We start from the raw sequence: 115,343 nt of genomic DNA, 5'->3' as shown, positions 1-115,343 counted from the left end.
CATTGAAGGTGACATTGTCGAACGGCACGCCAAGACGTTCGGCGATGCGCTCGCGGGTCACTTGCGGGGCCTGACTCGGCGCCCAGGCTTCGCAGAGACCTTTGTCGAAACGCGCAATGGCGACCATCGGCTCCATCGGTGCCTGCGCCAGGTGCGGCAGGTAGTAAGACGCTTCCAGAGTGCTGGCCGCGCCGCTCAACGCCTTGTCGATATCGCCGGTGTTACGCACCACTTTGCCGGGCTTCAACGACGCTGCTTCCAGCTCCTTGCGGTAGGCGACGGAGTCATAGCTGGCATTCGGGCCGTCGTCCCATTCGATCTTCAGCGCTTCGCGGCCCTTGATCGCCGCCCAGGTATTGCTGGCGACGACGGCCACGCCACCCAATGGCTGAAATTCCGATGGCAACGGACGAGGTTCGATCTGGATCACCTTGAGTACGCCCGGCACCTTCAGCGCGGCGCTGTCATCCAGCGACTTGACCTTGCCGCCGTACACCGCCGGGCGCGCAATGGTGGCGTAGAGCATGCCGTCGAAATGTACGTCGGCGCCGTAGACCGCACGCCCGTTGACGATGTCGTCACCGTCGATGGCCTTATTGCCTTCCTTGCCGATGTAGCGAAATTCCGCCGGCTGCTTGAGGCGCAGGGTGTCACGCGCCGGTACGGCCAAGGCACTGGCGGCCGCGGCCAGTTCGCCATAGCCCAGCTCACGGCCGGATGGCTTGTGGATGATTTTATGCAACTGCGCGTGGCATTCACCGACCGGCACTTGCCACTGCGCCGCCGCAGCCTGCTCGAGCATGGTCCGCGCGGCCGCGCCGCAACGGCGCATCGGCTCGTACCAGTGGCGCATGCTGCGTGAGCCGTCGGTGTCCTGGTTGCCGAAGCGCACTTCATCGCCCGGCGCCTGCTGCACCTTGACCCGCGCCCAATCGGCTTCCAGTTCATCGGCAACCACCATGGCAAGACTGGTTCGCACGCCCTGGCCCATTTCCGAACGGTTGCAGACCACGGTGACGGTGCCGTCGGCAGCAATGCTCACATAGACTTTCGGATCGTCGATCCAGCCATTGGGCATGCCGTCGGCGCCAAACTGTTTGGGCTTGTCTTCGGCCAGCGCGTCCTGCCAGCCCCAACTCGCGGCCAGCACCAGCGCACCAGTGGCGCCGACGCCTTTGAGAAAACCACGGCGACTGAGGTTGCTCAGGGCGAAATCGTTCGGCAGGCGGCTCATGCCTTGGCCTCCTTCAGGTGAGTGGAGGCCTGGCGGATCGCAGTCTTGATCCGGTTATACGTGCCGCAACGGCAAATGTTGCCGACCATGGCTTCTTCGATTTGCGCATCGCTCGGGTTCGGGTTGGTTTTCAACAAAGCCGTCGCCGACATGATCTGCCCGCCCTGGCAGTAACCACACTGCGCCACTGCGCTGTCGAGCCAGGCTTGCTGGACCACTTTGCCGATCGGGTCGGCGTGCAGGTTATCGATGGTAGTGACGTTCTGCCCGATCACCGAGCCGATCGGGGTGATGCAACTGCGCGCGGGGGCGCCATCGATATGAATGGTGCACGCGCCGCACAGGCCCATGCCGCAGCCGAACTTGGTGCCGTTGTAACCGGCGACATCGCGAATCGCCCAGAGCAGCGGCATGTCTTCGGTGACGTCGAGGGAATGGTCTTGACCGTTGAGTTTCAGGGTAATCATGGGCACGCCCGCATATTTTTCGTGGTTATCGGGTCGAGCAATCTGCCGCCGGAAAATCAGCGGTGGGTTCGCGCAGATCGACTCAGGCTAATCAGGCTCTCTTGTGCTGAGCAGAACGTCTGCACCGGGCCTTTGGTGGAGCAAATGGTTGGTATCGTTAGCTGACTAAGTTAACCCAGCATTAACAAAAAAGCCCTGCTGATACAGGGCTTTTTAGCTGCAAGCTTTTAGCTACAAGCTGCAAGCAAAAGCAGTAGCTGACTAACTGAACAGATTGTAGCTTGAAGCTTGAAGCTTGAAGCTCTAGGCTGCCTCAATACCGATTGGGCTCCATTTCCAGCTCGACATTGAACCGCTCGGCAATGTCTTTCTGGATACGCTGCGCCAGACTCAGCAGTTGCAGACCGGTGGCGGTGCCGTAGTTGACCAGCACCAGCGCCTGCAATTTGTGCACGCCGGCATCACCGTCGCGAAAGCCTTTCCAGCCGGCGCGTTCGATCAGCCAGCCAGCGGCGAGCTTCATTTGCCCGTCTGCCTGCGCATACGCCACAACGTCGGGATGTTCCTGCTTGATTTGCGCGACTTGTGCAGCGGACACCAGCGGATTCTTGAAGAAGCTGCCGGCATTGCCAAGCAGCGCCGGATCCGGCAATTTTTCGCTGCGAATGCTGCAGATCGCGCGGCTGACGTCGCTCGGCGTCGGTTGCTCGATGCCCTGTTCGGTCAGGCGCTGGCGCACCGGGCCGTATTCCAGATGCAGCTGCGCGCCGCGATCAAGTTTGAAGCGCACGCGCAGAATCAGCCAGCGTCCCGGCTGCTGCTTGAACAGGCTGTCGCGGTAAGCGAAGTTGCATTCTTCGAGGCTGAAATCGCGCAATTCGCCGGTCTGCCGATCCAGCGCAGTGAGGCCGGCGAACACGTCCTTGATTTCAACGCCATAGGCGCCGATGTTTTGCATCGGCGCAGCGCCGACCGTGCCCGGGATCAGGCTGAGGTTTTCCAGACCGGAAAAACCCAACGCCAGCGTATGCAGAACAAACGGATGCCACGGCTCGCCGGCCTCAGCTTCGATGACCACGCGGCTGCCGTCATCGCTGAGTACGCGGATACCCCGCGTCGCCATGCGCAAGACCAGCGCGGCAATATCCGCCGTCAGCAGCAGATTGCTGCCGCCGCCGATCACCAGCAGCGGCACGTCGTGCGCCGTGGCGTAGGCCAGCGCCTCGCGGACATCGTCGTCGCTGTGGGCCTCGGCGAACAGTTGCGCACGCACGTCGACGCCAAAACTGTTGAACGGTTTCAGGGAAACCTGCGCTTGCACCGGCAGACTCATAAGCGCCCCTTCACTTCGATCAACAGTTGGTCACAGGCTGCTTCGATCAGATCCAGCACCTGCTCGAAGCCTTGATCGCCGTCGTAATACGGATCGGGCACTTCATCGACCAGCCCGGCATAACGGCGCAGGAACAGATCCAGCTCCGCCTTGCCAGTGGACGGTTGCAACGCCTTGAGGTTGCGCAGGTTGCTGTTGTCCATGGCCAGAATCAGGTCGTAGCTGGCGAAGTCGGCGCGACTGACCTGCTGCGCACGCTGTAGCGACAAATCATAACCGCGCACTTTCGCTGCAGCCTGGCTGCGCTTGTCTGGCGGGTTGCCAACGTGCCAGTCACCGGTACCGGCCGAGGCCACTTCGACCTGATCCGCCAGCCCCGCTGCACGCAGCTTGTGACGCAAAACCCCTTCAGCGGTGGGCGAACGGCAAATGTTGCCCAGGCACACGAACAGAACGCGCATCAGGCCCCCAGCAGGCGACGAACGCGTTCGAGGTCTTCGACGGTGTCGACACCGGTCGGCGGCGCGATCAACGCGTCGGCGACGTGAATGCGCACGCCGTGCCACAGGGCGCGGAGTTGCTCGAGGGATTCGGTGTTTTCCAGCCAGCACGGGCCCCAGTTGACGAAGTCCTGGAGGAACCCGGCGCGGTAGGCGTAGATACCGATGTGGCGACGGTACGGCACGCCTTCAGGCAATTGCTCGCGGCTTTTGGCGAACGCATCGCGGGCCCATGGCAAGGTGGCGCGACTGAAGGTCAGCGCCAGGCCATTGATGTCGCTGGCGACCTTGACCACATTGGGGTTGAACAGGGTTTCCACGTCTTCGATCGGCTCGGCCAGAGTGGCCATGCGCGCCTCGGTGTGGGCGGCAAGGTTGGCCGCGACCTGATCGATCACGCTGGGCGGAATCAGCGGCTCGTCGCCCTGCACATTGACCACGATCGCGTCAGACTCGAGGCCCAGCTTGGCGGCGACTTCGGCCAGACGATCAGTGCCGGAATTGTGATCTTCACGGGTCAGCACCACTTCGGCGCCAAAGCCCTTGCACGCCTCGACAATGCGCGCATCGTCAGTCGCCACCACCACACGCGTGGCGCTGCTTTTGCTCGCCTGCTCCCAGACGTGCTGGATCATCGGCTTGCCGGCAATATCCAGCAGCGGCTTGCCCGGCAGACGCGTTGAGGCATAACGCGAGGGAATCACAACGGTGAAGGCTGTGCTCATTTATCCAGACGCTCGTCGGTGGTCAGGGTGCGGGCTTCGCTCTCGAGCATCACCGGGATGCCGTCGCGGATCGGGTACGCGAGGCCAGCGCCCTTGCTGATCAATTCGGTCTTGTCAGCACTGAGCTTGAGCGGACCTTTGCACACAGGGCAGGCGAGGATGTCGAGCAATTTGGTGTCCATGAGCATTCCCAGATAAATAAACAGTCAAGGCAAAAGCCGACCGGGCAGCAGACGTATCAGTTGCGTGTCGAACCAGGCCACGAAGGCCGGTGACGGCAACGCATCGACTGCCAGATACCACCAGTCGGCAGCAGCAAAGGCGCGGCACTTCACCGCGTCCTTTTCGGTCATCACCAACGGCAATGACGGGGTGAAATTCAAGGCCTGCACGCTGTACTCGGCGTGGTCGGCAAATGCATGGGGGATTGCGCGCCAGTCTAGCGCTTCGAGCGTATTGAAGAAACGTTGCGGATTGCCGATCCCGGCCACGGCATGCAGCGCCTGACCGGGCGCAAAATGTTCGAGCGGCTGGCGCTCGCCGCTGCGCAGGTTGATCAGTGCGGTGGGTTGCAGTTGAAAGGCAAAACCGTCTTGGCGATCCTCGCTGGCGCCGTTGAACAGCACGCCGTCGACGCTTTGCAGGCGCTCGACCGGCTCGCGCAAGGGACCCGCCGGCAGGCAGCGTTTATTGCCAAGGCCACGTGCCGCGTCAATCAGCACCAGTTCAAGATCGCGGCCCAAGCGGTAATGCTGCATGCCGTCGTCGGAGAGGATCAGGTCCAGCGGTTCGCTGGCGAGCAGGGCTTTGACGGCGGCGCTGCGATCGGGATCGATCATCAGCGGCACGCCGGTGCGCTGGACGATCAGCAGCGGTTCATCGCCGGCAATATCAGCTGTTTGATCGGCCTCGACGCGCCACGGCAGTTGCGCCGGTTTGGCCCCGTAACCCCGGCTGACCACGCCGACGCGCAAACCGCGCTGGCGACAGTGGTCGATCAGCCAGAGGATCATCGGCGTCTTGCCGGTACCGCCCACAGTGATGTTGCCGACCACGATCAACGGCACGGGCGGCTGGTAGATCTCGCCTTCGCCGTCGAGAAAGCGCTGGCGCTTGTTGACCACCACTCGGCGATAGAGCATTTCCAGCGGTCGCAACAGCGTCAGGGCCGGGTGCCCCGCATACCACGCAGCGAGCAAGCGATCGGACAGGCTCATCAGGATTTGGGCGCCGCCTCGACCGTGGTCATGCGCAGATGGCTGAAACCGAGCTTGCCGGCCGCGTCCATGGCGGTGATCACGGATTGGTGCTGGGCCTTGCCGTCCGCACTGATCGACAACGGCATGCTGGTGTCGCCGTTGGCTTCTTTCTGCATGGCATCCATCAGGGTCGCCAGATCGTTTTTCGGCAGGACCTTGTTGTTCACCGAAAAAACACCTTCGGCGCTGATCGCGATATCCAGTTGCTTGACCTGCTGATCCTCGGCCGGCGAACCGCTGACCGCTTCTGGCAGATCGACGCGCAGCTGGGTTTCGCGGGTGAACGTGGTGGTCACCACAAAAAACAGCAACAGGATGAACACCACGTCAATCAGCGACGCGAGGTTGATGTCCACGGTTTCCCGGGGCTTGCGACGGAATTTCACGCTTTGCCCTCGGCCAGATCGACGTCACGGTCGCCCTGCACCACTTCCACCAGTTTGATCGCTTCCTGCTCCATGCCAACCACCAGTTCATCAATGCGGCGCTGCAGGAAACGGTGGAAGAACACCGCCGGAATACCGACCATCAGGCCCGCTGCCGTGGTGATCAGCGCTTTTGAAATACCGCCGGCGAGGACCGAGGCATTGGTGGTCATGCCCGTCCCGGTGAACGCGCTGAAAATGTCGATCATGCCCAGCACAGTGCCGAGCAGACCGAGCAGCGGCGCCATCGCAGCGATGGTCCCGAGCGCATTGATGTAGCGCTCCAGCTCATGAATGACACGGGCGGCGGCCTCTTCGATGCATTCTTTCATGATCTCGCGACCATGCTTGGAATTGGCCAGGCCAGCAGCAAGGATTTCACCCAGTGGCGAGTTGGCGCGCAACTCCTTGAGCTTTTCCTTGTTCAGTTGTTTGTCCTTGATCCAGACCCACACCTGGCCAAGCAGATGCTCGGGGGTGACGCGGCTGGCGCGCAGGGTCCACAGGCGCTCGGCGACAATCGCCATGGCCGCGATGGAACTCAGAATGATCGGCAACATCATCCAGCCGCCGGATTTGACCAATTCCCACACAGTGACAGTCCCCTCGAAAAAGTGCGCCACTTTACCATACCGATTGCCGATTAAGACCCGCCGCCCCGACGACCGTAACGCCACAGTCGCCCACGCGCCGATCAGCGGGCCAGTGCCGGCGGATCACGCCAGAACCGCCGTTGGTGAAGCATGGTTTGCGCGGGCTGGAAGGTGCCCAATTGCAAATGGATGGCGCCGTGTTCGGCGCTGTCGTAGATGCGCAGGCGCTGTTTGCGGTAGCGCGCCATTACGGTCGGATGCGGATGACCGAAGGAATTGCCGTGACCGCGAGAAATCAGTACCGAGTGCGGCTGCAGTGCCTTGAGCAACGCCATCGACGATGAGCTGCGGCTGCCGTGATGCGGAGCTTGCAGCCATTGCGTCGGCACCGCCAGCGGCCCTTCGAGCAGGACCCGTTCGGCGTGACTGTCGATATCACCGGTCAACAACAGACGCTCGCCGTTGGCCTCGATCTGCAACACGCAAGAGCGTTGATTGCTGTCGTGGGCGTCTGCCCATTGCCAGAGCTGAAAACTGACCCCGTCCCACTGCCATTGCTGTCCGGACTCACAGGCAGCGGCGTTCAACAGTTGAGGTAATCCCTCAGGATCACCACTGATCACGCGATCGATCGGCAGACCACGGGAGACCGCCAGCGCTCCACCGGCATGATCGGCGTCGGCGTGGCTGAGCAGCATCAGGTCGAGTTTTTCCACGCGCCATTTGCGCAACGCGGGCAAGACCACGCGTTCGCCAATATCGAACTCACCAAAGCGCGGCCCGGCGTCGTACAGCAACGCGTGGTGCCGGGTGCGGATCAGGATCGCCAGACCTTGCCCCACGTCCAGTTGCCAGACGTCGGCAAGGCCTTCTGCCAGTCGCTCGCGCGGCGGCAGCGCCAGCAATAACAACAACGGCCAGCCCAGCGGACGCAGCGGCACACCGCGCGGCAACAACAGCAGCATCGCGCCGAGGCTGCCGAGCAGCCAGATCCCGGCGGGCAGCGAGCCGGGAATCCACGCGGGCCACAGACCGGCAATCACCGCGAGCCCGCGAAACAGCCAATCGATCAAGCCACCCGCCAGCCACAGCAAGCCTTCGCCGACATACGGCACCGGCACCAGCAGCGTCCCGAGCAACGCTGGCGGCAACACCACCAGACTGACCCAAGGGACCGCGAGCAGATTGGCCCACGGCCCGCTCACGCTGATCGGCAGACTCAACGCCAGCAGCACCGGGCACAGGCCGATCGCGATCAGCCATTGCGCGCGCGTCCAGGTCTGCCACCAGCGCCACGCACCGAGACGACCGCCGAAGGTAAAGATCAACACCGCCACCGCCGCGAACGACAGCCAGAAACCCGGACGCAGACTGGCCAGCGGGTCGAGCAACAACACGCCATTGAACGCCAGCAACAGCGGCCACCACGCCCCGAGATGGCGAAAACGCAGACGCCATAACAACACCAGCCCGACCATCACGCAGGCCCGCTGCACCGGCACATCGAACCCGGCGAGCAAGCCATAGCCCAGCGCCGACGCGAAGGCCAGGCCACAGGCCCACGGCAACCACGGCCAGCGCAGCGGCCACAGTCCGTACCGCGCCAGCCCGGCGACCAACAGGTACATGACCGCTGCCAGCAGGCCGATGTGCTGCCCGGAAATCACCAGCAAGTGCACGGTGCCGGTGTCCTGGAGGATCTGCCAGTCCTCACGACTCAGCCCCGATCCATCGCCCAGCACCAGCGCCGCCAACGCACCGCTGCGGCCTTGCGCATCCACCCCCAGCAAACGCTGTCGAATGCTGTCACGCCAGGCCCAGCGCGCCTCGCTCAGGCGCTGACCATCCTTGATCGTTCCAGTTGCGCCGATGCGTTGTGCCAACAACCAGGCTTCGAAATCGAAGGCATCAGGATTGCGCAAGCCACGCGGGCGTTTCAGTTTCACTGCCAGACGCCAACGCTCGCCACTATTGACTGCAGGCCCGGCGTACCAGGCCAGACGCATCCGCGCCGGCAGTTTTTCGTGCCGCGACCGCGCCTCAGCCAACTCGAAGCGCACCACGCCCTCGCTGCTTTGCGGCAGACCGACCACGCGTCCCTCGAGCCAGCGGGTTTCGCCATCAAGCTTCAGCGCCAAGCGATCATCCAGTGCCCACTGCGCCGCGAAGCTGCACCAGGCGAACCCGAACAGCACGAACGCCAATGTATAACTGCGAAACGGCAGCAGCATCAGCGCCACCACCGGCAGCAACAGCATCAACCAGACCGGCGGTAACGCCGGCATGAAAACCGGGGCCAGCAGACCGACTGCCAGCGCCATCATCCCTGTGCGCATAAGCCCGTCCTTGAGAGTCCCGCACTTAGGCATAGCGGGTGTCGGGCACCCGCGTCGTCAATAATTGTCACAAAGTCTGAATGGGCGGTTCGTAGAATCCAGACATACTTGCCGCCTTAACCGACCGAGAAGCCTTATGCCCCGGCGCTTATTCAAACGTTACATGCCCGACCCGACGAGCATCAGGGAACACAAATCCTTACGCTTTCTCGGCAAGTTGCTGCATGACCCGAACCTCTGGCACCTCAACCGCCACTCGGTGGCCCGAGCGATGGCGGTTGGCCTGTTCGCCGCGTTCCTGCCCATTCCGGCGCAAATGCTGGTCGCCGCCGCACTGGCAATCACCGTGCGCGGAAACATGCCGATCGCCGTCAGCCTGGTCTGGCTGACCAACCCGATCACCATGCCGGCGGTATTCTTCTGCACCTATCAGGCCGGCGCATGGTTGATGGACGTGCCCGCGCGACACCTGCCGGACGAACTGTCCTGGGAATGGATCAGCGGCGAACTGTCGACGCTGTGGCAACCGTTTCTGCTCGGATCCGTGGTGGTCGGACTGGTGCTCGGCGCCCTCGCCTACTGTGTTGTGATGATGTACTGGCGCTGGTGGGTCGCCCGACAATGGGCACGGCGCAAGAAAAGCCGGCTGAAATGAACGCAAAACGGCCTCCGCAGTGGGAGGCCGTTTTTTATTGCAGTGTTTGGGGTGGTGCCATCGCTTGCGGGCAAGCTCCCACAAAAAACCGCGGCCACCCTCAGGTCGAGTATCAGCTCGCCTGCTGTTGATTTTGATGCACCGGCGACGTTGAAGCCTGAGACTTGAAATCAGCTGAAAATCAAAAGCCCCTCACCCTAGCCCTCTCCCGGAGGGAGAGGGAACTGACCGTGGGGAATGCGAAAGTTACGCCGACCTGAAATACCGAGTCGTACGCAAATTTCAAAGCCAACCAGGATCGGCTCCCTCTCCCTCGGGAGAGGGCTGGGGTGAGGGGCGAATCCACCGCAAACCCCAAGCCAAACACCCGCTTCTCACCACTCAACAATGAGCGTTAGCTCGAGTGCTCTTGATCTTGATCTTGCCTAACCGGCGACGTCGGAAGGCTGAGCGCAGGGATTGATCCGGGCGTGGGAGCGCAGCGACCGTACGACGAAGTCGTACACAGCGGAAGGAGGTGCAGCGCAGCAAACCGTAGCCGCTGCGCCCGGATCAGTCCCGGAGCGAAGGGACCCGAGCCTGCGAGGGCCGTACGTAGGAGCAAGCGTTTTTTTGCTTACTTTTTTTAGGCGCTTGTAAAAAAAGTAAGTCGCCGTCAGGCGAAACCACAAGCAGCCGTTACCGCAGCAACGGATATGTACCCAAAACTCACCGCCTGAAAGCCAGCCATCGCCAGATCAGGTACGCATCCCCCGCCCACTCACCAGCAACCGCGCGCAACCGAGATACAACACCACCGTCGCCACCAGCATAAACGTGATCGCGATACCGATCCGGATATCCGACACCCCAAGAATCCCGTAGCGGAAGGCGTTAACCATGTGCAGCACCGGATTAGCCAGCGACACCGTCTGCCAGAACGGCGGCAACAGCGTGATCGAATAAAACACCCCACCCAGGTAAGTCAGCGGCGTCAGCACGAAGGTCGGAATAATCGAAATATCATCGAAGTTGCGCGCAAACACCGCATTGATGAAGCCCAAAAGCGAGAAAATCGTCGCCGTCAGCACCACCACCAGAATGGTCACACCCAGGTGATGCACCTGCAGATCGGTGAAGAACAGCGAAAGAATCGTCACGATCAAACCCACCGCCAGACCGCGCAACACGCCACCAATGGTGAAGCCGATCAGAATCGTGTGCGGTGACACCGGCGAGACCATCAGCTCTTCAATAGAGCGCTGGAACTTGCTGCCGAAGAAACTCGAAACCACGTTGCCGTAGGAGTTGGTGATCACCGACATCATGATCAGCCCCGGCACGATGTACTCCATGTACGTGAAGCCCCCCATGTCACCGATCTGTCGGCCAATCAGGTTACCGAAGATCACAAAGTACAGAACCATGGTGATCGCCGGCGGCAGCAGGGTCTGCGGCCAGATCCGCATGAAGCGTTTGACCTCGCGGTAAACGATGGTCTGCAGGGCGACGAGGTTGGGACCGAACTCAGAACTCATACCGCCACCTTCGACAGATTTTTTTCTACCAGCGACACGAACAGCTCCTCGAGGCGATTGGTTTTATTACGCAGGCTCAGCACTTCGATGTTCTGCAAGGCCAACTGGCCGAACAGCGCAGTAATGCCCATCGACTTGTCGACCTGCACTTCCAGCGTGTGCGCATCAATCAGTCGCGACGGGTAGCCGACCAGTTGCGGCGCGGCCGCCAGATCGCCCTTGAGATCGAGCAGGAAGGTTTCCACATGCAACTGACCGAGCAGCTGACGCATGCTGGTGTTCTCGACAATCGTGCCGTGGTCGATGATGCCGATATTGCGGCACAACTGCTCAGCCTCCTCCAGATAATGCGTGGTGAGGATGATAGTGATGCCTTTCTGGTTCAGTTCGGTGAGGAAGGTCCACATCGACCGACGCAGCTCGATGTCGACGCCCGCAGTCGGCTCGTCGAGGATCAGCAGGCGCGGTTCGTGCACCAGTGCGCGAGCGATCATCAAGCGCCGCTTCATGCCGCCGGACAGCGAACGCGACGGCACATCGCGCTTGTCCCACAAGCCCAGTTGCGTCAGGTACTGCTCGGCGCGTTCCTTGGCGATCTTCGCCGGAATGCCGTAGTAACCGGCCTGGGTCACGACGATGTCGAAGGTCTTTTCGAACTGGTTGAAATTGAATTCCTGGGGCACCACGCCGATCGAGCGCTTGAGCGCGGCCGGGTTCTTGTCCAGGTCGTGGCCAAAGATATTCACTGTGCCGCTGGTCTTGTTGACCAGAGTCGAGAGAATGCCAATCGTGGTGGATTTGCCGGCGCCGTTGGGGCCGAGCAAGGCGAAGAAGTCACCTTCGGCGACGTCCAGATCGATACCACTCAAGGCCTGGAACCCGTTGCCGTAGGTTTTGGTTAGCTGCCGGATGGACAGAGCGGAACTCATATCGGATTTACGCACCATGAAGGGAAGAAAGGACTAAATAAGGGCGAGCGGCGAGGGAAACAACCGCGGCGCAAGTTCGCAATGGTGCTTGCCGCCGCCGCACAAGTACAGTCAAGTGTGTCGATAGTAATTATCAAGTCAACGCGGTCATGACCGCTTTCTGATAGGCCGGACGCTGTTTCAGGCGCTCGTACCAGGCTTGCAGATGAGGTTGTGGCGCGCGCTCGATGGGCATTTCAAACCAGGCATAAATGAAGCTGCCGAGCGGGATATCGCCCATGCCGATTTCATTGCCGGACAGGTAAGGCTGGCTGATCAGGGCATGGTCGGCCATGTTCAGCAATTCATCGCATTCCTTGATCGCGGCATTGATCGCCGTCCAGTCCTGCTTCTCGGCAGGCGTGCGCAACACGCCCCAGAACACCGTGCGAAACGGCCCGGCAAAACTTGAGCTGGTCCAGTCCATCCATTTGTCAGCGGTGGCGCGGGTGCGCGGATCGGCTGGATACCAAGCGCTGTCTGACGCATGTCTGGCCAGCAGATAACGGACGATGGCATTGGATTCCCACAGCACCAGCCCCTCGTCTTCGATCACCGGAACCCGGCCATTCGGATTCATCGCGCGGTATTCGGGCGTGTCGACCACACCGAATGCGCCACCGGCATCGATCGCCTCGTAAGCCAGCCCCAACTCTTCGGCCGCCCATAATGCCTTCCTGACATTCGATGAGTTTTTCCGTCCCCAGATCTTCAGCATGACCGCCTCTTTGCAAGTGAGTGGACGGCCAGCATACGCCGGATCAGCGAGCGCTCACATCACTGAGCATGTCACCCAGCAAAGCCGGTTGCTGATCGGTAAACAGGTGCGGATAGCATTTTTGCAGATGCTCGAAGAAGAACGCTTCCGGCACATCGCTGAACTGGCCGTGATCAACCAGGTACTCCATCAGCAGCGCGCCGTCACGGTTGTACGGGTGAAAAACGCTGTCATTGACGCCATCGAATTCCAACGGTGCGACGTTGAACAGCTCACACAGTTGCTGATTGAACGCCGGCGTGGCCTTGACCCAACGGCCATCAAGAAAGAACTCGGTGTAGCCGTGCATGGCGAACCGGTCGCTTCGCAGCAGCTCGAGCAGACGCGGCGTCGACAGGTGATTGCGCACATCGGCCAGGCCAATGCGTGCGGGAATGCCGCAGCGTCTCGCGCAGCCGGCGAGCAACGTGGCTTTGGGCACGCAATAACTTTCGCCGGTTGCCAATGCATGGCTGCCGCGCAACGTCTGCGGATCGCGGCTGAACGTGTACGGGTTGTAGCGCACCGCTTCGCGCACGGCGTAATAGAGACTGATTGCCTGCTCACGCGGATCATGGCTGGCGCCGCGATGCTGCTCGGCGAACTCCACCACTGCCGGGTGGTCACTATCGATGAAGCGACCGGGGCTCAGAAACTCGTGCATGACGGCAATCTCCTAGATGAATCACGAGTCTAGCGACAGCCTGAGCACAGAGATAACGACGTTTCGGCCAAACCTGGAAGCAAAGCCGCGGGATCGGCGAACGATTTCCCACACGTGTTGCCCACCGAACTTACGAAAACCATCCGGGGTTTCCCACGATTTCAATCACCTTGGTCTGACCACCCGCTTTTACAGATGCCGTCTAAGCTCTGGAGGGTCGATTTGCCTTGGTTCACGGAGGACTGAATATGCTGTTGTTGTGGATACTGGTTTTGATCGTTGGTGTGGCGTATCTCGCTCACCGGCGCATCGCCCCTCTGCCTGCTTTGGGCATCGTCGCCGTCTACCTGGTGGCGATGGGCATTTTCAGTCACGCGCCGGGCTGGTTGCTGGCCTTGTTCTGGGTAGTGCTGGCGCTGATCGCCGCACCTTTGCTGCTGCCTGACCTGCGCCGCCAGCATTTCACCGCACCGCTGTTCAACTGGTTCCAGAAAACCCTGCCGCCGATGTCACAGACCGAACGCGATGCCATCGACGCCGGCACCGTGTGGTGGGATGGTGAACTGTTCAGCGGGCGCCCGGACTGGGAAAAACTGCTGGCCTACCCCAAGGCGCAATTGAGCGAAGAAGAGCAGGCTTTCATCGACGGCCCGACCGAAGAACTCTGTGCAATGGTCACTGACTGGCAGATCGGCCAGTCGATGGATCTGCCGCCTGAAGCCTGGGCACATATCAAGGAGCATGGCTTTTTTGCCTTGATCATTCCCAAGGAATTCGGCGGCAAAGGCTTCTCCGCTTATGCACACTCACAAGTGGCGATGAAACTGGCCACCCGCAGCGGCGACCTCGCCTCCACGGTAATGGTGCCCAACTCCCTCGGCCCGGCCGAACTGTTGCTGCATTACGGCACCGACGAACAACGCAATCACTACCTGCCACGGCTGGCCCGCGGCGATGACATTCCGTGCTTCGCCCTCACCGGCCCGCTCGCCGGCTCCGACGCCGGGGCCATGCCCGACACCGGCATCATCTGCAAAGGCCAGTGGCAAGGTGAGGAAGTCATCGGTTTGCGCCTGAACTGGGAAAAACGCTACATCACCCTCGGACCGGTCGCGACACTTCTCGGCCTGGCCTTCAAGGCTTATGACCCTGAGCATCTGCTCGGCGAAAAGGAAGACCTGGGCATCAGCCTGGCACTGATCCCGACCGACACCCCCGGTGTGGAGATCGGTCGCCGTCACCTGCCGCTGGGCGCGGCATTCATGAACGGGCCGAACTCCGGCAAAGACGTATTCATCCCGCTGGACTACCTGATTGGCGGTCAGGAAATGCTTGGCAAAGGCTGGATGATGCTGATGAACTGCCTGTCGGTCGGTCGTTCGATCTCGTTACCCGCAGTCGGCACCGGTGCGGCCAAATTCACCAGTCTGGTCACCGGGCAATACGCGCAGATTCGTGAGCAGTTCAACGTACCGCTGTCCGCGTTCGAAGGTATTCAGGAGGCCATGGCGCGCATCGGCGGCAACGCATGGATGATGGACGCCGCGCGAATGCTCACAGCCAATGCGGTGGATCTGGGCGAGAAACCTTCGGTGCTATCGGCGATCCTCAAGTATCACCTCACCGAACGCGGGCGCGAGTGCATCAGTCACGCCATGGATGTGCATGGCGGCAAAGCCATCATCATGGGCCCGAACAACTACCTGGGGCGCAGCTGGAACGGCGCGCCGATTTTTATCACCGTCGAAGGCGCGAATATTCTCTCGCGTAATCTGATGATCTTCGGTCAGGGTGCCATCCGCTGCCACCCGTTCGTGCTCAAGGAAATGGCCCTGGCCGGCCGCGAAGACAAAGACCAGGCGCTGAAAGAATTCGACGGCCTGCTGCTCAAACACATCGGTTTCGCCGTCAGCAATGCCGCCAGCACCTTGGTGCTCAACCTTGGCTTCGGTCATTTCGAACACGCACCGGGCGACAGGATCAGTCAGGGCTACTTCCGTGCGCTCAACCGACAGGCCGCAGCGTTCGCCATGCTCGCAGACTTCAGCATGATGCTGCTGGGCGGTGAACTGAAACGCCGCGAACGCCTGTCGGCACGCCTTGGCGATGTGCTGAGCAACCTGTACCTGGCCTCCGCCGCGCTCAAGCGTTATCACGACCTCGACTCGCCGGCGTACATGGAACCGCTGCTGCGCTGGGCCATGGAGGAAAGCCTCGGCCAGTCGGAGCGAGCGCTGGATGAACTGCTGCGCAACTTCCCCAACAAGGTGTTTGGCTGTCTGTTGCGGGTCATCGTTTTCCCGTTCGGTCGTCGCCACAAAGGCCCGTCGGACAAGCTCGGCGCCGAAGTGGCGGGCGTCATCGGTCGCGCCAAGGGCGATCCAGCGCTGGAACAACTGCTTGCTGGCTGCTACCGCCCGCAATCGCCTGACGACGCAGTCGGTGCACTGCAACACGCCAGCGACCTGCTGCAGGCCGCGCAGCCACTGCACAAAAAACTGCACACTTCGCTGAAAAGCGGCCAAGTCAAACCAGTCGCCGGCGAACACGCCATCGACGCGGCACTGGAGGCCGGCGTACTGCAACCGGTCGAAGCGCAAAGCCTGCGCGACGCCGAAGCCGCACGACGCAAAGTGATCGATGTCGATGATTTCGACAAGGAAGAACTGGCGCTGGCCGAGGGCAAAGTCCGCTGACCTCAGCTGCCGTACAGCGTTTAACCTGTGAAAAACGGGCGCGGGGGCTTTATACTCCCGCGCCCGTTTTGCTCTTGAGGACTTATCTCGTGTCCAACGTCGTTGCCGATCATCTTGTATTGCTCGACCACCTTCGCAGTATCCTGGTCGCCGTAGGTGAGGCCGAACAGGTGCCCGAAGAAAGCCATGCCCTGTTCCTCGAGCGCTTCGACGAACTGCTGGCGTCCTTGCCGATCGACCCTATCGAAAGCCAATACCTTGGCCAGGACATCCTGACCCAGGTCATCACCCGCTACCCACAAATCGCCCATCTCATCCCGCGCGACCTGCTGTGGTACTTCGCTGGCGACTGCCTGCACTATCTGTCCGACGAAGAAATCGACTTGTATCAGGCACTGGAAGAACGTCGCTACGAAGCCGAACAGAACGACGAACCGTTCGACTGGAACCAGGAAAAGCAACTGATGGCGATGTCCGCGCAGGACAGCAAGCACTGAGATTGCCCTGATCATGAAAATGCCCGCAATGGTGATGCCATGCGGGCATTTTTTTGGCTCGTGATGCCGAATGAGGACAACGGCATATGCAAGGGCCAACGTCAAAAGCCCCTCATCCTAGCCCTCTCCCAAAGGGAGAGGGGACTGATCGTGATGAATTGAAAAGTTACGCCGACATGAAATACCGAGTCGTACTCAAATTTTGAACGGCCCACAAATCAGCTCCCTCGCCCTCCGGGAGAGGGCTGGGGTGAGGGGCAGCCACACCGCAAACCCCAAGCCAACCACCCGCTTCTAACCACTCAACAATGAGCGTTAGCTCGAGTGCCCTTGATCTTGATCTTGCCTAACCGGCGACATCGGAAGGCTGAGTGGAGGGATTGATCCGGGCGTGGGAGCGCAGCGACCGTCTGGCGCAGCCAGACACAGCGGAAGGAGGTGCAGCGAAGCAAACCGTAGCCGCTGCGCCCGGATCGATCCCGGAGCGAAGGGACCCGAGCCTGCGAGGGCCGAACGTAGGAGCAAAGCCTTTGGTTCCTTTTTGGCGTCTGAAAAAGGGACTCGCCGTAAGGGCGAAACCGCCAGCCGCACCACCCGACGGCAACGGATATTCACCCAAAAACCCCAACAGTCTGGTCGGCCCAAAGGCCGCCAAGACCAAACAAAACCAGACCGAAAAATCAGAGCAAACCCTCCCCCTCCGGCAACTCATAAGCCATCGCCACATTCCCCCAGCCAACCGCCCCGGCCGCCCCAAGGTCGGCTCCTTCTGCAGACACTCCACCAGATAATCGATAAACACCCGCAGCTTGGGCGGCAAATACCGCGTCGGCGAGTGCAACAACCACAACCCACCGTGATACGACGCCAGAAACGTCCACTGCGGCAATACCTGAACCACCAGCCCCTGCTCCAACGCATAACGCGCCGTGAAGTACGGCAGACTGCCAATGCCAATATGCTGCAACACCGCCCCCAACCGCACACCCGTATGGTTGGCGGCATAGCGCCCGCGCACCCCGACCGTCACCGCTTTGCTGCCTTTCTTGAATTTCCACCGTGCATCACTCGGGGTTTCGCCCAGATAAATACAACTGTGATTGAGCAAATCATGCGGATGCGCTGGCGTGCCGTGTTCGGCCAGATATTGCGGCGTGGCGCAGAGCAAATGATCGATGGTCAGCAACTGACGCCCCACCAGCCCCGCCGGCGGCCGATCAGTAATGCGAATCGCCAGATCGACATGATCATCGATCAGATCCACCTGGCGATCCTCCAGCAGCAACTCGACATCGACCTTGGGATAACGCCGCAAAAACTCCGGCATGTGCGGATGAATCACGAAGCGCCCCACCGCCTTCGGCACACTGACGCGCACCAGCCCTTCGGCCTCATGGGTGAACTGGCCGCTGATTTCCATCACCGAGCGGGCGGCACTGACCATCTCCTGACAGCGTTTGAAGACTTCTTCGCCACCGTCACTCAAGCGCAGCTTGCGCGTGGTGCGCTGCAACAAGCGTGTCGCCAGCGCCTTCTCCAGCCGGGAGATGCTGCGGCTCACCGCTGAGGGTGACGAACCGAGTTGTCGAGCGGCTTCAGAGAAGCTGCCGGTCTCCACGACCCTGACGAAAATCGCCATTTCTCCGAGTAACGGTAGCGGCAAATTTATGCTCACAGCACACAAGTCCTTTGATGTTTGAACGGATTATCACGCTATTACCCGATTCATATAATAAAAAAAGAAACTTTAATAAGGGCATGGAATATGACGCTTCGCCTCTTTTTCCATAGTGATGACCTCAAGGCCAATGTGGAAGTCCTCGACTGCACGCCCCAGGAAAACGAATTTGCTGTCGTGCTGCGCGCGACCCTGTTTCACCCGCAGGGCGGCGGCCAGCCCAGCGATACAGGCTGGATTGGCGAAAGCCAGGTATCGCGCGTGGTGCAGGAGCCGGAGCGGATCATCCATTTTGTCGACCGTCCGGTACCGCTGGGCATGACAGTGATCCGCATCGAGGAACAGCGGCGACGTTTTAACACGCGCATGCATTCGGCCGGCCACTTGATCGGACATTTCATTCAGGCGCAGGGCTGGACGCCGATCAAGGCTCATCACTGGCCGGATGAAGGTCGTGTGCAATTCAAACCCGGCGACGCCGCGCAGGAACTTGACGTAGCGGCCGTACAACAAGCGCTCGATCAATGGATCGCCGACGATCTGCCACGCCTGACCTCACTGCGCGAAGGTGCGCGGGAAATCAGTTTCGGTGACCTGCCCGCTTATGGCTGCGGCGGCACCCATGTACGCAGCCTGAAGGAACTGGGCACAGTCACGATCTCGTCCCTTTCGCAGAAGAAAGGCACGTTGTCCGTCCACTACAGCGTGGATTGAGGATTTTGAACGCTGCCGCACGCAGCGTTCGACGCCGGGGGACCGCATTCGCCGGTTCCGTTGACTATCGATAGATGGACCTAAGACATGATGCTAGACGTCGAGCGTCTCGATGAGACGTGCATAAAAAAACTGGCCAACGAAGAAGTCCTCGCCATCCGCGTCAAAAGCTTTCTGGCCGAGCCGCTGGCGATCGAGATTGGCAACAAGATCCTCGCACCCGGGTTCGAGGGTTACATCAACGCGCCGAGCATTGGCCGCATCGGCATGGCGTTTTACGAGGCGGAAAATCAACCGCTGCTGATCGAGGATTACTTCGAGCGGGCGGCCAGCAACATCGCCGAATTGCGCAATCGCTGTGCGCCCTACTCTTCACCGATCGACACCTTGCGCTGCCTGCTCGACGAATCCTGGCCGGCTGGTGCGCACCTGGAAAACCTCTACGGGCGCAAAATGTATGTCGGCCTGTCACGGGTAGTGAAGCCGGGCGTGTGCTTCCTCGCCCATCACGACATCTTCGCCAAGGATGCCCCGGACAGTTTTCAGGCGCGCAGTCTGGAGGCGCAGTTCGCCTGCAACGTCTACCTGAACATGCCGACCGAAGGCGGCGCGTTGCAGATGTGGGACGACCGCATCACCCCTGACCAATTCGATGAGATGCGTGGCGACAGTTACGGCATCGACCCCGCCCTGCTCGGCCCTCCTGCTCTGGAGGTCCGGCCGCAACCGGGCGATTTCATCATGTTCAATTCGCGGCGCATGCACTCGGTGACCCCGGGCGTGGCTGATCCGCGCTTGAGCCTGTCGTTCTTTGTCGGCTATCGCGGCAATGCATCACCCCTGACTTACTGGAGCTGAAATGTATTCGAATTATCTGGGCGAATTTCTCGCGCTGGCGACCATCCATTTCCTGGCGGTTGTAGCTCCCGGACCGGACTTTGCCGTGACCATCCGCCAAAGTGTGCGCTTCGGCCGGTTGGTCGGTATTTGCACGGCGCTGGGCATCGGTGCAGGAATTTCCGTGCATGTGCTTTATACCCTGCTCGGTGTCGGCGCCCTGATGCACACCACGCCGTGGTTGCTCACCGTGGCCAAAGTGATCGGCGGCGCTTACATCCTGTACCTCGGTGTCAGCCTGCTGCGCAGCAAACCGAAATCGAGCGTTGAAGGTGAAAAATCCACCGACGAGCCGCTGGTCAAACAAACGTTGTTCAAGGCCTTCAGCACCGGTTTTCTGACCAATGCCACCAACCCCAAAGCCACGCTGTTTTTCCTGGCGATCTTCACCACGATCATCAGTGCCAGCACGCCGCTGCAAATTCAGGCGCTCTATGGATTGTGGATGTGCTTCGTCAACGCACTGTGGTTCGTGCTGGTTGCGCTGTTTTTCTCGAGCAACCGGGTCAGATTGCTGTTCATGCGCATGGGGCACTGGTTCGAGCGCACCATGGGCGTGGTTCTGATTCTGTTTGCCGGCCGGTTGATGCTGTCGATGTGACGCGTATCAAAAAAAATCCCGAGTAACGATCGGGATTTTTCACATTCATGGCTGGCTTGAATTTTTACGCGAGCGGATTTACATCCAGATGATAAAAGCCAGAGCATCGCAAACCCCTTGATTCGACGGCCTCAATCAATGCTCTAATTCGTCTGAGGAATCGCCAACCGATGTCAGATTTCTCACGCTCGAAATGAATCGAACAGCTTCTGGAGCACTCAACTTAACAAAACGAGTGGCTTCCTTCTCTTCACAACGCGAGCCGTCTCCCCCACTGGTAACGCCAATCTGCAAGAATCGCTGGGTTGCTGGATCTTGCACAAACAGGGGCCCACCCGAATCATAGTTACATGTCGAAAGCCCGGGAGTGCCCGCGCACAAGTTACTTTCGCTACGCTGACCGGGATACAACTCGGAACATCTTTTATCCGTTATTACTGGCAACTCTACTTGCTGCAACAAGTCTGGCTTTGTGGGAAAGTGAGTATGCAAAAATCCCCACCCTATGGCTCGTACCCAATAGCCAGGCTTCTGATAGGTATCGTCTTCCGATGACACAAGACTGATTGGCTGTACTTCAGTAACCGGCGAATCGAGTTCAACAATGGCAATATCAAAGCCACTCTCCCAATCAGGATAAATATGTAAAGCATGTATACGCCTAGTCAGACCCTGACTGGCATCGGCTTGTGAGACCCTGTTGATAAAGATCTCGCTTCCCACAACTATTGCACCAGTGATGCAATGCGCGGCGGTCAACACCAGAATTGGCGATATCAAGGTGCCGCCGCAATGATGATTGTTCGGCACCGTGTATGCGGTTTGAAAGCTCGCCATGAAAGGATAGCGTCCAGGCGGGGCATCGGAGCCGCCGATGATTCTGGAGTTGATATCTGCAACTACATTTGTAGTTACTGCGTGCCCATATGGCGTCACTACGAAACTTATCAGCATTGCGAGCAAACGCAATACTGGATATTTATTTTTGCCGCCAAAACCAAAGAATGACAAACGACAGCATGATAAGACCTTCATGAAAATTCCTTTTTAATCCGCGACTATCCAGGATTGTGTCAGCACAACAAAGTGCCACATAGCTTAGACATATACTGTACAACCAATGTTAATGAGTAGAGATCTGACAGCTATACACAACTTCATCATCAAGAAAAATAGTATATATATGGAAACATGCAAGTATGCTGATTCGCTTTACTCACACATCCCACTTCCATTTGCGCGATGCCTAATGCAGATAACAGGTTCGCGCCCATGCGCAGCGGACGGTAATAAACGCGCACAAAAAAACGCCGATCATCGCTGATCGGCGTTTTTGTGAATATGGAGCGGGAAACGAGACTCGAACTCGCGACCCCGACCTTGGCAAGGTCGTGCTCTACCAACTGAGCTATTCCCGCAATGGCGTCCCCTAGGGGACTCGAACCCCTGTTACCGCCGTGAAAGGGCGGTGTCCTAGGCCACTAGACGAAGGGGACACGGCTACAACTTTCACTAATAAAAACGCCGCTCACTGAGCGGCGTTTCTAGAATTTGGAGCGGGAAACGAGACTCGAACTCGCGACCCCGACCTTGGCAAGGTCGTGCTCTACCAACTGAGCTATTCCCGCAAATGGCGTCCCCTAGGGGACTCGAACCCCTGTTACCGCCGTGAAAGGGCGGTGTCCTAGGCCACTAGACGAAGGGGACACGCTACCCGGAACACATGGTGTGTGTTTCGGTGTCCAGATCCGCATCAAAAGACTTGGTTCTGGTTTCACTCAGCACCGCCCGAAAGCACTGCCGTTTAAAACTGGAGCGGGAAACGAGACTCGAACTCGCGACCCCGACCTTGGCAAGGTCGTGCTCTACCAACTGAGCTATTCCCGCATTGGCGTCCCCTAGGGGACTCGAACCCCTGTTACCGCCGTGAAAGGGCGGTGTCCTAGGCCACTAGACGAAGGGGACACACTACAACATTCACTCCCTGCTGCGCTTCGCTGTGTGCTTTACGCTGCAAGTGGCGCGCATTCTATGGATGGATTGAGGGGTCGTCAACCCCCAGATATAAATTTATTTAAATCAATGACTTCGCCCCGCTTTAGGGCGGCAGGCGGGCTTTTCCGTCGTCCGATGTTTGACGCCTATATTCCGCCACGGGCCAAGGCGTTATATTCCGCACAGTGATGGCAATCTGTACATCAAGCGCCAGCATTCATATAAACAATGTGCGGCCGATACAGATTGAACTGCCGAACCGAATCGTCGAGTGGCGCTAGGCGGCCCAATGCCCAGCCACTACACTCATGCGAACCCTATAAAGAGGTCTTACCGGTGACACCACTCATGATCACCCTGCTTGTCATAGCCGGGATCGCAATTCTGATCGCCATTGGCTACATGAACCATGTGGTGGAAAACAACAAACTGGAGAAGGCCCGCACCAAGGTCGAGCTCAACGACCGCCTGCGCCGCTGCGGCGAACTGACCGAGACCTTCCCCGGCCAGTTCATGAGCCCGGCACTCAAGCTGTTGCTGACCCGCCTGGAGCTGAACGTCTGCCAGCGCCTGCTGAACCTGGAAAAAACCAGCGCCACCACCAAAGCGCGCATCACCGAACTCAGCGCCCTGGTGGCTCAGGGCGAATCGATTCCGGTCAACAACCCACCAGCACCGATCATCACCGAAGCCAAAGCCAAAGACGTACGCTTCCTCCTCGAAGCCCTCCACGGCCAGATCACCCGCGCCGCCCACGACGGCTTCCTGCCACCGAACGAAGCCAAACACTGGGTTCGCGAAGTGCGCCATATCCTCGTGCTGCTGCACATCGAATTCTTCAACAACCTCGGCCAGCAATCCCTGCAACAAAACCAGCCCGGCCAGGCCCGCCTCGCCTTCGAACGCGGCGTGCAATACCTGCGCAAACAACAGGACCCGCAGATCTACGCCGAACAACTGCAATACCTGGAAAAACTGCTGGCCCGCGCCAACGCCCAGGTCATGGACAAGATCGCACCGGTCGAAGGCGAAGAAAACCAACTGACCGCCGGCCTCAAAGATGTCGAGGCTGACGCGGACTGGAAGAAGAAAGTTATTTACGACTGATTGCAGAGATTTGAAGAGAAGCCACCGCGAGGTGGCTTTTTCATGCGATCGCGGCAAGAGCCTGACAAAATTTCGCTGAAGAGGAGACCGCGTTCGCGAGCGGGCTCACGCAACGCGTCGCTGCTCACCACTCCTACGATGAGCGGTAGCTCGAGTGCATTTGATCTTGCCTTAATGTTGGAAATCAATCTGAAGAATCAAAAGCCCCTCACCCTAGCCCTCTCCCGGAGGGAGAGGGGACTGACCGGGGTGGATGCGAGAGCTGCGCCAACCTGAAATACCGAGTCGTACACGATTTCAAAGCCAACACAGATCAGCTCCCTCTCCTGGGGGAGAGGGCTGGGGTGAGGGGCAGCCACACCACAACCCTAAAGCCAACCACCCGCTTCTAACCACTCAACAATGAGCGTTAGCTCGAGTGCCCTTGATCTTGATCTTGCCTAACCGGCGACATCGGAAGGCTGAGTGGAGGGATTGATCCGGGCGTGGGAGCGCAGCGACCGTCTGGCGCAGCCAGACACAGCGGAAGTAGGTGCAGCGAAGCAAACCGTAGCCGCTGCGCCCGGATCGATCCCGGAGCGAAGGAACCCGAGCCTGCGAGGGCCGAACGCAGGAGCAAGCCTTTGGTTCCTTTTTGCTGGGCCGGCACTCCGGCGTCTGAAAAAGGGACTCGCCGTAAGGGCGAAACCGCCAGCAGCAACACCCGAAGCAACGGATATTCCCCCAAAACACCCAAAGCCCAGTCGGCCCAGAGGCCGCCAAGGCTCAATCAAAGCCGAAAATGCCCAACCATGGACCGCAACTCTCCCCCAACTGCGCCAGCTCAACACTCGAAGCCGCATTCCCGCGCATCGCAATGGACGACTGATCGGCACTCGCACGAATACTCGTCACACTGCGATTGATCTCCTCCGCCACCGAACTCTGCTCCTCGGCCGCCGCCGCAATCTGTTGATTCATCTGCTGAATCAACGACACCGCCACCGCAATACTCCCCAGCGCACTCTCGGTCTGCAATGCATCACTGACTGCCAGCTTTACCAGTTCGCCGCTGCTCTGAATCTGCTGCACCGACGACTGCGCCGCCGAGCGCAAAGCACTGACCAGCCGCTCAATCTCCTCAGTCGATTGTTGCGTACGCCGCGCCAGCGCGCGTACTTCATCGGCGACCACGGCAAAGCCCCTGCCCTGCTCCCCGGCCCGCGCCGCTTCGATCGCAGCATTCAATGCCAATAGATTGGTCTGCTCGGCGACGCTCTTGATCACCTCCAGCACCGTGCCGATATTTTGAATTTCAGCACTGAGACTTTCGATGCTCGAACTGGCGGAAGTTGCCGAATCGGCCAACTGCTCGATCCGTGCCATGCTCTGTCGCACCACTTGCTGGCCACTCTCGACCTTGTCATCCGCGGTCTGTGCGGCCAACGCCGCCTCCTCGGCATTGCGTGCCACGTCGTGCACGGTGGCAGTCATCTGGTTCATCGCGGTGGCAACCTGCTCGGTCTCTTCCTTCTGGCTACTCACCTCAAGGTTGGTTTGCTCGGTGACCGCTGACAACGATTGCGCCGAACTGGCCAGTCGTTCGATGCCCGCCTGCAAACCGCTGACGATTGTGCTCAGCCCTGCGCCCATCTGCTGCATCGCCAGCATCAACTGGCCGATCTCGTCGCGCCGGGTCACTTGCACGCTTGCACTCAGGTCGCCGGCCGCAATCCGCTGCGCCACCTGAATGACGCTGCGCAACGGCGCGACGATCAGCCGGGTGATGAACCATGCAGCAAGCACCCCGACCAGCAACGCCAGGACCGAGGAGCCAATGATCAACAGCGAGTTTTTCTTCAGCTCAGCCTGCATCGCGGCGTCCTCGGCGAGGTAGGCCTGATTCACCCGCTCGACCACCTGATCAGCACGCTGATGCAATTGTGCGTAGACCGTTTTTTCCTGATCGAGCAAACCGGTGTATTCAGCGAGTTTATCGCTGAAACCGGCGATATGCCCGGACACTTCGTTAAGCACGGTCAGATAGCCCTCGTCCTTGACCGTGGTTTTCAGTTCTTCGGCCTGCGTCTGCGCTTGTGCCGCCTGTTCTATATTGCCCTTGCCGGCGCTGTCGGCGTCGCCCTTGCGACTTTGATCGAGACGAACCCGGGCCTCGTTCATTGCCTGCAACATCAGGCGCGATACCTGGCTGACCTGACTGGCCTGTTCGATGAACTGCGCCCCATCCTTGCCCTCGGTGTCCTTCAAGGTATACGCGCCGTCGTCGGCCAGCCCGGCCTGCAGCACATCAAGGTTATTGGCGACGCTGGATACCGACCAACTGGCCATCTCCAGTGCCAGATCCTTGGCCTGGGACAGCGAAACGAACTCATCGAACGCCTTGCGATAGGCGCCCAGCGACTGCTCGACATCGTTCATCACCGACACATTGGCCGGCGTGCGCGCCTTGAGCTCGTTAGCCAGGGCAACCAGACCGTCCACGCCTTCACGCAGGGCATCGGCCGTCTTCGGGTTGCCGTGCAAGGCATAATCCTGTTCGAGCAGGCGCACCTTGAGCAGACTGCTATTGAGCGAGGACATCTGCTTCAGCCCGTCGAAGCGCAGACTGATAGTCTGCAGGGACCAGACGCCAATTGCCGCCACCAGTGCGGTCAAAAGCAAGACCAGCACAAACCCGATCCCCAGTTTCTTCGCCATACCGAGATTGGCGAAACGTCCTTGCATGGCCGAAATCATTGCGCGTGCCCCCTGCCATTATCATTAAAGCGAAGAGTCGCAACGGCCATGAACCAGCACAAGTCTCTGCCGTCGCAATAATGGCAAAAAGCTACAGCTGCGTCGTTTTCAGAACACTGGAGGTCGATCCGAACCGGTATTGCGAAAAAACTGTCGAGCCCGTGGATCACAGGCATAGGCCACATTGATCCGGTGCCAGTCAGCGGATTCGCCACTGGGGCTGAACGCATCCGCATCCGCCAACAGCACGCCACAGCGCTGGGCCTGTCCGCGAACCGAGCGCTGATCGGTCATCCGCGCACGCGCCCAGATGAACAACCCGCCCGCCGGCCTGCCGAACACCTCCCAATCAGCGTCTTCCAGCGCCTGCAACGCAGCGGCGCGATCGGCGTTCAAGCGCTGCCGCTGGCGCTGCACCAGCTTGCGGTAAGCACCACTGACCAACAGCGTCGTCAGCACCGCCTCGGAAAACCGCGACACCCCCAAGCCGCTGACCATCTTGACCTGCGCCAGACGCCGGACCAGCTCACCGTCAGCAACGACAAACCCGACCCGCAACGAACTGCTCAGTGTCTTGGAAAAACTGCCCACATAAATGACTCGACCGCCATCGTCCAGCGCAGCCAGTCGCGTACCGTGGCCAGTGTGCAGGTCTGCATAGACATCGTCTTCGATCAAGCGCAGATCATGAATCCTGCTCAATTGCAAAATACGCTGCGCCACGCCCGGCGACAGGCAACTGCCAGTAGGATTGTGGTGATGACTGTTGATGAACAACGCTGCGGGCTGAAATTTCTGCAGCAAAGCTTCGAGCGCTTCGACATCCGGCCCGTTCTGCGTACGACGCACTTCGAGCATGCGCACACCCTGCAGGCGCAACAGATCGAACAACGGCGCATACCCAGGGGTTTCAACCACCACACAGTCACCGGCCTTGAACAACGTGCGTACGATCAGATCCAGCGCATGACTGGCGCCGCTGGTGCTCAATAACTGCGAACTGTCAGCGTCGATATTCAGCCGCTTCAAGTGCCTGACAATCTGCTCACGCAGCGCCGGCAGACCCAGCGGCGTGCTGTAGTTGAACAGACTGGCCATGTCGGTACGGGCCACCTCACGCAGCGCATAGCTGAGATCGTCCGGCTCGCGCCAGCTCTGCGGCAAACCACCGAATCCGAGCCTCAAGCCACCGCCGATGTCGCAAACCGCACCGCACCCGCCATAACGTCCGTCGAACGATTCCAGCTCAACCTTGGCGCCACGCGTCAACGGCGAGGCCGCGACCAGAAAGCCGGCACCCTGGCATGTACTCAGTACGCCCTGCGACACCAACCGCTCACATGCCTCGACCACACATGAATGACTGAGCAGATTGCCCCGCGCAATCTGCCGGGCAGAGGGCAAACGAGTGGCAGGCGGCACACCACTTTGCACAATCCATTGCGTCAGCCCATCAACAATCTGCTGCACGACCGGCACCATTGCCTGTCGATCAATTCTCAACTCCATGAGCAAGCAAACTCCTGTCCGTTTCGCTGGCCGCAGTAAATCACAGCCACGCCGGACAGCCTGTGCGACAACGCCGCCAAAAGCGACCGTTCTAACGGCTTGATACACATTGTTTAAAGGGATACACGGAGTTGAGCGGGCATCAACGCAACGCCTTAAATCAAAAGCGCCCTCACCCTAGCCCTCCCGAAACGTCGGACCGCCCCGAGGGAGAGGGGACTGACCGAGGTGGATGTGAGAGATAACGCCAACCTGCGATACCGAGTCGAACGCAAGCTTTGAATGGCCCACAAATCGGCCCCCTCTCCCTCGGGAGAGGGCTGGGGTGAGGGGTGAGGGGTGAATACACCATAAATCCCAAGCCAACCACCCGCTTCTAACCACTCAACAATGAGCGTTAGCTCGAGTGCTTTTGATCTTGCGTCACCGGCGACATCGGAAGGCTGAGCGCAGGGATTGATCCGGGCGTGGGAGCGCAGCGACCGTACGACGAAGTCGTACACAGCGGACGTAGGTGCAGCGAAGCAAACCGTAGCCGCTGCGCCCGGATCAGTCCCGGAGCGAAGGAACCCGAGCTTGCGAGGGCCGTACGTAGGAGCAAAGCCTTTTGGTTCCTTTTTGGCGTCTGAAAAAGGGACTCGCCGTAAGGGCGAAACCGCCAGCCGCACCACCCGAAGCAACGGATATACACCCAAAACCCATAGAGCATGGTCGGCCCACAGGCCGCCACGCCCACAAAGAAATCAGAACGCCGTAACCCCCCATCCACCGCCAACGAATGCCCAGTAGTAAATGCCGCCCCATCACTGCACAGGTACAGCACAGCACTGGCAATCTCCCCGACCGTACCAATGCGCCCCACCGGATGCATGGCATTGGCAAACTCACCCTTCTTCGGGTCCGCCTCATAAGCGCGACGGAACATATCGGTATCGATCACCGCCGGACACACCGCATTTACCCGAATCTTTTTCTTCGCATATTCGATCGCCGCCGACTTGGTCAGCCCGATCACCGCATGCTTGGACGCCGCATAAATACTCATCTTCGGCGCCGCCCCCAACCCCGCCACCGACGCCGTATTGACGATCGCCCCGCCGCCCTGCGCCAGCAGCAATGGCAACTGATACTTCATGCACAGCCAGACGCCTTTGACGTTGACGCCCATGATCGCATCGAACTCATCCATCGAACCGTCGGCCAGTTTGCCCTTCTCGATCTCGATGCCAGCGTTGTTGAAGGCATAGTCGAGACGGCCGTAGGTATTGATGACTTCGTCCATCAGATTTTTCACATCGCTCTCGACGGTCACGTCGCAACGCACGAAGGACGCTTCGCCACCGGCGGTACGAATCAGCGCCACCGTGCCCTCGCCGCCTGCTGCGTCGTAGTCGGCAACCACCACCTTCAAGCCTTCGGCGGCGAACGCCTGAGCGGTCGCGCGGCCGATGCCGTTGGCCGCTCCGGTAACGACAACGACTTGACCGGAAAACGTCATGCTCATGCGGATGTCCTCGAACAGTTGGGAATGCTGGTATTGGCTGGAGCGCAGCATAGCCATGGCGCTCGATCGCGCGTCAGCACTATCCACACAGCGGTTATGCCCCCATGAACTGCAGTGATTAACCTATGCCGGCCACTATCATCGTAGTCGATTGAAGTGCATTCGCCGCATCAGCCAACCTTGCACCAATGGCCGCCGAGGGTCTATCAACAAAGCTTCATTCCGTTCGAGTGCCAGTCATGACCAACCAGACCAATCGCCAGTTCCTGCTCGCCAAACGCCCGGTGGGTGCGGCCAGCCGTGAAACCTTTACCTATCAGGAAGTACCGGTCGGCGAACCGGCGGCGGGGCAGATTCTGGTGAAGAACGAATACCTGTCCCTGGACCCGGCCATGCGCGGCTGGATGAACGAGGGCAAGTCCTACATCCCGCCGGTCGGTATCGGTGAGGTGATGCGCGCGCTGGGCGTGGGAAAAGTCATTGCTTCGAACAATCCGGGCTTTGCCGTCGGTGACTACGTCAACGGCGCCATCGGCGTGCAGGATTATTTCCTCGGCGAGCCCAGAGGTTTCTACAAGGTCGATCCGAAACTGGCCCCGCTGCCGGTGTATCTGTCCGCACTGGGCATGACCGGCATGACCGCCTACTTCGCCCTGCTCGATGTCGGCGCGCCGAAGGCTGGCGACACTGTCGTGCTGTCCGGTGCGGCTGGCGCGGTGGGCAGCGTCGCCGGGCAGATTGCCAAGCTCAAGGGTTGCCGCGTTGTCGGCATTGCCGGCGGAGCCGACAAGTGCAAGTTCCTCATCGACGAACTGGGCTTTGACGGCGCCATCGATTACAAGAGCGAAGACGTGATCGCTGGGCTCAAGCGTGAATGCCCGAAAGGCGTCGACGTGTATTTCGACAACGTCGGCGGCGACATCCTTGACGCGGTGCTGAGCCGTTTGAACATGAAGGCGCGTGTGGTGATCTGCGGCGCGATCAGCCAGTACAACAACAAAGAAGCGGTCAAAGGCCCGGCCAATTACCTGTCGCTGCTGGTCAATCGCGCGCGGATGGAAGGCTTCGTGGTGATGGACTACGCCGCGCAATATGCCAGCGCCGCGCAGGAAATGGCCGGGTGGATGGCCAAGGGGCAACTCAAGAGCAAGGAAGATATCGTCGAAGGTCTGGAGACGTTCCCGGAGACCTTGATGAAATTGTTCAACGGCGGGAATTTCGGCAAGTTGGTGCTGAAAGTCTAAAGCCACCGCAAAAACAACTGTAGGAGTGAGCCTGCTCGCGATAGCGGTGTATCAGTCACATAAACGTAACTGTCAGGCCGCTATCGCGAGCAGGCTCACTCCTGCAAGGGCATACGTGGGGTTCAGGCGATTTCGGCCACAACCGAGGCCAGCGCCTGCGCCGGATCGGCCGCCTGGCTGATCGGACGGCCAATCACCAGATAATCGGAACCGGCATCCAGCGCCTGACGCGGAGTCAGAATGCGGCGCTGGTCGTCCTGCGCACTGCCGGCCGGACGAATCCCCGGGGTCACCAGTTGCAACGACGGGTGCGCGGTTTTCAGCGCAGTGGCTTCCAGTGCCGAGCAGACCAGGCCGTCCATCCCGGCCTTGTCGGCCAAAGCAGCCAGACGCAGCACCTGTTCCTGCGGCTCGATGTCCAGACCGATGCCGGCCAGGTCCTCACGCTCCATGCTGGTCAGTACGGTCACGCCGATCAGCAACGGCTGCGGGCCGCTGCGCTTGTCCAGCTCTTCACGACAGGCCACCATCATGCGCAGGCCACCGGAACAATGCACGTTGACCATCCACACACCCATCTCGGCGGCAGCTTTCACGGCCATCGCGGTGGTGTTGGGAATGTCGTGAAATTTCAAATCGAGGAACACTTCGAAACCCTTGTCTCGCAGGGTGCCGACGATTTCCGCGGCGCAACTGGTGAACAGTTCCTTGCCCACTTTGACCCGGCACAGTTTCGGGTCCAACTGGTCGGCCAGCTTCAGTGCGGCGTCACGGGTGGGGAAATCCAGGGCGACGATGATAGGAGTCTGGCAGGCGGACATGAATGGGCTCTCAGGCAGGTCGAAATCGGCGCGCATTGTAGCGGAACCGGCGGCGGCGCGGCACCCGATGATCGGTAAATCATCGACCCGGCGCTGATCAGCATAGCGCTCGCTGCTATTGTGTCGACTTCGATACACAGCCGACATGCCGCCAACATGCACCCGCATTAGCCTCGCCAGGCGCAACACGTCCTTACAACAGCACTTCCCGCCTCACGGCCGGACGCCTATGCTGAAAACCACCACCTCGCAGCCCATCTTTTGTGGTTGGCGGCCAACTGGCAGACGAACAGCCCCATGCACAACACCCAAACGCCCCCGACGGATGAGCCCAAAGACGACAAGCGCTGGAGCATTCGTGCCCTGATCGTCGACGACGACGTGCCGATCCGCGAGTTGATGATCGATTACGTCGCCCGCTTCAACATCCACGCCAGCGGCGTCACCGACGGCGCAGCCATGCGCCAGGCAATGCAGGCCGAACATTTCGATGTCGTGGTGCTGGATCTGATGCTGCCCGGTGAAGACGGTTTGTCGTTGTGCCGCTGGCTGCGCGCCGAATCGGACATTCCGATCCTGATGCTCACCGCCCGCTGCGAACCGACCGACCGCATCATCGGCCTCGAACTGGGCGCCGACGACTACATGGCCAAGCCGTTCGAACCGCGCGAACTGGTGGCGCGCATTCAGACCATTCTGCGCCGCGTGCGCGACGACCGCAGCGAACAGCGGGCCAATATCCGTTTCGATAACTGGCGGCTGAACAGCGTCCTGCGCCAGTTGATTGCCGACAATGGCCTGGTGGTGCCGCTATCCAATGCCGAATTCCGCCTGCTCTGGGTATTTATCGAACGTCCCCGCCGGGTGCTCAGCCGCGAACAATTGCTCGACGCCGCCCGCGGTCGCTCAATCGAAGCGTTCGACCGTAGCATCGACTTGCTGGTGTCGCGCCTGCGGCAAAAACTCGGCGATGATCCGAAAGCGCCACAGCTGATCAAAACCGTGCGCGGTGAGGGTTATCTGTTCGACGCGCGGGACATCGGCTGATGCGGGCGCGCTTCGACACACTGTTCGGGCGCCTGTTTGGCGTGCTGTTCGTGGCGATCGTCCTCGCGCACCTGCTGGCGTTCACCTGGTTCCGTCTTTACGGCCCGCCTCCCCCGCCACCGGAATTTACTCACGGTACCGAGAGCCAACAGCCGCCATCCGATCCGCGTTACCCGCCCCGCCCACCGCGGCCATGGTTCGGTGGCCCAGTGGTGCCGCTAACGTTCCAGTTCATTACCTTGATGATCGCCGCGTGGTACGGCGCCAAGCTGCTCAGCCGGCCGATCCAGCGCCTGAGCGACGCCGCCGAACGCCTCAGCGAGGATCTCGACAGTCCGCCATTGGACGAGTCCGGCCCACGCGAAGCGCGACAAGCGGCATCCACCTTCAACCTGATGCAACGGCGTATCCGCGAACAGGTCCAGCAACGCGCCCGCATGCTTGGCGCCGTATCCCATGACCTGCGCACACCGCTGTCACGACTGAAACTGCGCCTGGAAAACCTCAGCGACGAAAAACTCCAGGGCCAGATGCGTCAGGATCTGGACGACATGATCAGCATGCTCGACGCCACCCTCAGCTACCTGCATGAACAGCGCACCAGCGAAGCCGTGCAGTTGATGGACGTACAGGCGCTGGTCGAATCGCTGTGCGAAAACGCCCAGGACCAGGGTGCCGACGTACAGGTCAGCGGCCATTGCGCCCCGTTGCCGGTACAGCCGATGGCACTGCGCTCATGCCTCAACAACCTGCTCGACAACGCCCTGCGTTACGCCGGCCAGGCGCGCATCGAACTGCACGATCAACACGAACAACTGCTGATCCGCGTGATCGACCATGGCCCCGGGATTGCCGAAGACCAGCGTGAAGCCGTATTCGAGCCGTTTTATCGACTGGAAGGCTCACGCAATCGCAACTCCGGCGGCGTCGGCCTGGGCATGACCATTGCGCGCGAGGCTGCACAACGTTTAGGTGGACAGTTGAATCTGGAAGAAACCCCGGGGGCGGCCTGACCGCTGTCATTCGCCTGCCGCGGACCTGAAAACACAATGGTCCCCGGTAGAAAGAAGAAGTATCTGGATATGGCGGCTTGAGTTGAGCCGGCTGTTGCGGTCAGCCAATGAAAAGCCCCCTCACCTAGCCCTCTCCCGGAGGGAGAGGGAACTGACCTTGGTGGATGCGAAAGTTACGCCGACGTGAAATACCGAGTCGTATGCGAGTTTTGATCGGCCCACAAATCGGCTCCCTCTCCCTCGGGAGAGGGCTGGGGTGAGGGGCGAATCCACCCCAGATCCCAAGCCAACCACCCGCTTCTAACCACTCAACAATGAGCGTTAGCTCGAGTGCCCTTGATCTTGATCTTGCCTGACCAGCGACATCGGAAGGCTGAGTGGAGGGATTGATCCGGGCGTGGGAGCGCAGCGACCGTACGACGAAGTCGTACACAGCGGAAGTAGGTGCAGCGAAGCAAACCGTAGCCGCTGCGCCCGGATCGATCCCGGAGCGAAGGGACCCGAGCCTGCGAGGGCCGTACGTAGGAGCAAGCCTTTTTGGGTACTTTTTCGGCGTCTGGAAAAAGTGCCTCGCCGTAAGGGCGAAACCGCCAGCAGCAACCCCCGAAGCAACGGATATTCACGCAACCCAACCAGAGCATGGTCGGCCCAGAGGCCGCCAAGCCCAAAGAAAAAACCAGCTACCGCCGCTCCTCAACCCGCCCCTGACTCTTGCTCCAGTCCGTCAACAAACTATAAGCCACCGCCAACAACGTCGGCCCGATAAACAACCCGATAAACCCAAACGCAATCAACCCGCCAAACACCCCAAGCAACACGATCACCAGCGGCAGATTCCCGCCGCGACTGATCAGATACGGCTTGAGCACGTTGTCCACGCCACTGATGATGAACGTCCCCAGATCCCGAGAAACACCGCCATCCCGTACTCACCCTTCCAGGCCAGCCAGGCCGTGGCCGGCACCCACACCAGCGGAGGCCCCATCGGAATCAGACTGAGCAGAAAGGTCACGATCCCCAGCACCAGCGCGCCCGGCACCCCGGCAATCAAAAAACCGATCAACGCCAGAACCGCCTGCGCCGCCGCGGTGCCGATCACCCCGTTGACCACCCGCTGCACCGTGCCCGCCACCAGCTCGATGTAATAGCCGGCACGTTCGCCGATCAAGCGTTCCAGCAAACTGTGCACGAACGCCGCCAATCGCGGCCCGTCACGGTAGAAAAAGAACACAAAAACGATACTCAACGTCAGCTCGAGGATACCGCCGCCGATCTGCGCACTGCGTGCCAGCAGCCAGTTACCGACCTGCCCCAGATAAGGTTTGATCGATACCATCAGCGCCGCGCCCTGCTGATCAATGCTGTTCCACAACCCCACCAACCGCTCTCCCACAAACGGCAAAGTGCCGAGCCAGTCCGGCGCCTCCGGCAGACCGTCAACCTGCACATCCTTGATGAATGCCGTGGCATCGCGCACATGATCGGCAAGATTGAAGCCCAGCCAGACCAGCGGCGCGGCAACCAGCAGCATCCAGCCCAGGGTCAGAATGGCCGCGGCCAGCGACTCACGGCCATTGAGCCAGCGCGTCAACAGACGCATCAACGGCCAACTGGCGAACGCCAGTACCGCGCCCCAGAACAGCGCCGACCAGAACGGCGCCATCACCCACAGGCTGGCCCCGAACAGCACCAGCAAGAGGATCTGCACCAGCAGGCGATCATTATTGAGCATGGGTGATCTCGAAAAAGTCAGTCAGGCCAAGAGTAGGCGAACATGCGGGCGTGTTCGCCCGCCAGCTTATCGCAACAGGTCGATACGCAGACCTTTGCCCTCGACAGTGCCGGTTTCCATGCGCGCCGCTCGCACCCCCTGATTGATCAACGCCTGACGCCAGGCTTCGGCCTTGGGCCCGGACAGCGTCACCCGCAAGGTGGTATCGAGGTTGAGGCCACGGGAGATCAGCCTAAGCCAGGTGTCATCCGGGGCATCGACGCGGTCGGGGAAATCCAGCTCGCCGGTACTCTTGAGTTGGCGCAGCAGGGTTGCCGAGGTCGGCAGCAACTCACCCAGTGGCGCCAGCGCTTCGAACTGTTCGACATGCAGATAGGCTTTGCGATTGCCGCGAGTGATGCTGTACAGCGCCACCACCGTGTTGCCCCGCGGTGCCGCCAGGCGCAACAGCAGATACGCCTGTTGCTCGTCGGCGCCATACAGTTTGGCGTTGCCGAATACCTCGTTGGCCCACAGGCTGCTTTCACCGCAATCACGCGCCTGACACCAGAACAGCAACTCGGCGTCCTGTTTCTGCAAAGCCTTGCGCGCCTCGGTGAAGGCTTCGGTAGCGGAATGTTCGGGCGGCAACTCATAAGTGACCGAAGTGGTCTGGCCACGCGCGGTGACCTGGCCGTCGAAACGCAACTGGCCGCTGATCTTGCGGATCGAACCCAGCGGGTAGATCCGCTCCAGCTCGACTGGCGGTCGATAGTCGACGATCTGCGCGTCGGCCAGACGCGGCACGATCGGCAGATCCTGACTGCCCGGCACATCGGCAGCGAACGAAAGCGTACTGAGACAGCACAGTACCAAAAGACTGATGAAGCGCATCGTCAGGCTCATCGGATCGGCATGACTGAGTGATTCGGGGTCGCAGCGGTATAGAAATCCATTGTTGTCGTCTCCCATTTCAACCCGACCAGCCTCGACAGTTGCCCGCTGCAAGTCAAGGAATGGCGAAGAAGCGATTGAAACAGTCTGCGACAAGATCCGCGCCGGCCTCATCGTTGAGGTGCAAATGATGCCCGCCCGCCAACTGTTCACGGCCAAAGGGCAGACGCTCCAGCAGCTCGGAATGTTTGGCCAGCATGCCCTCGGCGGCCACCACCAGTTGCGCCGGGCAAGCAATGCGCGCGACGAAGGCCAGCGCCTGCTCCTGGGTCAGGCGTAATGGCGAGGGCAAGGTCAGGCGATTGTCGGTGCGCCAGGTGTAACCGCCGGGCACCGGCATCAGACCGCGCTGGGCCAGAAGCTCGGCCGCCTCCCGACTCACGGCTACCAGCCCTTTCATGCGCGCTTCAATGGCGCGGTCGAGGGTCGGATAGACCGGTTTGCGCTTGTCACGCAGATCCAGTTGCGCTTGCAGGGCCATGCCCATGCGTTCGGCAGCATTTTCGCCTTTGTCTGTCGGAGGAATCACCCCATCGATCAGCGCCAGATGGCTGATCCGCTCCGGCAACGAGCCGGCCAGCACCAGCGACACAATGGCGCCCATCGAATGCCCGAGCAGACCGAAACGCTTCCAGCCCAGTTGCTCGGCGACCTGCAGCACATCGTGGGCGTAATCCCACAGCGCGTAACCCGCACCATTCGGGCGGTGTCCGGAATGCCCGTGCCCGGCCATGTCCAATGCGATGATGCGCAACCCTCTGAGCCTGGGGGCCAGACGCGCAAAGCTGTTGGCATTATCGAGCCAGCCATGCAGGGCAATCACCGGCAAGCCGTCCTCAGGACCGAACAAATGCGCGGCCAGATCGATATGCGGCAGGCTCAGGCGCACTTCTTCGAAGATCGGGCTCATGCGCAGTCCTTGTCCTGACGGGTTTGCCAGCGGCTGAACAGGGTCTTCAGCAAGCGTGCGGTGTCCTGCGGGCGTTCGAGCGGGAACATGTGCCCGCCGGGCATGCTCAGCGCCTCGCCCTGGGCCAGGCGCGAAACGAAGCGAGTGTGATGACGCATCACCACGCGGCTCTTGTACCCGCGCACCACCGCCAGCGGCACCTGCAATTGCCGGGTATGAGCGGGACTGGTGTGCGGCACGCCGCGATAGATGCTGATTTCGGTAGCCGGATCGAAACGCAGGCGCAGTTTGTCACCGACCTTGTGCAAACCGTGGTGCAGGTAAGCGTCAAAGCATTCCGGGTCAAAACCGCGAAACAGCGTCTTGCCGGCAAAATAACTGCGTGCGCTGTCGAGGTCGGCAAATTCTTCGCGCCGGCCCAATGTGCGGCCGGCAGGTGTCAATTTGTCGATAAAACCGAAGCGCTTGGCTGCGCGGATCACCCATTGATCGGTGCGGGTCAGCACCGGCGAATCTAGCATCACCACACCGCGATACAGCTCGGGACAACGCAGTGCCGCGTGCAGGTGCAGCACGCCGCCAAACGAATGACCGACACCCCACACTGGCTGATCCTGCTGCTGCAAATGGTGGATCAACTCGTCGACGAGGTTGTACCAGTTGTCGTCTGCTGGAAAACGCGGGTCATGGGCATGCTGTTCCAGATGCGCAACCCGGTACTCGGGCGCCAGCGCCGCAAACAGCTTGCCGTAGGTGCCCGAAGGGAAGCCATTGGCGTGGGCGAAGAAGATCGGTTGCGACATGCTGGGCAAATCCATGGATGGAGAACGTGCCGATGATTGTCCCCAAGACTGCGCCTTGCGGCAATGACCGTAACGGCCACGGATGATGACAGGCATGCCACAGCCAACCCCGTCGGCCGCCATGAATACGTGCCTGTCAACTGTCAGCTCTGTCAGTTGACAGCGGCGGCGTCCGGACAGATAAGAAATGGGTTACCACTGACCTGATCGCCGGCCCTAATGACCCATGCCCATACCCCCGCCGTTCAGGCGTTCGACCCGCGCGGACTGGTATTGCGCGGCGTGGCGTATCACCGGCGGGACAACGTTTCGGCACCTGAACGATATATCACGCAACAAGTGCATGACGCCGCCGGTCGCACAGCATTCAGTCGCGACCCGAGACTGTTCATCGAGAACAAGCCCGCCAACCAAAGCAATGTGTACAGTTTGTCGAACGCGACGCTTTTGAGCGACAACACCGATGCAGGCTGGCGCCTGAGTCTATACGCCGAGGACGGGGCCATGCTCGATGGCTGGGATCAGAAGCGCAACCACCTCCGCACCCGTTACGACAGCCTGCGACGCCCCGACGCTCTGTACGAACAGGGCGACGGTGAGCCCGAGCAGTGCACGGAACGCTTCACTTACTTCCCAGGCGCCGCCGAAGATCCAAACAACCGTTGCGGCCGCTTGATTCGTCATGACGATACGGCAGGCACTTTAAAGACCGACGGTTTCACGATCAGCGGCCTGCCCGTTTATCTGCATCGCACCTTCAAAGCCGACCCCGATTGGGCAGTGGATTGGCCGGACGTCGAAGCCGATCGCGAGTTGTATCTGGAGGACCTCCCCGCCACGACCCGCTTGGGCTATAACGCAATGGGCGAATTGATTGCCCAGACCGATGCCATGGGCAACTGCCAGATTCTGATGCAGGACCGCGCCGGCCACTTGAAAGAAACCCGCCTGATGCTGGCCTCCGAATCCGCCAGTCAGGCGCTGGTCGGCGACATCCGCTACAACGCGTTCGGCCATGTGGAAAGCCAGCGCGCCGGCAATGGCGTGGTGTCCCTTGCAACCTTCAGCCTTGAGGACGGCCGCCTGCACCGTCTGGTCAGCCGGACCAGTGATGGCTCCGTCGTGCAGGATCTGACCTATGACCATGACGCAGTCGGCAATATCACCTGCCTCATCGATGGCTCCGTGGCGGTTAAGCATCATCGCAACCAGCGGACCGAAGCGATCTGTCGCTACCGCTACGACAGTCTGTCGCGGTTGATCGAAGCCACCGGGCGACAGATTCGCAATGCCCCCGGCGGGCCACTGCTGCCACCATTCGTATCACCCGCCGACCCGCAGCAACTGGAAAATTACACGCGCACTTACACCTATGATGCGGCCGCGAACCTGGTGTTGATGGAGCACCGTGCCGCCAGTGGCAGTCGCACCGAACGCACGGTTGTGGCAGGTTCGAGCAATCGCAGCCTGGCGGAAAAATCCCTCGGCCAGTTGCCTGACGAGCAGGACATCGCCGCGGCTTATGATGCCAATGGCAATCGCCTGACATTGCAGGACGGCCAGACACTGCACTGGAATCGACGCAACCAATTGCATCAGGCGAACCTGGTGACCCGCACAGGTTCCGCAGACGATGGAACCGATGACATCGAGCGCTACGTGTATGACAGCAGCGGCCAACGTCAGCGCAAGATTCGGCGAATGCACACCGGATCGCTGCAACGAATCGATGAGACCCGTTATTTACCGGGGCTGGAGATTCGCAGCACTGCGCAGCAGACCGTCCATGTCATCTCCATCAAGGCGGGTCGTGCGACAGTGCAAGTGCTGCATTTCGAAACCACCAGTACGCACGGTATGCCGCAGGATCAGCAGCGCTACAGCTTCAGCGATCATTTGAATTCGAGCACACTGGAGCTCGATGCACGGGCTCGGCTCATCTCCCGGGAAAGCTATTACCCCTTCGGTTCAACTTGCTGGTGGACCGGACGCAGTCTGGTGGAGGCGAACTACAAAACCCTGCGTTATTCAGGCAAGGAACGTGATGCCACCGGATTGTATTGCTACGGTTTTCGCTACTACGCACCGTGGCTTCAGCGCTGGCTCAATGCCGACCCGCTCGGCGTGCAGGACGGCTTGAACCTGTTTGCCATGGTCCACGGCAACCCGATCGGGCATGTGGATTTGCAGGGTCTGGTCACGGTCAGGGAAGGCACTGGCGCAGCACTCGCCACTTTTGCCCGGGATGGCCTCAGTGCCCTCGCCGGCGGCGCGGCTCGATACTTCGCCGACCAAGGTATGCGGCAATGGGCCACGGAGGATGCAGACGCTGCGCCCGATCCCGGCGTGAACCTGGGGGTAACTATCGCGGGCAGCGTCGTCGGCGCGATCGTCGGTGGTGCAATGGGCGCCGGCGCGGGCAGCCGCATTGCAAGCAGTCGCAATCAGAGCCGCGCCGTACAGACCCTGGCAGCAGGGGTTTTTGCCCTTGCCGGTGCTGCTGCAGGCGCGGCGGCCCCGCTTTATGCTTATCTGGCCGACAGACAAGCCTTGAATGTCACTGCCATCAGCATTCTTGCCAGTGTGCCCGGGAACATGCTCAGAGAGGCAAGCCAACGCGCAATCGCCCAGATCGGCCCCAATGTCACGCTGGCTCCGTCTGGCACTGCCGCCGCCTTGCGCATGGTGCCGTATACAGCACTGCTTTTCGCGGGTGGCACAGCTAGAACGGCGATGGCAGCTGGCGCGGGAGTCGCCGTCAGTGCTGCCGTGGAAGGGCTCAATGGTGTGTCCGCTACTGCGATCCACTCAGCGTGGGGCGGACAATACACGCGCCAAAACGATTCGCCGTCGATCCCTGACCTCAGAGAATGGCTGTTCAGCGCAACGACGCGCACCGCCGGGGCAATGCTGACGGCCTCACTGACATCGCTAACCGCCTTCTACACAAATCTTGCCGACGATCCAGTTCGCACAGGGGTCGTCGCGAGCCTCGGTGCATTCGTGGAGGCACGGATCTACCTCGGCCAACATGTCCAGCTCGGGATATACGAGCTACTGGGTTGGGCCGATGACGGTGACTTCACCCTCGACCAATACACCGCCGCCAACAGTGTGTGGCGAAGTTCGACGCCTGACAGCTATCACCCGCAGATGCGCAGCGAGATTGAACTGCCGATGAACGTACTGGGACGACGAAACAGCGTGTAAATCACTGTGAAGGCGGCGTCTGCCCCAACGGCACCACCGCCATGGTCAGGCGCGACACACAACTGGCCTTGCCTTCGTCGCTGGTCAGGCGGATATCCCAGACGTGCGTGGTGCGACCCATGTGAATCGGTCTGGCCACCGCCGTCACCCGGCCACTGCGCAAGCCGCGCAAGTGGTTGGCGTTGATCTCAAGTCCCACGCAATAAAATTTGCTGGCATCGATGCAAAGATAACTGGCCATCGAACCGACGGTCTCCGCCAGCACCACCGACGCACCGCCATGCAGCAAACCGTACGGCTGATGAGTGCGATGGTCGATGACCATGCTCGCGGTCAGCGAGTCGTCGTCGAACGCCTCGAAACGGATGTCGAGCAGTTCGCCGATGGTGTTTTTCTGAATCGCGTTCAACTGCTCGATATTCGGAGTGGTACGCCACACGCTCATCGCAGACTTCCTTTTGTTGTTCTGGTCGTCGCTCAATCCTGCCACAGCACTGCCTCGCTGCGCTCGCTCCATTCTTCGAAACGGCTGCCGTAGGTGTCTTCGATGACATTGCGCTTGATCTTCAACGTCGGCGTGAGAAAGCCGTTTTCCACCGCCCAACTGTCCTTGACCACCACCAGACGGCGCAGCCGTTCGTGCTTGTCGAGCGCGGCGTTGACCTCTTCCAGCAGTTTTTCCAGACTCGAAAGCAGACTTGCGCGGCCCTCTTCCTGATTGACCGCCGACAACACGCACAAGCCCAACGGTGCGCTCAATCCGTCTCCCACCACACACACTTGTTCAATACGCGAATGCACCGCCAGACGGTTTTCAATCGGCGCTGGGGCGACGTATTTGCCCTTGCTGGTCTTGAAGATTTCCTTCAGTCGCCCGGTCAGGCGCAGGCGCCCTTCACTGTCCTGCTCGCCCTTGTCGCCGGTGCGCAGAAAACCGTCTGCGGTGATGGTTTCTGCGGTTTTCTGCGGCTCCTTGAAATAGCCGAGCATGGTCGCCTGACTGCGCACCTGCACTTCGCCCGACTCATCGATGCGCACCTCGACCTGCGGGCATGGCTTGCCGATCCAGCCCTGCCGGTATTGCCCCGGCAGGCAGATGTGCGAATAGCCGCAGCCCTCGGTCATGCCGTAGACCTCCAGCACGTCGAGGCCGAGTTTCTGGTACCAGGCGAGCAAGGTCTGCGGCACCGGCGCCGCCCCCGACAACGCCACACGCAAGGCATCCAGGCCCAGCCCGGCGAGCACTTTGTGCCCGACCCGTTTGCCAATGAACGGCAGGCCAAGAAGAAAATCCAGGCGTTTCGCAGGGACCTTGCTGTAAACCCCCATCTGGAACTTGGTCCAGATCCGCGGCACGCCGAACATCGCGGTCGGCCGCGCGCGCTTCAGATCAGTGATAAAGGTGTCGAGGCTTTCGGCAAAGAATACGCTTTGCCCGGTATAAATCGACGCCAGTTCGACGAACATCCGCTCGGCAACATGACACAGCGGCAGGTACGAGAGCAGCCGGTCGTTCTCGTTGAGCCCGAACAATTGCGTGCCATGGGTCGTGGCGAAACCCAGATTGGCGAAACTGTGCATCACGCCTTTCGGCAGGCCGGTGGTGCCCGAGGTGTAAATGATCGTCGCCAGTTGCTCGGCGGGCGGGCGCGGGTCGTCCTGGATGGGCGAAGATTTTTGCAGCTCGGCCCAGCTGAAATCGAATTCGCCGGGCGGATGCAGCGGCAGGCTGATCGTCGGCAGCCCGGTCGGGATGCCCTTGGACATGCCCGGCCAGTCATCGAGCTTGCCGATAAACGCCAGCACGCTTTCGGAGTGCATCAGCACCTGCGCGACCGAGTCGGCGGTCAGATTGGGATACAGCGGCACCGAGACGTGCCCGGCCATCCAGATGGCGAGGTCGGCGATGATCCAGTGCGCGCAGTTTTTCGAGATCAGGGCGATGTGACTGCCGGCCGGCAATTCCCGCGAGCGCAGCCAGTGCGCTGCGCAGCGGGCCTGATGGCCGACGTCGGCCCAAGTCAGCGTCTCGACCTGCCCGCCGCCGATCGGCTGCACCAGAAAGCGCTGGCGCGGGTGCCGGGCTTCCCGTTCGTAGAACACGTCCAGCGGCAAACGGAAGGCGGCAGACATGCGACTCGCTCCTGTTTTTTTGGTCTGGAGCAAGCGTAGTCAACCAAGCAAGTGCTTGGTTGGATTTTTCAAACAAATAATTACAGGAGTTCGCAATAACCAGTGTGGGAGCGAGCCTGCTCGCGAAGAGGGAGTGTCAGCCGACAAAAGTGTCGCCTGACATACCGCATTCGCGAGCAGGCTCGCTCCCACAAGGGTGTTGCGTTAAGGATGTTTCAGGCTGTTGAGGGTCGTGGAGCCGATCAACAATTCGCTGTGCTCAAGCTCGGCCAGGCCAGCCGTACTGACCCGCTCCGGCGGATGCCCGGCGCCATGCTGCAGATAGCTGAGCAGATTGCCCACCAACGGGTTGTGGCTGACCAGCAAGACATTGCTGAGATTGTCCAATTGCTTCACCACGTAGTCGAGGTCGGACTCCGGTGTCAGCCACTCGACAGTGAGAATCTCTGGTTCGAATCCCAGAGCCTCGCGCACGATCTGCGCGGTTTGCTGCGCGCGCAGATACGGGCTGGCGTAAATCGCCGTCAGCGGCTTGCCGATCAAATGCGCGGCGCTGCTCAAGACTTCTTTGCGACCGTGCTCGGTCAGTTCGCGCTCGGGGTCGACTTTCGAGCCATGAGGCACCGCCTCACCGTGACGCAATACCCAGAGTTTCATAGTTTGGGCTCCTCATCTCGAACCGGATGCGCGGCTGGCGCCACGGCATGCGGCGCTTCGCCTTCCGGAGTGCGCGGCGCCGGCCAGTCGGCGAACGGCCAAGGCTTCTGGTCGCTGTGAAACGTGCCGAAGCGGCCGATCTGCGCCAGAAACTGGCTCAGGCTGTCGCCGAAATTCATCAGGCTGGCGCTCGGCGCGCCGTAGATCAAACGGTAGATCAGTTGCACAAGTACCACGGCGCCGAGGATGAACTGCGCCACTTGCCAGACCAGCAGGTAAACGATCATCCACAATACCCGCAGGAGAATGGATTCGTACTGGGCTTCGGTTTTCGGATCTTGCATGGCTTGCTTCCTGTGCGTGTGACGGCTGAGTCAGTTGAAACCGCTGGTGGAGATGAAGTCGACGTCGGTTTTCGGCTCGGCGCGCATCAGTAGACCGATCACCTGCTCCAGCGTGCGGCCCTCGAACAGGATTGCATGCAGCCCGGCGACCAGCGGCATATAGACGCCAACTTCCTGCGACTTGGCCTTGAGCACTTTCAGGGTATTGACCCCTTCGGCGACTTCACCCAGACGCGACACCGCTTCATCGAGGCTCAAGCCCTGACCGAGAGCGAAACCGACCTGATAGTTGCGGCTCTTCGGTGATGAACAGGTGACGATCAGATCGCCGACACCGGCAAGCCCGAGGAAGGTCATCGGATTGGCACCCTGATTCACCGCAAAGCGGGTCATTTCCGCCAGCGCGCGGGTGATCAGCATGCTCTTGGTGTTTTCGCCCATCTCCAGCGCCACGGCCATGCCGGCAATGATCGCGTAAACGTTTTTCAACGCCCCGCCCAGTTCGACGCCGAACCGATCGGCGCTGGCGTAAACCCGGAAAGTACGGCCGTGCAGCGCGGCCTGCACCGCTTTGCACAGTTCTTCATCCTCGCTGGCTACCACCGTGGCGGTCAGCGCATGTTCGGCGATTTCTCGGGCCAGGTTCGGCCCGGACAACACGCCGATGCGCGCTTGCGGAGCGATTTCTTCGAGAATCTGGCTCATCAGCTTGAAGGTCTGCGCTTCGATGCCTTTGGTCAGGCTGACCAGCATCTTGCCACTCAACCGCTCGGCGTGGGCGGCAAGCACCGTGCGCAACGCACTGGAGGGCAGCGCGACAAAGCACAAATCACAGGCGTCGAGGGTTTCCTGCAGGTCGGTGACCGCGGTCACCCCCGGGAGAATCTTGATGCCTTTGAGGTAACGCGGGTTTTCGCGATTGACCCGGATGGCTTCGGCCTGCTCGGGGTCACGCATCCACTGCCGGACTTGATGGCCGTTTTCGGCCAGCAGATTGGCCACGGCGGTACCAAAACTTCCGCCTCCCAGGACCGCAATCGGGCGCTGTTCAGTCATATGCAATCCGTTAATCCATACCAGTGGCGATGGCGGCATTATACGGGGCGACCCGGTCGCGGCCAGCCCCAGCAACAATTACCGACAGTTGTAGGAAGAAGACCAATAAAACCTAGGAAAATGCCTGCAACGTGACTGGAAAAGTCGCTGCCCTCGGTTAACATGCGCGCCAATTCTTCGCTTTCAAGGCTGTGTCGTGTCCGCCGGTTCTCTTCCATCGCGTTCATCCCTGTTGCTGGCGCTGCTGGTCTGCCCTGCCGTGCAGGCGGATGACCTGTTCGTCGACAGCGAAGCACTGCCGCAAGTGCTGACGGCCACGCGCCTGAAACAAACCCCGGCGCAAGTGCCCGGCAGCATGACCGTACTCGACAACGAACTGATCAACGCCAGCGGCGCCCGCGACATCAGCGAACTGCTGCGCCTGGTGCCGGGCATGATGGTCGGCAACATCAGCGGCAACCAGGCCGCGGTCAATTATCACGGGACCAACGCCAGCGAGGCGCGGCGCATGCAGGTGCTGATCGATGGCCGTTCGGTGTACCGCGCCGGGCTGGCCACGGTGGACTGGAGCGACATTCCGGTCGCCCTCGAAGATATCGAGCGCGTCGAAGTCTTTCGCGGCCCGAATACCGTCAGCTATGGCGCCAATGCGCTGATGGCGGTGATCAACATCATTACCCGCCACCCGGCAGACAGCCACGGCACCCGGCTGAAGTACACCCGAGGTCAGCGCGGCATCAATGACTTTTATGCCAGCCAGGGCAGCGGCTGGAATGGCGGCGACTTGCGCCTGTCGTTGTCCGGCCAGGAGGACGACGGCTTCGACAGCGACCGTAGCGGCGCCGATTACCGCGACAGCCGCCGCTTGAATCGCCTGAGCCTCGCTGTCAGTCACACCCTCAGCGACGACCAGAGCCTCGACTGGCAACTCAACGCCAAGGACGGCACCAATCAACGGCCTTATACCTACCAACCGGTGTTCTCGGGGATTACTGCCGCCGGTAACAATTCCGACGTGGTTGCCAAGGATTACGCCGGCTCGGTGCGCTGGAATCTTGATATCAACCCGCAGCACAGCCTGTATGTCCAGGGCTCGGCGCAACACTGGGACCGTCAGCAAACCTGGCGCGCCTGCGATGCCGAGGTGTCGTTCAGCCCCGAGTTGACGCAATTGTGGCAACTCAACCCCAATTACACCGAGCGGCTGGCGCGCAACATCACCCGTTTCACCGGCCCCGGCGCGGCTCCCGGCACACCACAGGAAATGGCGCTGGCCAATCAGGTGCTTGAGCAATGGCGCAACGGCGCAAGCAGAACCCTGTGCGGTGACATTGACCAGAGCGCGCGCGAATCACGCTATGACCTCGAACTGCAAGACACCCTCAGCCTGTCCGACAGCCTGCGCCTGGTCAGCGGCCTGAACTACCGTTACGACCGCGCCGACTCGCAAACCTATTTCAACGGCACGCTCGACGACACCACCTGGCGCGCGTTCGGCCAACTGGAATGGCGCGCGACCGAACACTGGCTGTTGCAGGGCGGTGCGATGTTCGAAGACACCCGGTTGGTTGGTAATTCGCTGACCCCGCGCTTCGCCGTCAATTACCTGATCAACCCGCGCCACAGTCTGCGCGCGGTGTACTCAGAGGCGATCCGCTCGCCGGACATGTTCGAGAACAATGTCAACTGGAGCTATCAGGTCAGCAACCTGCGGCCCTCGGCCTACGGCCAATCCTCGGCACGCTACTTTGTCAAAACCCGCGGTCCGGGTGATCTCGATCAGGAACACATGCGCTCGCGAGAGCTGGGCTACAACGGTTATTTCGCCGAACTCGGTCTGGCGCTCGACGTGAAGCTGTTCTACGACGAGATCACCGGGATGATCAGCGAGCCGCTGCGCAACAACCAATACATTGCCAGCAATGCCAACCGCTCACGTTTTCGCGGCACCGAGAGCCAGCTCGACTGGCGCCTGAGCCGCGCCGACCGTTTGCGTTTCACCTACGCCTTCGTCGATGCCGAAGCGAGCAATCCGCTGGATCAGCAATTCACCTCACGCAACAGCGGCTCGGCCGGCTGGCTGCGCGATTGGGGCCACGGCTGGAACAGCTCCCTCTTCTATTACGGCGACAACGCCCTCAACGGCTACCGCTTCGAGCGGATCGACACGCGCATTGCCAAACGCATTGCACTGGGCAAAGCGCAACTGCAACTGGCCGGCGTGTTGCAGCAGCGCCTCGATCATGAACCGAACACCTTCGTCGACAATAACTACGACGAGCGCCGGGTCATGTATGTCAGCGCCGAGCTGGAGTTCTAGCATGCGCTACGGCCGGTCACGGAAGACGCCGACCCTGAGTCACTGGCTGGCCGGGCTGTTTCTGTTTGTCAGCGCATGGCTGCACGGGGTGGCGGTACAGGCCGCCGATATTCTGTTGACCGGCGCCGAGGACAGCCCCGGCGTGCAAGCCTTCGTCCAGGCGCTGAGCGAGTTGCGCCCAACCGACACCGTGCGTTTCCAGCCACTGGCCAGTCTGCCAGCACCGGGCAAATTGCCGGCCAGCCTGCGCCTGATTCTGCTGGATCTGCCGAGCCTGGACTGGCGCCTGCAAGAACCTCAGGGTCCGGCGACGCTGGTGTTGCGCATCAGCCGCTTGCAGGCGCGGCAACGCCTGGGCAGCAGCCAGCCGGCGCGCTTGAGCCTGCTGTGGAGTGATCCGCCGTTGAGCCGCCAATTGCAATTGATCCGGCAAATTCTGCCGCAGGCGCGACGCGTGGGGGTGCTGTTCGGCGAGCACAGCGAATTTCTCCTCAGGGAACTCAACCTCGCCGCCGAACCCTTGGGCCTGCACGTGTTCAGTCAGCGCTGGGACGACATCCACGACAGCCGCCCGTTGCAAGCGGTGCTGAAGAACAGCGACGTGCTGCTCGGCCTCGACGATCCCGAGCTGTACAGCCCGAAAACCGCTAAGAACCTGTTGCTCAGCAGCTACTCGCGGCAGATGGCACTGGTCGGCCCCAACATCGCTTTCGTCCGCGCCGGCAGCCTCGCCAGCACCTACAGCGACCAGCACGACTGGCTGAGCCTGCTCGACCAATTGCTCGACCAGCCAACGGCCAGTTGGCCGCGAGCGCTCTATCCCGCACGCTTCAAAGTCTCAAGTAATGCGCAGGTGGCTCGTTCTCTGGGTATCGAACCGCCCGATGATGTGTCTGTCGCCAGCCTGCTGGCCGAAGGAGAGCGCCGCCCATGAGTTTCCGTCGCCGTTGGGACATCAATACCCGCACACAGCTGATCAGCCTGGGCCCGGCGTTGTTGTTGACCTTGCTGTTGATCAGCTTTTTTACCTTTGTGCGCATTCAGGACCTGCGTCAGGAACTGACCCACACCGGCCAGTTGATTGCCAATCAACTGGCGCCGGCTACCGAATACGGAGTGATTTCCGGCAACAACGAGGTGCTGGAAAGTCTGCTCAAAGCCACGCTGGCCACGCCCAATGTGCGCTTTCTCGAAGTCCAGGACAGCGCCAACCGTATTCTGGTCTACGTCGAACAACCGGCCGATGTGCACCGCCGACCGCATCAGATCGAAGTATTCCAGGCCCCGGTACGCCTGCAACGGATCGCTTTGCACAATGACTTTTTCCAGGACGGCAAAGTCAACAACGGCGCAACCGCCGAAGATTATCTGGGACGGGTGATCGTCGGCCTGTCCAACGATGCGTTCAGTCAGCGCCAACAGGAAATCCTCCTCAAGGCCGCCATTCTTGCGCTGTTCGCCCTGCTCTTTACGTTTGTGCTGGCGCGGCGCCTGGCCGGCAGTCTGTCGCAGCCGATCCGCGAAATCGGCGATGCGGTCAAGGCAATTCAGGACGGTGACTACAAAGCCCCGCTACCCATAGTCGATGACACCGAACTGGGCGCCCTGTCGCAGCACATCAACAACCTCGCCCAAGCGCTGGAACAAGCCAGCCGCGAACAGCATCAGGCGATGGCGCAACTGATCCAGACCCGTGAAGAGGCAGAAAAGGCCAACAACGCCAAATCCGATTTTCTGGCGATGATGAGCCATGAACTGCGCACGCCCATGAACGGCGTGCTGGGCATGCTGCAATTGCTCGAAACCACCGAGATGACCGCCGAACAGGTCGAATACGCCGCCCTCGCCTCGGAGTCCACCGAGCACCTGCTGAAAGTCATCAACGACATTCTCGATTTCTCGCGCATCGAACGTTCGGAACTGGAGCTTGAGCACATTCCGTTCAACCTCGCCGAACTGATCGGCGCCTGCGCGCAGTCGTTCCAGCACAGTGCAGCGCAACGCGGGCTGACCTTGAACCTGCGCATCCCGGACGATCTTCGCGGCCTGCAGGTGCAGGGCGATCCGACGCGGATCCGGCAGATTCTGGTCAATCTGGTCGGCAACGCGCTGAAGTTCACCGAACAGGGCCGCGTCAGCATCGAGGCGCAGTGGCAATCGCTGGATCATGAACTGCTGTGGTTCACCTGCTCGGTACGCGACAGCGGCATCGGGATCTCATCCGAAAGCCTGGAACTGATGTTCAACGCCTTTCAGCAGGCCGACAGCTCGATCTCGCGGCGTTACGGTGGCACCGGGCTCGGCTTGCCGATCGCGCGCACTCTGGCCGAGCGCATGGGCGGCACGTTGCGCGCGCAGAGCGAGGAAGGTCGCGGCTCGGTGTTCACCCTGGAAATCCCCCTGGCGCTGTACAGGCAGGCCTTGCCACCGCTGGCCGCGCCGCGTGCGCTCAACGGCAAGGAACACGGCGAAGGTCGGCATGTGCTGCTGGTCGAAGACAACCCGGTGAACCAGACCGTGATCGAAGCGATGCTGCGCAGTCTGGGCTTTGCGGTCAGCGTCGCCACCGATGGCGCGCAAGCGGTGCGCAGTGCCGAAGGCGCCGACTTCGAAGCGATTCTGATGGATTGCCGCTTGCCGATCATTGATGGCTACGAGGCGACGCGCCAGATCCGCCGCCTGCCCGGACGCAGCGAGGTGCCGATCATCGCGCTGACCGCCAACGCCTTGCAGGGCGACCGCGAGACCTGCTTGTCGGCGGGGATGAACGATTATCTGGCGAAGCCGTTCAAACGTAATGATCTGCAGCAGATTCTGCAGCGCTGGGTGTCGTAACGTAGGCCTTTCGACCATCTGCGACTGGCGTGAAAAGCGAAAGTGCGGCAGTCTTAGGCACCCGAACGAGCCCCAAAAGGGGCTTGAATAAAAATTTCAGTGCACAAGTGTACATTCATGTCCTTGGTGCTGTGACTTTCACCACAACGCAATAGTCTATGAGTAGGCTGCCGGTTCGAGGCATGAACGCTTCGAACGGTCGGGAAGATTTGCCCCACCTGCCGCATGGGATTATTGAGGAGCTCGCATGACCAAACAAAACGCCTTTACTCGGGAAGATCTGCTGCGCTGCAGTCGCGGTGAGCTGTTCGGCCCAGGTAACGCGCAACTGCCCGCCCCGAACATGCTGATGGTGGATCGCATCACCCTGATCAGCGAAGAAGGCGGCAAGTACGGCAAAGGTGAATTGGTCGCCGAACTGGATATCAACCCTGACCTGTGGTTCTTCGCGTGCCACTTCGAAGGCGATCCGGTGATGCCGGGCTGCCTGGGTCTGGATGCCATGTGGCAACTGGTCGGTTTCTTCCTCGGCTGGCAAGGCCTGCCGGGCCGCGGCCGTGCGCTGGGTTCGGGCGAAGTGAAGTTCTTCGGCCAGGTCCTGCCGACCGCGAAGAAAGTCACCTATAACATTCATATCAAACGCGTCCTCAAGGGCAAGCTGAACCTGGCCATCGCCGATGGTTCGGTGACTGTCGACGGTCGCGAAATCTACACCGCCGAAGGCCTTCGCGTCGGCGTGTTCACCTCCACTGACAACTTCTAAGGGTTATTCGCATGCGCCGCGTCGTTATCACTGGTCTGGGCATCGTTTCGTGCCTGGGCAATGACAAAGAGACCGTCTCCGCTAACCTGCGTGCAAGCCGCCCTGGCATCCGGTTCAACCCGGAATACGCCGAAATGGGTCTGCGTAGCCAGGTTTCCGGCTCCATCGACCTCAACCTTGAAGAACTGATCGATCGCAAGATCTATCGCTTCGTCGGTCACGCAGCGGCTTACGCCTACCTGGCCATGAAAGACGCGATTGCTGACTCCGGCCTGACCGAAGAGCAAGTGTCCAACCCGCGCACTGGCCTGATCGCCGGTTCCGGTGGCGCCTCCACGCTGAACCAGATGGAAGCGCTGGACATCCTGCGTGAGAAAGGCGTGAAGCGTGTCGGCCCGTACCGCGTGACGCGGACCATGAGCAGCACCGTTTCCGCTTGCCTGGCCACCCCGTTCAAGATCAAGGGCCTGAACTACTCCATCGCATCTGCCTGCGCCACCAGTGCTCACTGCATCGGTACCGCCATGGAACAGATCCAGATGGGCAAGCAGGACATCGTCTTTGCCGGCGGCGGTGAAGAGGAACACTGGAGCCAGTCGTTCCTGTTCGACGCCATGGGCGCACTGTCCAGCAAGCGTAACGAAACCCCGGAACAGGCTTCCCGTGCCTACGACGCCGACCGTGACGGTTTCGTCATCGCTGGCGGTGGCGGCATGGTCGTGGTCGAAGAGCTGGAACACGCTCTGGCCCGCGGCGCGAAAATCTATGCGGAAATCGTCGGCTACGGCGCGACCTCCGACGGCTACGACATGGTTGCCCCGAGTGGCGAAGGCGCGATCCGCTGCATGCAGCAGGCGCTGTCCACCGTCGACACCCCGATCGACTACCTGAACACCCACGGCACCTCGACTCCGGTCGGTGACGTTGCGGAAATGAAAGGTGTGCGTGAAGTGTTCGGCGACAAGGCTCCGGCGATCAGCTCGACCAAGAGCCTGTCCGGTCACTCCCTGGGCGCCGCCGGCGTTCACGAAGCGATCTACTGCATGCTGATGATGGAAGGCAACTTCATTGCCGGCTCTGCCAACATCGACGAGCTGGACCCTGAAGTGGCCGACCTGCCGGTGCTGACCAAGACCCGCGAAAACGCCACCATCAACACCGTGATGAGCAACAGCTTCGGCTTCGGCGGCACCAACGCCACGCTGGTGCTGAAGCGTTGGGAAGGCAAGTAATTCCCCCTGCTTGAGCCGCACATGAAAACGCCCCGACTGGTTCGGGGCGTTTTTTTGGCCTGCAATAAACTTCAGCACACCTCTGATCCCTGTGGGAGCTGGCTTGCCAGCGATAGCGGAGTGTCAGGTAATGAAGACGCCCACTGTGCCGACGTCATCGCTGGCAAGCCAGCTCCCACAGGGTTTTGCGGCGCGCTGAAGATGAAACGTTTGTCATGAAACCAAACGCCCTGCGACCGAATGTCGCGGAATACGTGGGCTGCAGCACTGTTGCAAAATACGCAACAACACCTTGCGCGAATCGGCCGTTTACTTAGCTGGCTAACAAATCCTATAACAGAGTCCTGCACAGGCCTTGCTGCAGATAACCTGAGATTTGGAGCTAGCAGATGACTGTAAAAGTAACTGAACGCGACGATTCACACATGTCCCACGAAGGCGTGGCCGCCGGCATCCGCATCTGGGATGTGCATCAACAAGACTTGCTGGTCGGCATGTTCCACAACGAAGTCGATGCCCACAACTACAAGGCCGAACTCGAAGTCCAGGAACAACAACGCGACGCCCGCTCCTCCTGAAACAGCCACAGCATTGAAAACGACAAACCCCGCCATGAGCGGGGTTTGTCGTTGTGGCCTTCAGCGGATTACCACATCAGGTCATCCGGGATCTGGTAAGCCGCGTACGGATCGTCCTCGGTGCTGACCTCTTCGGTCTTGACGTTGAGCTGGACGATGCGCTGTGGGTCACGTTCCTGGATCTTCAGCGCCGCTTCACGCGGGATCACTTCGTAACCGCCGTTATGGTGGACGATCGCCAGCGAACCATTGCTGAGCTTGTTGCGCATCAGCGTGTTGACCGAGATACGCTTGACCTTCTTGTCGTCGACGAAGTTGTAGTAGTCCTCGGTGGTCAGCTTCGGCAGACGCGAGACTTCGATCAACTGCTTGACCTGCGCAGCGCGCGCCTTGGCTTCGGCCTTCTCTTTCGCCTGACGGTTCAGCTCCTGGTCGCGCTTGACCTTCTCGGCCATGGCTTCCTGGGCGGCGCGCTGCTGCGAGTCATCCAGTTCGATCTGACCCTTGTGAGCCAGGCGCTGCTGCTTCTGCTTGTCCTTGCTGACCTGCTTGGCCTGCTTTTGGTTGACCAGGCCTGCTTTGAGCAACTGATCGCGAAGGGAAATACTCATGGTGCTTACTCACTTGGGCAGTGGCTCAGCCGCAGCCGGGCACATTCTTTTCCTGACGTTTGGCTTCGCCCCAGAGGGCGTCCAACTCTTCGAGGGTGCAATCTTCCATGGGACGGTGGGTGTCGCGCAATGCCTGTTCGATAAAACGGAAACGTCTTTCAAACTTGCCGTTGGCGCCACGCAAGGCGGTTTCCGGGTCGACCTTCAGATGCCGCGCCAGATTGACCACGGTAAACAGCAGATCGCCGATCTCGTCTGCCACCGCGACGGGATCGTTTTCGGACATGGCTTCGAGCACTTCGTCGAGCTCTTCACGCACCTTGTCGAGCACCGGCAAGGCGTCCGGCCAGTCGAAACCGACCTGCGCGGCGCGCTTCTGCAATTTCGCCGAACGCGACAATGACGGCAGCGCGGCGGGTACATCATCGAGCAACGACAATTGCTCCGGTGCAACGGACTTCTCGGCGCGCTCTTCGGCCTTGATTTCTTCCCAGCGCTGCTTGACCTGTTCTTCACTCAAACGCGGTACGTCGAGCGGCGCATACAGGTCGCCGGTGGGGAATACGTGCGGATGGCGGCGGATCAGCTTGCGGGTGATGCTGTCGATCACCCCGGCGAATTCGAAACGCCCTTCTTCCTTGGCCAACTGGCTGTAATACACCACCTGAAACAGCAGATCGCCGAGTTCGCCCTGCAAATGATCGAAGTCACCGCGCTCGATGGCATCGGCCACTTCGTAGGCTTCTTCGAGGGTGTGCGGAACGATGGTGGCGTAAGTCTGCTTGATGTCCCACGGGCAACCGAACTGCGGATCGCGCAGGCGGGACATCAGGTGGAGCAGGTCTTCAAGTGAATACATCATTTATCTGTCTCACCACAAAATCCTGTGGGAGCTGGCTTGCCAGCGATTGCATCACCTCGATTATCCTGAGAGACCGAGTTGTCTGCATCGCTGGCAAGCCAGCTCCCACATGGGATCAGAGTCATCTTCACGGGGTACGGTTACGCCGCGTTTCGATGATGTTCGGCAATTGCGAAATCCGCCCCAGCAAGCGCCCCAGCGCGTCCAGGCCCGGGATCTCGATGGTCAGCGACATCAGCGCGGTGTTGTCTTCCTTGTTCGAGCGGGTGTTGACCGCCAGCACGTTGATGCGCTCGTTGAGCAGCACCTGCGAGACGTCACGCAGCAGACCGGAACGGTCGTAGGCGCGGATGACGATGTCTACCGGGTAGGTGAGCACCGGCACCGGCCCCCAGCTGACCTGGATGATCCGCTCCGGTTCGCGCCCGCCCAGTTGCAGCACCGAGGCGCAGTCCTGACGGTGAATGCTCACGCCACGCCCTTGAGTGATGTAGCCGACGATCGCATCGCCCGGCAGCGGCTGGCAGCAGCCGGCCATTTGCGTCATCAGGTTGCCGACGCCCTGGATCTGAATGTCGCCACGCTTGCCCGGTTTGTAGCCGGTGGCCTTGCGCGGAATCAGCTCCAGCTGTTCGTTGCCGCGCTCCGGCTCGACCAGTTGCTGCGCCAGGTTGACCAGTTGCGCCAGACGCAAGTCGCCGGCACCAAGGGCGGCGAACATGTCTTCGGCGGTTTTCATGTTGGCCTTGTCGGCCAGCTTGTCGAAGTCCACCGCCGGCAGGCCGAGGCGCGTCAGTTCGCGCTCGATCAGGGTCTTGCCGGCGGCGACGTTCTGGTCGCGCGCCTGCAATTTGAACCAGTGCACGATCTTCGCCCGCGCCCGCGAGGTGGTGACGTAACCGAGGTTCGAGTTCAGCCAGTCGCGGCTCGGCGTGCCGTGCTTGCTGGTGATGATCTCGACCTGCTCACCGGTCTGCAGGCTGTAGTTGAGCGGGACGATGCGCCCGTTGATCTTCGCGCCACGGCAGTTGTGGCCGATCTCGGTGTGCACGCGGTAGGCGAAGTCCAGCGGCGTCGCGCCTTTGGGCAAGTCGATGGCGTGACCGTCAGGGGTAAAGATGTAGACCCGGTCCGGCTCGATATCGACGCGCAGCTGTTCGGCCAGCCCGCCGATGTCGCCCAGCTCTTCGTGCCACTCAAGCACCTGGCGCAGCCAGGAAATTTTCTCTTCGTAGTGACTGGAACCGGATTTGACGTCGGTGCCCTTGTAGCGCCAGTGCGCGCAGACGCCGAGCTCGGCCTCTTCGTGCATCGAGTGCGTACGGATCTGTACCTCGAGGACCTTGCCTTCCGGGCCGATTACCGCGGTGTGCAGCGAGCGGTAGCCGTTCTCTTTCGGGTTGGCGATGTAGTCATCGAATTCTTTCGGGATGTGCCGCCACAAGGTGTGGACGATACCCAGCGCGGTGTAGCAATCGCGCATTTCCGGGACCAGCACGCGCACCGCACGCACGTCGTAGATCTGGCTGAATTCCAGACCCTTGCGCTGCATTTTGCGCCAGATCGAATAGATGTGTTTGGCTCGCCCGCTGATGTCGGCCTCGACACCGGTGGCCTGCAATTCGTCCTTGAGCTGGGTCATCACGTCAGCGATGAAACGCTCGCGGTCCAGCCGTCGCTCGTGGAGCAACTTGGCGATCTGCTTGTATTGATCGGGTTCCAGGTAACGGAAGGACAAGTCCTCCAGTTCCCATTTGATATGGCCGATGCCGAGGCGGTGCGCGAGCGGCGCATAGATGTCGAAGACTTCGCGGGCGACGCGGTTACGCTTTTCGTCGTCGGCGGTCTTCACCGCACGAATCGCGCAGGTGCGTTCGGCCAGTTTGATCAGCGCGACACGCACGTCATCGACCATCGCCACCAGCATCTTGCGCAGGTTCTCTACCTGCCCTTGCGTGCCCATCACCATCGACTGGCGCGGGCTGAGGCTGGCGCTGATGGCGGCCATGCGCTGCACGCCGTCGATCAGCTTGGCCACCACCGGGCCGAAACGCTGGCCGACGGCAGCGAGTTCGATCTGGCCCTCGCGCACGCCGCGATACAGCACCGCAGCGACCAGCGAATCCTGATCGAGCTTGAGGTCGGCCAGAATCTCGGCGATTTCCAGACCGGTGCTGAAACTGCCGGAGCCTTCGGCCCACAGATTCTTCTTCGCGTTGGATTGCTGCTCAGCCTCGCGAGCGAACTCGCAGGCTTCTTTCAAGGCTTCGCGATCCAGTGCCAGATCGACACTGACCGCGTGATCGAGCCAAGCCTCGAGATTGATACTGCCGTCGGTGTTGATCGGCTGGTGTGCTCTCACCTGTACCATGCTGCTTTACCTTCCCTACGACGCAGATTCAATGCGTCAAATCGCTGATCCTCATCGCCCGGTAGCGCTCGCGGGGCTCAGGCGAGCGCGGCACGGACAGATCAGACGGATTCAGACGAGCCGTCCTGGCTCGCTTCAAATAACGCCATGGCCTCGACATGCGCCGTCTGAGGAAACATATCGAGAATCCCGGCACGTTTTAACCGGTAGCCCTGCTTGATCAATTCGACCGTATCGCGCGCCAGAGTTGCAGGGTTGCACGACACATACACCAGCCGTTTGGCACCCAGGCTCGCCAGCTTGCGCACCACCTCGAAAGCACCGTCACGGGGTGGGTCCAAGAGTACCGCAGAAAAGCCGTTTCCGATCCACTGGGCATCGCTCAAAGGCTGGGATAAATCGGCTTGAAAAAACTTTGTGTTATGCAAATTGTTACTGGCGGCGTTGGCTGCGGCGCGCTCGACCATGGTCTGCACGCCTTCGACCGCTACCACTTCACGCACGCTTTGGGCCAACGGCAACGCGAAGTTGCCCAGACCGCAAAACAGGTCCAGCACGCGTTCCTCTGCTCTCGGCTTCAGCCAGTCCAGCGCCTGGGCGACCATCGCCTCGTTGACGCCGGCATTGACCTGAACGAAGTCGCCGGGGCGATAGGCCAGATCGAGGTCCCATTGTTCCAGGTGATAACCCAGCGCCTGGCTGGCGTCGACCGGTTGCGGCTCGCCTTCGCCATGCAGCCACAATTGCGCCTCATGGAATTGGCAGAAATCCTTGAGGATCGTCAGGTCCGCTTCGGACAGCGGCGCCATGTGCCGCAGCAATACGGCCAGTGACGAGCCGCTGAACAATTCGACATGGCCCAGCGCTTGCGGCTTGCTCAAACGCCGTAGCATCTCCGGCAATCCAGTCATGATCGGCTGCAAGGGCTGTACCAGCACCGGGCATTCGCTGATCGCCACGATGTCCTGACTGCCGGCGGCGCGGAAACCCACTTCAAGTTGCTTTGCCTTCATGTCCCAGCGCACCGCAATCCGCGCGCGACGGCGATAGCCGAATTCCGGGCCGGTCAACGGCGCAGCCCATTCTTGCGGCTCAACGCTGGCAACGCGCGACAATTGCTCGGCGAGCATGCGCTGTTTCAGGGCGAGTTGTTCGTCATGGGGCAGGTGCTGCACGCTGCAACCGCCGCAGCGACCGGCATGCGGGCATGGCGCCGGGCGACGCAATTGGCTGGCCTTGAACACGCGTTCGGTGCGCGCCTCGACGACTTTGCCGTGGGCGCCAAGCACCCGCGCCTCGACTTCTTCGCCGGCGAGAGCGCCGAGGACGAACCAGGTTTTGCCTTCGAAAAACGCGATACCGCGGCCGTCATTGGCCAGGCGCTCGATGTTCAAGCGCTGCTTTTTGCCGGTCGGGATTTGTACAGCCTTGCTGCCGCCGGTAGGCTGGAAGCGCAGGCCTCTCTCGTGTTTGGCCATCAGTTGGGCGCGTCGAAAATGCCGGTCGACAGGTAACGGTCGCCACGGTCGCAAATGATCGCGACGATCACCGCGTTTTCAACTTCTTTGGACAAGCGCAGCATTGCTGCCACCGCACCGCCCGAAGACACGCCGCAGAAGATGCCTTCTTCGCGGGCCAGGCGACGGGTGACGTCCTCGGCTTCGCTTTGCGCCATGTCGACGATGCGGTCGACACGGTCGGCCTGATAGATCTTCGGCAGATATTCCTGCGGCCAGCGGCGGATGCCGGGAATGGCCGAGCCTTCCATCGGTTGCAGACCGACGATCTGCACGCTGTCGCTCTGCTCTTTCAAATAGCGCGAGACGCCCATGATGGTGCCGGTGGTGCCCATCGAACTGACGAAATGGGTGATGCTGCCCTGGGTCTGGCGCCAGATCTCCGGACCGGTGGTGGTGTAGTGCGCTTCGGGGTTATCACCGTTGGCAAACTGATCGAGCACCTTGCCGCGGCCTTCGGCTTCCATGCGCTGCGCCAGATCGCGCGCGCCTTCCATGCCTTCTTCCTGGCTGACCAGAATCAGCTCGGCGCCATACGCGGTCATCGCCGCTTTACGCTCGGCGCTGGAATTGTCCGGCATGATCAGGATCATCTTGTAACCCTTGATCGCGGCCGCCATGGCCAAGGCGATGCCGGTGTTGCCGGAGGTTGCCTCGATCAGCGTATCGCCGGCGTGGATCTGCCCGCGCAACTCGGCACGGGTGATCATCGACAGCGCCGGACGGTCCTTGACCGAACCCGCCGGGTTGTTCCCTTCGAGCTTGAGCAAAAGGGTGTTGCTGGTGGCGCCGGGCAGGCGCTGCAAACGCACCAGCGGCGTGTTGCCGACGCAATCGGCGATGGTTGGGTACTGCAGGGTCATGGCGTATTCGCAATCCAGACGTGCGGGGGCGCCTATCATACCGGCAAACCCGCGCAGGCCATATCACGCAAAGTGCGGTGCTTATGGTTTATGGGAATAAGCGCACGCTAGTCAGTGTTTTCTATGTGAGCGGTATCCAGCGCGTAAAACTCATGCAACTTGGCTTGCAGCAATTGCTTATCCGGCAGACAGGTCTGATATTGCGCAATCAGCGCAGGCGAGAGGCTACGATTGAGGGCGTACTCGACGACCTCATCTTCCTTGCTTGCACACAGCAGGACACCGATGGCCGGATTTTCGTGAGGCTTGCGGACATTGCGATCCAGCGCCTCCAGATAGAAATCTAGCTTGCCGAGGTATTCCGGCTCAAAACGGCCGACCTTGAGTTCAATGGCTACCAGGCAGTTGAGCCCTCGGTGAAAGAACAGAAGATCGAGTGAGAAATCCCGACCGCCAACTTGCAGCGGGTATTCGGAACCGACAAAACAGAAATCGCGACCAAGTTCGATCAGGAATTCCTTGAGGCGGGATAACAGTCCCTGGTGCAGATCGGTTTCGGAATGAGCAGAGGGCAGATCGAGAAATTCGACCATGTAGGAATCGCGGAAAATGTCCAGCGCTGCCGGGTGGACTTGTTCAAGTGCGGCGGAGGCTTTTGCCGGATCGGTGACGCTTCGCTCAAACAGCGCTGTTTTCAGCTGCCGCTCCAGCTCACGTCTGGACCATTGCTCTCGAACGGCCATTCGTACGTAAAACGCGCGTTCCTCGGGTCGTTTGCACTGGCTGAAGATGACCAGATTGTGCGACCAGGATAATTGTCGCACCAGTGGTGCGACTTTCTCTTCGGCATGATAAGTCTCATAAAACTGGCGCATTCGAAACAGGTTCGAACGAGTAAAACCGCGCAACCCTGGTTGTGTCAGAGCCAAATGATCGGCCAATTGACCCACCACCGAATCCCCCCACTCCGCCCGCGCGATCTTGAGGCTGATATGCGCCCCCACCTGCCAATAAAGCTCAATCAGCTGTGTATTGACCGCCTGCATGGCCTTGTGTCTGGAACTGTGAATCAGCGCGAGCACTTCATTGAAACGTTCGCCATCTGAGCCGCTGGTAAGGCTGGATGCATTCATGCGCAATTCCTTGAAGGTTAGGTGAAGCACGAGCCTAAACCGTTCAGGAAGCCTGAAATGACCGCTGGTGCAGCTTGGGAAATGTCATACAGAAGAAGACGAGCGCTCCGTCAACCCAGCAGGATTGAGGTCCTGGATGGACTACATCGCGAGCAGGCTCACTCCTACACGGAACGCGCGTTGTTCACACAACCTGCGCCGAACCCAGCTCCAATGTGGGAGCGAGCCTGCTCGCGCAGGCGTCAGAACTGGCGACACCATCATCCGCCAGCAAGCGCAAATTCAACCGCAACCCCGCCCCGGCATTCTCGGCCCAGAGCAACCCGCCCTGGCGCTGCACCGCGTTGCGCGCAATGCTCAAGCCCAAACCAAACCCGCCATCCCCGGGCCGCGAGCCGTCAAGTCGAATGAACGGCGAAAAGATCCGCTGCAGATCCGCCTCAGCCACGCCGCCGCCCTGATCTTCCAGCCACAGATGCCAATAATCGCCATCGCGCCGTGCATCGAGACGCACAATCCCGCCCTCGGGCGAATGGCGGATGGCGTTGCGCAGAATATTCTCCAGCGCTTGCGCCAAGGTATTGAGATGGCCGCGTACCCAGCACGATGCATCGACCGAACATTGCAACTGCAAGCTCGGCCAGCCGCTTTCATAGCAAGCGTTATCGGTGAGCATTTCCCACAGTGCCTGAACCTGGATCGCTTCGTCCGGCAAGGGTGTGCGGTCGGTGTCGAGCCAGGCCAGTTGCAAGGTGTCTTCGACCAGCCGCTGCATGCCGTCGACCTCGCGACCAATGCGTTCGCGCAACTGTGGCAGCCCTTGCTCGCCTTCACTGGCGACGCGCAGGCGGCTCAGCGGCGTGCGCAGTTCATGGGATAAATCGCGTAATAGCTGCTGCTGTAAAGCGACGGTGGTTTGCAGGCGTTCGGACATCGAATCGAATGCGCGGGCCAGCTCACCGAGTTCGTCGGGACGCTGGGTCATGCCACTCGACAGGCGCACATTCAATTGGTCGGCGCGCCAGGCGTTGGCCTGTTCACGCAGGTTATTGAGGGGCACCACCAGCAAGCGGTACAGGCCGACGCACAACAACAAGGTGAACAGCCCGGGAATCACGCCATTGGTAATGACGCGCCAGAACACCCTGTATTTGCCCGGCACATAGCGTTCCGGCAACTCGATGACGAGGATGCCGGCGGACGGTTCTTTAGGAAACGGCACACGCAGCCACGGCCGGCCCTTCTTGTGGATAGGCCAGTCGAGGCCGCGCAGGAAAGTCAGGTGCTGCACGTCCGCCTCGTTCAACGGCTCGCTGCTGAGCGACTGCAAATTGCCGCCAATCACGCCCACCCAACTGGCCTCGCGCAATTCCATGCTTTGCAGCCAGTCATCCACGCCGTGGCGGCCGCCGTGCTGCCAGGCCTGCTCCGCTTGCGCCGCATAGCGACTGAGCGTTGCGCGAGCTTCGTCGGAGAGGAACTGATTGCGCTCCTCCATGTAGCGGCCCCATGACCAGCTCAGCCAGATCATCAGCAGACAGAACGCCACCAGCAGCAGAGCCAGCTTCCAGAACAGCGAATGCCGCCCCGGCAGTTCAGAGCGTTTCATCGGCGCCACTCAATACGTAGCCCTTGCCCCAGACAGTGCGCACTTCGCGCTCGGTGTAACCGATGGCCTTGAGTTTGCGGCGGATCTGGCTGATGTGCATGTCGAGGCTGCGATCATGGGCGGCGTAGCCGCGTTGCAGCACATGCTGATAAAGGAAGGCTTTGCTCAGCACTTCTTCGTCGTTGCGGTTGAGGGTGTCGAGCAAGCGGAATTCGCTGCGGGTCAGCCCGGCGGCCTGCTCGCGGAAAAACACCTCGCACTGTTCATCGTCGAAGCGCAGCGCACCGCCTGCCGCTGGCAGCACAGCCGCCGCCGGGCGGCGATCAAGGGCGACCCGGCGCAGGATGGCTTCGATGCGCACATGCAACTCGGCCATGCTGAACGGCTTGGGCAAATAATCATCGGCACCGAGGCGGAAACCGCTGATGCGATCCGCTTCGGCGCCAAGGGCCGACATCAACAGCACCGGCGTCGAATGGCTCTGGCGCAATTGCGTCAGCAGCTTCAAGCCGTCGAGCCCCGGCAAGAGAATGTCCATCAGCACCACGTCGAACGGCTGGTGCCTGGCGATGTTCAAGCCTTCCGCGCCATTCTGGCACCAGGTCACCTGAAAGCCGCTGCGGCCCAGATGTTCATGCACATAGGCACCGAGCACCGGATCGTCTTCGATGGAAAGAATGCGTGGCTGGCCAACGGAAACAGGAGTCATGAGTATCTGCAAGTAATTCTCAGTTGGGCGCGATTATTCAAGATTGCCGGGCCCGCGGCAACTCAAGGATCGGCCACCAGACCAACGCGCCTGTTCGGGCGTCGCGATTGCGCACACATTTTTCCGAAGATTGCCCGCGAGCAAATCGCTACACTGCGCCCATGTCGCGTGCCGGATGCACGCATGAGTCAACAGATCAGCGGGATGCAGGAGACAGGCGTGCTCAAGAAACTGGGAATCAAAGGTCGGGTATTGTTGCTGACCTTGTTGCCGACCAGCCTGATGGCGCTGGTGCTGGGCGGGTATTTCACCTGGACGCAGCAGTCCGACTTGCAGACCCAATTGATGCAGCGCGGCGAAATGATCGCCGAGCAACTGGCGCCGCTGGTCGCGCCGGCCATGGGCCACGGCAACAATGAACTGCTCGAGCGCATCGCCACGCAGTCGCTGGAACAACCCGACGTGCGCGCGGTGACATTTCTCGCCGCCGATCGCTCGCCACTGGCCCACGCCGGGCCGACCATGCTCAATCAGGCGCCAAGCGGCGACAGCGCGCAATTGCAACGGCGCAGCGGCAACGACGCCACCCGGTATCTGATGCCAGTATTCGGCAAGCACCGCAACCTCGCCGGCGAGCTGATCCCGGAAGAGTCCGACCGCCTGCTCGGCTGGGTCGAGCTGGAGCTGTCGCACAACGGCATGTTGCTGCGCGGCTATCGCAGCCTGTTTGCCAGCCTGCTGCTGATCGCCGCCGGGCTGGCCGGCGCGGCGCTGCTGGCATTGCGCATGGGCCGCACGATCAACCGCCCGCTCGGGCAGATCAAGCAAGCCGTCGCCCAGCTCAAGGACGGCCACCTCGAGACCCGTTTGCCGCCGCTCGGCAGTCAGGAGCTGGATGAACTGGCCTCGGGCATCAATCGCATGGCCGGCACCCTGCAAAATGCCCGCGAAGAATTGCAGCACAGTGTCGATCAGGCCACCGAAGACGTGCGCCAGAATCTGGAAACCATCGAGATCCAGAACATCGAGCTGGATCTGGCGCGCAAAGAGGCGCTGGAGGCGAGCCGGATCAAATCGGAATTTCTCGCCAATATGAGCCACGAGATCCGCACGCCTCTGAACGGTATCCTCGGCTTCACTCATTTATTGCAGAAAAGCGAACTGACCCCGCGCCAGCTCGACTATCTGGGCACCATCGAAAAATCCGCCGACAGCCTGCTGGGGATCATCAACGAGATTCTCGATTTCTCGAAAATCGAGGCCGGCAAACTGGTGCTGGACCATATCCCGTTCAACCTGCGCGACCTGCTCCAGGACACCCTGACCATTCTTGCCCCGGCGGCGCACGCCAAGCAGCTGGAACTGGTCAGCCTGGTCTACCGCGATACGCCGCTGTCGCTGGTCGGCGATCCGCTGCGGCTCAAGCAGATCCTCACCAACCTGGTCAGCAATGCGATCAAGTTCACCCGCGAAGGCACCATCGTCGCCCGGGCCATGCTGGAAGATGAACACGAAGACAGCGTGCAACTGCGCATCAGCATTCAGGACACCGGCATCGGCTTGTCCAATCAGGATGTGCGCGCGTTGTTCCAGGCCTTCAGCCAGGCGGACAATTCGCTGTCGCGCCAACCCGGCGGGACCGGTTTGGGGCTGGTGATATCGAAACGTTTGATCGAGCAGATGGGCGGCGAAATCGGCGTCGACAGCACGCCGGGCGAAGGCTCGGAATTCTGGATCAGCCTGAGCCTGCCGAAAACCCGCGACGACGCCGAAGACATGCCCGCCGCGCCACTGCTCGGGCGTCGCGTCGCGGTGCTGGAAAACCACGAACTGGCGCGGCAGGCCCTGCAACATCAACTGGAAGATTGCGGCCTCGACGTCACCCCGTTCAATACCCTTGAAAGCCTGACCAACGGCGTCACCGGCGCGCACCAGACCGATCAGGCGATCGATCTGGCGGTCATCGGCATCACCAGCAACGACATGCTGCCCGAGCGCTTGAACCAGCACATCTGGGACCTCGAACACCTCGGCTGCAAAGTACTGGTGTTGTGCCCGACCACCGAGCAGACGCTGTTCCATCTGTCGGTGCCCAACCCGCACAGCCAGTTGCAAGCCAAACCGGCGTGCACGCGCAAACTGCGACGGGCCCTGTCAGATCTGGTCAACCCGCGCCAGCCGCGCCATGAACCGGGCGAGCCGCTGTCGAGCCGGGCGCCGAAAGTGCTGTGTGTCGACGACAACCCGGCCAACCTGCTGCTGGTGCAGACCCTGCTCGAAGACATGGGCGCCAAGGTCCTTGCGGTAGAAAGCGGTTACGCGGCGGTCAAAGCGGTGCAGACCGAATCGTTCGATCTGGTGCTGATGGACGTGCAGATGCCGGGCATGGACGGTCGCCAGAGCACCGAAGCGATCCGTCAGTGGGAAAGCGAGCGGCACAGCACGCCGTTGCCGATTGTCGCCCTCACCGCCCACGCCATGGCCAATGAAAAACGCGCGCTGCTGCAAAGCGGCATGGACGACTACCTGACCAAACCGATCAGCGAACGGCAACTGGCGCAGGTGGTGCTGAAATGGACGGGGCTGGCCCTGCGCAATCAAGCGCCGGAGCGCGGCAGCGACAGCGCGGCGAGCAGCCATGAATTGCCGGTGCTCGATCATGAAGAAGGTTTGCGTCTGGCCGCCGGCAAGGCCGACCTGGCCGCGGACATGCTGGCAATGCTGCTTGCCTCGCTGGAAGCCGACCGCGAAGCCATCCGCGCCGCTCGCGACAGCCACGATCAGAACGCGCTGCTCGAACGCGTGCATCGCCTGCACGGCGCCACCCGTTACTGTGGCGTGCCGCAATTGCGCGCGGCCTGCCAGCGCAGCGAAACCCTGCTCAAACAGAACGACCCGAAAGCCACTCTGGCGCTGGATGAACTGGAACGGGCAATCAACCGATTGGCGGCGCAGGCGAAGATCAGCGCCTGATCCACGGCAATACCCGGCGGCGCTGTCAGCGCTAAAGTGGCAGACCATGATTCAAGCCTGTCGATGTTCAAGGAGGATTGCATGCGCACCATCGTTTTCAGCAGCCAGACCTACGACCGCGACAGTTTCCTCGGCGCCGACTGCCCGCCGGACATCGAGCTGCACTTTCAACCGGCGCGGCTGAGCCTCGACACGGTGGCACTGGCCGATGCGCATGAGGTGGTTTGCGCATTCATCAATGACGACCTCAGCGCGGCGGTGCTGGAACGTCTGGCCGCCGGCGGCACCCGCCTGATCGCCTTGCGTTCGGCGGGTTACAACCACGTCGATCTGATCGCCGCCAAACGCCTCGGACTGGCCGTGGTGCGCGTGCCGGCGTATTCGCCGCATGCGGTGGCCGAGCACGCGGTGGCGCTGATCCTCGCCCTCAACCGACGCTTGCACCGCGCCTATAACCGCACCCGCGAAGGCGATTTCAGCTTGCATGGCCTGACCGGTTTCGATCTGGTCGGCAAGACCGTCGGGATTGTCGGCACCGGGCAGATCGGCGCGACATTTGCGAAAATCATGCACGGCTTCGGCTGTAAATTACTCGCTTACGACCCGTACCCGAATCCGGATGTGCTCGCTTTGGGCGCGCGTTATCTGAGCCTGCCGGAACTGCTCGCGCAGTCGCGAATCATCAGCCTGCATTGCCCGCTCAATGAGCAGAGCAAGCACCTGATCAACCGTGATTCGCTGGCGCACATGCAGCCCGGCGCCATGCTGATCAATACCGGGCGCGGCGGTCTGGTCGACACACCGGCGCTGATCGACGCGCTGAAGGACGGCCAACTCGGTTATCTGGGGCTGGATGTGTATGAAGAAGAGGCGCAGCTGTTTTTCGAGGACCGCTCGGACCTGCCCTTGCAGGACGATGTGCTGGCACGCTTGCTGACTTTTCCAAACGTGATCATCACCGCGCATCAGGCCTTTCTGACACGCGAGGCACTGGGTGCGATTGCCGCAACCACGCTGAGCAACATCGCGACCTGGGCGGCAGGCATGCCGCAGAACCAGGTCGAGGGTTGAGTCGCCCCGGTTACTTTGGCGACAGCGAAGACGCCAGGATCAGCAAGGCCAGCCAGCCGAAACCGAACAGCCGCTGTTTCGCCGAATGACCATTGCGCAGCAGGAACCAGACAAACACCATCGGCAGCAGAAACACCATGATCTTCAGCCAGCCCTCGACCGGGCGGCTGCCGTCGGGGTTGGCGGTCTGTTCAAGCGCTTGCTCGGCCTGCTGACGGCGGCGCCGCCCGGCTGCGGCCGGCATCACCTTGGGTAACGGCTCGGGCGTCGGCGCCATCGATACTTCGGGCACGGCCTTGTTACGTGGCAGGCTGCCAAAGGAAATCGTCGAGCTGGCTGCCGGTTTCGCCTGCATGGCGGCGTGTTCGGCCATCGGCGCCCCGCAGTGAATGCACACCAGCGCTTCAGAACTGATGCTCCGCTTGCATTCATAACATTCGATCAGCGCCATGTTCCGTTCCTTCAGATTCGGGGCCGGCAGTTTGCCATGAGTGCTGGCCGATTTGAACCGGATCGAAGGTCGCACGCGCGCATCATTCTGCAATCGGGGCCGTGCTAGCATGTCGCGCATATTTGGAGGACCCATGGTCGAACACGATTTCCGCTACACCCTGATGAACCCGCAACACACCCTCACCGAATGCCGCGCCCTCGTACCGGGCCGCTATCAGGTCACCGGCAACGGTGGCTCGATCCGCATCGGTGATGTCCTGCTGGTGACCCTCAAAGGCAGCAAGGATTTGTCCATGCGCCTGACCGTCGACACCGTCCGCCACCTGATCAACCCGCCGGGCCAATGGACCGCGATGACCACCGGCCCGCTGTTCGGCGAACTGGCGATCCATACCTGGCAGGTCAACTGCGACAGCTGCGGCAAAGCGCTGAGTTTTGAATTCGCGGTCGACGCCAAACTCGGCAAGACCGCTGAAAAACCGGCCGCCACCGCACGCATCGCCGAGCTGGGCTGGAAAGCCGTGGGCGACAAGCACCTGTGCCCGAAATGCCAGGAGCCCGCGTGATGAAACGCTTCGCCCTGGCCGCTCTGGTCGGTATCGGTCTCGCGGGTTGCGCCGCCGAGCCTGTGCAGTTGCAACACAACCGCAGCTACATTCTGGAATGGATCGGCGAGCGCCCGCTGATGGATTACAGCCATCTGACCGTGACCCTCGGCGACGATGGCCGCGCCTACGGCAACGGCGGCTGCAACCATTGGTTCGCGCCGTACACGCTCGAAGGCGACAAGCTGTCGTTTGGCAAGATCGGCAAGACCCGCAAACTCTGCGCCCCGGCGTTGATGGAGCAGGAACAGCGCTTTTTGCAGGCGCTGGAAAAGGTCGAACGCTGGGACATCTCGCCGATTGAGCAGATGCGTTTCTGGCCGGCCGAAGGCAAGCCGTTGCGCTGGTGGCTGGAAGAGGGTTGAGCCACAAGACCGCCAAAGCCCTCACCCTAGCCCTCTCCCAAGGGGAGAGGGAACTGATTGGGGGATATTGGAGAGCTACGCCGACCTGAAAGGCCATCGCCGAATCCATATTCGAAGGAATTCTGCTCTGGCGAATCTACAATCGACTCGATCTCTCAGGTCGATGTAACTCGCCAGACACCACGGTCGGCCCCCTCTCCCTCCGGGAGAGGGCTGGGGTGAGGGGCTTCTGGCGGCTTACTTCGTCGCCTGCAACGCCTCGAGTTTGGCCATCACCCCCGCCGCTGTCTGCTCACCGAGCAACTGCTCCCGCACCTTGCCCTTGTCGTCGATGATGTAAGTCACCGGCAATGCCTCGCTGCGCGGCAATTCGAACAGCTCCGCCGGATCCTGCGCCAGCACGGTGAACTTGATCCCCAGCTTTTCACTGGCCTCTTTCAGCTCCGCGCCTTGCACGTTGTCGAAGTTGACGCCGAACACACCGACGTTCTTGCTCTTGAGTTCGTCAGCCAAGTGATTGAGTTCAGGAATCTCCGTGCGACACGGGCCGCACCATTCGGCCCAGTAGTTGAGCACCACCCAGTGTTTGTCGAGACGCTCGGACGCGACCTTCTGGCCGTTCTGGTCGATCCCGTAATCATTGCCGCAGCCCCCCAGCATCAACGCCCCGATTACCGTCAATGCCGCTGCCAATCGCCGTGTCATGTCGTGTTCCTTGAGAAAATTCGAAGGCGCCTGCGACCCATCGCCTCTGACGGTTCTGGATTGCGCGCTGCACAGTTAGAATAGCCGCCACTTTACGCCAGAAGCGACCCGCCATGACCGATCTGACGCTTTATCACAATCCGCGCTGCTCGAAATCCCGCGGCGCACTGGAACTGCTCGAAACCCGCGGCCTCACGCCAACCGTGGTGCGCTACCTCGAAACCCCGCTGAATGCGGCGCAAATCAAGGCGCTGCTCGGCAAGCTCGGGATCAGCGCACGGCAGTTGCTGCGCAGCGGGGAAGATGAATACAAAATGCTTCAGCTCGCGGATGAAAGCCTCAACGAAGCGCAACTGATCGACGCCATCGCCGCACATCCAAAACTGATGGAACGGCCGATCCTCGAAGTCGGCGACAAAGCGGTCATCGGCCGTCCACCGGAAAACATTCTGGAGTTGCTGCCGTGAGCGCGCCGTACATTCTGGTTCTGTATTACAGCCGCAGCGGTTCGACCAATGAGATGGCCCGGCAGATCGCCCGCGGTGTCGAACAGGCCGGGCTGGAGGCGCGACTGCGCACGGTACCGGCAATTTCCACCGAATGCGAAGCCGTGGCCCCGGACATCCCCGCAGAAGGCGCGCTCTACGCGACCCTCGATGATCTGAAAAATTGTGCCGGTCTGGCACTGGGCAGCCCGACCCGCTTCGGCAACATGGCCGCCCCGCTGAAATACTTTCTCGACGGCACCAGCAATCTCTGGCTGACCGGCGCGCTGGTCGGCAAACCGGCCGGCGTTTTCACTTCCACCGCCAGCCTGCACGGCGGTCAGGAAACCACCCTGCTGTCGATGATGCTGCCGCTGTTGCACCACGGCATGCTGATCACCGGCCTGCCGTACAGCGAATCGGCGCTGCTGGAAACCGAGGGCGGCGGTACGCCTTACGGTGCCAGCCATCATGCCGGCGCTGACGGCAAGAGCGGCCTCGATCAGCACGAAGTGGCGCTGTGCCGCGCCCTCGGTCTGCGTCTGGCGAAAACCGCGCAAAAACTGGTGGGCTGAGATGGCGAAGAAGCCGAAAATCCTGCCCTCAATCGAGTGGCTGGAGCCGCGGGTGAAGGCGATGCGGGTGCTCAGCCTGCTGAGCTTTTTCGCCCTCGCCGGACTGCTCACGGCGTATTACCTGTTATTCGCCGACCTGCATGGCGCACGACCATGGGTGATACTGCTGGTCGAACTGATCCCGTGGCTGGTACTCGCACCGGCAATGATCATGGGCAGCGCACGCGGGCACTCATGGATGTGTTTTGTGGTGAATCTGTATTTCATCAAAGGCGCACTGGCGGCGTATGACCCGAACCGGCAGTGGTTTGGTGTGCTGGAGATGGGCGCAAGCCTGGCGCTGTTCTGCTCGGCGCTGCTGTATGTGCGCTGGCGTTATCAGCTTGACCGCAAGCTGGCGGGTGAAGGTGAAATCGCCGTCGCCTGAAAAACCGCTGGCACTGATCGTTCCCACGCTCTGCGTGGGAACGCATCCAGAGACGCTCTGCGTCTCAGGGACGCGGAGCGTCCCGGGCGGCATTCCCACGCGGAGCATGGGAACGATCGGATGCTCTGCATGGGAACGATCGGATTGGCTCAATGATTGACGGTATAGGCGAGCATCATCGAAATCTGGCTCATCGGCCGGCCGCCGCTCTGTTCGTGCCACTGATTGAACGCGTTCTGCACGGTCGCCAGATCGCGCAGGCTGGTCGGTACCTTGTCGACGATCTTCTGTGCGTTCAAGGCCGCCACCACGTCATAGCTCGGCACAAAAGTGTCCTTGCCAACCATGCGCAAGAAGCGCGGCGCTGACAGCCCGCCCAGTTGATGACCGTGCTTTTTCAGGTACGTCCACAGGCCGACGATATCGGTCACCGGCCAGTCGGCGATCAGCGCGCCGAAGCTGCCCTTGTCCTGCTCCACATCAAGAATGAACTGCGCATTGCGCGGCACGCTTTTCAACTTGCCCAAGTGGCGGATGATCCGTGCGTCCTGCATCAGGCGCTCAAGGTGCTCAGCGCTCATCAGCACGACTTTTTCCGGATCGAACTTGAAGAACACTTCTTCGAAGGCCGGCCATTTGGCGTCGACCAGACTGTGCTTGAGGCCGGCGCGAAACACCCGCAGGGCCATGGTCGAGAGGTAGCGGTCGTCGCTGATCTTGCGCAGTTGCGCAGGGGTTTTCGGAACAGGCAGATGGGCTTCCAGTGCAGCCGCCGAACCGAAACGGTTCAGACAGTATTCGTGCAGCCACTTGTAATCGCGCATGCCCTCTCCTATCGAATGAAACAAATAGATCCCTGTGGGAGCGAGCCTGCTCGCGAAGGCGTCGGATCATTCAACGCATGTGCTGAATGACACACCGCTTTCGCGAGCAGGCTCGCTCCCGCATTTGGATGGGTTTACAGATTGACGACGTTGACGAAGCGCGACGCCGCGGTTTCGTCGATCTTCAGGCTGGTGAAGTCGAACAGGTTGCGGTCGGCCAGTTGCGACGGGATCACGTTCTGCAGACTGCGGAAAATGCTCTCGGTGCGGCCCGGGGTCTTGCGTTCCCAGTCCTGAAGCATTTCCTTGACCACCTGACGCTGCAGGTTTTCCTGCGAACCGCAAAGGTTGCACGGGATGATCGGGAATTGCTTGAGGTCCGAGTAGGCCTGAATGTCCTTCTCGTTGCAGTACGCCAGCGGACGGATCACCACGTTGCGCCCGTCGTCGGCGCGCAGCTTTGGCGGCATGGCCTTGAGGCTGCCGTTGAAGAACATATTGAGGAAGAACGTCTCGACGATGTCGTCGCGGTGGTGACCGAGGGCCATTTTCGTCGCGCCGATTTCATCGGCAAAGGTGTACAGCGTGCCGCGACGCAGGCGTGAGCACAGCGAGCAGGTGGTCTTGCCTTCCGGGATCAGTTCCTTGACCACCGAGTAGGTGTCTTTCTCGACGATGTGGTACTCGACGCCCAGCTCTTTCAGGTAGGCCGGCAGCACGTGCTCGGGAAAGCCCGGCTGCTTCTGGTCCATGTTCACCGCGACGATCTCGAACCTGATCGGTGCAACCTTCTGCAGGTGCAGCAGCACGTCGAGCATGGTGTAGCTGTCCTTGCCCCCGGACAGGCAGACCATGACCTTGTCGCCGTCTTCGATCATGTTGAAATCGGCGACCGCTTCGCCGGCCAGGCGGCGCAGGCGCTTTTGCAGTTTGTTCTGGTTGACCGTAAGAGTGCCCATGACGCGAAATCCGTGAGGTGTGACGAAAGGCCGGCATTTTACGCAAAAACCCCGCCGCTGTGGGGACGGGTTGTCGGCCGCCAAAGCGCACTTCGCACAGACCCCAAGGCGATTATCCGCCCTGTTTACAGCGCGATTTGCTCTAAGCCCCTGATACCGGTGCGGTTCAGTCCTTTCTATACTGCGACATAAGGTCGCACACATCTGAAGACCTGTATTTGCTCGGCCGCCTGGCCCGTAGGCGCTCCGTTGGGGGGCGATGGCAATATCAAGAGGAGTGAATGGCATGATCCATCACGTAGTGGGACTGTTTACCCACCCCGATCAGGAATGGAAGGAAATCCGTGGCGACCAAGAGGAAAGCATCAGCCACATGTACCTCACTCACACGCTGATTCTGGCGGCGATTCCCGCCGTCTCGGCGTTTATCGGTACCACTCAGGTTGGCTGGGTGATCGGCAACCGCGCGCCGGTGATGCTCACCTTTGAAAGTGCGCTGTGGATGACGATCATGTCGTACCTGGCGATGCTCGGTGGCGTTGCGGTAATGGGCGCCTTTGTCCACTGGATGGCACGCACGTATGACGCCAACCCCAGCCTGGCCCGCTGCGTGGCCTTCGCCACCTATACCGCGACACCGTTGTTCGTCGGCGGGCTGGCGGCGCTGTATCCGCACATGTGGCTGGGGATGATCGTCGGTACCGCGGCTATCTGCTACACGGTGTATCTGCTGTATGTGGGCTTGCCGACGTTCATGAACATTCCTCCGGACGAAGGCTTCCTGTTTTCCAGCTCGGTGCTGGCGGTAGGCCTGGTGGTGCTGGTGGCGATCATGGCGTTTACCGTGATCGTCTGGGGCCTGGGCGTAGGCCCGGTGTACACCAACTGACGATATCCACCGGGTGAGCGAGGCCGCCGCAAGGCGGCCTTGTCATTTGCGCGATGACCATTCGGCAGCTCGGCGATTCGCAAGCGCCCGGGGTTGCGGCATACTCGGCGTCTCTGGAGATCCATCAAGCATGCCCGAGCAACTCAATACCCGCGTCGAAGATTGTTACCAACTCGCTGAATCCTTTTTCAAACGTTCCTTCAAACGCCCCGTCGTCAGCCTCAAGCTGCGCGGGCAGAAAGCCGGTGTCGCGCATCTGCACGAGAACAAGCTGCGCTTCAATCCGCAGTTGTACCGGGAAAACACCGAACACTTCCTCAAGCAGACCGTGGCGCACGAAGTCGCGCATCTGATCGCTCACCAACTGTTCGGCGACCGCATCCAGCCCCATGGCGAGGAATGGCAATTGATCATGCGCGGCGTTTACGAACTGCCGCCGGATCGCTGCCACACCTATGAAATCAAACGCCGCAGCGTGACCCGCTACATCTATAAATGCCCGTGTCCCGAGAGTGATTTCCCGTTTACCGCACAGCGCCATAGTCTGGTGCGACAGGGGCGACGGTATTTCTGCCGGCGTTGCCGCACGACGCTGGTGTTCAGTGGTGAGATGCGGGTGGAATAGGTGGTTCCTGCGGGGCTCTGACTGGCCCCATCGCTGGCAAGCCAGCTCCCACAGATCTGGGAACACCTCGGAACCTGTGGGAGCTGGCTTGCCAGCGATGAGGCCGGTACAGGCACTACAAAATCACCTTGGCACAACGCAACTCGGCGATCTTCGAAACACTGAATCCCAATTCCCCCAACACCTCATCCGTATGCTGCCCCAACGTCGCGCCAACCTGTCGCGGCGCCGGCAACGCCTCGGAAAACTTCAACGGACAGGCCATCTGCGCCTGCGCCGTACCCTCCCCGCGCGGCACTTGCGTCACCAGTTCGCGCGCCTGCACCTGCGGATGACCCACGGCCTCACTGAGGCTCAACACCGGCTCGACACACGCATCGACTCCGGCGAACAACTCGCACAGCTGCGCAAAGTCATGCTTTTCAAACTCAACCCGCAACGCCTCCTTCAGCGCCTGCTGTTGCTCAGGTTTGGCTGACAGCCCCTGCGCCGCCAGCTCCGGTCGGCCCAACGCTGCACACAAGGCCTGCATGAACGCCGGCTCCAGACTGCCGACCGACATCCAGCGCCCGTCCCGCGTGCGGTAATAGTCGTAAAAGCTGCCGCCGTTGAGCATCTGGCCTTCGTGCCCCGGTTCGTCGCCGCAAGCCAGATAACCGGCGCCGGCCATGGCGTTCAGGCTGAACGCGCAGTCGGTCATGCTCACATCGACATGTGTGCCCTGCCCGGTTTGCTGGCGGGCGATGACCGCGGCGAGCAGGCCGATCACCCCGTGCAGCGAGCCACCGGCGATATCCGCCACTTGCATGCCCAACGGCAGCGGGCCGCTGTCGGCCCGGCCGGTATAACTGGCCAGCCCCGCCAGGGCCAGATAGTTGATGTCGTGGCCGGCGCGGTCCTTATAGGGCCCGGTCTGGCCATAACCGCTGATCGAGACGTAGATCAATCGCGGATTGAGCGCTTTCAGCGCTTCGTAACCCAGGCCCAGACGTTCCATCACACCGGGGCGGAACTGTTCAAGGACGATGTCGTACTCGTTCACCAACTCGCGGATGATTTCCAGCGCTGCCGGCTGCTTCAGGTCCAGCGCCAGACTGCGCTTGTTGCGGTTCAGGTAGGCATGACTGGCCGACACGCCGCCGTCGTGCGGCGGCAACACGCGCAGCAGATCCAGGCGCGTCGGTGATTCGATGCGCAGCACCTCGGCGCCCATGTCCGCCAGCAATAACGAAGCGAACGGCCCCGGCAGCAGCGTCGAGAAATCGAGAACCTTCAGTGAGGCCAGCGGTGCGGACATGGGCGAACTCCTTGGGCGATGCATTCAGCCTAGGCAGCGATGCTCTGTACAGCAATCACCAAAAATGTCAGCGGGGATGACCGTAACGCTCGAATCGCAGGCAAGAAAAAACCCGCCGAAGCGGGTTTTTCCAGACAAGCGATGCTTACTTCACATTGCTTGGGGTTGCGCCTTCAGCCACACCCAGGTCGTCTTCAGGACGAGTTTCGGCGATACCGCGACCGCCGGAAGCCAGTTCGGCTTGCAGCTGGTCGGTGTCCAGCTCCTTGACCCACTTGGCAACCACGATGGTGGCTACAGCGTTACCGACCAGGTTGGTCAGCGCGCGGGCTTCGGACATGAAGCGGTCGATGCCGAGGATCAGCGCCAGACCGGCCACCGGCAGGTGACCGACCGCCGACAGGGTCGCGGCCAGCACGATGAAGCCCGAACCGGTCACACCGGCTGCGCCTTTGGAGGACAGCAGCAGTACCAGCAGCAAGGTGATCTGGTGAGTGATGTCCATGTGCGTGTCGGTCGCCTGAGCGATGAACACAGCCGCCATGGTCAGGTAGATCGAAGTACCGTCGAGGTTGAACGAGTAACCGGTCGGAATCACCAGACCAACAACCGATTTCTTCGCACCCAGACGCTCCATCTTGATCAGCATGCGTGGCAGTGCCGATTCCGACGAGGACGTGCCCAGCACGATCAACAGTTCTTCACGGATGTAACGCACCAGCTTGAACACGCTGAAACCGTGAGCGCGGCAGATCGCACCCAGCACCACGACCACGAACAGTACGCAGGTGATGTAGAAGCAGATCATCAACTGGCCCAGTTGCACCAGCGAGCCGACACCGTAGGCACCGATGGTGAAGGCCATCGCACCGAAGGCACCCAGCGGCGCCAGTTTCATGATCATGTTGATGATGTTGAACATCACGTGGGCGAAGCGATCGATCATGTCCAGCAGCGGACGACCGTACGAACCCAGACGATGCAGGGCGTAGCCGAAGATCACCGAGAACATCAGCACTTGCAGGATGTCACCGGTGGCGAAGGCGCCGACGATGGTGTTCGGGATCACATTGAGGAGGAAGCCGACGATGCTCTGGTCTTTACTGGCCGTCACGTAGGTGGCGATTTTCGAAGCGTCGAGGGTGGTGACGTCGATGTGCATGCCGGCACCCGGTTGCACGACGTTGACCACCACCAGACCGATCAGCAGGGCAATGGTCGAAACGATTTCGAAGTACAGCAGCGCGTAGCCGCCGGTCTTGCCCACCGATTTCATGTTCTGCATGCCGGCGATGCCGCTGACAACGGTACAGAAGATGATCGGGGCGATGACCATTTTGATCAGCTTGATGAACCCGTCACCCAGCGGCTTGAGCGCCACACCGGTCTGTGGGTAGAAGTGACCGAGCAGGATGCCGATGGCGATGGCAACGATCACCTGGAAATACAGGGATTTATACAGTGGCTGACGAGTCGTCATTGCAGGTTTCCTCAAGCGTCCCGCGACAACATCCATCTGTTGGCCGCGAAACCTTAATTGCGAACCCTCCTGCACTGGAGGGATTTGTTGTTGGAGCGGCGTTTTCCTACGGGATAAATGCACGCTTCTGTCGCTTGTATCGCAAACGTCGTGCCAGATTGGTGCGATGGGCAGCCAGCCTTTTGATATCAGGGCTCAACCAGGTTTTTGTGTCACCGGGCGGTGACCTGCGCATGGCGGATTTCCGCCAACTGGCCCGCCCTCGTCCTGCAATTTGGCGGAAATCCGCCTTGTTGCGCATTGGGCGCCCCGCTACCATCGGTCGCCTGAACAGGACCCGCCGCTCATGCGTGAACGCACCATCGCCAGTCATTTCGCCCGTGCCGCCCTCGGTGGCGCGCGTCGCCAAGGCTTTGATTATTCAGGCCTGCTCGAGCAATTGGGGATCAGCCCGGAACTGCTTGAAGAGCCACGTGCGCGCCTCGCACCGGAACAATTCGCCCGATTGATCCAGAGCCTGTGGCTGGCGCTGGACGACGAATACCTGGGCTTTGGCAACGCACCGAGCAAGCCCGGCTGTTTCGCCATGATGTGCCACGCCTCGATCCACTGCCGCAACCTGGAAAAGGCGCTGCAGCGCGGCCTGCTGTTTTACCGCCTGTTCGCCGAGGCGCCACGGCTGACGCTGAGCCGTGAAGATGAATGGGTGCGTTTGAGTCTCGATGACGCGCGGTTGTGGGACCCGGATCACTTCCTCACTGAAAGCCTGCTGGTGATCTGGCATCGCCTCGGCAGCTGGCTGATCGGCCAGCGGATTCGCCTCGAACAGGCGACCTTCAGCTACCCGCGCCCCGACCATGGCGCTGAATATGACTTGCTGTTTCCGTGCCCGCTGAGCTTCGGCGCCGAGCACAGCAGCCTGCGGTTTCACAGCCGCTACCTGTCGATGCCGTTGTTACAGGACGAGCGCACGCTCAAGCATTTCCTCGAACGCTCACCAGCGGACCTGCTTTCGCGCCCGGATGACGGCGACAGCCTGAGCAGTCGCCTGCGCCGTTTGCTCAGCCGCGACAGCAGCAACTGGCCGGACCTCGACGCAGTGGCCGCGCATCTGCACATCAGCCCGCAGACCCTGCGCCGGCATTTGCGTGAGGAAGGCACGAGTTTTCAGGAGCTCAAGGATCAACTGCGGCGGGATATCGCCATCTATCACCTGGGCCGCGCGGATCTGTCGTTGCAGCAGATTGCCGAGCAGTTGGGGTTCTCTGAACCGTCGGCGTTTCACCGGGCGTTCAAGAAGTGGACGGGGCTGACACCGGGGGCTTACCGGGCGCGGGAGTTGTGAGGCCGCCTTGGCTCTTGCCGCGAGTCGCCAAGCGTTTTCGCGAGCAGGCTCGCTCTCACAGGGGAATGCATTTCAAGGTGGGAGCGAGCCTGCTCGCGAAGAGGCCGGCACCGTCAACGTCTAGACCGCCGGAAAATGAATCCTGAACGCCGCCCCGCCCATCGGCGAGTCGCCCAGCGCCAGCCGGGCGTTGTAGCTTTCGATGATGTCCTTGACCACCGCCAGCCCGATGCCCTGCCCCGGATGTTGTGCATCCAGACGCTCACCGCGTTCGAGAATGCGTGCGCGCTGATCCGGCGGCACGCCCGGGCCGTCGTCCTCGACGCACAGTTCAACCCCGGCCAGCGACTCGCGCACGCTGATGCGTACTTCGCCCAGGCACAGGCGATAGGCGTTTTCCAGCAAATTACCGAGCATTTCCAGCAAAGCGCCGTGTTCGATCGGCACGTAGCAGTGCTCGGGCAGATCGGAAACCACGCGCACCTGCTTGTCGCGATAGACCTTGTCCAGCGTGTCGCACAGGCTTTTGAGCACCGGTCGCAGCTTGACCTGATGGCGTACCAGACCGCTTTTGCGCAAGCTCGCCCGTTGCAGTTGATAGCTGATCTGCTGGCTCATGCGTTCGATCTGACTTTGCAGCACCCACGCCTGATCGCGCTCTTGCGGGCGCTGGGCCATGTCTTCGCTGACCCCTTGCAATACCGCCAGCGGGGTTTTCAGGCTGTGGGCCAGATCGTCGAGCGAGTCGCGGTAGCGGCTGCGCTGCTGACGTTCGCTGAGCAGCAAGCGGTTGAGCGAGCCGGTCAGGCGCAGCAGTTCGCGTGGATGTTTTTCGGTCAGGCTCTCGCGGGTGCCACCTTCGATTTCGTCGAGTTCCTGGCTGAGGCGGCGCAAGGCCTTGAGGCCCCAGGTCAGGCCGATCCATAGCAGCGCCAGCAACACCAGCAAGGCTGCGCCGAAGCCCAGATAAAGATTTTCGCGCAGGCCTTCGAGGGTGGTTTCGTATTCGCGCACCGGTTGCAGGGCGACGATGCTGAACGCGGCGCTTTTGCCACCGAGCAATTTCACCTCAACGTCGTAGACGAAGAATTCCTGGCCGTTGCTTTCGCGAATCCGCGCGAACTCGTTGCCGAGACCGTCATAGCGCGGTTTGTAGTTGATCTGTTCTTCCTGAGTCGCCTTCGAACGCCAGACCAGACGCCCTTCGCGATCGTAGATGTAGCCGAGCAAGCGGAAGTCCGTGAGATTGAAACGCTCATCCGGCAACTGCGTCGGCATCACCAGCCGGCCGTTTTCGATGCGCGCGGCAGAAATCAGCGTGGTCACGTCCGAGGCCAGGCGCTGCTCGATCGAATCCTGCAAGGCCAGGCTGAACGCGCCTTGCATGGCCGGGAGCAAGGCGAGCATGAACAACACCGCCAACGTCGTGGCGGCGAGCATCAAACGAACGCGAAGGGAACGGATCAAGTGCAGCGCTCATTGAACAGGTAGCCGAGGCCGCGCACGGTGTCGATCGGCTTGAACCCGGCCGGGCCTTCGAGTTTGCGGCGCAGACGGCCGACCAGCACTTCGATCACGTTCGGATCGCGCTCGTCGTCGTCCGGGTAGAGCTGTTCCATCAGGCGATCCTTGGGCACCACCTGCTGGTGGTGGCGCATCAGGTATTCGAGAATGCGGTATTCGTAGGCGGTCAGCGCCAGCGGTTGTTCGTCGAGGCTGGCCTGCTTGCGATTGAGGTCGAGTAGCAACGGGCCGGCGACAATGGTCGACTGGGTGAAACCGCTGGAGCGGCGCAGCAAGGCATTCAGGCGTGCGTCGAGTTCTTCGAACTGGAACGGCTTGACCACGTAATCATCGGCGCCCGCAGCGAGGCCTTCGACCTTGTCCTGCCAGTTGCCGCGCGCCGTGAGGATGAGGATCGGAAAGGCCTTGCCGCCCGAGCGCAACTGGCGGATCAGGTCGAGTCCACCCATGCCCGGCAGGCCGAGGTCGATCACCGCCAGGTCGAAGTTGAACTGTCCGGTCTGGTACAGCGCCTCCTCGGCATTGGCCACGGACTCGACCACATGACCGCTCTCGGTGAGGCGGGTTTGCAGGTGATGGCGCAACAGCGCTTCATCTTCGACGACCAACAGTTTCATAACACTCTCCAGATCACTCAGACACTCCAGTAGCACACCTGTGGGAGCGAGCCTGCTCGCGGAAGCGGTGGGTCAGCCAACCCATGGTTGACTGGCTAATCGCCTTCGCGAGCAAGCTCGCTCCCATCTGAAACTGCGACAACGCTTTAGAAATAGTAGTTGGCCGACAGGTAAGTCTGCGCGCTGCTGGTCAAGTCCAGCGAGCCCTGCTTGCTGCCGCCACTCTCTTTCATCTCGGTGCTGGCGTTGCTGCGCAGGTAACGGTAACCGAGTTCGACCGAGGTGTTCTGCGAGACTTGCTGCAACACACCGAGCTGACCGCCGACGGCATAACCGATGTCACTGTCGCGGCTGTAGCCTGGCGAATCCTGAGTCAGCTTGGTCAGACCGGCCGTAGCGCCGCCGAACAATTTGGTGCTGCCGCCCACCGGGTAGAACAGATCGTAGCTGCCGAGCAGGTTTTCCTGGCGCAGTTTAATGCCATTGTGCGAGCCCGACACGTTGTCGTAGGTGGCGTAGTAACGGCCCTGGCTGTTTTGCTGACCGAGACGCACGCCATAGGTGTTGTTGCCGTCGATGGCGCCGGTAGCGTTCGGGTGGTCGAGGTTGTTGTTCAAGGAGCGGGACTTGTCGATCTTGTCGCTGGTCTGGCCGAAGGTCAGGCCGGCGAAGTTCGAAGACGTGTCGGCCTGGGCCGCGATACTGGCGCTCATGACGCTCAAAGCCAGCAACAGTTTGTTCAAACGAGTCATGGGTAGTTTCCTCTTGCACAGTGCTGTTGGGGTATGGCGCAAGATTACTGAGCGGCCCCTGTACCGGCCCTGAACCGTCTCTGAACCTGACCTGAATCAAATCGACTAGGCTGTTCTGAGCACTTTCGCGAAGGAGACCCGATCATGCGCTTGTTCCTTGCCCTCACCCTGCTTGTCATCAGCAGCCTCACCCAGGCGGCGATCAAGACCGAAGAAATCCCTTACCAGAGCGCCGACGGTACAAAACTGATCGGTTACTACGCCTATGACGACGCCATTAAAGGCAAGCGCCCCGGGGTCGTCGTGGTTCATGAATGGTGGGGGCTGAACGATTACGCCAAGCGCCGCGCGCGTGATCTCGCCGCGCAGGGTTACAGCGCACTGGCGATCGATATGTACGGCGACGGCAAAAACACCGAACACCCGAAAGACGCGATGGCGTTCATGCAGGCGGCGACTCAGGATGCGGCGGCGGCCAGCAAGCGCTTCGAGGCGGGGCTGAACCTGCTGAAGAAACAAGCGCAGACCGACGCGGATAAAATCGCTGCGATCGGTTACTGCTTCGGCGGCGCCGTGGTGTTGAACGCGGCGCGACAGGGTGTGCCGCTGGCGGGTGTGGTGAGTTTCCATGGCGCACTGGCCACCAAGACCCCGGCAACGCCCGGCAGCGTCAAAGCGAAGATTCTGGTCGAGCACGGTGCGCTGGACAGCATGGTCACCGCCGACAACGTCACCGCGTTCAAGGCGGAAATGGACAAGGCCGGGGCTGACTACAAGTTTGTCAGCCTTGATGGCGCCAAGCACGGTTTCAGCAACCCGGATGCGGATCGCCTGAGCCATGGCGAGCATGGCGGCCCGGATATTGGTTACAACAAGGCCGCGGACGAAAAATCCTGGGCGGACATGCAGGCGTTTTTCAAGCAGATTTTCGGTTGACCCGGCAATGACCGAGGCGCGGCCCTTCGCGAGCAGGCTCGCTCCCACAGGGATGATCGTTCCCACGCTCTGCGTGGGAATGCATCCTGTGACGCTCTGCGTCACGCATTTATGGGACGCGGAGCGTCCCGGGCGACGTTCCCACGCGGAACGTGGGAACGATCTGTGAGCAGGTGTGGGAGCGAGCCTGCTCGCGAACGCTGCACCGCCGTTCTCGACCTTGCCTCGACTAACCGGCAAAATGCGCTCCATGAATTTCACCCCCGCCCTCCCCGCCTGCTGCACCGCGCTCGACAGCCATTGGCCGTTGCCGATCGTGTTGCCCGACACCGTGCTGATCAGCACCCACTTCGACCCGGCACAATTGCTCGGCGATGATTTTCAGCGCAGCGCTGTCGTGCCGCCGCCGAGCATTCAACGCTCGGTGGCCAAGCGTCAGGCCGAGTTTCTCGCGGGCCGCATCTGTGCCCGTGCTGCGCTGCAACAACTGGAAGGTTCAGCCATCGTCCCGCCGATCGGCGAAGACCGCGCACCGGTATGGCCGGCGCATATCTGCGGCTCGATCACCCACAGCAGCGGTCACGCCGCCGCGATCGTCGCCAACCGCCAGCACTGGCGTGGACTGGGCATGGACCTGGAAAACCTGCTGAGCGATGAACGCGCCGAACGTCTGGCCGGGGAAATTCTCACGCCAGCGGAAATGCAGCGCATGGCTGCCGGTTCGCAGGATTTGCGGGCACTTTGGGTGACCCTGACGTTTTCGGTGAAGGAAAGTCTGTTCAAGGCGCTCTACCCGATCGTGCACCAGCGCTTTTACTTCGAGCATGCCGAGGTGCTGGACTGGACTGAGGCTGGCGCGGCGAGGTTGCGCTTGCTGACAGATTTGTCGAGCGAGTGGCGCAACGGCACGGAGCTGGAGGCGCAGTTCGGCGTGCAGGATGGGCAGTTGTTGAGTCTGGTGAGCATTCAGGCCTGAAGTTTTGCATTGCCTGCAGGGTCCTCATCGCTGGCAAGCCAGCTTCCACAGGATTCCCGGTGAACACAGCATCCATGTACACCCGTGAAATCTGTGGGAGCTGGCTTGCCAGCGATGAGGCCGGTACTGCCACCACACAACCTACCGGCGCTCCTGATTCCTCGGCCAGCTCAAACTGAAACACGCCCCACCCAGACTCTTGCTCTTGCCGATGATCGCTCGACCATCGTGCCAGTGAATGATCCGCCGCACGATCGACAACCCCAGACCATGCCCGCCCGACGCCCGCGTGCGGCTGTCATCCAGACGCAGGAACGGCGTGAAGATTCGCTCCCAGGCCACCTCCGGCACACCCGGGCCGTCATCCTCGACATCGACCCGACAGCGTAACTGCCCGACCTGATAACTCACCGTCACGTTGCCGCGCGCATGGCGCATGGCGTTGCTCACCAGATTCTGCAAGGCCCGGTGCAGATACCGCGGCTCGGCCTCGACCCAGGCATCGTCATTATCCGCGGCGGACAAGCACAAACCGCGCTGCACGGTGACTTCGGCGCGCAGTGGCGCCAGCTCTGCGATCACCTGATTGACCAGCGCATCGAGGTCGACGCGCTGGAAGGTCAATGCCGGCGAACCCTGCTCCAGGCGCGCATAGGTAAGCATTTCATCGACCAGCTTATCGAGGTCCTCAATGTCGTGATCCATGCCCTCGCGATACTTTTCCAGGGCTTGCGGAGTAGTCGCCGAGCCGATCATCTCCAGACCGAAACGCAAACGCGCCACCGGCGTGCGCAATTCGTGCGACACCGCGCGCACCAGTTCGCGCTGGATCGCCAGCAACTGCTGCAGATGCTCGGCCATGCCATTGAACGCCGAAGCCAGCCGCCCGACCGAGTCGGCACCGCGCGCCGGCACCCGGGTTTCGAGGCTGCCCTTGGCGATACGCGTGGCCGCCGCTTCGAGACCGCGCAGACGCCGCTCGAGCTGGCGCACCAGCAGATACACGATCAGCCCGATCAAGGTCAGGCCCAGCGCAGCGATCAGCACCAGCCATTCCGGCGGGTATGGGTTCATCTGATACAACGGACCGATTTCCAGCACCCACGGCGTGCCGACCATGCCGGCGAACACGCGGATCGAATCGCCGCCCTTGCCCAGCGCCATCACCGTGTCGCCCTCCGAAACGCGACGGCTCTGGTCCTCGTCCATGTCAGCGTCGTTCACCGTGACCAGGCGCAAGTCAAACCCAAAGCCCTTCTCTTCCTTTATCTGCGCCAGACGTTTGGGCTGCTCGGCAACCGGCACCCTTACCAGTTCATCGGCCAGCAGATAGATTGTCGCCCGCGCCAGTTGCTCGCTGATTTGCTGCACCTCACCGGTGAGCACCAGTTGTTCCTTGTCGCTGACCAGCCGATAAACCCTGGCCGCATGCGGCCCGGTCTGCTCGACCAGCGCCTGCCCGCGCTGCACTCGGGTGCGCTGGGTCAGATCGAGGTCCGTTTCGGTAAATTTCTTCAGCGCCAGCGGGATGCCGAGCAAACGCTCCCACACCAGCAACGCGCGATGGCGCTCGGTTTCGTTCATCGGTTGCAGATTGTCGGCCATCAGCGAAAACGTGCCGTGGGCCAAACGTTCGCGATATTGCTCGCTGCGCACCTGATTGAGCAGGTGCAGCGCCAGCACGCCGAGCACAGCGACCAGAATCAGCGCAGCGCACATGCCGCCGTAGATGCGCAGGAAGATCGAGTTCACAACGCAAGGTCTACGCAGGCTTCGGGAACGAACAGATAGCCTTTGCTGCGGATGGTTTTGATCAAACGCGGATGGTCGGGGTCGTCGCCGATTTTCGGGCGGATCCGCGAAATGCGCACATCGATCGAGCGGTCCTGGCCGTCATAGCCGATGCCGCGCAGTGCGGTGAAGATTTCTTCGCGGGACAGGATGCGCCCGGCATTGGCGACCAACAGCCAGAGCAGGTCGAATTCGGCGCTGGTCAGCTCGATGCCGTGGTCATTCAGCCAGGCCTCGCGCAAGGCGTTGTCGACCACCAACGGCCCGAATTGCAGACGGCGGGATTTTTTCCGCGGCAGGCTCCGCGCTGTCACTGCGTCGTAGCAAGGCCTGGATTCGCGCCAGCAACAAGCGCGGGCGCACCGGTTTGCACACGTAATCGTCGGCGCCAAGGTCCAGCCCTTGAATCTGATCGGCGTCGTCGGTGCGCGCGGTGAGCATCAGAATCGGCCCCTCGTACTGACTGCGCACCTTGCGACAGATGCTCAGACCGTCTTCGCCGGGCAGCATCAGGTCGAGAATGACCAGGTCCGGCTGCTCGTTGATGATTCGCGCCGCCGCCAGCGCGCCATTGCCTTCGATATTCACGCGCAATCCATTGGCTTGCAGGTAGTCACGCGTCAGCTCGGCCAGACGCTGGTCATCCTCGACGATCAATACCTCAAAGGCTTGTTGCTCCACCGGTGACCTCTGCTGGCTGTTGTTATTGATATAAGAAGGTATCACTGAATAACCCGGCCCCCTGTGGGAGCGAGCCTGCTCGCGATAGCGGTGGATCAGCCAATGAAGATGCTGACTGGAAAGACGCTATCGCGAGCAGGCTCGCTCCTACAGTTTTTTCGCCATCCTCCCCGTCTTTTTGTCATGTTCGAGGAGGATAAGAATGCCTGCGCACCCAGCGCTTGTATAAACGCCGATCATCCGGAAAACAAGTCGGTAAATGCGTTCGGACCAGGCGAAAAATTGTGGTAGGGTTCGCGCCCTTAAAAAACCGCTGAAGCGTTTTTTCCGGGTAAAAAAACAGTGACAAACGGTCTGGCTCAGCGGGTTCGCGGCCTACACGCGTTTTCCCTGTTTCTTACACAATTTACGCACAGGCTTATCCACAGCTCGTACGTTGCAAGCCCCCTCAAAACGCATTATCTTGTAGCACGGCGAAAACAGAGACCCTACATGTAGGGTTTTTGCCTAAAGCGCCCAACCACATTTCAGACCTGAAACTCAAGCGCTTTATTGCGAGTTTCCGGTTGAACGAAGCAAGTTTTTCAAAGCCCAAACCGCGCTTGCGGATGGCACCGTTTTTTTAGTTCCAGGCGGACAAAACGGTATGGGTGTTGCAGTCATTACTGTCACCCGGGAAGGAATCCGGTTTCGGGCATTGTCCCGCAACCAGAACTTCGGCAGGGACGCGGCGTTGCAGCCTTTTTCGTCTGTTCCGAAGTGGTAATTGCCGACGCTGGTCGGTTGCAGTGCTTCGGTACAGAACGGTGAGCACCATGACGGTGCCAAACAAACATAGAGAATGTGGAGACCACCCCCCATGCAAACCGACACAACTCGCGAGAACCCGCAGGGCACCTTGCCGCAGGCCGCCGATTCGACTTCGGATCTGGCAGCTACCGCGCCTGGCCAGCTGCGCGTGATCAAGCGTAATGGCACTGTCGTTCCTTATACCGATGACAAGATCACCGTCGCTATCACCAAAGCGTTTCTCGCAGTTGAGGGCGGCACCGCTGCCGCTTCGTCGCGAATCCATGACACCGTGGCCCGCCTGACCGAACAGGTCACCGCAACCTTCAAGCGTCGCATGCCATCGGGCGGCACCATCCACATCGAAGAAATCCAGGACCAGGTCGAACTGGCTCTGATGCGTGCCGGCGAACAGAAAGTGGCCCGCGACTACGTGATCTACCGTGACGGTCGTTCGAAAGAACGCGCTGCCCACGCGCCGGCCGAAGCCGCCGTCAACGCACACCCGTCGATCCGCATCACCCGCACCGACGGTAGCCTGGCGCCGCTGGACATGGGCCGCCTGAACACCATCGTCACCGAGGCCTGCGAAGGCCTGGAAGAAGTCGACGGCGACCTGATCCAGCGCGAAACCCTGAAAAACCTCTACGACGGCGTGGCCCTGACCGACGTCAACACCGCGCTAGTCATGACCGCGCGTACCCTGGTCGAGCGTGAGCCGAACTACTCGTTCGTCACCGCCCGCCTGCTGATGGACACCCTGCGTGCCGAAGGCCTGGGTTTCCTCGGTGTCGCCGAAAGCGCCACTCACCACGAGATGGCCGACCTGTACGCCAAGGCACTGCCGGCTTACATCGCCAAAGGTATCGAGTTCGAACTGCTGAACCCTGTGCTGGCCTCCTTCGACCTGGAAAAACTGGGCAAGGCGATCAACCACGAGCGCGATCAGCAATTCACCTACCTGGGCCTGCAAACCCTGTACGACCGTTACTTCATCCACAAGGATGGCGTGCGTTTCGAACTGCCTCAGATCTTCTTCATGCGCGTGGCCATGGGTCTTGCGATCGAAGAGAAGCAGAAAGAAGACCGTGCGATCGAGTTCTACAACCTGCTGTCCTCGTTCGACTACATGGCTTCGACCCCGACCCTGTTCAACGCCGGTACCCTGCGTCCTCAGCTGTCGAGCTGCTACCTGACCACCGTGCCGGATGACCTGTCGGGCATTTACCACGCGATCCACGACAACGCCATGCTGTCGAAATTCGCAGGCGGCCTGGGCAACGACTGGACCCCGGTGCGTGCGCTGGGCTCGTACATCAAGGGCACCAACGGCAAGTCGCAAGGCGTCGTGCCGTTCCTCAAAGTGGTCAACGACACGGCCGTGGCCGTGAACCAGGGTGGCAAGCGCAAAGGCGCTGTGTGTGCCTACCTGGAAACCTGGCACATGGACATCGAAGAGTTCATCGAGCTGCGCAAGAACACCGGTGACGATCGTCGTCGTACCCACGACATGAACACCGCCAACTGGATCCCTGACCTGTTCATGAAGCGTGTCTTCGATGACGGCAAGTGGACCCTGTTCTCGCCATCCGAAGTACCGGACCTGCACGACCTGACCGGTAAAGCCTTCGAAGAGCGTTACGAGTACTACGAAGCGCTGACCGAATACCCGGGCAAGGTCAAGCTGTTCAAGACCATCCAGGCCAAAGACCTGTGGCGCAAGATGCTGTCCATGCTGTTTGAAACCGGCCACCCATGGCTGACCTTCAAAGACCCGTGCAACCTGCGCAGCCCGCAGCAGCACGTCGGCGTGGTCCACAGCTCGAACCTGTGCACCGAGATCACCTTGAACACCAACAAGGACGAGATCGCCGTTTGCAACCTGGGCTCGATCAACCTGCCGAACCACATCGTCGACGGCAAGCTCGATACCGCCAAGCTGCAGCGCACCGTCAACACCGCCGTGCGCATGCTCGACAACGTGATCGACATCAACTACTACTCGGTGCCGCAAGCGAAGAACTCCAACTTCCGCCACCGTCCGGTCGGTCTGGGCATCATGGGCTTCCAGGACGCCTTGTACCTGCAGCACATCCCTTACGGCTCCGACGCTGCTGTCGAGTTCGCCGACAAGTCGATGGAAGCGGTCAGCTACTACGCGATCCAGGCCTCTTGCGACCTGGCCGATGAGCGCGGTGCCTACGAGACGTTCAACGGTTCGCTGTGGTCCAAGGGCATCCTGCCGCTGGATTCGCAACAGATCCTGATCGAACAGCGCGGCCAGAAGTACATCGATGTCGACCTGAACGAAACGCTGGACTGGGCACCGGTTCGCGCCCGCGTACAGAAAGGCATTCGTAACTCGAACATCATGGCCATCGCACCGACCGCGACCATCGCCAACATCACCGGCGTATCGCAGTCGATCGAACCGACCTACCAGAACCTCTATGTGAAATCGAACCTGTCGGGCGAATTCACCGTGATCAACCCGTACCTGGTTCGCGACCTGAAAGCGCGCGGTCTGTGGGACTCGGTCATGATCAACGACCTGAAGTACTACGACGGTTCGGTTCAGCAGATCGAACGCATCCCGCAAGAACTCAAAGAGCTCTACGCGACTGCATTCGAAGTGGACACCAAGTGGATCGTTGACGCCGCCAGCCGTCGTCAGAAGTGGATCGACCAGGCCCAGTCGCTGAACCTGTACATCGCCGGCGCCTCGGGCAAGAAGCTCGACGTGACCTACCGCATGGCTTGGTACCGTGGTCTGAAAACCACCTACTACCTCCGTGCCCTGGCCGCGACCAGCACCGAGAAGTCGACCATCAACACCGGCAAGCTGAATGCTGTTTCCAGCGGCGGCAACCACGGTGACGATTCGGTACTGGCCGCACCGGCCGGCCCGGCGCCAGTGCCAAAGGCCTGCGCGATTGACGAGCCGGATTGCGAAGCTTGCCAATAAGCTGAGCTGACTTCAGGCGTTGCGAGACGCCTGAGACTTCCAGACAAAGAAAAACCCCCGACAGACTTCTGGTTTGTCGGGGGTTTTCTTTATCCGTAACAAATATCGAAGCCGAAAAAAACGGCGAAACCTGAGTTCAGGCTTCACCGTTATCTGGGTTACAACGCCTTCGTCAAACTGCGAATGACTCCGTCATTGCCTGCCCTACGACAGGAATAGTGAAAGACTCACCGTTGTTGGTGTAGAACTTCTCAATGGTGTTGGCGCCGGCATTCCAGTCTTTGAGGAAGACACCGGAGTTGAGATTGCCACTTTCGACATCGGCGCGGTTGAAAATGTAGACCCCCAAATCATTCGATTTGAGTACAACATCATTGAAAGTCTGAATATTCCTCAGGGTAACAGTGTCAGTACCGGTAACCCCTTCATCGAGAATCGCCACCATGGTTTTCGAGGCGACGAAATACTGATCGCTACCTTCACCACCATAGCCATCACCTGAAGCGCTCAGATAGAGTTTGTCATTTCCTGCACCGCCATGTAGTTCATAACCATTGCCGATGGCTATCAACTCGTCATCGCCGTCGCCACCGTCTGCAATCGCGGACACGACAGTAATCCGATCATTACCGCCGTCACCGTAGTAAAGCGATCCTGCATCAAATACGAAACCTGCAATGTAGTCGTTACCGTTGCCACCATGAATGATGTCTGCCTGGTTGTCGGAAGCAGGCTGGCCAGTTAACGCCCCCGTAATGGTGAAGCTATTGCCGTACAGAATGTCGTTGCCGTCACCACCGTCAATAATGTCGTTTCCGTCTCCGCCTTCGATCATGTTAGCTAGCGCGTTACCCGTCAGCGTATCGCTGAATGCAGAACCGACCAGGTTGTCGATGTTGCTCAACACATCCCCCTCGGCATCACCTCCGATGCCTGCACCGGTCAACAGGTTGACCTGTACGGCTGCCGAACTGTTGACATACCAGGCCGCATCGCCGCGTCCGACGCCGAACAGCACATCTGCACCGCCTCCACCCACGAAGCTTTCAGCTGCTGCAGTGCTGCCGGTAAAGGTGTCCGCATAGTTGGAACCCAGGAAAGCCTCGATTGAGGTATACACGTCACCTGCTCCCACACCCGTCAAAGGCGGAGCGCCGAGATTGAAGGTGACACCTTCGGTTTCATAGGCAAAGCTGAGGAAGTCGACACCGGCACCGCCATCGAAGCGATCTGCACCCGCGCCGCCGATGAAAATATCGCCAGCATTGGAGCCGTTTATCTGCTCAATACTGCTGTAGGTATCCCCTGCTGCCGAGCCTCCATTGGCAACGCCAGTTTTGGTGCTGACAATCGCCATGCCGCCATCGGCATAACTGGCAATGTCGAAGCCTGCACCGCCAATCAGTTGATCCGCCCCTAGCCCACCAAACAGGACGTCATTGCCTTCCCCTCCGGTGATGATGTTGTCGCCTGCATTGCCGTGACCGGTAAAGTTGCTCGTTCCCGTATAACTCAACCGTTCCACTTCGGCGTTCAAGGTGTAACTGACTTGATTGGTGCGTACCTCATCGTCACCCTCTCCCGCCAGCTCAGTAACCAGAACCGAACCGGTGCCCGTGGCAAAGTAGATGTCATTGCCCAGTCCGCCGCTAAAGGTCATCGTACCGGCAGTGACTGTGAACTGATCGTTCAGAGCAGTCCCGACAATGTTCTCGAAATTGCTGAACACATCGCCTTGTGCATCACCGCCAACCCCTGATCCCGCATTGTTGGCGACCGTCACGACAACAGCTTGGGCAGAGCCGGAATAGTCCAGCTTGTCAGCGGTGCCGCCCGCGCCGTCAAACACATCGGCCTGAGTACTTGCAACGAAGGTGTCGTTGGAAGACGAGCCCCTGAACGTCTCGATTCCGGAAAAGGTGTCCCCGGCGGCAATCCCGGTGTGTACGCCGGTTTTGAAGTTCAGCGTCACGCCGGCGCCACTGTAATCGTCCTCGTAACTGACAGTGTCATTCCCGGCACCGCCGATCAATTGATCGGCACCGCCACCGCCCATGAGTACGTCATTGCCGCCACCGCCAGTGATGACGTTATCACTGGCGTTACCCCGGCCCGTGAAGCTGCCTATCCCTGTTCCGGTATAGGTCAGGCGCTCTACGCCAGCGCTTAACGTAGCGCTGGCCTGGCTGGTGCGCACTTCATCATAGCCACCGTCGACGGTCTCGATGACAGTCAACGCGCCTGTGCCGTTAACGATGTAGACATCGTTACCTGCCCCCCGGCGAACGTCATCGAGCCCGCCGCGAGGGTGAACTGATCATCCTGAGCTGTACCGATGATGTTCTCGAAGTTGCTGAACACATCACCCTGAGCATCGCCGCCCACTCCGACGCCGCCGCCATTGGTAACGGACAGGGTGATGGCTTGGGCGGAACTGGAGTAATCCAGTTTGTCGATGCCGCCAGCGCCATCAAGGGTATCGACCGCAAGACTGGCGACAAACGTATCGCCATTCGCTGAACCGCGGAAAGCTTCAATGCCGAAGAAGGTATCACCGGCGGCTATCCCTGTATGAACGCCGTTCTTCAGGTCGACGGTTACCCCTGCTTTAGTGGGGTCATCCTCATAGCTGACAGTGTCTAAACCACTCCCGCCGATGAACTGGTCAGCGCCCGCTCCCCCCATGAGCACATCGTTACCCGCACCGCCGGTGATGACGTTGTCACTAGCATTGCCCCGCCCGGTGAAGTTGCCGCTGCCGGTATAGGTCAATCGTTCGATTTCCGCACCCAGCACACCACTGGCCTGACTGGTACGTATCTCATCATTCCCCCCTCCCGCAACTTCGATGGCGTTGATCACCCCGGTGGCATCGACGACGTAAACGTCGTCGCCCGCCCCGCCACTGACGGTAATTGTTCCAGCAGTCGCTGAGAACCGGTCTGCATAGGCCGAGCCACCAATCCACTCCATATTGCTGAACTGGTCGCCTTGCGCGTCGCCACCCGAGCCAGTGCCGGCACCGTTGGCAATGGAAAGGCTGATGGCCTGGGACGAGTCCGCGTAATCCAGCTTGTCCAGACCGCCCGCGCCATCCAGTGTGTCGGCTCCAGTACCGGCGAAGAAAGTATCGCCGTAGGCCGAACCCCGGATTGCCTCGACGCTCTCGAAAGTATCTCCCTGAGCCATGCCCGTGTGCACGCCGGTCTTCAGATTGAGGGTCACACCAGCACCGGTCCTCTCATCTTCGTAGCTGGCAGTGTCCATACCGGCGCCGCCGACAAGCTGATCTGCCCCTGCTCCGCCGATCAACACATCGTTGCCGCTGCCGCCGGTAATAACGTTATCACCAGCATTGCCCCGCCCAGTGAAGTTGCTGGTACCGGTGTAAGTGAGCCGTTCAACGTTGGCAGCCAGCGTCATGTCGACGTTATTGGTGAAGAGTTGGTCGATACCACCGCCAACGGTTTCAATGATGGCGCCGTTGGCATTGTTGTTGAAAACGTAAACATCGTCGCCCGCACCGCCGTTGAGCACCAGTCCACCACCGGTGAGGGTGAACGTATCGTTGAATACCGTGCCGATGATGGTTTCGACATTGGTGAACGAGTCACCCTGGGCATCACCGCCAGAGCCGGTACCGGCTCCAGCAACGGACGAAAGAATGTTGATGGCCTCGGTAGAGGTCGAATAGTCCAGGTGTCGCTACCCTGAAGTCCTTCGAAGGCATCGGCAGCCGCGCCGCTGACAAATGTGTCTGTGTAGTTCGTTCCCTTGTAGAGTTCGATACCGGAGTAGCTGTCTCCCAAGGCAATGCCGGTATTACTGCCGGTCTTGAGATTGAGCGTCACACCGACGCCATTAACAACATCTTCATAACTGGCGGTATCGAAGCCGGCTCCACCATTCAATTGATCTGCACCTGCCCCCCGATCAATACGTCGTCACCCGTGCTGCCCGTAATGATGTTGTCACCAGCGTTGCCGGTGCCCCTGAAGCTCCCGGCTCCCGTAAAAGTCAGGCGTTCGACATTTGCCGCCAGATAGGCGGTGTTTTGTGTGGTGCGCACCTCATCATCGCCGCCGCCTGCCGCTTCAATGATGCCAGCGTTAGTGTTGCCGCTGATTATGTAAACGTCGTTACCCGCTCCGCCGTTAAGTGTCAGTCCACCGCCGGTGAGGGTGAAGGTATCGTTGAACGCTGAACCGACAATGGTTTCAACATTGGTGAACGAGTCCCCCTGTGCATCTCCGCCACTACCGGTACCTGCACCGCCAACGGAGGACAGAATGTTGATAGCCTGATCCGACGTCGAATAGCTGAGCGTATCCGCGCCCTGCAGACCGTCGAAGCTATCGGCTGCCGCGCCACTGACAAAGGTATCGCCGTAATTCGTACCTTTGTAGAGTTCGATGCCGAAGTAACTGTCGCCCAGCGCAATGCCTGCGTTGACCCCGGTCTTGAGGTTCAGTGTCACGGGAACGCCATTGACCACTTCTTCATAACTTGCGATATCGAAACCGGCCCCCCGACAATTGGTCGGCACCTGCGCCACCAGTCAAGACATCGTCACCCGCCCCTCCGGTGATGAAATTGTCGCCGGCGTTGCCAACGCCTTTGAAGTTACCCGTGCCGGTAAAGGTCAGACGCTCGACGTTTACCGCCAGATAAGCAGTGTTTTGCGTGGTGCGAACTTCATCGTCACCGCCGCCTGCTGCTTCGATGATGCTGGCGTTGGTATTGCCATTTATTATGTAAACGTCGTTGCCGGCCCCGCCGTTAAGCGTCAGCCCACCGCCGGTGAGGGTGAAAGTATCGTTGAATGCCGAACCGACAATGGTTTCAACATTGGTGAATGAATCGCCTTGGGCGTCCCCACCGGTACCCGTGCCGGTAGCCCCGACAGAGGAAAAAAATATTGATAGCCTGGTCAGATGTTGAGTAGCTAAGCGTGTCATTTCCCTGAAGACCGTCAAAGGTGTCGGCTCCGGAACCACTGACAAAAGTGTCCGCCCAGTTCGTACCCCGAAACACTTCGATATCGGTGAACGTATCGCCTTTGGCGGCGCCGGTGTGCACACCTGTCTTGAGATTCAGCGTTACCGAAATGACATTGGTCACATCCTCATAACTGGCTGTATCAACTCCCGCGCCGCCGTTGATCTGGTCGGCTCCTTCCCCACCCATCAATACATCGTTACCGGCGCCGCCATTCAACACGTCATCCCCGGCATAGCCCCGAATCTGATCATCACCAGCGGTACCCACCAGGGTATCCGCAGCGTTGGTGCCATATATAACTGCCATTACATCTTCCTTGTGTGTGTGTCGGAAACTGCGCTAAGACGCCAGGCACTCCGGGGTCGTCCCTCTCTGAGCATGCACTGGGCATTGTTACGTGTTGTGTTGAGCAGGCAAGACAGCGCCTTCGATGCGGTGCGGCGAACAACGGTGCGCACACGCGACACCGGCGACCAGCCCGATAGGGAAAGAAATCTGATAACGCAGGAAGGAATCACCGACTCTGCCTGCTCGGCGGGGGTATGGCTTGTCAGTTGCAGCACCTGGATCGGCGCACGGACAGCTTTGAGATTGTTCACAGGTACTCCATCCGTAGAGCTTTTGATGACTTCCATATCGGCGCAGCCTACTGCCACACCGTGACCCACACCGGTCGAAAGTTTGACGGTGGCTGCGCTTAGTCCGCAGATGCAGCAATTTCCACACCATCCCAGACGACGAACGGTAAAAAAATTGATGCGCAGCGTGTTACCGCGCACAAAAAAACCGACGCCTCAGGACGTCGGTTTTTAGTGATGCAGAGCCAATAGATAAATCAGGTCATCTGAATAATGGTCTGCATAATCGTGCTCTGCGTCGAAATGGTCTTGGCGTTCGCCTGATAGTTGCTCTGACCCTTGATCAGATCAACCAGCTCATTGGTCAGGTTAACGTTCGACTCTTCCAGCGAGTTGGACACCACCTCACCCAACGTACCGGTTTTCGGTGCGTCGTAGCCTGGAATACCCGAAGCGAAAGTCTCTTTCCAGCTAGTGCCACCGACAGCCTGCAGGCCCTGTTCGTTGGTGAAACTGGCCAGTGCAACCTGACCAATCGCCTTGCTCTGATTGTTGCTGAAGTTGGCGAACAGCGTACCGGTGCCATCGATCGTCAGGTTGGTGATCTGGCCGGTGGCGTAGCCATCCTGAGTCGGGATCGTGCGCGAAGTATCAGCGTTGTACTGGGTGGTCTTGGCCATCGAAATGGTCACGCCAGCCGGATTTGCTGCCGCGCCGTTAGGCGTAAAAACACCGTTGGTCACGGTGCCTGGTTTCCAGTTACTCAACGTCAAGTCGCTGCTGATGAGCGGGTTTGGCGCCGGCGGCGGCAAAGTACTCGGTGTACTCACCTGAAGCAACTTGCCGGAACTGTCGAACGTCAGTGTCGAAGCCACTGGTGGAGTCTTGGTCGGATCGCTACCGGTCGCATCCGGGTTACGGCCATCAACCAGGGTGTACACCTTCCAGACGTTATCACCAGTCTTCACTACATACTGATCCATAACATGCGAGTTGCCCTGCGTGTCATAGATCGGGGTGCTGAACGATTTGGTATAGGTCTCAGGCTTGGACGGGTCGAACACCACGGGGGTGGCGCCCGTGTCGATGATTTTAGTGGCGGACGAATTCAGGTTGATGCTCGAAGTCACCGCCGACGTCGACTTCGGTGCCAGGTTCGAGGTATCGATCTTCAGATCGGTCAACACGCCATTGATGATCTTGCCGTTGGCATCCACACCATAACCCTGCAGACGCGAGGTGTAGTCGGTGTTGGTGATGTAACCGGCGTTATCCACCTTGAAGGTACCGGCACGGGTATACGAAATCGAACCGTTGTTGCTCATGGTGAAGAAACCGGAACCGTTGATGCCCATGTCCAACACGTTACCGGTGTTGTTGATATCACCCTGGGTGAACTGCTGGGAAACGTTGGCCAGGCGCACGCCGTTACCGATGACTTTGCTGCCGCTGCCCAGACGAGTCGACGAATACACGTCTTCGAATTCTGCGCGCGAGGATTTGAAACCGGCGGTGGCAACGTTGGCGATGTTGTTGCCGGTCACGTCCAGTTGCTTGTTGGCTGCATAGAGACCGCTAAGGCCGATATTGAAAGACATATTCCACTCCTTTATGCCGGGTTAGTCGGCTCTATATACCAATGGTTTGAACTTTGGACAGGGCGACGGTGCCCTTGCCAGCGAGGTTGAGCATCAGCTCGCCGCCGGTCTGGCTGATCGTCACGCTGTTGACGGTCGCTGGCAGGTAAGTCGCCAGGTCCGTCGCCGCGCCGTTGATCGGTGCGCTGGCCTTGAAGGTGTAAGTCCCGACCGGCACCACGGTGCCTGCGGTGTCCTTGCCGTCCCAGGTGAAGCTCGCGTCGCCGGCGGCGCGGCTGCCCAGATCGATGGTGCGCACGGTCTTGCCGTCCTTGTCGGTGATGGTCACGGTGCCACCGGCAATCGACGAAGGTACGGTGACCGAACCGGTCAGGCCTTTGCTCGGGTCATCGAGCTGCGCGGTGTTGGTCTGCACGATCACGTTACGGCCAACCAGCGACGAGGCTTGCAGCGCCTGCGACGAGTTGTAGTTGCCGGCCAGGCCACTCACGGTGGAGTTCAGCGTGGTGATGCCTTCGAGGCTGCTGAACTGCGCCAACTGGGCAACGAATGCGCTGTTGTCCTGCGGGTCGAGCGGGTTCTGGTTTTTCAGCTGGGTCACCAGCAACTGCAGGAACGCATCCTTGCCCAGCGCTTGTCCGCCGGTGCTGCTGTTGGTCGCCGAAGCGATGCCATCGGTGGTCGAACTGGTCTTTTTCGACGAGTTCGCCAGGATGTCATTCATGCTCAGGGAGCTGGTGGTATCGGTAACGCTCATGGCAGTCGCCCCTTATTACTGACCGAGGGTCAGCACCTTCTGCATCATGGTTTTGGCGGTGTTCATCATTTCGGCGTTGGTCTGGAACGAACGGCTCGCGGAAATCATGTCAGCCATCTCTTCCACCACGTTGACGTTCGGGTAGTAGACGTAGCCCTTGCCGTCGGCCGCAGGGTGATTCGGCTCGTAACGCGCTTCGAGGTTGCTCTGGTCTTCGACCACACCGAGCACCTGCACGCCTTGACCGGCCGCGTCCTGGTTCTGGAACAGCGAATCGCTGCCGCCGCTCTGGCCGCCCTGGAACATGGTGGCGAACACCGGGTGACGGGCGCGGTAGGTCTGGTCGATGCTCGACGAGACGGTCTCGGCGTTGGCGATGTTCGAGGCCACGGTGTTCAGACGCGTGGTCTGGGCGCTCATGCCGCTGCCGGCAATGTTGAAAACGCTGGACAGGGACATGGATTACTCTCCGCGCAGGGCTGACACCAGCCCTTTGAATTTGCTGTTGAGCAGGGTGAAGCTGGCCTGGAAGCCGACCGCGTTTTCCGCGTAGTTGGACTGTTCCAGTTGAGCGTCCACGGTGTTCTGGTCGATCGAAGGCTGCATCGGCGTGCGATACATCAGCGACTCGTCGCCATTGCCCAGACCCTCAGCTTCGATGTGACGGCTGTTGGTCTTGTTGAGGGCGATGGTGCCGTTGGCGTTTTTCTGGCTCTGGGCTTCGAGTACTTTCGAGAAGTCCAGATCCCGCGCCTTGTAGTTCGGGGTATCGGCGTTGGCGATGTTGTTGGCCAGCACTTCGGCACGCTGGGCGCGGAAGCCCAAAGCCTTTTCGTGAATGCCGAGCGCTTTGTCGAAGCTGATGCTCATGTCGGGAACCTTCAGGTGACCGGTTTTTCGTAACTGAGCTTTAGCAAGCGTCGTGCCAGATTGCCAAACTCCCGGTTTCCGTGGCTTTGCGGGCGATCGGCAAAGCGGCAATGCCAGAAAAGCGGCAACCGGCTTCCGCCAGATGCCGCTTTTCTGCCGCTTGGTTGCCTCTTACTGGTTACATGAACCCTGTGGGAGCGGGCTTGCCCGCGATGACGGTATATCTGGTGAATTTATATCGACTGACAGGGCGCCATCGCGGGCAAGCCCGCTCCCACAGGGATAAATGATGTAAGTAGGAAAAGTGCCAGGCACAAAGAAACGGGAGCCCCATGAGGGCTCCCGTTTTTGGTATTGCCGCAGCAATCACTTGGCCTTGTAAATGATCCCCGGGCTGCACTGGACCATCTGGTAGTGATCCGGCAAACCGTTCAGCGCTTCGGAGGCGCCGAGGAACAGATAACCGCCCGGCTTCAACGTGCTGTGAATGCGCAACAGGATGTCTTTCTTCACTTCGGCAGAGAAGTAGATCAACACGTTGCGGCAGAACACGATGTCGAACTTGCCCAGCGCGGCATAGCTGTCGAGCAGGTTGAACGAGCGGAACTCCACCCGGCTCTTGATCGGCGCCTTGACCACCCAGCGACCCGGCCCTTTCGGGTCGAAGTAGCGCTGCAGGCGTTCCGGCGACAAACCGCGGCCGATGGCCAAGCTGTCGTACTCGCCGGTCTTGCAGTTGGTCAGCATCAGTCCCGACAGATCAGTGGCAACGATCTGCACACCCATCTTCAACTGGCCGAGGTTGCTGCGCTCGAACTCGTCGATCGACATCGACAGCGAGTACGGTTCCTGACCCGACGAGCAGGCCGCCGACCAGATACGCAAGCGCTGGTTGGGGCTGGCCTTGATCGCTTCCGGCAGTACCTTGTTCTTCAACACTTCAAACGGATAGGTGTCGCGAAACCACAGGGTTTCGTTGGTCGTCATGGCATCGACCACCTGCTCGCGCAAACCGCTGCGCGGCTGGGTCTGGATGCGCTGCACCAGCTCACCCAGGGACTTGATGCCTTGCTGCTCCATCAGTTTGTTGAGACGGCTGGAGACCAGATACTGCTTGTTTTCACCGAGCAAAATGCCACAGGCCTTTTCCAGGAAGACCCGGAACTGTTCGAAATCCAAATTACCCGTAGACAATGGTGCCGCCTCTTAAATCGTGTTGATCACCAGGGACAGTAGGTCCCTAGCTGATATCTGCTGCTTTGATCCGGTCGACTACCCGGGATGCCAGGTCATCAGGACGGAATTTGGCCAGGAAGTCGTCGGCGCCGACTTTCTTCACCATCGCCTGATTGAATACCCCCGACAACGAAGTATGCAGGATGATATGGAGCTTTTGCATGCGTGCGTCGCCGCGGATTTCCGCCGTCAGGGTGTACCCGTCCATTTCCGGCATCTCGATGTCGGAAATCATCATCAGGAACTCTTCTTCCGGCTTCTTGCCTTCGTCGACCAGCTTGCGCAGGTAATCCAGCGCCTGCTTGCCGTCGTTCAGCGCCACTACTTCGACACCGATCGTCTGCAGGCAACGGGTCACCTGCTTGCGCGCCACCGACGAGTCATCGACCGTCAACACCCGCAGCGACAACGCCTTGGTCTGGGTCTCGACATCGACCACGCCTACCGAAATCGCTTCCGGCGTCGGTGCGACTTCCGCCAGCACTTTTTCGACGTCGATGATTTCGACTAACTGATTGTCCACCCGCGTCACAGCCGTCAGGTAGTGATCGCGACCGGTGCCCTTGGGCGGCGGATGGATCTCTTCCCAGTTCATGTTGACGATGCGCTCCACCGAGCGGACCAGGAAACCCTGGGTCTTGGTGTTGTACTCCGTGATGATCACGAACGGACTGTTCTTGTCTTTCAACGCTCCGGAACCGGTCGCCATTGCCAGATCGAGGATCGGAATTGTCGCCCCGCGAATATTTGCCACCCCGCACACCACAGGACTGGACTTGGGCATCAACGTCAGCGACGGGCATTGCAACACTTCCCGTACCTTGAACACGTTGATGCCATAGAGCTGTTGCCCGTCGAGACGGAACAACAACAGCTCCAGGCGATTCTGCCCTACCAGTTGCGTGCGCTGGTTCACCGAATCCATTACACCAGCCATGCCCAGACTCCTACATCAACGCCAAGTGTTGTTGCGACGCACATTCATTGCTAAACGGCACGGCGCTTGCTTTTTAACCCGTATGAACATTCAAACGACATTTTCCCGACACCTGACAGCGCCTCTTCGCAGAGCGCTTGCCAGTGCGTGCGCCATTTGCTGCTTGTTCTTTGGCAGTCCTGCCAATGCTGATGCGGTTACCTTGCCTGACATGCTTATCGGCGTCACTCAGGGCTTTCTTGAGTTCACCGTAGAAGACTATCTGACGAGCAGTCAAACCGAAGGCCGTTATGAAATCGAAGTCAACCAGCTCGACCCGCGCATGCGCATGCCGATGTGCGACAAGGAATTGACAGCGACGCTGGAAAGTCCGGCACGCCCTTTGGGCCGGGTCACGGTGAAGGTTCGCTGCGAGGGCACATCGCCCTGGACGGTGTTCGTACCCGCTCAAGTCCGCCTGTTTCGCGAGATTGTGACGACCACGCGTGCGCTCAAGCGCGCCGGCATTATCGAGCCGCAGGACGTGACCTTGCGCGAGCGCGACGTCAGCCAGATCAACCAAGGCTTTCTGACTTCGGTGGACGAAGCGATCGGACAGAAATTGACCCGACCAACGGTCGCCGATCAGGTCATCACCCAGGTCCATCTGGAACAGGCGGAAGTCATTCGCAAGGGTGATCAAGTGGTCATCACTGCACGCAGCGGGACACTGGCCGTACGCATGCCGGGCGAAGCCCTGGCCAACGGCGGCCTGAAAGAACAGATCCGGGTAAAAAACCTCAACTCACAACGGGTGATCAAGGCGCAGGTCACCGCGCCGGGACAAGTGGAAGTGGCCATGTGAACGCCCTGTGAGAAAACTGGCGCGGACCTCCCGGCTTCCCTAAACTGTGTCGCAGCAGGACATGCCGCGATGCAGCCCGGCGCATTGGAAAAATGTGCCTAAAGTTTTTCATGGGATAGCCGAAAACATGGCAAGCGTCCAAATTCCCAGAGGTTTTTTATCATGGTCATCGATTTCAGCCGTTTGAACAGTTCCTCGTCACTGACAGGCAGCACACGTACCAGCAACGCCAAGGAAAGCGCTGAAAACAGCCCTTCCGCGCCGCTGAATACCCAGGCCGAGCAGGCCAATGCCGCCAAAAGCGGGGAGTCGGTACACCTCAGCAATGAGGCTCAACAGTTGCAGAAGGTCACTGACAAGCTGCGCGATCAGCCTGCTGTCGACAAAGCCCGTGTGGCTGAGTTGAAAGCCGCGATTGCCGATGGCAGCTATAAAGTCGACAGCAACCGTGTAGCCAGCAAACTGCTCAACTTCGAAGCCCAGCGCTAGGCTTTTGCCGGCGCCAGGCTTTTGGACGCTTAAACCCCAAGGCCAGCCATGCACGACACTAATTTACTGCAACTGATCAACGACGACTTTGCTCCAGCGCAAGAACTGCTGGAGTTGCTGCAAACCGAATCCCTCGCGTTGCACGGTCGCGACATGCCGCTGCTGGAAGAAATTCTGGCGCGCAAGCAAGCATTGATCATTCTGCTGGAACAGCATGGCCGCAAGCGCAGCGAAATTCTCGCCAGCCTCAATCTGTCGACCGATCGCAACGGCCTGCAACAGCTGGCCGCGCAATCGAGCATTGGCGAGCAGTTGTTGCGCCAGGGCGACGCCCTGACCGACCTGATTGCCCAATGCCAGGCAGCCAACGTCAAGAATGGCCAGTCGATCCGCATTCAGCAGGCCACCACGGCCAATCAGCTGAAAATCCTCACCGGGGGCGAACCGCCAGCGTTGTACGACGCCAGCGGCACTTTTGCCAAGCCCGCCAAACCGCGTCCGCTCAGCCAGGCATGAGCCGTTGATGCGCCAGCTCTATCAACCCGCGGAACATGCTGGCAAAATGCTGGCTAGTCGTCATATTTTGTCTGGAGATTGATAAACCGTGTCCAACGCCCTCAGCGCGGATGATGCTCCGCAGCCCCCTAAGGTGCTCACCACGCCACTGGAAATCTCCAGCAACCTGCGCCAGCTGCAGGACAGCCACGATCCGCTGATCATCACCTTCCACGAGCGCAGCCAGCGTTTTCAAAGCTACCTGATCAAAGTCGACCGCGACAGCGCCTCGATCGCTCTGGACGAAATGATCCCGCGCGATGGCGAACGCTTCCTGCTCGCCGGCGAGCCGTTCAAAGTCGAGGGTTTTCATGACGGCGTACGCATTGCCTGGGAATGCAACGGCACACTGAACATCGAAGAATCCAACGGCGACCGCTTCTACACCGGCGAGCTGCCGACCGAAGTGGTTTACCACCAGCGCCGCAACGCCTTCCGCGCCGCACTTAAACTGACCGACCTGGTCAGCGTTGAACTGGGTGGCGAAAAACTCAAGTCGCCGATCCATGGCAAGTTGCTGGATATTTCCGCGACGGGTTGCAAGTTTCGTTTCGAAGGCGACATCACCGACCGCCTGCAACTGGGCCAGGTCTACGACCGCCTGATCGCCCCGCCGCTGTTCGGCAACCAGCCAATCGCCGTCGAACTGCGCTATCTGCACTTCGAAGAAAAACTCAACATCACCTTCGCCGGCCTGCGTTTTCACAACATCAGCGGACCGGCCGCGCGCAACGTTGAGCGCTTCGTTTATCAGCTTCAGCGTGAAGCGCGGCGCTTTGATAAAGACGATCTCTGAGTCGTAGCGACCCACAAAAAAGGGCAGTCCCTCACAGGACTGCCCTTTTTCATGCGCAAGTGTTCATGTTCGCTTCAAGGCCTGGCACCACTGATATCCGGTGCTGGCTTGTCATCAGCGCTGTTGTGCATTGCATCTTCAACTTCGGCTTGTGGCGGCTCGGCTGGCTCAGGTTCCGGCTCTGGACTGGACGGCGCCGGATCCTGGACCATCTGCTCCTGCACCACCTGCTCATCGACGCGCGGGTCGAGCGCTGCCACCAGTGGCGAACTCGACATGCTGTCCGGCATCGCGACGTGATGCAGCGGCGCGTCATCAACCTGATGCAGATTGGTCACGGCTTTCGGCCGAATCCGCCACACCAGCACCAGCGCAAAGAAGCTGAAAAACGCATATAGACTCTGGCTGCCAAGAAACTTCATCAGCACGCCGGCCAGCAGCGGCCCGATGCTCGCGCCCACGCCGTAGGTCACCAGCAGCATCGCCGTCAGCGACACCCGTCGATCGCCCTCGACGTGGTCGTTGGAAAACGCCACGGCCAACGGATACAGACAGAACTGCACCAGCGAACACAGGAAGCCCACCACAAACAGCACTTCCAGCGGCACCTGCGGCAACACCGCCAACGGTAAAGCCGCCACTGCCAGAAACCCGGCGAAGCAGCGAATCAGCAACGCCCGATCATAGCGATCAGACAACCAGCCCAGCGGCCACTGCACCAGCAAACCGGCAAAGATGCAGCTACCCATGAACAAACCGACCTGCTCGGTCGACAGCCCTTGCTGCGAAGCATACAGCGGCGCCAGACCGTAGAACGAACCGATGATCAAACCGGCGCCGAGCACCGTGCTCAACGATTGCGGCACCCGCTTGATAAAGAACCGCGGCTCCATCGGCGCCGGATGCAGCGGGGCCGGGTGAATCCGCCGGGTCAGCGCCACCGGCACCAGACACAGTGCGAAGCACAGCGCGACCAGCATCAGCAGCTCCAGGCCGAGGCCCGGGTGCATGACCAGAATCAACTGGCCGAGCACCAGGCCCAGATACGAAGCGATCATGTAACCGCTGAACACCAGACCGCGCTGATTGGCGTCCGCCTGCTCGTTGAGCCAGCTCTCGATCACCATGTACTGGCACATCATGCCGAGGCCGACGATCGTCCGCAGCACCAGCCACGCCGGCAGCCAATCGACCAGACCATGGCCCAGCACTGCCGCACCGACGATCCCGGCACACGCTGAATACGCGCGAATGTGCCCGACCCGGGCGATCAGGCGGTGACCGATCTTGCCGCCCAGTACCAGACCGAAATAGTTGGCCGCCATCAGCGCACCGACCCACAGGCCGTCGACGTTATCCGCCGCCAGCCGCAAGGCCAGATAGGTAGAGAGAAGGCCCGAGCCGATCAACATCATCAGCGAGGCGAAATACAGCGCTCGAAAGGATTTCCAGATTTGGCGCATCGGCGTTCCGAGCGGCTCCTTGCAGTAGATTACGGGCTAACCAAGCGCTAGCCCGATGGCGACAGTACGTCAGGCCTGGGCTGCTAGAACACGCCGTTCCCAGGGGGTGATTTCATCGAAGAAGCTGGTCAACTCCATGGTCTTCGAAGCGATGTAGCCTTCGATGAACTCGGGTCCGAACAGTTCCCTGGCCAAGTGGCTACGCTTCAGACGTTCCAGAGCGGCATGCAAGGTACACGGCAACGCAAGATTGTCCGGCACGACAAACTCGCCCTGGATCGCCGCGCTGGGCTCAAGCTCCTGCTCGATGCCATGCAAACCCGCGGCCAGACTGGCGGCCAGTGCCAGATACGGATTCGCATCGGCGCCCGGCAAGCGGTTTTCGACCCGACGAGCGACCGGCGAACTGGCCGGAATGCGCAGCCCGGCCGCACGGTTATCGTGGGACCAGCAGGCATTGTTCGGCGACGCATACGGATGGCAGAGGCGCTGATAGGAATTCACGTTGGGCGCAAACAGCGCGGTGAAATCCGCCATGGCTGCCTGCTGGCCGCCGATGAAATGGCGGAACATCGCGGTCGCCTCTCCGCTCGCGTCATTGAAGACATTCCTGCCGCTGCCGATCTCGACCACGCTCTGGTGAATGTGCATCGAACTGCCCGGCGTGTGCGCCAGCGGCTTGGCCATGCACACCACGGTCAGGCCGTGCTTGAGCGCGACCTCTTTGAGCAGATGCTTGAACAGGAACGTCTGGTCGGCCAGCAGCAATGGATCGCCGTGCAGCAGATTGATCTCGAACTGGCTGACGCCCATCTCGTGCATGAAGGTGTCGCGCGGCAAGCCCAGCGCGGCCATGCATTTATAGACTTCACTGAAGAACGGCCGCAAACCGTTATTGGAACTGACGCTGAACGCCGACTGGCCGTCCTCGCGACGACCGTCGAGGCCGACGGGCGGGCGAAATGCTTGGGTGGGATCAGGGTTGGGCGCGAAAACAAAAAACTCCAGCTCGGTAGCCACCACCGGCGCCAATCCGCGCGCGGCGTACCGAGCGATGACACGCTTGAGCAGACCGCGGGTCGACAGCGGCGAGCTCTCACCGCTCAGCTCGTCGGCGTCGCAAATCGCCAGGGCGCGCGGCTCGTCACTCCAGGGCAGGCGATGGATCTGGGTCGGTTCGGCGACAAGGGCCAGGTCGCCGTCATCGCTGCCGTAAAACCGCGCCGGCGGATAACCGCCCATGATGCATTGCAGCAGCACACCCCGCGCCAACTGTAGACGTCGCCCTTCGAGGAAACCCTCGGCGGTCATCACTTTGCCGCGCGGCACGCCGTTGAGATCCGGCGTTACACATTCAATCTCATCAATGCCCGTCAGTCGCTGTGCGAGTGAGCGCTGGCCATCGGTTGTCATGACGCAATCCTTGTTATTGTGCGAGCCGCGAACGGCGACCCGTACAAAATAGGCTCCGGCTGTTCGGAATATCAAGCAGCGTCAAACAAAAACCATTAGTTACGGCAGATACAGGCTGAACACACCGCCGCCGAGCGGCCCGCCATTGCTGATTTCCGTGCGCCCTTCCACACCGTTGCGCTGATGCAGCGCCGCGATGCGATTGGCAAAGTACAGGCCGAGCCCGGTACTGCCGCTGCTGTGATTGATGCCCTGCACGTAATCGGCCTGACGCTCGAGCATCTCGCGCGGATAACCGGCGCCGTCGTCGTTGATGCTCAGGACCAGTTGCCCGGCCTCGTCACTGACGGTGATCAGCAACGACTCGCGCGCATAACGAATGGCGTTGTTGATGCAGTTGCTCAGCACCGAAGCGATGAGCTCGCGATCGAAGAAACCCAGCGGGCTCAGCGGATCGACTTCATAGGTGGCGATGATGCCGCGGCTGGCGAACACCTCTTGATGCGCGGCCAGTTGCGCCTCGATGAAATCGTCGAGTTCGTGATAGGCCGGTTGCAGCGGCAGCTGATTGACGCCGAGCTTGTACAGCCCGAGCAACTGCACAAGCATGCCGTTGAGGTGGGCGAACTCGAAGTCGATCACGCCCTGCTCCGCGCCCTCGCGCTGCGCTGGCGGCAGACGCGCCAGCCATTGGCTGTGCGCCTGCATGAGCATGGCCAGGGAGTTTTTCATGTCGTGGACGGTGGAGGCGATCACCGTGGAAAAATCCAGCGCCTGCTCATCGTGGTTCATTCGCCAAACGCCTTGCTTTTCAGCTTCTGATAACGCGCAAAGCGCGCGTCGGTGTCGGGCATCAGGCCGACCATTTTCAGGCAGGCCCGACATTCTTCCAGCTCCGCCGATGGCACACTGGTGTCGGTGCCGTGCAACAGCGACTGGGCCAGGTTCAACGCGATGCTGAGGTTCTTCGGTTGCATCTTCAACGCCTTGCGGAACACCTCGCGGGCTTCCACCAGGTTGCCGGTCTTGTACACCCGCACGCCTTGGCGGTTGAGGTCGGCAGCGGCGTTGCTGGAGCTGAGAATGGTCGGGTCATCGGTGAGTTTGGCGATGTCTTTCATCACCGCCGGGTCATCACCGTAGATCTCCGCACAGCTCTTGAGCATCGAGGTGCCCGCTTCGGCCTGACCGAGCATCTGCAACTGCTTGGCCACCAGCAATGCCGCTTCCGGGCTCATGAACTGCTCCATGCCATCGAGGCGCATCAGCGCTTGTTCGGTGAGCTTGTCAGCGGTCTCGGCGTCGTTGAGCAGCAGACTGGTGGCTTTCATCAGCCGCGCACGAATCTGCAGACCGGGGTCACTCGGGTTTTCTTTGGCGACCGCGCTAAGCGTGGTGTTGATCTCCAGCCGTGTGCGCGTATCGAGGCCACGATCGCTGCCCTTGCTGATCAGCGCATGCGCCAGGCCGAGGTTGCTTTCCGGGTCCTTGAAGCGCGACTGCGCGCCCTGCGACACGGCCTGACGATAGGCGCGCGAGGCAGTCTCGAAATCCTCGTTGGCCATCGCCAGTTTGCCCAGCAAGGCCTGACGACGCACCGCCAACGGCGACAGGCGAATCGCTTCTTCCAGCACCCGCTGCGCGCCCTTGCTGTCGCCCTCGGCCACCAGCACATCGGCCATGCCGTCATACAGCGCCGGCATCATCGGGAAAACCTTCAAGGCTTTTTCATAGACTTCTTTGGCCTGCGTCACCTGGCCACGCTTGAACAGCAGCTTGCCCAGACCGGCAAACGCCCACGGCAACGGGCGGTCGGCGATGATGCCGTCATAAAGGCGTTCCAGCGCTTCGTTCTGATTCATGTCGCGCAGCGCATCGGCGCGATAGCGCAGGCACAGCGGCGAATAGCGGATGTCCTGCTTGCACAAGGCGATGCAGGCGTTGAGCACTTCGACCGGTTTACCGCGGTCGAGGGCTTGCAGAATCGGTTTGAGCAGGGTCTTGCGCTGCTCCAGACGCTCCAGGCGCTGGGCCAGGCCGGAGCGGTTGAATGGCTTGGTCAGGTACGCATCGGGCTCGTGTTCCAGCGCACTGAGCACCATCGCCTGACTGGTCTCGGCGGTGACCATGACGAACACCGCTTCGTGACTGATGAGCTTTTCCGACATCAGGTCTTCGAGCACTTGCTGGCCGTTTTTCTTGCCGTCGCCGAGATGGAAATCCTGCAGGATGAAATCGTAGGATTTCTGCGAGCACATCTTCAGCGCCTGTTCACCCGTGTCGGCGGTATCGACATCCTTGACGCCCAGTTCACGCAGCATCGAACGCACGGAACTGCGGAAATCCGAAAAATCATCGACGATCAGAAAGCTTTTTTGGTGATACGACGACATCGACGATTTCCAGGCAAATGAAGAGAGGGCAATTTCAGGCGCGCAGATGATAGCTGCCGGCCAAATGCTATCAAGCGATTTCGCGCGACGTTGCTGTCACCGAACGGGTTATCGGCCGCTCCCTCGAATCTCTTGAAGATTGTTGGTGCGTTTAGGTCAAGAGCGAGGTCAACACAAAACAACCAGCACGCCATTCGAACAGCGGCAGGAAAAAAGTCGGAAACAGGATTATCCTGCGCAGTTACCCATGCGTTTTTTGATCCACCGCGACCCCATCCCGTCGCCTTCTCAAGGCCGAAGTCATGACCTCGAAATCACCCTCCTCGCCCTCTGCTCCCGAGCGCCGAGGCCTTAGCCCCAGCCACCTGGACTTCCCGGTGGTCGGCATCGGCGCGTCCGCTGGCGGCCTGCAAGCGATCAAGCTGTTTTTCGAGCACATGCCGCAAGACACTGGCATGGCCTTCGTGATCATCCTGCATTTATCGCCGGATCATCAGAGCGTCGCTGACAAGATCATTCAGGAATCGACGCGGATGCCGGTCCTGCAGGTGACGCAACCGGTGCCGATCGAGAAAAACTGCGTGTACGTGATTTCACCCGCGCAATCGCTGTCGCTGAACGATGGTTATTTGCGCGTGAGCGCCGCCGCCACACAATCCACCCGACATTCGGCAATCGACCTGTTCTTCCGCGATCTCGCCGATGTGCATCGCGAGCGGGCGTTTTGCGTGGTGTTGTCAGGCACAGGCTCCGATGGCGCAGTGGGTTTGTCGCGGATCAAGGAACAGGGCGGCGTCACCCTCGCGCAAGTGCCGGAGGACGCCGAATATGACGGCATGCCGCGTGCCGCGATCGAAACGCGCATGGTCGACCTGGTGCTGCCCGTGGTGGAGATGCCGCAAAAACTGATGGAGTTGTGGAGCAATTCGCAGAACATCACCCTGCCCAGCGCCAATGACCCCGACATCAAAGTGCAATCGCCGTCCAGCGAACAGGAAGCGGCAATTGCCGAACAGCGTCTGCACGACATTCTGATCTATCTGCGCGCCAGTACTGGCCACGATTTCAAGCATTACAAGCGCGCCACCGTGCTGCGCCGCATCGAGCGGCGCATGCAAGTCACCGGCCAGTCCGACCTCAGCGCCTATTACGATTACCTGCAAAACACCGCAGACGAAGCCAAAGCGTTACTGGGCGACATGCTGATCGGCGTCACCAACTTCTTCCGCGACCGCGAAGCCTTCGAAGCGCTGGAACGCGAAGTACTGCCGCAATTGGTGCAGTCGGTATCCAGCTCGGCGGAAAAAGAGGAATTGCGCGTCTGGTCCGCCGGCTGCTCCACTGGCGAAGAAGCCTACAGCCTGGCCATCCTGCTTGACGACCAAATGCAAGTCGAAAACAGCAAGGCCAATCTGCAAGTATTCGCTACCGATATCGACGAACGCGCCATCAGCGTCGGTCGCGCCGGAACCTATCCGCAAGCGATCGTCACCGACGTACCGCCGCAACGCCTGCGCCATTATTTCGTCAAAGACGATGAGCATTACCGCATCCGCAAGGAAATCCGCGAAAAGGTCCTGTTCGCCAAGCACAGCCTGTTGTCCGATCCGCCGTTTTCGCAGATCGATCTGATCACTTGCCGCAATTTGCTGATCTATCTGGATCGCGAAGTGCAGCGCGAGATCCTGCAGATGTTTCACTTTGCCTTGCGACCGGGAGGCTTCCTGTTTCTCGGCACTTCGGAAAGCGCCGATGCCTGCCACGAATTGTTCACCCCGGTGGATAAGCGCAACCGCATTTTCCGCGCCAAGACCGGCACGCCGAGCAGCCGTCGCACGCCGACCATGCCGCGCGGCGGTTATATGCGCAGCAGCGTTACACGTCCTGAAGTGAAGACCAGCGAACAACCCAAGTTGTCGTTCGCCGACATTCATCGACGTGCGATCGAGCGTTCGGCGCCGCCGAGCATCATTGTCGACAGCAACGCCGATATCCTGCACATGAGCGAAAGCGCCGGGCGTTTTCTGCGGCATGTCGGCGGCGAACTGTCGCGCAACCTGCTGACGCTGATCCTGCCGGAGCTGCGCCTGGAGATTCGCACCACGCTGTTCCAGGTGCAGCAAAGCAACCTGACCGTGCGCTCGCGGGAAGTGATCCTCAAGCGCGAAGAGCGGCAGTTCCGCATTGATCTGATCGCCCAACCGTACAAAGACGACGAGTCGGACAGCGAATGCGTGCTGGTGATTTTCGAGGAAACGGAAATCGACCCCGCCGAAGACGCGACGACCACCATGTTGCAGACCGAGAGCCAGGTGCTGTCAAACCTTGAGCGCGAACTGCAACGCACCAAGCTGCACCTGCAGGACACCATCGAACAGTCGGAAGTCTCCAGCGAAGAACTGAAAGCCTCCAACGAAGAGATGCAGGCGATCAACGAGGAGCTGCGCTCGGCCACCGAAGAACTTGAAACCAGCAAGGAAGAGTTGCAGTCGATCAACGAAGAGCTGTTGACGGTCAACTACGAGCTGAAAACCAAAGTCGAAGAAACCGACAAGATCAACGACTACCTCACCAACCTGATCGCCTCGACCGACATCGCCACGGTGTTTGTCGATCGCAGCATGCGCATCAAATGGTTCACCCCGCGCGCCACCGATATTTTCAGCATGTTGCCGGTCGACACCGGACGCTCGCTGCTCGACATTACCCATCGCTTGAATTATGCCGACCTCGCCGAGGACGCCGCGCAGGTGTTCGAGTCGCTGAACATGATCGAACGTGAAGTGAACAGCACCGATAATCGCTGGTACATCGCCCGGTTACTGCCGTATCGCTCCAGCGAAGATCATATCGACGGTACGGTGCTGACCTTCATCGACATCACCAAACGCCGCGCCGCCGAAGAGGAATTGCGCCTGGGTGAAGAACGCATGCGCCTGGTGGCCGAGAGCACCCGCGATTACGCGATCATCATTCTCGACGAACAAGGCGCGATCACCAGCTGGAACAAAGGCGCCGAGCTGATCTTCGGTTACAGCAAGGCCGAGGCCGAGGGTGCGTTCTACGATTTCATCTTTACTGCCGAAGATCGTGCTGCCGGCATGGCCGAGAACGAACTGGCGACTGCCCGTACCCACGGCCGCGCCGAGGACGAACGCTGGCACCAGCGCAAGGATGGCAGCCGCTTCTTCTGCAGTGGCGAAGTCACCCTGCTCAGCGGCGATTATCTGCAAGGCTACGTGAAGATCGCCCGCGACCTGACCGGTCACAAACGTGCGCAAGACGAGCAGAGTCAGGAACTGGCGCAGACGCGCAACACCGTGTCCCTGCGCGATGAGTTCTTTGCGGTCATGTCCCATGAACTCAAACACCCGCTGAATCTGATACAGCTCAACGCCGAGCTGTTACGGCGCCTGCCGGTCATTCGTACCGCAGGGCCGGCGACCAAAGCGGTCAATACGATCTGCGATGCGGTCAACAGCCAGGCGCGGATCATCGATGACCTGCTCGACGTTGCGCGAGTGCGCACCGGCAAGCTCAAACTGCAACTGACGCGGGTTCACCTCAGCGCCGTACTGCGTGACATCCATACGGTGGTGCTGAATGAACAGCATGCAACGCGAGTCGATTTGCGGTTGCCCGACGAGCCGCTGGTGATCCATGCCGATCCGACACGGGTAGAGCAGATCATCTGGAACCTGGTGAACAACGCGCTGAAATTCACCCCACCGACCGGGCGAATCGAATTGATCGCCAGTCGCAGCGCGCAAATGGCCCGCCTGGACATCAAGGACAACGGCGTCGGCATCGCTGCGGAAAATCTGGAACATGTGTTCGATCTGTTCGGACAGGCCGAGAAACAATACACCAATCATCAGCGTGAAGGCCTGGGAATTGGTCTGTCACTGGTGAGGCAATTGACTGAAGCACAACACGGCTCGGTGCTGGTGACGTCGCCGGGGCTGGGCGCCGGTTGCACGTTTACCGTATGCCTGCCTCTGGCTATTGATGTCGTGGAAGAAGCCACGCCCCAGGAAATCGAAGTGGCGTCTGGCAAACTGGATGGTCTGAGCATTCTGTTGGTGGATGATTCGCCGGAAGTGCTCGACACGCTGAAGATGTTGCTGGAAATGGAAGACGCGGACGTTACTGCATTCGATCATCCGGTCGCCGCACTGAAAGCAGCTGAAAGCACGCGCTTCGATCTGATCATTTCCGATCTGGGCATGCCGGTCATGAGCGGCTACGAACTGATGAGCGCGTTACGCAAATTGCCGCTAGTGAAAAACGTGCCAGCCATTGCCCTCACCGGTTATGGCACGCAGAGCGATATGCAGAAATCTCGCGAAGCAGGTTTTGATCAGCACCTCGGCAAGCCTGTGGCCTATGACGATTTGATCGACACCATTGATGCGCTGCGCCGCTCGCAATTGCTTTAACGGTATTCAGCGCAGATAGGCGCGCTGGATGCACACGCGACGGTCGATCGCCTGCTGTAGGCGCGCCTTGCTCTCGGCCCAGATGCCTGGGTCGACGCGCGTGAGGCGCATCAGATTGAGCATGGCGTTCTTGGCATCCAGATATTCTGACCACGCGTCGGACGCCTTGAGTTTAAGGCGCTCGTATTCGCTCATTTCCATACGCCGGATGGCCACCACCGTGGGGTCAGTCACCACTGTGCTCAGAGTGGTCTGGGTGCGATGCGGGGCGGTGAACTCCTGTTGATCGATAACGATCTCCCGGGCACGCTCGCTTGCCCATTTCAGCGCGACTTCGCAGGGAATGTCTTTGCCACGGTCGTGAAATTCTTCACTGACCTCTCGCCCCTCTTTCGTATAGACGCCAATGAATACTTGCGTATCGCCACTCAGACCTACGCGAGCTTGAACCTCGATCTGTAAGCCGTCACTCAGTGTCTCGTCATGGCTGTGCATCGGTAAACGGCTGTTGACCCATAACCAATAGTTGGCTCCGCGACGTCGCATGCTCATCCCCCGCCCCGAAAGAGAGACATTAAGGCACCGGATCGTAAGGTACGCCATGTCGATTCGTCGGCTTGGACGACGTATCGAACTTTCTCGCAGGCAAAACAAAACCCCAACTGCTTTCGCAATTGGGGTTTCGGAATTTAATCTTGACGATGACCTACTCTCACATGGGGAAACCCCACACTACCATCGGCGATGCATCGTTTCACTGCTGAGTTCGGGATGGGATCAGGTGGTTCCAACGCTCTATGGTCGTCAAGAAATTCGGGTACTGAGTCGTGACCAGATGGCCTCGCTTCAGCAAATTGGGTATGTGACAGCCACGGTGTTTGTGAACTTCGAACTTTCGGTTCGTTTCGTCTTCACACACCGCAATCTGGTGCCTTTTCAGGTCAGCAAATTGCTTGGGTGTTATATGGTCAAGCCTCACGGGCAATTAGTATTGGTTAGCTCAACGCCTCACAGCGCTTACACACCCAACCTATCAACGTCGTAGTCTTCGACGGCCCTTCAGGGAACTCAAGGTTCCAGTGAGATCTCATCTTGAGGCAAGTTTCCCGCTTAGATGCTTTCAGCGGTTATCTTTCCCGAACATAGCTACCCGGCAATGCCACTGGCGTGACAACCGGAACACCAGAGGTTCGTCCACTCCGGTCCTCTCGTACTAGGAGCAGCCCCTCTCAAATCTCAAACGTCCACGGCAGATAGGGACCGAACTGTCTCACGACGTTCTAAACCCAGCTCGCGTACCACTTTAAATGGCGAACAGCCATACCCTTGGGACCGGCTTCAGCCCCAGGATGTGATGAGCCGACATCGAGGTGCCAAACACCGCCGTCGATATGAACTCTTGGGCGGTATCAGCCTGTTATCCCCGGAGTACCTTTTATCCGTTGAGCGATGGCCCTTCCATACAGAACCACCGGATCACTAAGACCTACTTTCGTACCTGCTCGACGTGTCTGTCTCGCAGTCAAGCGCGCTTTTGCCTTTATACTCTACGACCGATTTCCGACCGGTCTGAGCGCACCTTCGTACTCCTCCGTTACTCTTTAGGAGGAGACCGCCCCAGTCAAACTACCCACCATACACTGTCCTCGATCCGGATAACGGACCTGAGTTAGAACCTCAAAGTTGCCAGGGTGGTATTTCAAGGATGGCTCCACGCGAACTGGCGTCCACGCTTCAAAGCCTCCCACCTATCCTACACAAGCAAGTTCAAAGTCCAGTGCAAAGCTATAGTAAAGGTTCACGGGGTCTTTCCGTCTAGCCGCGGATACACTGCATCTTCACAGCGATTTCAATTTCACTGAGTCTCGGGTGGAGACAGCGCCGCCATCGTTACGCCATTCGTGCAGGTCGGAACTTACCCGACAAGGAATTTCGCTACCTTAGGACCGTTATAGTTACGGCCGCCGTTTACCGGGGCTTCGATCAAGAGCTTCGCGTTAGCTAACCCCATCAATTAACCTTCCGGCACCGGGCAGGCGTCACACCCTATACGTCCACTTTCGTGTTTGCAGAGTGCTGTGTTTTTAATAAACAGTCGCAGCGGCCTGGTATCTTCGACCGGCATGAGCTTACGGAGCAAGTCCTTCACCCTCACCGGCGCACCTTCTCCCGAAGTTACGGTGCCATTTTGCCTAGTTCCTTCACCCGAGTTCTCTCAAGCGCCTTGGTATTCTCTACCCAACCACCTGTGTCGGTTTGGGGTACGGTTCCTGGTTACCTGAAGCTTAGAAGCTTTTCTTGGAAGCATGGCATCAACCACTTCGTCACCCAAAGGGTAACTCGTCATCAGCTCTCGGCCTTAAGATCCCGGATTTACCTAAGATCTCAGCCTACCACCTTAAACTTGGACAACCAACGCCAAGCTGGCCTAGCCTTCTCCGTCCCTCCATCGCAATAACCAGAAGTACAGGAATATTAACCTGTTTTCCATCGACTACGCTTTTCAGCCTCGCCTTAGGGACCGACTAACCCTGCGTCGATTAACGTTGCGCAGGAAACCTTGGTCTTTCGGCGTGGGTGTTTTTCACACCCATTGTCGTTACTCATGTCAGCATTCGCACTTCTGATACCTCCAGCAAGCTTCTCAACTCACCTTCACAGGCTTACAGAACGCTCCTCTACCGCATCATCCGAAGATGATACCCGTAGCTTCGGTGTATGGTTTGAGCCCCGTTACATCTTCCGCGCAGGCCGACTCGACTAGTGAGCTATTACGCTTTCTTTAAAGGGTGGCTGCTTCTAAGCCAACCTCCTAGCTGTCTAAGCCTTCCCACATCGTTTCCCACTTAACCATAACTTTGGGACCTTAGCTGACGGTCTGGGTTGTTTCCCTTTTCACGACGGACGTTAGCACCCGCCGTGTGTCTCCCATGCTCGGCACTTGTAGGTATTCGGAGTTTGCATCGGTTTGGTAAGTCGGGATGACCCCCTAGCCGAAACAGTGCTCTACCCCCTACAGTGATACATGAGGCGCTACCTAAATAGCTTTCGAGGAGAACCAGCTATCTCCGAGCTTGATTAGCCTTTCACTCCGATCCACAGGTCATCCGCTAACTTTTCAACGGTAGTCGGTTCGGTCCTCCAGTCAGTGTTACCTAACCTTCAACCTGCCCATGGATAGATCGCCCGGTT

The 115,343-nt window shown here is 60.1% G+C and carries 95 protein-coding genes, 6 tRNA genes, 2 rRNA genes and 6 pseudogenes (2 of these 109 only partly in view); 35 read left to right on the top strand and 74 right to left on the bottom strand.

Features of this window, described 5'->3' with window-relative positions; all coding sequences use genetic code 11:
* The 10 genes from M0746_RS04955 to M0746_RS04910 form a co-directional block, all read right to left on the bottom strand.
* On the bottom strand, positions 1–1,234 hold the 5' portion of the coding sequence (locus M0746_RS04955; protein WP_258448372.1) for a xanthine dehydrogenase family protein molybdopterin-binding subunit. It extends 1,088 nt beyond the left edge of the window; only the first 1,234 of its 2,322 coding nucleotides appear in the window; the start codon lies at positions 1,232–1,234; its stop codon lies beyond the left edge, outside the window.
* Positions 1,231–1,701: a (2Fe-2S)-binding protein gene (locus M0746_RS04950; protein WP_208940195.1), complete on the bottom strand. Its 471-nt coding sequence runs from the start codon at positions 1,699–1,701 to the stop codon at positions 1,231–1,233. Before M0746_RS04950 ends, M0746_RS04955 begins: the two co-directional genes overlap by 4 nt.
* A 313-nt stretch (positions 1,702–2,014) precedes the next feature.
* On the bottom strand, positions 2,015–3,034 hold the full coding sequence (gene murB / locus M0746_RS04945) for a UDP-N-acetylmuramate dehydrogenase (protein WP_258448371.1): 1,020 nt from the start codon (positions 3,032–3,034) through the stop codon (positions 2,015–2,017).
* Positions 3,031–3,495, bottom strand: coding sequence for a low molecular weight protein-tyrosine-phosphatase (locus tag M0746_RS04940; RefSeq protein WP_203419019.1), 465 nt, complete (start codon positions 3,493–3,495; stop codon positions 3,031–3,033). The genes murB and M0746_RS04940 overlap by 4 nt, the downstream gene beginning before the upstream one ends.
* Positions 3,495–4,259, bottom strand: a complete 765-nt coding sequence (gene kdsB, locus M0746_RS04935; protein WP_258448370.1) for a 3-deoxy-manno-octulosonate cytidylyltransferase — start codon at positions 4,257–4,259, stop codon at positions 3,495–3,497. Before kdsB ends, M0746_RS04940 begins: the two co-directional genes overlap by 1 nt.
* Entirely contained in the window at positions 4,256–4,441 is a 186-nt protein-coding gene (locus M0746_RS04930) for a Trm112 family protein (protein ID WP_003179363.1), read from the bottom strand. The genes kdsB and M0746_RS04930 overlap by 4 nt, the downstream gene beginning before the upstream one ends.
* Before the next feature lie 24 nt (positions 4,442–4,465).
* Complete coding sequence (gene lpxK, locus M0746_RS04925) at positions 4,466–5,476, bottom strand: tetraacyldisaccharide 4'-kinase (protein ID WP_208940191.1); 1,011 nt, start codon at positions 5,474–5,476, stop codon at positions 4,466–4,468.
* Positions 5,476–5,904, bottom strand: coding sequence for an ExbD/TolR family protein (locus tag M0746_RS04920; protein ID WP_090285229.1), 429 nt, complete (start codon positions 5,902–5,904; stop codon positions 5,476–5,478). The genes lpxK and M0746_RS04920 overlap by 1 nt, the downstream gene beginning before the upstream one ends.
* Positions 5,901–6,536, bottom strand: a complete 636-nt coding sequence (locus tag M0746_RS04915) for a MotA/TolQ/ExbB proton channel family protein (protein WP_167359904.1) — start codon at positions 6,534–6,536, stop codon at positions 5,901–5,903. Before M0746_RS04915 ends, M0746_RS04920 begins: the two co-directional genes overlap by 4 nt.
* 101 nt (positions 6,537–6,637) lie before the next feature.
* A complete protein-coding gene (locus M0746_RS04910) occupies positions 6,638–8,872 on the bottom strand; it encodes a DNA internalization-related competence protein ComEC/Rec2 (protein WP_258448369.1) in 2,235 nt (744 codons plus the stop codon).
* Positions 8,873–9,008: 136 nt separating this feature from the next.
* Between M0746_RS04910 and M0746_RS04905 the strand changes: the two genes are divergently transcribed.
* Positions 9,009–9,527, top strand: coding sequence for a DUF2062 domain-containing protein (locus M0746_RS04905; RefSeq protein WP_258448368.1), 519 nt, complete (start codon positions 9,009–9,011; stop codon positions 9,525–9,527).
* A gap of 737 nt (positions 9,528–10,264) precedes the next feature.
* On the opposite strand, the gene M0746_RS04900 is transcribed toward M0746_RS04905, so the two are convergent.
* The 4 genes from M0746_RS04900 to M0746_RS04885 form a co-directional block, all read right to left on the bottom strand.
* On the bottom strand, positions 10,265–11,044 hold the full coding sequence (locus M0746_RS04900) for an ABC transporter permease (RefSeq protein WP_039760202.1): 780 nt from the start codon (positions 11,042–11,044) through the stop codon (positions 10,265–10,267).
* On the bottom strand, positions 11,041–11,973 hold the full coding sequence (locus M0746_RS04895; protein WP_203419030.1) for an ABC transporter ATP-binding protein: 933 nt from the start codon (positions 11,971–11,973) through the stop codon (positions 11,041–11,043). Before M0746_RS04895 ends, M0746_RS04900 begins: the two co-directional genes overlap by 4 nt.
* A gap of 133 nt (positions 11,974–12,106) precedes the next feature.
* Positions 12,107–12,730 carry a glutathione S-transferase family protein gene (locus M0746_RS04890; RefSeq protein ID WP_258448367.1) on the bottom strand — a complete coding sequence of 208 codons (624 nt, stop codon included), beginning with the start codon at positions 12,728–12,730 and terminating at the stop codon, positions 12,107–12,109.
* Positions 12,731–12,773: 43 nt separating this feature from the next.
* Complete coding sequence (locus tag M0746_RS04885; RefSeq protein WP_258448366.1) at positions 12,774–13,433, bottom strand: transglutaminase-like domain-containing protein; 660 nt, start codon at positions 13,431–13,433, stop codon at positions 12,774–12,776.
* Positions 13,434–13,681: 248 nt separating this feature from the next.
* On the opposite strand from M0746_RS04885, the gene M0746_RS04880 reads away from it, so the two are divergent.
* Together M0746_RS04880 and M0746_RS04875 are read left to right on the top strand one after the other, a co-directional pair.
* Positions 13,682–16,129, top strand: coding sequence for an acyl-CoA dehydrogenase (locus tag M0746_RS04880; RefSeq protein WP_258448365.1), 2,448 nt, complete (start codon positions 13,682–13,684; stop codon positions 16,127–16,129).
* Positions 16,130–16,218: 89 nt separating this feature from the next.
* Complete coding sequence (locus M0746_RS04875) at positions 16,219–16,626, top strand: PA2817 family protein (RefSeq protein ID WP_258448364.1); 408 nt, start codon at positions 16,219–16,221, stop codon at positions 16,624–16,626.
* 680 nt (positions 16,627–17,306) lie between these two features.
* On the opposite strand, the pseudogene M0746_RS04870 reads toward M0746_RS04875, so the two are convergent.
* A pseudogene (locus M0746_RS04870) lies at positions 17,307–18,301 on the bottom strand (LysR family transcriptional regulator).
* Positions 18,302–18,391: 90 nt separating this feature from the next.
* On the opposite strand from M0746_RS04870, the gene M0746_RS04865 reads away from it, so the two are divergent.
* The 3 genes from M0746_RS04865 (at position 18,392) to M0746_RS04855 (ending at position 20,516) form a co-directional block, all read left to right on the top strand.
* Positions 18,392–19,018: an alanyl-tRNA editing protein gene (locus M0746_RS04865; protein WP_258448363.1), complete on the top strand. Its 627-nt coding sequence runs from the start codon at positions 18,392–18,394 to the stop codon at positions 19,016–19,018.
* Positions 19,019–19,105: 87 nt separating this feature from the next.
* Complete coding sequence (locus tag M0746_RS04860) at positions 19,106–19,876, top strand: 2OG-Fe(II) oxygenase (RefSeq protein WP_208940181.1); 771 nt, start codon at positions 19,106–19,108, stop codon at positions 19,874–19,876.
* A gap of 1 nt (position 19,877) precedes the next feature.
* Entirely contained in the window at positions 19,878–20,516 is a 639-nt protein-coding gene (locus M0746_RS04855) for a LysE family translocator (RefSeq protein ID WP_258448362.1), read from the top strand.
* A 135-nt stretch (positions 20,517–20,651) separates the two neighbouring features.
* Here M0746_RS04855 and M0746_RS04850 read toward each other — a convergent pair whose 3' ends face one another.
* From M0746_RS04850 to M0746_RS04820, 7 genes are all read right to left on the bottom strand, one after another.
* A complete protein-coding gene (locus M0746_RS04850) occupies positions 20,652–21,551 on the bottom strand; it encodes a S1 family peptidase (protein WP_258448361.1) in 900 nt (299 codons plus the stop codon).
* 307 nt (positions 21,552–21,858) lie between these two features.
* A tRNA-Gly gene (locus M0746_RS04845) sits at positions 21,859–21,934 on the bottom strand.
* A gap of 2 nt (positions 21,935–21,936) precedes the next feature.
* Positions 21,937–22,012, bottom strand: a tRNA-Glu gene (locus tag M0746_RS04840).
* A 56-nt stretch (positions 22,013–22,068) separates the two neighbouring features.
* Positions 22,069–22,144: transfer RNA gene (locus M0746_RS04835), tRNA-Gly, on the bottom strand.
* A gap of 3 nt (positions 22,145–22,147) precedes the next feature.
* A tRNA-Glu gene (locus M0746_RS04830) sits at positions 22,148–22,223 on the bottom strand.
* A 104-nt stretch (positions 22,224–22,327) separates the two neighbouring features.
* A tRNA-Gly gene (locus M0746_RS04825) sits at positions 22,328–22,403 on the bottom strand.
* A 2-nt stretch (positions 22,404–22,405) separates the two neighbouring features.
* Positions 22,406–22,481: transfer RNA gene (locus M0746_RS04820), tRNA-Glu, on the bottom strand.
* Between the two features lie 378 nt (positions 22,482–22,859).
* On the opposite strand from M0746_RS04820, the gene M0746_RS04815 reads away from it, so the two are divergent.
* The gene (locus M0746_RS04815) at positions 22,860–23,618 is read left to right on the top strand and encodes a hypothetical protein (RefSeq protein ID WP_172833250.1); all 759 of its coding nucleotides are present in this window, start codon (positions 22,860–22,862) and stop codon (positions 23,616–23,618) included.
* 765 nt (positions 23,619–24,383) lie between these two features.
* On the opposite strand, the gene M0746_RS29400 is transcribed toward M0746_RS04815, so the two are convergent.
* From M0746_RS29400 to M0746_RS04800, 4 genes and pseudogenes are all read right to left on the bottom strand, one after another.
* A complete protein-coding gene (locus M0746_RS29400) occupies positions 24,384–25,091 on the bottom strand; it encodes a methyl-accepting chemotaxis protein (protein WP_446731315.1) in 708 nt (235 codons plus the stop codon).
* 204 nt (positions 25,092–25,295) lie between these two features.
* Positions 25,296–25,472: pseudogene (locus M0746_RS29395) on the bottom strand (HAMP domain-containing protein); the annotation flags it as partial.
* A gap of 990 nt (positions 25,473–26,462) precedes the next feature.
* Positions 26,463–27,863 carry an aminotransferase-like domain-containing protein gene (locus M0746_RS04805; RefSeq protein WP_258448360.1) on the bottom strand — a complete coding sequence of 467 codons (1,401 nt, stop codon included), beginning with the start codon at positions 27,861–27,863 and terminating at the stop codon, positions 26,463–26,465.
* Positions 27,864–28,620: 757 nt separating this feature from the next.
* Positions 28,621–29,367 (bottom strand): annotated as a pseudogene (locus M0746_RS04800) (SDR family oxidoreductase); the annotation flags it as partial.
* 239 nt (positions 29,368–29,606) lie between these two features.
* On the opposite strand from M0746_RS04800, the gene M0746_RS04795 reads away from it, so the two are divergent.
* Positions 29,607–30,611, top strand: a complete 1,005-nt coding sequence (locus M0746_RS04795; protein ID WP_258448359.1) for an NADP-dependent oxidoreductase — start codon at positions 29,607–29,609, stop codon at positions 30,609–30,611.
* 122 nt (positions 30,612–30,733) lie between these two features.
* Here the strand turns inward: M0746_RS04795 and pyrF are convergent, their stop codons facing one another.
* The gene (gene pyrF / locus M0746_RS04790; RefSeq protein ID WP_258451439.1) at positions 30,734–31,432 is read right to left on the bottom strand and encodes an orotidine-5'-phosphate decarboxylase; all 699 of its coding nucleotides are present in this window, start codon (positions 31,430–31,432) and stop codon (positions 30,734–30,736) included.
* Between the two features lie 297 nt (positions 31,433–31,729).
* On the opposite strand from pyrF, the gene M0746_RS04785 reads away from it, so the two are divergent.
* Entirely contained in the window at positions 31,730–32,479 is a 750-nt protein-coding gene (locus M0746_RS04785) for a response regulator (protein WP_258448358.1), read from the top strand.
* Positions 32,479–33,521: pseudogene (locus tag M0746_RS04780) on the top strand (sensor histidine kinase). Before M0746_RS04785 ends, M0746_RS04780 begins: the two are co-directional and overlap by 1 nt.
* A gap of 651 nt (positions 33,522–34,172) precedes the next feature.
* On the opposite strand, the pseudogene M0746_RS04775 reads toward M0746_RS04780, so the two are convergent.
* From M0746_RS04775 to M0746_RS04760, 4 genes and pseudogenes are all read right to left on the bottom strand, one after another.
* Positions 34,173–35,224, bottom strand: a pseudogene (locus M0746_RS04775) (AI-2E family transporter).
* 66 nt (positions 35,225–35,290) lie between these two features.
* The gene (locus M0746_RS04770) at positions 35,291–36,097 is read right to left on the bottom strand and encodes a DUF4892 domain-containing protein (protein ID WP_258451438.1); all 807 of its coding nucleotides are present in this window, start codon (positions 36,095–36,097) and stop codon (positions 35,291–35,293) included.
* A 115-nt stretch (positions 36,098–36,212) separates the two neighbouring features.
* Positions 36,213–37,067: an alpha/beta hydrolase gene (locus M0746_RS04765; protein WP_258448357.1), complete on the bottom strand. Its 855-nt coding sequence runs from the start codon at positions 37,065–37,067 to the stop codon at positions 36,213–36,215.
* Entirely contained in the window at positions 37,064–37,870 is an 807-nt protein-coding gene (locus M0746_RS04760; RefSeq protein ID WP_258448356.1) for an alpha/beta fold hydrolase, read from the bottom strand. The genes M0746_RS04765 and M0746_RS04760 overlap by 4 nt, the downstream gene beginning before the upstream one ends.
* Positions 37,871–38,152: 282 nt before the next feature.
* On the opposite strand from M0746_RS04760, the gene M0746_RS04755 reads away from it, so the two are divergent.
* On the top strand, positions 38,153–41,080 hold the full coding sequence (locus M0746_RS04755; RefSeq protein WP_258451437.1) for an RHS repeat-associated core domain-containing protein: 2,928 nt from the start codon (positions 38,153–38,155) through the stop codon (positions 41,078–41,080).
* A 1-nt stretch (position 41,081) separates the two neighbouring features.
* On the opposite strand, the gene M0746_RS04750 is transcribed toward M0746_RS04755, so the two are convergent.
* The 5 genes from M0746_RS04750 to M0746_RS04730 all read right to left on the bottom strand — a co-directional run bounded on the left by M0746_RS04750 (position 41,082) and on the right by M0746_RS04730 (position 45,270).
* Positions 41,082–41,525, bottom strand: a complete 444-nt coding sequence (locus M0746_RS04750) for a hotdog fold thioesterase (RefSeq protein ID WP_208940169.1) — start codon at positions 41,523–41,525, stop codon at positions 41,082–41,084.
* Positions 41,526–41,557: 32 nt separating this feature from the next.
* Positions 41,558–43,213, bottom strand: a complete 1,656-nt coding sequence (locus M0746_RS04745) for an AMP-binding protein (RefSeq protein WP_258448355.1) — start codon at positions 43,211–43,213, stop codon at positions 41,558–41,560.
* Between the two features lie 204 nt (positions 43,214–43,417).
* Positions 43,418–43,870 (bottom strand): phosphohistidine phosphatase SixA, encoded by a 453-nt coding sequence (gene sixA / locus M0746_RS04740; protein WP_258448354.1) that lies wholly within the window; start codon positions 43,868–43,870, stop codon positions 43,418–43,420.
* Positions 43,867–44,214 carry a DUF4389 domain-containing protein gene (locus M0746_RS04735; protein ID WP_090285288.1) on the bottom strand — a complete coding sequence of 116 codons (348 nt, stop codon included), beginning with the start codon at positions 44,212–44,214 and terminating at the stop codon, positions 43,867–43,869. Before M0746_RS04735 ends, sixA begins: the two co-directional genes overlap by 4 nt.
* Before the next feature lie 30 nt (positions 44,215–44,244).
* Entirely contained in the window at positions 44,245–45,270 is a 1,026-nt protein-coding gene (locus M0746_RS04730) for an NAD(P)H-dependent glycerol-3-phosphate dehydrogenase (protein ID WP_090285290.1), read from the bottom strand.
* Between the two features lie 196 nt (positions 45,271–45,466).
* Between M0746_RS04730 and M0746_RS04725 the strand changes: the two genes are divergently transcribed.
* The 6 genes from M0746_RS04725 to M0746_RS04700 all read left to right on the top strand — a co-directional run bounded on the left by M0746_RS04725 (position 45,467) and on the right by M0746_RS04700 (position 52,998).
* Entirely contained in the window at positions 45,467–47,590 is a 2,124-nt protein-coding gene (locus M0746_RS04725) for a TonB-dependent receptor plug domain-containing protein (RefSeq protein WP_258448353.1), read from the top strand.
* 1 nt (position 47,591) lies between these two features.
* Positions 47,592–48,524, top strand: coding sequence for an ABC transporter substrate-binding protein (locus M0746_RS04720; protein WP_258448352.1), 933 nt, complete (start codon positions 47,592–47,594; stop codon positions 48,522–48,524).
* Positions 48,521–50,425 carry an ATP-binding protein gene (locus tag M0746_RS04715; RefSeq protein WP_258448351.1) on the top strand — a complete coding sequence of 635 codons (1,905 nt, stop codon included), beginning with the start codon at positions 48,521–48,523 and terminating at the stop codon, positions 50,423–50,425. The genes M0746_RS04720 and M0746_RS04715 overlap by 4 nt, the downstream gene beginning before the upstream one ends.
* A gap of 247 nt (positions 50,426–50,672) precedes the next feature.
* Positions 50,673–51,188 (top strand): 3-hydroxyacyl-[acyl-carrier-protein] dehydratase FabA, encoded by a 516-nt coding sequence (gene fabA / locus M0746_RS04710; RefSeq protein WP_003227150.1) that lies wholly within the window; start codon positions 50,673–50,675, stop codon positions 51,186–51,188.
* 11 nt (positions 51,189–51,199) lie between these two features.
* Positions 51,200–52,420: a beta-ketoacyl-ACP synthase I gene (gene fabB, locus M0746_RS04705; RefSeq protein ID WP_090285297.1), complete on the top strand. Its 1,221-nt coding sequence runs from the start codon at positions 51,200–51,202 to the stop codon at positions 52,418–52,420.
* Between the two features lie 389 nt (positions 52,421–52,809).
* Positions 52,810–52,998, top strand: coding sequence for a hypothetical protein (locus M0746_RS04700; protein WP_258448350.1), 189 nt, complete (start codon positions 52,810–52,812; stop codon positions 52,996–52,998).
* A 68-nt stretch (positions 52,999–53,066) separates the two neighbouring features.
* Here the strand turns inward: M0746_RS04700 and M0746_RS04695 are convergent, their stop codons facing one another.
* The 8 genes from M0746_RS04695 to M0746_RS04660 form a co-directional block, all read right to left on the bottom strand.
* Complete coding sequence (locus M0746_RS04695; RefSeq protein WP_090285301.1) at positions 53,067–53,609, bottom strand: DUF2058 domain-containing protein; 543 nt, start codon at positions 53,607–53,609, stop codon at positions 53,067–53,069.
* Between the two features lie 25 nt (positions 53,610–53,634).
* Positions 53,635–54,468 carry a nucleoside triphosphate pyrophosphohydrolase gene (gene mazG / locus M0746_RS04690; RefSeq protein WP_258451436.1) on the bottom strand — a complete coding sequence of 278 codons (834 nt, stop codon included), beginning with the start codon at positions 54,466–54,468 and terminating at the stop codon, positions 53,635–53,637.
* Positions 54,469–54,598: 130 nt separating this feature from the next.
* Positions 54,599–56,842 (bottom strand): GTP diphosphokinase, encoded by a 2,244-nt coding sequence (gene relA / locus M0746_RS04685; protein ID WP_258448349.1) that lies wholly within the window; start codon positions 56,840–56,842, stop codon positions 54,599–54,601.
* Positions 56,843–56,943: 101 nt separating this feature from the next.
* A complete protein-coding gene (gene rlmD / locus M0746_RS04680; RefSeq protein ID WP_258448348.1) occupies positions 56,944–58,320 on the bottom strand; it encodes a 23S rRNA (uracil(1939)-C(5))-methyltransferase RlmD in 1,377 nt (458 codons plus the stop codon).
* A complete protein-coding gene (gene cysM, locus M0746_RS04675; protein ID WP_163004698.1) occupies positions 58,320–59,222 on the bottom strand; it encodes a cysteine synthase CysM in 903 nt (300 codons plus the stop codon). The genes rlmD and cysM overlap by 1 nt, the downstream gene beginning before the upstream one ends.
* A gap of 107 nt (positions 59,223–59,329) precedes the next feature.
* Positions 59,330–60,355, bottom strand: coding sequence for a PDDEXK nuclease domain-containing protein (locus M0746_RS04670; protein WP_258448347.1), 1,026 nt, complete (start codon positions 60,353–60,355; stop codon positions 59,330–59,332).
* Positions 60,356–60,539: 184 nt separating this feature from the next.
* Complete coding sequence (locus M0746_RS04665) at positions 60,540–61,964, bottom strand: sensor histidine kinase (RefSeq protein WP_258448346.1); 1,425 nt, start codon at positions 61,962–61,964, stop codon at positions 60,540–60,542.
* On the bottom strand, positions 61,951–62,673 hold the full coding sequence (locus tag M0746_RS04660) for a response regulator transcription factor (protein ID WP_258448345.1): 723 nt from the start codon (positions 62,671–62,673) through the stop codon (positions 61,951–61,953). The genes M0746_RS04665 and M0746_RS04660 overlap by 14 nt, the downstream gene beginning before the upstream one ends.
* A gap of 219 nt (positions 62,674–62,892) precedes the next feature.
* Here M0746_RS04660 and M0746_RS04655 point away from each other — a divergent pair, with 219 nt between their 5' ends.
* On the top strand, positions 62,893–65,646 hold the full coding sequence (locus M0746_RS04655; RefSeq protein ID WP_258451435.1) for a response regulator: 2,754 nt from the start codon (positions 62,893–62,895) through the stop codon (positions 65,644–65,646).
* A gap of 81 nt (positions 65,647–65,727) precedes the next feature.
* Positions 65,728–66,717: a 2-hydroxyacid dehydrogenase gene (locus M0746_RS04650; protein ID WP_258448344.1), complete on the top strand. Its 990-nt coding sequence runs from the start codon at positions 65,728–65,730 to the stop codon at positions 66,715–66,717.
* A 10-nt stretch (positions 66,718–66,727) separates the two neighbouring features.
* On the opposite strand, the gene M0746_RS04645 is transcribed toward M0746_RS04650, so the two are convergent.
* On the bottom strand, positions 66,728–67,168 hold the full coding sequence (locus M0746_RS04645; RefSeq protein WP_258448343.1) for a hypothetical protein: 441 nt from the start codon (positions 67,166–67,168) through the stop codon (positions 66,728–66,730).
* Between the two features lie 133 nt (positions 67,169–67,301).
* Between M0746_RS04645 and M0746_RS04640 the strand changes: the two genes are divergently transcribed.
* Positions 67,302–67,736 (top strand): hypothetical protein, encoded by a 435-nt coding sequence (locus M0746_RS04640; RefSeq protein WP_208940155.1) that lies wholly within the window; start codon positions 67,302–67,304, stop codon positions 67,734–67,736.
* Positions 67,736–68,140 carry an META domain-containing protein gene (locus tag M0746_RS04635; protein WP_208940154.1) on the top strand — a complete coding sequence of 135 codons (405 nt, stop codon included), beginning with the start codon at positions 67,736–67,738 and terminating at the stop codon, positions 68,138–68,140. The genes M0746_RS04640 and M0746_RS04635 overlap by 1 nt, the downstream gene beginning before the upstream one ends.
* Before the next feature lie 237 nt (positions 68,141–68,377).
* Here M0746_RS04635 and M0746_RS04630 read toward each other — a convergent pair whose 3' ends face one another.
* The gene (locus M0746_RS04630; RefSeq protein WP_258448342.1) at positions 68,378–68,845 is read right to left on the bottom strand and encodes a TlpA disulfide reductase family protein; all 468 of its coding nucleotides are present in this window, start codon (positions 68,843–68,845) and stop codon (positions 68,378–68,380) included.
* 113 nt (positions 68,846–68,958) lie between these two features.
* Between M0746_RS04630 and arsC the strand changes: the two genes are divergently transcribed.
* The 3 genes from arsC to M0746_RS04615 are packed head-to-tail and all read left to right on the top strand — an operon-like array spanning position 68,959 to position 70,332.
* Entirely contained in the window at positions 68,959–69,312 is a 354-nt protein-coding gene (gene arsC, locus M0746_RS04625) for an arsenate reductase (glutaredoxin) (protein ID WP_258448341.1), read from the top strand.
* Positions 69,309–69,905 carry an NAD(P)H:quinone oxidoreductase gene (wrbA, locus tag M0746_RS04620; RefSeq protein ID WP_090285324.1) on the top strand — a complete coding sequence of 199 codons (597 nt, stop codon included), beginning with the start codon at positions 69,309–69,311 and terminating at the stop codon, positions 69,903–69,905. The genes arsC and wrbA overlap by 4 nt, the downstream gene beginning before the upstream one ends.
* Before the next feature lies 1 nt (position 69,906).
* Positions 69,907–70,332 carry a DUF2069 domain-containing protein gene (locus tag M0746_RS04615; protein WP_258448340.1) on the top strand — a complete coding sequence of 142 codons (426 nt, stop codon included), beginning with the start codon at positions 69,907–69,909 and terminating at the stop codon, positions 70,330–70,332.
* Between the two features lie 149 nt (positions 70,333–70,481).
* On the opposite strand, the gene M0746_RS04610 is transcribed toward M0746_RS04615, so the two are convergent.
* Both M0746_RS04610 and ttcA read right to left on the bottom strand, forming a co-directional pair.
* Positions 70,482–71,156 (bottom strand): DNA-3-methyladenine glycosylase I, encoded by a 675-nt coding sequence (locus M0746_RS04610; protein ID WP_206416556.1) that lies wholly within the window; start codon positions 71,154–71,156, stop codon positions 70,482–70,484.
* Between the two features lie 134 nt (positions 71,157–71,290).
* Positions 71,291–72,115, bottom strand: coding sequence for a tRNA 2-thiocytidine(32) synthetase TtcA (gene ttcA / locus M0746_RS04600; protein ID WP_258448339.1), 825 nt, complete (start codon positions 72,113–72,115; stop codon positions 71,291–71,293).
* A 286-nt stretch (positions 72,116–72,401) separates the two neighbouring features.
* Between ttcA and M0746_RS04595 the strand changes: the two genes are divergently transcribed.
* Entirely contained in the window at positions 72,402–73,004 is a 603-nt protein-coding gene (locus M0746_RS04595) for a Yip1 family protein (protein WP_090285332.1), read from the top strand.
* A 130-nt stretch (positions 73,005–73,134) separates the two neighbouring features.
* Complete coding sequence (locus M0746_RS04590) at positions 73,135–73,629, top strand: SprT family zinc-dependent metalloprotease (protein WP_258448338.1); 495 nt, start codon at positions 73,135–73,137, stop codon at positions 73,627–73,629.
* Between the two features lie 115 nt (positions 73,630–73,744).
* Here M0746_RS04590 and M0746_RS04585 read toward each other — a convergent pair whose 3' ends face one another.
* Together M0746_RS04585 and M0746_RS04580 are read right to left on the bottom strand one after the other, a co-directional pair.
* On the bottom strand, positions 73,745–74,926 hold the full coding sequence (locus tag M0746_RS04585; protein ID WP_258448337.1) for a CaiB/BaiF CoA transferase family protein: 1,182 nt from the start codon (positions 74,924–74,926) through the stop codon (positions 73,745–73,747).
* A gap of 145 nt (positions 74,927–75,071) precedes the next feature.
* Positions 75,072–76,406, bottom strand: coding sequence for a dicarboxylate/amino acid:cation symporter (locus M0746_RS04580; RefSeq protein ID WP_208940148.1), 1,335 nt, complete (start codon positions 76,404–76,406; stop codon positions 75,072–75,074).
* A 346-nt stretch (positions 76,407–76,752) separates the two neighbouring features.
* Here M0746_RS04580 and M0746_RS04575 point away from each other — a divergent pair, with 346 nt between their 5' ends.
* The gene (locus M0746_RS04575; RefSeq protein ID WP_258448336.1) at positions 76,753–77,751 is read left to right on the top strand and encodes an AraC family transcriptional regulator; all 999 of its coding nucleotides are present in this window, start codon (positions 76,753–76,755) and stop codon (positions 77,749–77,751) included.
* A 120-nt stretch (positions 77,752–77,871) separates the two neighbouring features.
* Here the strand turns inward: M0746_RS04575 and M0746_RS04570 are convergent, their stop codons facing one another.
* The 3 genes from M0746_RS04570 to M0746_RS04560 all read right to left on the bottom strand — a co-directional run bounded on the left by M0746_RS04570 (position 77,872) and on the right by M0746_RS04560 (position 80,644).
* On the bottom strand, positions 77,872–79,218 hold the full coding sequence (locus tag M0746_RS04570; protein ID WP_258448335.1) for an ATP-binding protein: 1,347 nt from the start codon (positions 79,216–79,218) through the stop codon (positions 77,872–77,874).
* A complete protein-coding gene (locus M0746_RS04565; protein ID WP_208940145.1) occupies positions 79,215–79,892 on the bottom strand; it encodes a response regulator transcription factor in 678 nt (225 codons plus the stop codon). Before M0746_RS04565 ends, M0746_RS04570 begins: the two co-directional genes overlap by 4 nt.
* Before the next feature lie 146 nt (positions 79,893–80,038).
* A complete protein-coding gene (locus M0746_RS04560; protein WP_090285344.1) occupies positions 80,039–80,644 on the bottom strand; it encodes an outer membrane beta-barrel protein in 606 nt (201 codons plus the stop codon).
* 144 nt (positions 80,645–80,788) lie between these two features.
* On the opposite strand from M0746_RS04560, the gene M0746_RS04555 reads away from it, so the two are divergent.
* Together M0746_RS04555 and M0746_RS04550 are read left to right on the top strand one after the other, a co-directional pair.
* Positions 80,789–81,580: a dienelactone hydrolase family protein gene (locus M0746_RS04555; RefSeq protein WP_258448334.1), complete on the top strand. Its 792-nt coding sequence runs from the start codon at positions 80,789–80,791 to the stop codon at positions 81,578–81,580.
* Positions 81,581–81,830: 250 nt separating this feature from the next.
* Positions 81,831–82,556, top strand: a complete 726-nt coding sequence (locus M0746_RS04550; protein ID WP_258448333.1) for a 4'-phosphopantetheinyl transferase family protein — start codon at positions 81,831–81,833, stop codon at positions 82,554–82,556.
* Positions 82,557–82,697: 141 nt separating this feature from the next.
* Here M0746_RS04550 and M0746_RS04545 read toward each other — a convergent pair whose 3' ends face one another.
* The gene (locus M0746_RS04545; protein WP_258448332.1) at positions 82,698–84,308 is read right to left on the bottom strand and encodes an ATP-binding protein; all 1,611 of its coding nucleotides are present in this window, start codon (positions 84,306–84,308) and stop codon (positions 82,698–82,700) included.
* Positions 84,305–85,028 (bottom strand): annotated as a pseudogene (locus M0746_RS04540) (response regulator). The gene M0746_RS04545 and the pseudogene M0746_RS04540 overlap by 4 nt, the downstream one beginning before the upstream one ends.
* An 859-nt stretch (positions 85,029–85,887) precedes the next feature.
* Here M0746_RS04540 and M0746_RS04535 point away from each other — a divergent pair.
* Complete coding sequence (locus M0746_RS04535; RefSeq protein ID WP_208940140.1) at positions 85,888–88,782, top strand: ribonucleoside-diphosphate reductase subunit alpha; 2,895 nt, start codon at positions 85,888–85,890, stop codon at positions 88,780–88,782.
* 172 nt (positions 88,783–88,954) lie between these two features.
* Here M0746_RS04535 and M0746_RS04530 read toward each other — a convergent pair whose 3' ends face one another.
* From M0746_RS04530 to M0746_RS04460, 12 genes are all read right to left on the bottom strand, one after another.
* Positions 88,955–91,018, bottom strand: coding sequence for a beta strand repeat-containing protein (locus M0746_RS04530; RefSeq protein ID WP_258448331.1), 2,064 nt, complete (start codon positions 91,016–91,018; stop codon positions 88,955–88,957).
* Positions 91,015–92,319: a calcium-binding protein gene (locus tag M0746_RS04525; protein WP_342454981.1), complete on the bottom strand. Its 1,305-nt coding sequence runs from the start codon at positions 92,317–92,319 to the stop codon at positions 91,015–91,017. Before M0746_RS04525 ends, M0746_RS04530 begins: the two co-directional genes overlap by 4 nt.
* Positions 92,202–92,693 (bottom strand): hypothetical protein, encoded by a 492-nt coding sequence (locus tag M0746_RS04515; RefSeq protein WP_258448330.1) that lies wholly within the window; start codon positions 92,691–92,693, stop codon positions 92,202–92,204. The genes M0746_RS04525 and M0746_RS04515 overlap by 118 nt, the downstream gene beginning before the upstream one ends.
* Complete coding sequence (locus M0746_RS29150) at positions 92,690–93,328, bottom strand: hypothetical protein (protein WP_258451433.1); 639 nt, start codon at positions 93,326–93,328, stop codon at positions 92,690–92,692. Before M0746_RS29150 ends, M0746_RS04515 begins: the two co-directional genes overlap by 4 nt.
* Positions 93,282–93,740, bottom strand: coding sequence for a calcium-binding protein (locus tag M0746_RS04505; protein ID WP_258451432.1), 459 nt, complete (start codon positions 93,738–93,740; stop codon positions 93,282–93,284). The genes M0746_RS29150 and M0746_RS04505 overlap by 47 nt, the downstream gene beginning before the upstream one ends.
* Positions 93,625–94,089 (bottom strand): calcium-binding protein, encoded by a 465-nt coding sequence (locus M0746_RS29035; RefSeq protein WP_274708724.1) that lies wholly within the window; start codon positions 94,087–94,089, stop codon positions 93,625–93,627. The genes M0746_RS04505 and M0746_RS29035 overlap by 116 nt, the downstream gene beginning before the upstream one ends.
* 529 nt (positions 94,090–94,618) lie before the next feature.
* Positions 94,619–95,959: a flagellar hook protein FlgE gene (flgE, locus tag M0746_RS04485; RefSeq protein WP_258448329.1), complete on the bottom strand. Its 1,341-nt coding sequence runs from the start codon at positions 95,957–95,959 to the stop codon at positions 94,619–94,621.
* A 31-nt stretch (positions 95,960–95,990) separates the two neighbouring features.
* A complete protein-coding gene (gene flgD / locus M0746_RS04480) occupies positions 95,991–96,716 on the bottom strand; it encodes a flagellar hook assembly protein FlgD (protein ID WP_258448328.1) in 726 nt (241 codons plus the stop codon).
* Between the two features lie 15 nt (positions 96,717–96,731).
* Positions 96,732–97,175, bottom strand: coding sequence for a flagellar basal body rod protein FlgC (flgC, locus tag M0746_RS04475; RefSeq protein ID WP_007899122.1), 444 nt, complete (start codon positions 97,173–97,175; stop codon positions 96,732–96,734).
* A 3-nt stretch (positions 97,176–97,178) separates the two neighbouring features.
* Entirely contained in the window at positions 97,179–97,586 is a 408-nt protein-coding gene (gene flgB, locus M0746_RS04470) for a flagellar basal body rod protein FlgB (RefSeq protein WP_093099242.1), read from the bottom strand.
* 366 nt (positions 97,587–97,952) lie between these two features.
* Positions 97,953–98,780 carry a protein-glutamate O-methyltransferase CheR gene (gene cheR, locus M0746_RS04465; RefSeq protein WP_208940136.1) on the bottom strand — a complete coding sequence of 276 codons (828 nt, stop codon included), beginning with the start codon at positions 98,778–98,780 and terminating at the stop codon, positions 97,953–97,955.
* A gap of 46 nt (positions 98,781–98,826) precedes the next feature.
* Positions 98,827–99,759 (bottom strand): chemotaxis protein CheV, encoded by a 933-nt coding sequence (locus M0746_RS04460; protein ID WP_090285360.1) that lies wholly within the window; start codon positions 99,757–99,759, stop codon positions 98,827–98,829.
* Between the two features lie 82 nt (positions 99,760–99,841).
* Between M0746_RS04460 and flgA the strand changes: the two genes are divergently transcribed.
* From flgA to M0746_RS04440, 4 genes are all read left to right on the top strand, one after another.
* On the top strand, positions 99,842–100,603 hold the full coding sequence (flgA, locus tag M0746_RS04455) for a flagellar basal body P-ring formation chaperone FlgA (RefSeq protein ID WP_093099239.1): 762 nt from the start codon (positions 99,842–99,844) through the stop codon (positions 100,601–100,603).
* 162 nt (positions 100,604–100,765) lie between these two features.
* Positions 100,766–101,092, top strand: coding sequence for a flagellar biosynthesis anti-sigma factor FlgM (gene flgM / locus M0746_RS04450; RefSeq protein WP_090285364.1), 327 nt, complete (start codon positions 100,766–100,768; stop codon positions 101,090–101,092).
* Positions 101,093–101,140: 48 nt separating this feature from the next.
* Positions 101,141–101,608, top strand: a complete 468-nt coding sequence (locus M0746_RS04445; protein WP_208940135.1) for a flagella synthesis protein FlgN — start codon at positions 101,141–101,143, stop codon at positions 101,606–101,608.
* Between the two features lie 88 nt (positions 101,609–101,696).
* Positions 101,697–102,443 (top strand): flagellar brake protein, encoded by a 747-nt coding sequence (locus M0746_RS04440; protein WP_258448327.1) that lies wholly within the window; start codon positions 101,697–101,699, stop codon positions 102,441–102,443.
* Positions 102,444–102,517: 74 nt separating this feature from the next.
* On the opposite strand, the gene M0746_RS04435 is transcribed toward M0746_RS04440, so the two are convergent.
* The 4 genes from M0746_RS04435 to M0746_RS04420 form a co-directional block, all read right to left on the bottom strand.
* Complete coding sequence (locus M0746_RS04435; RefSeq protein ID WP_208940133.1) at positions 102,518–103,906, bottom strand: MFS transporter; 1,389 nt, start codon at positions 103,904–103,906, stop codon at positions 102,518–102,520.
* Positions 103,907–103,975: 69 nt separating this feature from the next.
* The gene (locus M0746_RS04430) at positions 103,976–105,217 is read right to left on the bottom strand and encodes a glutamine synthetase family protein (RefSeq protein ID WP_258451430.1); all 1,242 of its coding nucleotides are present in this window, start codon (positions 105,215–105,217) and stop codon (positions 103,976–103,978) included.
* A gap of 201 nt (positions 105,218–105,418) precedes the next feature.
* A complete protein-coding gene (locus M0746_RS04425; RefSeq protein ID WP_258448326.1) occupies positions 105,419–106,111 on the bottom strand; it encodes a sensor histidine kinase in 693 nt (230 codons plus the stop codon).
* Entirely contained in the window at positions 106,108–107,712 is a 1,605-nt protein-coding gene (locus M0746_RS04420) for a tetratricopeptide repeat-containing response regulator (RefSeq protein WP_090285377.1), read from the bottom strand. The genes M0746_RS04425 and M0746_RS04420 overlap by 4 nt, the downstream gene beginning before the upstream one ends.
* 302 nt (positions 107,713–108,014) lie before the next feature.
* Between M0746_RS04420 and M0746_RS04415 the strand changes: the two genes are divergently transcribed.
* Positions 108,015–112,151 carry a CheR family methyltransferase gene (locus M0746_RS04415; RefSeq protein WP_258448325.1) on the top strand — a complete coding sequence of 1,379 codons (4,137 nt, stop codon included), beginning with the start codon at positions 108,015–108,017 and terminating at the stop codon, positions 112,149–112,151.
* A gap of 6 nt (positions 112,152–112,157) precedes the next feature.
* Here the strand turns inward: M0746_RS04415 and M0746_RS04410 are convergent, their stop codons facing one another.
* The 3 genes from M0746_RS04410 to M0746_RS04400 form a co-directional block, all read right to left on the bottom strand.
* Positions 112,158–112,697 carry a hypothetical protein gene (locus M0746_RS04410; protein ID WP_258448324.1) on the bottom strand — a complete coding sequence of 180 codons (540 nt, stop codon included), beginning with the start codon at positions 112,695–112,697 and terminating at the stop codon, positions 112,158–112,160.
* Positions 112,698–112,844: 147 nt separating this feature from the next.
* Positions 112,845–112,960: ribosomal RNA gene (gene rrf, locus M0746_RS04405) — 5S ribosomal RNA — on the bottom strand.
* A 155-nt stretch (positions 112,961–113,115) separates the two neighbouring features.
* A 23S ribosomal RNA gene (locus M0746_RS04400) occupies positions 113,116–115,343 on the bottom strand; it runs 666 nt beyond the window's last position.

The organism is Pseudomonas sp. S11P7 (genome assembly GCF_023195435.1).
Classification (GTDB): Bacteria; Pseudomonadota; Gammaproteobacteria; order Pseudomonadales; family Pseudomonadaceae; genus Aquipseudomonas; species Aquipseudomonas fluorescens_G.
The sequence above is the reverse complement of the archived record's forward strand: the minus strand, read 5'-3'. Positions and strand labels throughout refer to the sequence as shown.

Bases quoted from the DNA above. Each gene is read 5' to 3' on its own strand.
- M0746_RS04950 (WP_208940195.1), bottom strand. From the start codon at position 1,701: ATGATTACCCTGAAACTCAACGGTCAAGACCATTCCCTCGACGTCACC.
- murB (WP_258448371.1), bottom strand. From the start codon at position 3,034: ATGAGTCTGCCGGTGCAAGCGCAGGTTTCCCTGAAACCGTTCAACAGT.
- M0746_RS04940 (WP_203419019.1), bottom strand. From the start codon at position 3,495: ATGCGCGTTCTGTTCGTGTGCCTGGGCAACATTTGCCGTTCGCCCACC.
- kdsB (WP_258448370.1), bottom strand. From the start codon at position 4,259: ATGAGCACAGCCTTCACCGTTGTGATTCCCTCGCGTTATGCCTCAACG.
- M0746_RS04930 (WP_003179363.1), bottom strand. From the start codon at position 4,441: ATGGACACCAAATTGCTCGACATCCTCGCCTGCCCTGTGTGCAAAGGT.
- lpxK (WP_208940191.1), bottom strand. From the start codon at position 5,476: ATGAGCCTGTCCGATCGCTTGCTCGCTGCGTGGTATGCGGGGCACCCG.
- M0746_RS04910 (WP_258448369.1), bottom strand. From the start codon at position 8,872: ATGCGCACAGGGATGATGGCGCTGGCAGTCGGTCTGCTGGCCCCGGTT.
- M0746_RS04905 (WP_258448368.1), top strand. From the start codon at position 9,009: ATGCCCCGGCGCTTATTCAAACGTTACATGCCCGACCCGACGAGCATC.
- M0746_RS04900 (WP_039760202.1), bottom strand. From the start codon at position 11,044: ATGAGTTCTGAGTTCGGTCCCAACCTCGTCGCCCTGCAGACCATCGTT.
- M0746_RS04895 (WP_203419030.1), bottom strand. From the start codon at position 11,973: ATGAGTTCCGCTCTGTCCATCCGGCAGCTAACCAAAACCTACGGCAAC.
- M0746_RS04890 (WP_258448367.1), bottom strand. From the start codon at position 12,730: ATGCTGAAGATCTGGGGACGGAAAAACTCATCGAATGTCAGGAAGGCA.
- M0746_RS04885 (WP_258448366.1), bottom strand. From the start codon at position 13,433: ATGCACGAGTTTCTGAGCCCCGGTCGCTTCATCGATAGTGACCACCCG.
- M0746_RS04880 (WP_258448365.1), top strand. From the start codon at position 13,682: ATGCTGTTGTTGTGGATACTGGTTTTGATCGTTGGTGTGGCGTATCTC.
- M0746_RS04865 (WP_258448363.1), top strand. From the start codon at position 18,392: ATGACGCTTCGCCTCTTTTTCCATAGTGATGACCTCAAGGCCAATGTG.
- M0746_RS04860 (WP_208940181.1), top strand. From the start codon at position 19,106: ATGATGCTAGACGTCGAGCGTCTCGATGAGACGTGCATAAAAAAACTG.
- M0746_RS04855 (WP_258448362.1), top strand. From the start codon at position 19,878: ATGTATTCGAATTATCTGGGCGAATTTCTCGCGCTGGCGACCATCCAT.
- M0746_RS04850 (WP_258448361.1), bottom strand. From the start codon at position 21,551: ATGAAGGTCTTATCATGCTGTCGTTTGTCATTCTTTGGTTTTGGCGGC.
- M0746_RS04815 (WP_172833250.1), top strand. From the start codon at position 22,860: ATGATCACCCTGCTTGTCATAGCCGGGATCGCAATTCTGATCGCCATT.
- M0746_RS29400 (WP_446731315.1), bottom strand. From the start codon at position 25,091: ATGACTGCCACCGTGCACGACGTGGCACGCAATGCCGAGGAGGCGGCG.
- M0746_RS04805 (WP_258448360.1), bottom strand. From the start codon at position 27,863: ATGGAGTTGAGAATTGATCGACAGGCAATGGTGCCGGTCGTGCAGCAG.
- M0746_RS04795 (WP_258448359.1), top strand. From the start codon at position 29,607: ATGACCAACCAGACCAATCGCCAGTTCCTGCTCGCCAAACGCCCGGTG.
- pyrF (WP_258451439.1), bottom strand. From the start codon at position 31,432: ATGTCCGCCTGCCAGACTCCTATCATCGTCGCCCTGGATTTCCCCACC.
- M0746_RS04785 (WP_258448358.1), top strand. From the start codon at position 31,730: ATGCACAACACCCAAACGCCCCCGACGGATGAGCCCAAAGACGACAAG.
- M0746_RS04770 (WP_258451438.1), bottom strand. From the start codon at position 36,097: ATGCGCTTCATCAGTCTTTTGGTACTGTGCTGTCTCAGTACGCTTTCG.
- M0746_RS04765 (WP_258448357.1), bottom strand. From the start codon at position 37,067: ATGAGCCCGATCTTCGAAGAAGTGCGCCTGAGCCTGCCGCATATCGAT.
- M0746_RS04760 (WP_258448356.1), bottom strand. From the start codon at position 37,870: ATGTCGCAACCGATCTTCTTCGCCCACGCCAATGGCTTCCCTTCGGGC.
- M0746_RS04750 (WP_208940169.1), bottom strand. From the start codon at position 41,525: ATGAGCGTGTGGCGTACCACTCCGAATATCGAGCAGTTGAACGCGATT.
- M0746_RS04745 (WP_258448355.1), bottom strand. From the start codon at position 43,213: ATGTCTGCCGCCTTCCGTTTGCCGCTGGACGTGTTCTACGAACGGGAA.
- sixA (WP_258448354.1), bottom strand. From the start codon at position 43,870: ATGAAACTCTGGGTATTGCGTCACGGTGAGGCGGTGCCTCATGGCTCG.
- M0746_RS04735 (WP_090285288.1), bottom strand. From the start codon at position 44,214: ATGCAAGATCCGAAAACCGAAGCCCAGTACGAATCCATTCTCCTGCGG.
- M0746_RS04730 (WP_090285290.1), bottom strand. From the start codon at position 45,270: ATGACTGAACAGCGCCCGATTGCGGTCCTGGGAGGCGGAAGTTTTGGT.
- M0746_RS04720 (WP_258448352.1), top strand. From the start codon at position 47,592: ATGCGCTACGGCCGGTCACGGAAGACGCCGACCCTGAGTCACTGGCTG.
- M0746_RS04715 (WP_258448351.1), top strand. From the start codon at position 48,521: ATGAGTTTCCGTCGCCGTTGGGACATCAATACCCGCACACAGCTGATC.
- fabA (WP_003227150.1), top strand. From the start codon at position 50,673: ATGACCAAACAAAACGCCTTTACTCGGGAAGATCTGCTGCGCTGCAGT.
- fabB (WP_090285297.1), top strand. From the start codon at position 51,200: ATGCGCCGCGTCGTTATCACTGGTCTGGGCATCGTTTCGTGCCTGGGC.
- M0746_RS04700 (WP_258448350.1), top strand. From the start codon at position 52,810: ATGACTGTAAAAGTAACTGAACGCGACGATTCACACATGTCCCACGAA.
- M0746_RS04695 (WP_090285301.1), bottom strand. From the start codon at position 53,609: ATGAGTATTTCCCTTCGCGATCAGTTGCTCAAAGCAGGCCTGGTCAAC.
- mazG (WP_258451436.1), bottom strand. From the start codon at position 54,468: ATGTATTCACTTGAAGACCTGCTCCACCTGATGTCCCGCCTGCGCGAT.
- relA (WP_258448349.1), bottom strand. From the start codon at position 56,842: ATGGTACAGGTGAGAGCACACCAGCCGATCAACACCGACGGCAGTATC.
- rlmD (WP_258448348.1), bottom strand. From the start codon at position 58,320: ATGGCCAAACACGAGAGAGGCCTGCGCTTCCAGCCTACCGGCGGCAGC.
- cysM (WP_163004698.1), bottom strand. From the start codon at position 59,222: ATGACCCTGCAGTACCCAACCATCGCCGATTGCGTCGGCAACACGCCG.
- M0746_RS04670 (WP_258448347.1), bottom strand. From the start codon at position 60,355: ATGAATGCATCCAGCCTTACCAGCGGCTCAGATGGCGAACGTTTCAAT.
- M0746_RS04665 (WP_258448346.1), bottom strand. From the start codon at position 61,964: ATGAAACGCTCTGAACTGCCGGGGCGGCATTCGCTGTTCTGGAAGCTG.
- M0746_RS04660 (WP_258448345.1), bottom strand. From the start codon at position 62,673: ATGACTCCTGTTTCCGTTGGCCAGCCACGCATTCTTTCCATCGAAGAC.
- M0746_RS04650 (WP_258448344.1), top strand. From the start codon at position 65,728: ATGCGCACCATCGTTTTCAGCAGCCAGACCTACGACCGCGACAGTTTC.
- M0746_RS04645 (WP_258448343.1), bottom strand. From the start codon at position 67,168: ATGGCGCTGATCGAATGTTATGAATGCAAGCGGAGCATCAGTTCTGAA.
- M0746_RS04640 (WP_208940155.1), top strand. From the start codon at position 67,302: ATGGTCGAACACGATTTCCGCTACACCCTGATGAACCCGCAACACACC.
- M0746_RS04635 (WP_208940154.1), top strand. From the start codon at position 67,736: ATGAAACGCTTCGCCCTGGCCGCTCTGGTCGGTATCGGTCTCGCGGGT.
- M0746_RS04630 (WP_258448342.1), bottom strand. From the start codon at position 68,845: ATGACACGGCGATTGGCAGCGGCATTGACGGTAATCGGGGCGTTGATG.
- arsC (WP_258448341.1), top strand. From the start codon at position 68,959: ATGACCGATCTGACGCTTTATCACAATCCGCGCTGCTCGAAATCCCGC.
- M0746_RS04615 (WP_258448340.1), top strand. From the start codon at position 69,907: ATGGCGAAGAAGCCGAAAATCCTGCCCTCAATCGAGTGGCTGGAGCCG.
- M0746_RS04610 (WP_206416556.1), bottom strand. From the start codon at position 71,156: ATGCGCGATTACAAGTGGCTGCACGAATACTGTCTGAACCGTTTCGGT.
- ttcA (WP_258448339.1), bottom strand. From the start codon at position 72,115: ATGGGCACTCTTACGGTCAACCAGAACAAACTGCAAAAGCGCCTGCGC.
- M0746_RS04595 (WP_090285332.1), top strand. From the start codon at position 72,402: ATGATCCATCACGTAGTGGGACTGTTTACCCACCCCGATCAGGAATGG.
- M0746_RS04590 (WP_258448338.1), top strand. From the start codon at position 73,135: ATGCCCGAGCAACTCAATACCCGCGTCGAAGATTGTTACCAACTCGCT.
- M0746_RS04585 (WP_258448337.1), bottom strand. From the start codon at position 74,926: ATGTCCGCACCGCTGGCCTCACTGAAGGTTCTCGATTTCTCGACGCTG.
- M0746_RS04580 (WP_208940148.1), bottom strand. From the start codon at position 76,406: ATGACGACTCGTCAGCCACTGTATAAATCCCTGTATTTCCAGGTGATC.
- M0746_RS04575 (WP_258448336.1), top strand. From the start codon at position 76,753: ATGCGTGAACGCACCATCGCCAGTCATTTCGCCCGTGCCGCCCTCGGT.
- M0746_RS04565 (WP_208940145.1), bottom strand. From the start codon at position 79,892: ATGAAACTGTTGGTCGTCGAAGATGAAGCGCTGTTGCGCCATCACCTG.
- M0746_RS04560 (WP_090285344.1), bottom strand. From the start codon at position 80,644: ATGACTCGTTTGAACAAACTGTTGCTGGCTTTGAGCGTCATGAGCGCC.
- M0746_RS04555 (WP_258448334.1), top strand. From the start codon at position 80,789: ATGCGCTTGTTCCTTGCCCTCACCCTGCTTGTCATCAGCAGCCTCACC.
- M0746_RS04550 (WP_258448333.1), top strand. From the start codon at position 81,831: ATGAATTTCACCCCCGCCCTCCCCGCCTGCTGCACCGCGCTCGACAGC.
- M0746_RS04535 (WP_208940140.1), top strand. From the start codon at position 85,888: ATGCAAACCGACACAACTCGCGAGAACCCGCAGGGCACCTTGCCGCAG.
- M0746_RS04505 (WP_258451432.1), bottom strand. From the start codon at position 93,740: ATGACACGCTTAGCTACTCAACATCTGACCAGGCTATCAATATTTTTT.
- M0746_RS29035 (WP_274708724.1), bottom strand. From the start codon at position 94,089: ATGGCAGTTATATATGGCACCAACGCTGCGGATACCCTGGTGGGTACC.
- flgE (WP_258448329.1), bottom strand. From the start codon at position 95,959: ATGTCTTTCAATATCGGCCTTAGCGGTCTCTATGCAGCCAACAAGCAA.
- flgD (WP_258448328.1), bottom strand. From the start codon at position 96,716: ATGAGCGTTACCGATACCACCAGCTCCCTGAGCATGAATGACATCCTG.
- flgC (WP_007899122.1), bottom strand. From the start codon at position 97,175: ATGTCCCTGTCCAGCGTTTTCAACATTGCCGGCAGCGGCATGAGCGCC.
- flgB (WP_093099242.1), bottom strand. From the start codon at position 97,586: ATGAGCATCAGCTTCGACAAAGCGCTCGGCATTCACGAAAAGGCTTTG.
- M0746_RS04460 (WP_090285360.1), bottom strand. From the start codon at position 99,759: ATGGCTGGTGTAATGGATTCGGTGAACCAGCGCACGCAACTGGTAGGG.
- flgA (WP_093099239.1), top strand. From the start codon at position 99,842: ATGAACATTCAAACGACATTTTCCCGACACCTGACAGCGCCTCTTCGC.
- flgM (WP_090285364.1), top strand. From the start codon at position 100,766: ATGGTCATCGATTTCAGCCGTTTGAACAGTTCCTCGTCACTGACAGGC.
- M0746_RS04445 (WP_208940135.1), top strand. From the start codon at position 101,141: ATGCACGACACTAATTTACTGCAACTGATCAACGACGACTTTGCTCCA.
- M0746_RS04435 (WP_208940133.1), bottom strand. From the start codon at position 103,906: ATGCGCCAAATCTGGAAATCCTTTCGAGCGCTGTATTTCGCCTCGCTG.
- M0746_RS04430 (WP_258451430.1), bottom strand. From the start codon at position 105,217: ATGACCGCCGAGGGTTTCCTCGAAGGGCGACGTCTACAGTTGGCGCGG.
- M0746_RS04425 (WP_258448326.1), bottom strand. From the start codon at position 106,111: ATGAACCACGATGAGCAGGCGCTGGATTTTTCCACGGTGATCGCCTCC.
- M0746_RS04420 (WP_090285377.1), bottom strand. From the start codon at position 107,712: ATGTCGTCGTATCACCAAAAAAGCTTTCTGATCGTCGATGATTTTTCG.
- M0746_RS04415 (WP_258448325.1), top strand. From the start codon at position 108,015: ATGACCTCGAAATCACCCTCCTCGCCCTCTGCTCCCGAGCGCCGAGGC.
- M0746_RS04410 (WP_258448324.1), bottom strand. From the start codon at position 112,697: ATGCGACGTCGCGGAGCCAACTATTGGTTATGGGTCAACAGCCGTTTA.